Consider the following 111,444-nt stretch of genomic DNA (forward strand, 5'->3'; position numbering starts at 1 on the left):
ATCGCGCCGGGCAGATGATCCTCCGCGAACTCGGACGGGGAGCGGACGTCGATGATATCGTCGAAGCCGGCAGCCGCGATATCGGCAAGTGAGGAGATGGAAAAGGTCATGTTCCGGACATAGCCGAGCCCCGCGAAAGAGGGAAGCGCCACCTTTCTGAGTATTTTAGTCGGAATAATGCTTGACGTTTTTTGTCGGAATGTGGTGAACATGCCCCTGCAACGCAAATCGACCTGCCATGAAGGACACATCATGTACCGTACGCTTCTGCTCACCACTGTCGCGATCTCGATGGCGGCCCCTGCCTTCGCGCAGGAACTGAACCTTTATTCCTCGCGCCATTACGACACGGATGAGCGTCTCTATTCCGATTTCGAAGAGGCGACCGGCATCACCATCAACCGCATTGACGGCAACGCGGACGAGTTGATTGAGCGCATGGTCGCGGAGGGTGAGAATTCGCCCGCCGACGTCATGTTGACCGTGGACGCGTCGCGCATCACCCGCGCCGAAAATGCCGGTGTTCTGCAATCCATCGACAGCGATGTCCTGAACGAGGCGATCCCCGCCAACCTCCGCGACGAAGACGGCAAGTGGTTCGGTTTCTCGCAACGCGCGCGCATGATCTTCTTCGCCAAGGATCGCGTTGAAAACCCGCCCGCGACCTATGCCGATCTGGCCGATCCGGCCTATTCGGATATGGTCTGCATCCGCTCTTCGACCAACACCTACAACCAGACCCTGCTGGCCTCCATCGTCACGCATGAGGGTGAGCAAGCCGCGACCGAATGGGCGCAGGGCATCGTATCCAACATGGCCCGTGATCCGCAGGGCGGCGACACCGACCAGCTGCGCGGTCTGGTCTCGGGTGAGTGCGATATCGCCGTCACCAACTCCTACTACTTCGCGCGCGCCCTGCGCTCGGACGTGGACGGCCTGTCCAGTGGAGTGGAGGACATCGGCTGGGTGTTCCCCGATCAGGACGGCAACGGCACGCATGTGAACATCTCCGCCGGCGGTGTCGCGGCACATGCGCCGAACCGTGAGAATGCGATCGCGTTCCTCGAATATCTGGCCAGCCCGTCGGCGCAGGAATACTTCGCCAACGGCAACGACGAATTCCCCGTTGTCGCGGGCGTCGAGGTCGGTGAGGCCGCTGCCTCATTGGGCGAGTTCAAGGCAGACGATGTCAGCCTGGCCGAGGTTGCATCGAACATCCCGCTGGCACAGCAGATCTTCAACACGGTCGGTTGGGAGTAATTCCCACCCTGAAACGCGAAAGGGCGCCCCACGGGACGCCCTTTTTTAGTACCCGGCTCGAAGTGCTACCACCAGCGCGCGGCCTTGGTCTCGAACTTCGCCGCCTTCTCCAGCGCGAACGCGGTGTTGAGCAGGTCGCCCTCCTCCCACGGTTTTCCGATCAATTGCAGGCCTAGCGGCAAACCGTCAGCGGACAGCCCGGATGGCACGGAGATTCCCGGCAGACCCGCCAGGTTCAGCGTCACCGTGAAGACGTCGTTCAGGTACATCTCCACCGGGCTCATTTCTGCGGCCGCACCCAGCGCGAAGGCGCGTGAGGGCGTGGTCGGCGTCAGGATCGCGTCGATGCCATCTGCGAAAGCTGTCTCGAAATCGCGCTTGATCAGCGTGCGGACCCGCTGCGCCTTGCGGTAATAGGCGTCGTAGAAGCCAGCGCTCAGCACATAGGCGCCCAGCATCACGCGGCGTTGCACTTCGGTGCCGAACCCCTCGGCGCGGGTCTTCTCGTACATCTCGGTGATGCCATCGCCCGCCGACAGTTTCGCCCGGTGGCCGTAGCGCACACCATCATAGCGCGACAGGTTCGAGGATGCCTCCGCCGGGGCGATCACATAATAGGTCGGCAGCGCGTATTGCGTGTGCGGCAGGGAGATATCGACAACCTGCGCCCCTGCATCGCGCAGCATGGCAGCGCCCTCGTCCCACTGCTTCGCAATCGTGTCAGACAGGCCGTCCACGCGATATTCGCGCGGAATGCCTATCTTCTTGCCGCGAATGTCGCCGGTCAGGGCCGCCTCGAAATCGGGCACGGGAATGTCGGCGGAGGTACTGTCCTTCTCATCATGCCCGGCCATCGCACCCAGCATGATCGCGGCATCGCGCACCGTCTTGGTCATCGGACCCGCCTGATCGAGCGAGGACGCATAAGCGATCACCCCCCAGCGCGAGCAGCGTCCATAGGTCGGTCGCAGACCCACCGTGCCGGTGAACGCGGCGGGCTGGCGGATCGAACCGCCGGTATCGGTGCCCGTCGCAGCCAGACACAGATCCGCCGCGACCGCCGCCGCCGATCCGCCGGACGATCCACCCGCCGTCAACTTCGCGTCCGATCCCTGAGCCCGCCAGGGGGATACGGTAGGTCCGTAAACCGAATATTCCGTGGCGGAGCCCATGCCGAACTCATCCATGTTCAATTTGCCCAGCATGACCGCGCCGGAGGACCACAGGTTCGCCGTGACCGTCGACTCGTAAGGCGGCATGAATCCGTCCAGAATCTTCGATGCTGCCTGACTGCGCACGCCCTCGACGCAGAACAGATCCTTCACGCCCAGCGGAATGCCGGTCATCGCGGTCGCGTCGCCACCTGCGATCCGGGCATCGGCGGCATCCGCCATGTCCAGCGCCCGTTCCGCCGTGACGGTAACGACCGCGTTCAGCGCGGAGGCCCCTTCGATCGCGTCCAGACAGGCCTGGGTTAGCTCCCGACTCGTCACTTCCTTAGCGGCCAGTTTCGCGCGGGCATCGGCAATGGTGAGCGTATTGAGAGCCATGGTCATTCCACCACCTTCGGAACTGCAAAGAATCCTTCGCGCGCGTCGGGCGCGTTGGCCAGGATATCCTCCTGCCGGTCGCCGTCCGTAATCACATCGGCACGGCGTTTCAGGTTCATCGGCGTGACCGAGGTCATCGGCTCCACCCCGTCCGTATCCACTTGCGACAATTGCTCCATGAAGGCGAGCACGGCGCTCAACTCCTCGGCGAGCGCGGGCAGGCGCTCCTCCTCCACATGGATGCGGGCGAGATGCGCGACACGGCGCGCGGTATCGGTATCGATGGCCATTGGCGGTTCCCTCTCAGGCGTCGATCAGGGTGTAACGGCGCAGGGGGCGAGGTTCAAGCAGGCAGCATCTGGCGACCGGCAACATAGACCTGCTCGACCGCGCGGTCGTCGCCCAGCATGATCGTGGCGAACAGCGCGTCCCAGATATCAACGGCCCGCGCGGCGCGTTGCGAGATGACAGGTGTGGAGGCAAGATCGAGCACGGTGATGTCCGCCTCACGGCCCGCAGCCAGATTGCCGACCTTGTCGCCAATGCGCAGCACGTTCGCAGACCCCTGGGTCGCCAGCCACAACAGCTCCGCCGCGTGCAGGCTGTCGCCGCGCAACTGGCCGACCTCATAGGCCGCCGCCATCGTGCGCAACATGGAGAAGCTGGAGCCGCCGCCGACATCCGTCGCCAGACCGATGGGAATGCCCCGCGCGGCCAGCCCGCGCACGTCGCACAGCCCCGATCCGATGAAGGTGTTCGAGGTAGGGCAATGCGCAACGCCGGACCCCGTGGCGACCATCGCCTCGACCTCCCGTTGCGTCAGGTAGATCGCGTGACCCATCACAGCGCCGGGGCCGGCCAGGCCATGCGCCTCGTAGACAGACAGATAATCGGGATGATCGGGGAAAAGCTCCTTCATCCAGGCGATTTCCTCGCGCTGTTCGCTCAGATGGGTCTGCATCGCGCAGGTCGGGTTTTCCGTCCACAGGGCACCTGCCGCCTCCAACTGCGCGGCGCTGGAGGTCGGGGCAAACCGGGGCGTCACGGCATAGCCCAGCCTGTCCACGCCGTGCCATTTCTCCAGCAGTGCCCTGGACTGATCGTAGCCGCTTTGCGCGTCGTCACGCAGCCCCTCGGGCGCGTTGCGGTCCATCATCACCTTACCGCCGATCATCCGCATCCCGCGCGCCTGCGCCGCGGCGAAATACGCCTCCACACTTTCGGGGTGGATGGTGCAGAAGCTGGCGGCGCTGGTGATGCCGTTCGCCAGCGAGAAATCGAAATACAGTTCCGCCATCTGCTGCGCATGACCCGGATCGTCGAAGCGCATTTCCTCGGGGAAGGTATAGGTCTGCAACCAGTCGATCAGCCGCTTGCCCCAACTCGCGATGATGCCGGTCTGAGAGTAGTGAACATGCGCATCCACGAATCCCGCGATCAGCAGGGAATTGCCATGATCGACCACGGTGCAATCACCGTAGCGCCCCCGCAAATCCGCCGCCGGCCCGACCTCCAGCACGAAGCCGTCGCGCATGGCCACCGCGCCACGGCTCAGATGGCGGGCAGCTTTCAGCCCGGCGGCGAAGGGATCATTGTCAAAACTCAGGGTCTGGCCCAGAAGGAGGGTGGTGGCCATTGGCGTTGTCCATTCTCAGTATGCTAGCCTTAGATAGGCCAGTTTCACGATGAAGTCCCGCCTTCGCTTCACCTTCATGCGTGCTGCCGCGCGGATCACCTCATCCCTGACCCGTGCAAGAGACCCGCACAGCAAAAAGGGGCGCCGCGCCGACACCCCTTTCAGTTCGCGTGACTCAGTTCGCGTAACGTGCCGCGTTCAGACGACCAGATCGCCCGCGCTCTTGCGCCCATCACGCCCGTCGATCAATTCGTATTCAATCGGCTGATTGTCCTGAAGCGACTGTAGCCCCGCTTGTTGCACTGCGGAAATGTGGACGAAGATGTCCTTCCCTCCGTCATCCGGTTGGATGAATCCATAACCCTTTTCAGAGTTGAACCACTTGACGATACCTTTGGCCATTGCTGACGGTCCTTGAGTAGTATGGAAGGGCAACGCGCCCCGCCTTCGCAAACCCTATCAACCGCCCCGGCCCGTCATCGACGTGCTGAATAGTCTTCAGGGTTGGTCGAATGTAGCGGAAAATGGCCCTTTGTTCAACGCGGAGGCTTAAATCCCCTATAGAAAATTTCTACCAACCGATGAAATCTGAAAAAAACACACAGGTTGAAACTATACCTATCAATCTCAGCGCAAAGGGAGCGTCATGGACCTGCTCACACTCGAAAACCTCGGCACCCTGGTGATGCTGATCTTCCTTCAGGCCGTACTCGGCTTTGACAACCTGCTCTATATCTCCATCGAATCGCAGCGAGCGCCGATCGCGGATCAGGCCCGCGTGCGCCGCTGGGGCATCCTGATTGCCATTGCCCTGCGAATCATATTGCTGTTCGTTATGATCCAGCTGCTGCAAGTGCTGTCGCAGACATTGTTCACGCTGGATTTCGAGGGGATCATCACGGGTGAGTTCACCTTCGCGACCCTGGTGTTCCTGTTCGGCGGGGGCTTCATCATGTACACGGCGGTCAAGGAAATCGCCCACCTGCTGGCCGTCGATCATCTTGGCGCCGGTGTGGACCAGAAAAAACGCAAGTCGGCGGCCTCCGTCATCGCGTTGATCGTGTTCATGAACCTGATCTTCAGCTTCGACTCGATCCTGTCGGCCATCGCCATCACGACGATCTTTCCCATTCTCGCCATCGCGATCCTGTTGTCAGGTGTGGGCATGCTGCTGCTCGCCGACAAGGTGTCCGAATTCATCGAGCGCAACCGCATGTACGAGGTTCTGGGCCTGATGGTCCTGCTGATCGTCGGCGTCGTCCTGCTGGGCGAAGGCGGGCATCAGGCGCATATGAAGCTGTTCGGCTACGAGGTCATCGCAATGTCGAAATCCACCTTCTATTTCTCGATCGTGGTGCTGTTCATCGTCCAGATCCTGCAAACCGGATACCGGCGCAAACTCGACACCGTGCGCAAGCATCGTGCAGCTCAGGTAGGTCCCGAGGCGAAACCTCTTGGCGCAGTGGAGTAGCGAACCGGCGGCGGAGCACTTATACTAGGAACGACGCGAACGAAGCAGGAGCGACAGATGGAACGACGCAATATCCGGCGCGTGGCAACAGCGGTGCTGATCGTCATCCTGGTCGTCGTCGCATTTCAGGCGTTCGGAGGCCCCTCCTGATGGCCCGCCGCTATGGGGGTGACTTCAGCCCCGGTGGTGCTGGGGGACCGCGCGACAGCTCCAGACGTCCGCCCCTGTCGGGGGTTCCCGTGCGCCGGTGGACGGCGCGCCTGACGCTGGTGTCGGTCGCGGCGTTTCCGATGCTGATCGCGGGCATTCTGGAACTGGGGTCGGGCAATCCGTTGCGGGCATTGGGTGAGCTGGCGGCCTTTGCCGGGATGGCCTCCGGTGTCTGGCTGACGCGGGAGGGGTTGAAGGCCGAGGACGCCTTCACCGCCCGCACCGTGGCGCATCCCCCCCGCGCCCCGCGCAAGATCGCGGGCGCGGTCGCAATGGGCATCGGCGTGACACTGGGTGCCGCCGTCGGTTGGGATCTGGGGCTGATTCAGGGCGCGCTCTACGGTGCGCTCGCCACTGCTGCGCACCTGACGGCCTTCGGACTCGACCCGTTGCGCGCCAAGGGGCTGGCCGAACATTCCGATTTCGACCGGGACCGTGTCGCCGGTGCGGTGGACAAGGCCGAAACTCTGCTGGCTGATCTGATCGCACAGGCGGGGCGTGTCCGCGACCGCACCGTCACCGCACGGGTCGACAGCTTCGCCGCTGCCGCTCGCGACATGTTCCGCCGGATCGAGGCGGACCCGCGCGATCTGGCCGGTGCGCGGCGCTACCTCGGCGTCTATCTGTCCGGCGCGCGCGATGCGACGGCCCAATTCGCCGACCTGTGGGCCCGCACCCCCGACACCACCGCGCGTGAGGATTACCTCGCCCTGCTCGACGACCTCGAATTGCAATTCGAGGCCAAGAGCGCGACCCTGATCGAAAATGACCGCTCTGCCCTCGACATCGAAATCGACGTTCTACGCGACCGACTGAAACAAGAGGGCGTCCGCCCTCGAAAGATGGAGTGACCCATGCCGTCCGAAACCACGAGAGCCAAGGCCCAGACCACCATACAGGAGGCGGAGATCGTCACGGCGACGTTGCTGCCCGAACCCAAATCCGACCTTCCCACCCCTGGCGGAGCGCTTGACGTGCCACAGCAGGAGATCGACCGCCGCGTTGCCGAATTGGATATGAGCGACACCCAGTCGATCATCCGCTTTGGTTCCGGCGCACAGGCCGAACTGCAGCAAATCAGCCAGCAGATGCTGGCCGGCGTGCGCAACAAGGATATCGGCCCCGCGGGCAATTCGCTGCGCGACATGGTTTCCTCGCTGCGCGGATTTTCCGCCGCCGAACTGGATCCCAGCGCTGAACGGTCCTGGTGGCAAAAGCTGACAGGCCGCGCCGCGCCGCTGGCGAATTTCACCGCCAAGTTCGAGGAGGTTCAAGGCCAGATCGACCGCATCACCGATGAGTTGCTCGAGCATGAGCACGCCTTGCTCAAGGATATCAAATCGCTCGACCTGCTCTACGAGAAAACGCTGGATTTCTACGACGAACTGGCGCTCTACATCGCAGCGGGCGAGGCGAAGATCGCTGATCTGGATGCGAACGACATCCCCGCCAAGGTAGCGGAGGTCGAGGCCGCGCCCGAGGATCAGGGCGTGATGAAGGCACAGGAACTGCGCGACCTGCGCGCCGCCCGCGACGATCTGGAACGCCGGGTCCACGATCTGAAACTGACCCGTCAGGTCACGATGCAGTCCCTGCCCTCCATTCGGCTGGTGCAGGAAAACGACAAATCCCTCGTGACCAAGATCAACTCGACCCTCGTGAACACGGTGCCGCTGTGGGAAAACCAACTGGCGCAGGGCATCGCCGTCCACCGCAGTCGTGAGGCGGCGCATGTCGTGCGCGACGCCAACGATCTGACCAACGACTTGCTGCGCCAGAACGCCGAGAACCTGCAAACCGCCAACCGCGAAATCCGCACCGAAATGGAGCGTGGCGTCTTCGACATCGAAGCGGTGAAGGAGGCCAACCAGCGTCTGATCGACACCATTCAGGAAAGCCTGCAAATCGCGGATGAGGGCAAGGCCAAGCGCGCCGCAGCGGAGGCCGAGCTTCAGACGATGGAACAGCAGCTCAAGGAAACTCTGGCCAGCGCCAAGGCGCAGAACGTGGCGACCCCCACGGGCGACCAGATCTGAGAACGCGCGAAGCCCCTCCCCCCTGACGGGGGAGGTTTGCCCGCTTCGGCAAGGAGATACATATGCCCATTTTCGACTTCCTGCGCGGTGAGTTCATCGACGTCATCCACTGGACGGAGGACAATCGCGACAAGATGGTCCAGCGGTTCGAGCGTGAAGGCCACGCCATCAAATACGGTGCCAAGCTGACCGTGCGTGAGGGGCAGGCCGCCGTCTTCGTGCACGAAGGTCAGATCGCCGATGTGTTCGCGCCGGGCCTCTATATGCTCGAAACGAACAACATGCCGATCATGACGACGCTTCAGCACTGGGACCATGGTTTCCAGTCGCCGTTCAAGTCCGAGATCTACTACGTCGCCACCACCCGGTTCACCGACCTGAAATGGGGCACGAAGAACCCGATCATGTGCCGCGACCCGGAATTCGGTCCGGTGCGCCTGCGGGCCTTCGGCACCTACACGATCCGCATCACCGATCCCGCGAGGTTCATTCAGGAGATCGTGGGCACCGATGGAGAGTTCACCACGGCGGAGATCACCTATCAGCTTCGCAATATCATCGTGTCGCGGTTCTCCTCCGCCATTGCGGGTTCGGGCATTCCGGTGCTCGACATGGCCGCGAATACCGAGGATCTGGCCAAGTTCGTCGCGGCCAAGATCGCGCCCGAAATCGCGGAGTACGGCATCGAGGTGCCGCTCCTGATGATCGAGAACATCTCCCTCCCCGCCGCGGTGGAGGAGGCGATGGACCGTCGCACCTCGATGGGTGTCGTCGGTGATCTGGGCCGCTATACGCAGTTTCAGGCAGCCGAAGCGATGGCCGAGGCCGCCAAGAATCCCGGTGGCGGCATGGGCGCCGGTCTGGGCATGGGAATGGGCATGGCCATGGCGCAGAACGGCCCATGGGGCAGCGCCCCCGCCGCCGCGCAGGCCGCACCACCCCCGCCACCCCCGGTCGAGCATGTGTGGCATATCGCCGAAAACGGCCAGACTCATGGGCCCTATTCGAAGGCGCGATTGGGCCGCATGGCGCATGAGGGCGGACTGACCCGCGATACGCTGGTCTGGACCGCAGGTGCCGCAGGCTGGATCAAGGCGGGTGACATTCAGGAGCTTGCCCAGCTCTTTACCGTCATGCCCCCACCGCCGCCACCGCCGGGCGCATGATCCATGGGTAAGATCGAAACGCACCGCTTCCCGTGTGGAACGTGCGGCTCCGACCTGCGCTTCGCCCCTGGTGAGCGTTTGCTGCGCTGCGATCATTGCGGGGCGACGGAACCGATGCCCGCCGCCTCCCCCTGGGATCGCAGCGCGGTGGCGGAACTGGACCTGCGCTCCGCCGTCGAGGATACGCTGCCCGAGGCGCAGATGGAGGAGACGCGCGTCGTCCAGTGTTCCTCCTGCGGGGCGCAGGTGGAGTTCGACCCGAACGAGCACGCCGCCGAATGCCCCTTCTGCGCGACGCCCATCGTCACCGATACCGGCATCAATCGACACATCAAGCCACGCGGCATCCTGCCCTTCGACATCGATCAGACCGGCGGGCGCGATGCGATGCGCAAGTGGATGCGCGGTCTGTGGTTCGCCCCCAATGCGCTCAAGAAATACGCCCGTTCGGATCAGAAGCTTCAGGGCATCTACCTGCCCTACTGGACCTTCGACGCACAATCGCAGACGGAATATCGCGGACAGCGCGGCACCCGGTATTCGCGCACAGTCGGATCGGGCAAGAACCGCCGCACCGTCTCCGAGATCCGCTGGCGTCGCAAAAGCGGCCGCATCTCCCACTTTTTCAACGACGTCCTCGTGACCGGATCACGTACCCTGCCCGACGATCAGGTGCGAAAGGTCTCGCATTTCGATCTGGCCGTGCTGGAGCCCTACCGCCCGCAATTCCTCGCCGGTTTCCGGGCGGAGGCCTATTCCATCGACGTGATGGAGGCGAAAAACCTCGCCCACGCCCTGATGGAGGAGGAGACCAGGCAGCTGATCAAAAGGGATATCGGCGGCGACGCGCAGCGGATCGACGACATGCGCATGGCCCTCAGCGAGATGACGTACAAGCACATCCTCGTCCCTGTCTGGATCGCCGCCTACAGGTTTCGTGGCAAGAGCTATCGCTTCGTGGTGAACGCCCGGACCGGCGCCGTCGCGGGGGAACGGCCCTGGTCGCCGGTCAAGATCGCCTTCGCGGTCATTCTGGGCCTCATCGCGGCTGCGGTGATCGCATACTTCACCCAACGCTGATTCCACTACCTAAACGAAAGCCGGCTAAACGAGGAAGGGGCGCGACCATCAGGTCACGCCCCTTTCTGTTCGTCAGGCCGATCCGATCAGCTCATCTGGTAGAGCGCATCTTCAAGGTCATAGATGATCGACCAGCCTTCCATTTCCACATCGTCGCAATCATTCAGAACGAGCGTATCGTTGCTCTGCCCCGCCGCCTCCAGCAAACCGTCGAGGACGTCGGAAGCACCGGAAACCGCATTCGAAACGTTGAAGGTCGAGAAAACCACCCCTGCCTGTCCCAGATCAGTGAAGGTCTGCGTCAGATCGGTGCTGGAGGACGCGCCATCGGTAAAGATGAAGACCTCGTTACGCACACCGGAGTCCAGATCGAACGACATTGATTGCAGTGCGGAGTTGAGGTTGGTCGATGAGGCCATGTTGCCGTCGATAAGGGTCGGACTGTCGACCTGCGTCGCTACGCTGCCATAGGTGTAATAGCTCGTCGAAGTCGTCAGGTCAGTATTGTCCTCCCAAACAATGGGGAGCTCACTGCCCAGCAGGTCCGCCATTCCGATGGACAGATCGACCCAGCTGGTAATGCCGTCGCCGTTATTGTCGCAATCGACCGCCCCTGTTGAGGTGAACATCGAGGAGGACGCGTCGATCAGGAAGTAGTAGTTCACGTCCGCCGCAGCAGGCTCCCCTTCACTGATCCCGTTGACGATGATGTCGATCGTGGCGCCCGCGCTCGCATCCGATGTGTCGGAGGCGGAGTAGGTGAAGCTGACGATTTCACTATCACCATTGTTCAGCGCCAGGAACTGATCGCTGGGGTCGAAATCGAACGTGCCATCGGCAGCCACCGTCAACGTGCCGGTCCAGCCATTGGCGTTGGAGGTCAACTCGATGGTGTTGCCGTTCACCGCATCGAAAGCCTGACCCTGAACCGTATCGATCGTTACCACATCGCCGTCATCGGCATCAGTGGTCAGCGCGTTCAGGTCGCCGCTCGCGATCTGGGTCTCGTCGATCTCGATCACCTCACCCCGTGCTATCGGGGGCGTGTTCGGCGCGACATCGTCCTGACCCAGAATCGTGATCGAAACGGTCTTGGTGTCGGTCTGCACGGTCACGCCATCGCTGGATGCAACCGTGAACTGAAAAGAGAATTCATCGACGTCGCCGTCGTTCATCATCTCTGCCGCTTCCGCAGTAGGCGTATACCGCAACGAACCGTCGACGAACACATTCAGGTAGCCGATGATCATCCCATTCTTCATGATCGGGTTGTCCACTGCGGAACGCGGGGTCGAGATAACGATACCGTCACTGACGCTTTGCAACGTCACGCTGTCGCCATCCGGATCCGATGCGCCGAGCAGTACGTTCACCGGGTTGCCGTCGCTGCCGCGCAGAACCTCATCCTCGGTCGTGGTGTAGAACTGGTCGACGGCTGTCGGCGCCACGTTCACCCCTGCGATGTTGATCGTGGCGATCGCAGGCGCATTCTGAACGGTGGTTCCGCCGGTGGACGATACCGTGAACTCGAAGATGACGGTATCGGTCTCGTTCACATCCAGATCGGGCGAGGTGGAGGTGAAGCTGTAGCTGCCATCTGCCCCGATGGTCAGCAGACCCGTGCGGCCGCCTGTGGTCACGACCTCAACGGTTTCACCGATCGTGCCCAGCGAGGTGGACGAGATATACATCGTGTCGCCGTCCGCATCCGTTGAATTGGACAGCAGATTGCCATCGACCGTCGAGTCCAGACCTTGGGCGTTCTGCTCGAACACATCCGCGCTTACATCACCTGCATCAGGCGCCACGTTGACGCCCTCGATGGAAATGCTCGCCACCGAGGAGGAGAATTGCGGTGTCGTGCCGCCGGAGGAGACAGCGGTGAAGCCGATCTCGACCAGATCGCTGGCGTTCAGGTCCAGCGTATCGTCCAGCGAGGTCAGCGTGAACGATCCGTCGGCCTGAATGGTCAGGTCTGCGAAACGGCCGGAGCCGACCTCGATCGTGACCGTCTCACCGATTGCGCCGAGGGTGGTCGAGAAGATGCTGATGGCATCGCCCTCCGCATCCGTCGCCCCGTCCAGCAGGTTGCCCGTCAGCGTCGAGGTCAGGCCCTGCGCGTTCGCCTCGGACACCGTGAAGGTCGAGTCGATCGTGACCGGCGCGGCATTGTAGCCGTTGATGTTGATCGTCGCCGAGGACGAACCCGTTTGCACGGTCGCGCCACCCGTCGATTGAACGGTGAAATCGAAGCTCAACGTATCAGTCTGACCCAGATCGAGGCTGTCATCGGTTGAGAGGAAGGTGAACGTGCCATCCGCATTGATCGTCAGTTCGCCCGAGCGCCCGCCATTGGTGGTCACGTTGAGGGCGCTGCCGATCGCGCCGAGCGACGTGGAGGCCAGCGAAACGGTGTCGCCGTCAAAATCCGCCGCGCCGTCCAGCAGATCGCCGGACACCGTGCTGGCCAGACCGGCCGTGTTCTGCTCGGTGACGGTTGCGCTTTGCGCGATTGCGACAGGCGCCTCGTTCACGCCATTGATCGTGATGGTCACCGTCTTGGTATCGGTGCGCAGCACGCTGCCATCATCGGATGCCACGGTGTAGTCGAAGACCAGCGTGTCGGTCTGCGTCAGGTCCAGGCCATCATCGGTGGAGGTGAAGATAAACGCACCGTCCGCCCCGATCTGCAACGTGCCGGTCCGTCCGCCGGTCGTGAACACGTCTACGGTGGAGCCGATCGCGCCCAGCGTGGTGGAGGCGAGCGAGATGACATCGCCGTCCGAATCCGTCGCACCGTCCAGCAGATTGCCCGAAACTGTGCTCGGCTGCGTATCGCGACCGTGCGCCTCGTTCATGCTCAGCGCGATATCCACCGCGACAGGGCCGGAATTCAGACCGGTGACGGTGATGTTCAGATCCGCGGTCGTCTCGGCTGTCACGCCATCAGTGCCCAGCGAGTAGGAGACGGTCAGCGTGTCGGTATCCCCGACGCTCAGATCGTCGAATCCGTCATTTGGTGCAAAGGTATACGACCCGTCGGCGTTGACGGTCAGCAGACCTGTGCGACCGCCGGTCGAGGTCACCTCGAACGCCTCACCCACCGTGCCCTCGGACAGGCCGATGACAGAGTAACCGGCGGCGTCCAGATCGTTCTCGATGACGTTGCCGGATACGGTCGTGTCCTCATCCGTCGTGGCGATGTCCGCAACAGCGGTGGGCCCGTCGGATTCGCCGGTGATCGTCACCGTGACCGTGGCCGTGTCGTAAAGGTAGGCGGGGACTTCGACGGTATTGCCCAGCACCAGATCGTCGATTGCGCCGGAACCTTCCAGTATCACAATCATGTGGGAGACGTTCTGACCGTTCAGGGCGACCGTCTGAATGCTGTTATCCGGCGCGCACGGAACCCACTGCGAACCAGTCTTGCACCAGTTCTCATCGTAGAAGCCGATCCAGACGCCTTCCTCGTTGTCGATTATGGTCAGGGACTTCACATCCTCCGGCTCATCGAACGAGAAGCGGATCTCACCGCCCTTGGCGTTGTCGTCGGGATCGCAGGAATCGCCGTCCTCGGAAATGATCAGGACGTTGTTCTGCGTGTTCGTCGCCAGATCGTAGTCGCCACCGGTGGGGTTGTTCGAGTCGAAGATCATCGCCTCGTCGTACTTGCCACCCTTGGCATTGGCCTGAACCGAGATGGTCATGCCCTCGATCTGCGTGGTGATGACGTCGCCCGCGTGCAGATCGCCACCGCCCGATGTGGTGGTGCCATCGACGCCGAAACCGTCCGAGTTTCCGACGGTCGTGCCGTTATCCTCCGATCCCGTACCGTTGGGATCCTCACCGACGGAGCCGACAGGCTTGTCGTTACCGGGATTGCCAGCACCATCGACATAGGTGACGACGGCCTCTCCGGTCTCGAAATCGATGACGCGCGTGTTGTCGATGGTTGTGAAACCGTTCTGCGATTTCACGGTGAAATCGAAGGAGAAGGTATCCGTATCGCCCTGCGCCATGTCGTCCGCATCGGGACCGGGGGTGTAGACGAACGTTCCATCGGCGTTGACGACGACCGTGCCGGTGTAGCCGTTCGCGGTCGTGACGGCGATTTCCTCACCAATCGCACCCAGCGAGATACCATCGAGGGACACGACATCGCCGTCGATGTCATAGGCCCCATCCATCACGTTCCCGGTCACGGCGGTATCTTCGTCGGTGGTAACGGCCTGATCCACTGCAACGGGCGCGTCGTTCACGCCCGTGACCTGAACGGTCAGGGTCGCCGTGTCGGTCAGACCGTCGGAATTCAGCACCAGATAGTCGATGGAGACGGTGGCCGTCTGTCCCTCGGCGAGCGCGTCGAAATCACCGGCCGCGTCGAAATCGACGGTTCCGTCGGCGGACACGAGGATGCGGCCGCCATCGGCCAGATCGACCCATACGCCCACCAGTCCGGCAGAGCCGTCAACTTCCTTGACGATCAGCGCCTCGGACGTGTTGGATTCATCGTTCAGCAGCACGTTGATATCGGTGTCACCGAAGCCCTCGCCCTGCATGACAGCGAGGAAATCATCATCAGCGGCGGGCGGCGTGGCGTGGGAGCCGATCTCACCACCGGACAGGCACGCATAGCTCAGCGAACCGCAATCATTGTAGTAGCATGCGGCGGTCAGTTCGACGCCCTGCGCCGGAACCTGACCGTAGAATGCGAAATAGTCGTTGCCGCCATCGCACAGGTTCGTGCCTTCGATCTCGATCAGGTAATAGGTCTGACCATCGGACCCATGCATGACGTAGTAGCCTTCCCAGTAGACGTTGCCCGCCTCGGTCCAGGTTCCGTTCTCATCGACCCAGCCGCACTGATTGTCGTTGCCGTACTCGTTCGCATGGTTGTCACCGGCAAGTCCGCCATCATTGTCACGCACATACATCGTGGCGTCTGCGCCCGCATAAGTGAAGGAGTCACCTGTGCTGAAGTTGCCGTCGATCCGGATCGAATTCTCATCGATTACGGTGAAGCTCTTCCAAGAGTACGCGCCGTTCGTCATGCCATAGATCCTTGTTTGCAGCTCAGGCTGCCTGTCCCACAAAATGGCCCCACAATGTGAAACCGGGAGAGCCTGCCCCCACAGCGCTCTCAGATGGCGAGGTTGTAGCGGTCGATTGTGACCGCAATTGGGCACGCCTTTCCCATTGGTTCCATGGTCGAATAGGCCTGCAAGGCCGGTTCAGTCCAGAAAAATCGTTAACAAACTGCCAATTTGCAACGAATAGGGCGCGCCAGCTTTCGATGGCACGCCCTATAGTTGTTTTGTTCGTCTCGTTTTACTCGGCGGTCATGATTCGATCTTCGGTGGCGGGTGTGTATTCGCCGGCCTCGGTCAGGTACTCCGCCACGACCACGTCCAGACCGGGTCCGTAATCATAGGCGTTCATGCCCTGCTCCGCGAAAACCGCATATCCATCGCCGCCGCCGCGCATGAAGTTGTTGGACACCACGCCGTAAGTCGCATCCGGGTCAATCGCGGAGAAGGTGCCGTCCGCGCCCTCTACCTCGACGGAGACGATCCGCGATCCGACCTCTGCCGCCGGATCCCAAGTGAAGCGCATTCCCGCGATCTGCGGGAAGCGACCGCCGCCATCCTCGACCTGGCTGACACCGTTTTCCAGCGCCTCGACGATGCCGGCCCCGGTCAGGTCGAACGTCGCCAGCGTGTTCTGGAACGGCAGGACCGTCAGAACCTCACCCATGGTGATGTCACCCTCGTCGATGGAGGCCCGCAGACCGCCGCCATTGGTAATAGCGATCTGAACGCCCTGATCCGCGACACGCTCCAGCATGGCGGTGGTCACCAATGCGCCCATCTCACATTCGGTCGCGCGGCAGGTTCCCCGATCACCGTCAATCGGCGCTGTGGTGGCGCCGATGACCTCACGACGGATTTCATCGAGCGGACCGGCCAGCTCAACTACCCGAGTGACGACAGCGTCATCCTCGGTTACGCTGGCATCCAGCAGGCGCGGCTCACCCGTGGCGGAGATCACATTGCCATCGTCGTCGAACGTGACCTGCAACTCCCCCAGATACTTGGTGTAGGCATAGGCCTGAACCACGGCGGTGTCGCCGACCATCGTGGGATACGGCCCTGCGGCCCCATCGTCCACGTTGGACAGGAATGTGTTGGAGTGACCGCCGACGATCACATCCACGCCCTCGACCGCCTCGGCCACGGCCAGATCGACGTTGTAGCCGGAATGGCTGAGCACGACGATCTTGTTGATGCCCTGCGCCTCGAACCGCTCGACCTCACCGCGAACGGCCTCGATCGGGTCGGAAAAGGTGATGTTGGATCCCGGCGAGGACAACTCGCCTGTATCCTCAGGTGTCAGACCGATCAGGCCGATCGTCTCCCCCCCCACGGTGACGACGGTGGACTTGTTCAGCACACCGTCCAGCATCGGCTCACCCGACACGTCGGCATTCGACATCAGAACGGGGAAATCGACCGCATCCATGAAACCACGCAGCACCTCGGGGCCGTCGTCGAACTCATGGTTGCCCACGGTCATCGCGTCATAGCCCATCTGGTTCATGAACTCGGCCGCGGCCTTGCCCTTGTAATAGGTATAGAACAGCGTGCCCTGAAACTGGTCGCCCCCATCCACGAGCAGGACGTTTTCGTTTTCGCTCCTCGCCTCGTTGATCGCGGTCAGGACGCGCGCCATGCCGCCGAAGCAATCGCCGGCGGTGTTGTCCTCGGCCGAGCAGGTGGAGTCGTATTTGCTGATCGGCTCGATCCGACTGTGAACGTCGTTGGTGTGCAGGACGGTCATGCTGAATTCGGCATGCGCGGATGTCGCCAGAGCGCTGAGCGCTACGGTGGCGACAAGAATCGGCTTCATGGACATTATGACCTCATTTCGCTGTTGGATGGCAGCATCGTGGTAAAAGCTGACCAAAAGATCAGCGGTCCTCGTTGCGCTTAGCACGATTGTGGCAAGGCTTGTCGTGTCCGCTTGACATAACCATAAAACTGGTTATTTATATCTGTATGAGCATATCAAGCCCCACCGCCCGTTCCCTCGCCGCGCTCGGTCATGACGCCCGACTCGCGATCTTTCGTCTGTTGGTCAAGGCTGGACCTGACGGCCTGACCGTTGGTGAAATACGGGGCGAGTTGGACCTTGCCGCCTCGACCCTGGCGCATCATCTGCGCACATTGGTGGATGCGGGACTGGTCGCGCAGGAAAAGCAGGGGCGCGATGTGGTCAGCCGCGTCGATTTCGTCGAGATGAACCGCGTTCTCGATTTCCTCAAGTCCGAATGCTGCACGGGCGTTACGCCGCGCCGAACCGAAGCCATGGTCTGAACCTAACTCGGCACACGCCGAACGGTACGCATAAAAACCATAAAACTGGATATTTAGACATGATCGATACGGCAATCCCTCACAAACCCAACCCGACCTTCGAAGGCCTGAAGCGAAATAAGGTCTGGCTGGCCAGTATCACGATCCTGATCCTGCTGGCGATCCTGTCGCCCGCGCAGGCCCGGTTCAGCCTTGCCTTCACGCTCGACGCGCTACTGCACACCGCCCCGTTCCTCATCCTGTCGATCGCCATCGCGGCATGGGCCGGGGCGACGGGGGCGGACAGCCTGATCGCGCGGGTCTTCACCGGGTCCCCCTTGCTGATGATCGGGCTTGCCGCGCTGGCGGGCGGGCTGTCGCCGTTCTGTTCATGCGGGGTCATCCCGTTGATCGCGGCCTTGCTGAGCATGGGCGTGCCGCTATCCGCCGTGATGGCGTTCTGGCTCGCCTCCCCCATCATGGACCCTTCGATGTTCGTTCTGACCACCGGGGTCCTCGGCACCGAGTTCGCCATTGCGAAAACGCTGGCCGCCATCGGTCTGGGCGTCATGGGGGGACTCGTGATTTATCTGCTGGCACGCGGTGGCGCGCTGGCCGATCCGCTGCGGGCGGGCATCGGGAACGGCGGCTGTGGTGCGTCGAACCTCCGCACGCCGCAACCGGTCGTCTGGAAGTTCTGGACCGCCCCCGAACGTCGCGCAAAATTCGGACGCGAAGCCGTCAAGACCACACTGTTTCTTGCAAAATGGCTGGTGCTCGCCTTTCTACTGGAAAGCCTGATGCTGACCTTTGTTCCGGCGGAAGTCATCGCGAACACATTGGGCGGGACGGGCATCGGTCCCATCGCCTTGGCGACGGTGGTGGGGGTTCCGGCCTACCTGAACGGCTACGCCGCGCTGCCCCTGATCGGCGGAATGCTGGAGCAGGGCATGGCGCCAGGCGCGGGGTTGGCCTTCCTCGTGGCCGGAGGGGTCACCTCCCTGCCTGCCGCGATTGCCGTCTGGGCTCTGGTCCGGCCCAAGGTCTTTACGCTCTACATCGCGCTGTCGCTCAGTGGGGCGTTCCTGTGCGGATTGCTGTTTCAGACCTGGATGGGCAGTTGACCCGAGGCGCCAACACGACCTGACAGGAAACGGCCTGCCGCGTCATGCGCGGCAGGCCCCCCTCATTCCTGCGAAGCCCGCTTTTCCAACTGCTCGATCCGAACCGCCGCGTCCGCTTCGGACAAAGAAGCGTCGAAATCCTCACCGCATACGGTGCTCAAGGCCCGCAGCCGTTCGGCCTGTGCCGGGGTCATCGCCTGCCCGCCTGCATCATAGATTCCGGGCGTCGTCGTATTGATCATCGCCTGTCGGCGTGCGTCATCAACCTTGCTCATGAGAATACCTCCATCTGGCGAATGAACGCGTGGAGGGCAGATTCCGCTTCAAAACGGATTACCGCTTCTTCTTGGCCATCCTTTCGGCCACGACGCGGGCCTGCGCGGCGGCGGCGCGCAGTTCCTCGGCGATCTCCTCCGCCTCGTCCGCGTCGAAGTCCAGCGGCAGGTCCACACCTGCGGCTTCGACGTAAAGCCGGACCATCCCCTGATCGGTCGGTCCGATCTGGATATTGGCTGCAATATCGCTTTCGCTGTTGATGCCCATGAGCGTTCTCCTTTTTCGCTGCCCTATCGCGCGGAACGTGCTCTGTCCAGATCGCCCCTTGCATTCGGAAGAATCGAGCGGTATCTCGCGGGGCAGTGCCGACATAGCTCAGTAGGTTAGAGCGCTTGATTGTGGATCAAGAGGTCCCCCGTTCGAGCCGGGGTGTCGGTACCATTCTCCTCACTCGATCAGAATGGCGCGAAAATCGTTGACGTTGGTCAGGGTCGGGCCGGTGATGACCTGTGCGTCGATGCTGGCAAAGAAGCCGTGTCCGTCATAGGCCTGCATCGCGGCCTGCAATCGGGTGCGGTCGCTGTCCGGTCCGATCAAGGCGCCTGCAACCTCCGCCGCGCCATCCACGCCGTCTGTATCGCAGGCGATGGCGTGAATGCCCGGCGCGCCGTCCAGCCCGTCCATCAGGCCCATTAGGAACTCCACGTTCCGGCCACCGCGTCCCGTGGCGTCAGCGGGCAGAGTCACCGTGGTTTCCCCGCCGGACAACAGCACGCAGGGCGGCGCGATGGGCACGCCGTGCTGGCGCACGCTCAGCGCGATCCCGGCCATGGCGCGCCCGACCTCGCGGGCCTCGCCCTCGATCGCGTCGCCCAGGATCAGGCAAGGCAGCGGGCACACCGCCTGCCCCGCCCGAAGCGAGGTCATGGGCGTCGCGATCATCCGCAACTCGGCCCGCGACAACTCCTTGGGCGTTTCGTTCGCAGCGTCGTTCAGGGCGACGTTAACGCTGTCGGGCAGCACCATTCGGTAGCGGGCCACGATCTCACGCGCCTGTTGCAATGTCGTGGCATCAGGCACCGTCGGTCCCGAGGCGATGTGCGAGGGATCGTCACCCGGCACGTCCGAGATGACCAACGTCAGCACCCGCGCCGGATAGGCCGCCGCCGCCAGACGCCCGCCCTTGATCGCAGACACATGCTTTCGCACGCAATTCATCTCATCAATCGACGCGCCGGAGGCCAGCAGCACACGGTTGAGCGTCTGCTTGTCGGTGAGGGAAACTCCAGGCGCCCCCAGCGACAGCAGCGACGATCCCCCGCCCGAGATCAGCGCGATCATCAGGTCGCCCTCACCCAAACCCTGCGCCAGGCCCAAGATTCGCGCCGCCGCATCGGCACCCGCCTGATCCGGCACCGGGTGCGCGGCCTCGACGATCTCGATCCCGGCGCAGGGCACCGCATGATCGTAGCGCGTGACGATCAAGCCCTCGCACGGGCCCCACGCGGCCTCCAACGCGGCCCCCATCGCGGCGGAGGCTTTCCCCGCGCCGACCACCACGACCCGTCCCGCAGGTTTCACGGGCAGATGCGCCGCAAGCGTGCGCGCGGGCAGCGCCGCGGCCACCGCAGCATCGAACATCTCTCGCAGCACGTGTCGAGGGGCAGTCATCGCATCATCCTTCGTCGCTTGCACCCGAACCGGAACGATAGCGATATGCCGCCGGGTGACGGAAACCGTTTGATCCGGGCAATCGCCCTAGCTTCGCACATATCTGAACACCGCCGCCGCAGCCCAGCCAAGCCCCAGTGCCAGCGCCACGGACAACACGCCATAGATCAAGGGGTGATCATGGGCGAGCCGATAGATCCAATCCTCCAACCCGCCACGACGGACCGTGATGTTCGTCTCGAAACTGTCCACGACATTCCGGTCGCGGGTCAGGAAAACCCGTGCGGTGTAATCCCCCTCGACCAGATTGGCCGGCAGGGGGACGGACACGTCGAATAGCGTATCCTCCAGCAATCGCACCGCGCCGGGCAGCTCCCTGTACAGCCCCTGATTGCTGCGCAGACGCACGACGGAATCGCGAAAATCGAAGGGATTGGCGATATCCTCGGGCGTGCCGCGCAGACCGACCAGCCATTGCAATCCGATCCTGTGCCGCATCTGATCGGTGTGCGACAGCATCTCGCGTAGCGGAACGGTGGAGGCATTGGCATAGAAATAGGGTGCACGATCGACCACGACCTCATCCGTGTTGACCCAGATCCCCGCCACACGTTCCTTGCGCCGCACCGTGACCGGCCCCACCGGCCCGACGATGGAGACGAGGACCTGCAAGGGACCAGCCCCCGGCGGCGGCGGCGCTTCCCGCTTCACCGCGCCGAACACGAAAATCTCGGAGCCGTCGAAAAACGCCGTGATCGAAACCTGATTCTGGCTCAACCCGGCGACGACTTCCTCGGCCCGGGCGACGCCCAGAGTGGCCAGAAACATCAGTGCGATCAGCCAGCCCCGCATCACATCTGCCCCGTCAGGGAATACAGATCCGCCGGCGTCACGACCAGATCGAAGGCCAGCTTCAGACAGACGGCCAGCACCATCCCCGCGAGGGCGATGCGCAACTGCTCTGCCTTCAGCTTGACCGCGATGATCGCCCCGATCTGCGCCCCGATCACGCCGCCCAGCAGCAACAGCAGCGCCAGCAGGGTATCCACGGTATAGTTCTGAGTCGCGTGCAGGATGGTGGTGAAGGCCGTCACGAACATGATCTGAAACAGCGAGGTGCCCACGACCACCGCTGTCGGCATTCCGATCAGATAGATCATCGCCGGCACCATGATGAAGCCGCCGCCCACCCCCATGATGGCCGACAGGATACCGACGACAAATCCGATGGCGAATGGCGGTATAGCTGAAATATACAGGTGCGACGTCCGAAATCGCATCTTGATCGGCAGGCGATGCACCCAGACGTGCCGTTTGCGCACGGGCACGTGGCCGGGTTTTCGCGACTTGCGCAACGTGTTGACGCTCTCGATGAACATCAGCCCGCCGATGACGCCCAGAAAGACGACATAGCACAGCGATACGAGCAGTTCGACCTGCCCCAGTTCGCTCAACAACTTGAAGATGCGCACCCCGACCAGCGACCCGAGCAGGCCCCCTGCCAGCAGGACAAGCCCCATCTTGATATCGACGGTTCGCCGCCTCAGATGCGCCAGCGCGCCTGAAAAGCTCAACCCAGTAATCTGCGGCGCCTGCGTGGCCACCGCGACAGCCGGCGGGATACCGATGAAGATCAGCAGCGGCGTCAGCAGGAACCCGCCGCCGACACCGAACATGCCGGACAATATGCCCACGATCAGGCCAAGGCCCAGCAACAGGAACAGATTGACCGAAACCTCGGCGATTGGCAGGTAGAGCTGCATGGAAGCCCTTTCCGGGCACGAACGTGACGTTACGCTCATTCTGGCGGGTTGCCATGCGGCACACAACCCGCCAGTCACCGATTGCCCCCTCCGAAAAGGAGGTTTTTAGCGCCGCGCCTCGGCCTGGATCGAGAACATGCGGCGCGGCAGTTCGACATTCTGCTGCATCGAGTTCAACCGCACGGTCGTGCGCTGACCTTGCGGATTGATCGTGACCCATTCGCGCAGGGCGAGCGGGTTCTCATCGAAGACCAGTTCGAGCGAGCCTGTATCCCGCTCATTCGGGTCCACCGCCATCAGCGTCGTGCGGCTGCCCGACTTGACGACCCGCTGCACCGCGCCTGAATTCAGCAGATCAATCCGATCGCGCAGGATCAGGTTCAATGGGGTTTGACTGATGGGATATTGGTGCGGTTCGTCGTTCGAAGCGCGATCCACGACTGCCACCCAGGTTCCATCCGCCACTATGACATGCGGATGCGGGTCGGCATATTCGAACTTCATCAGGCCCGGCTTCTTGATCCAGTATTCGCCCTGCGAGCTGGAACCGTCCGAATTGAACTGAACGAACGTTCCCTGTGCGGATCGCATCGCGTTCAGATATGCGTCGATCCGTGCGAGTTCATCCGCTCCCTGCGCATGACCTGCCGTCGCGAGGCCACTTGCACCAAGGGCCGTCAGGCCCGCTATGAAATTGCGTCTATCCATTCCCTACATATGCGTGAGCATGAGCTTCCGTTCCATATGTCGCGGATAACTTTGACGCGAGCCTTTCGAGAAGGCCCCCCGCACCTGTCGACGGGAGATATTTCCGCGCGGGGCATCCGTGGGTAGAGCGTGGGTAGAGGTCGGCCCGCGCAAGTGCTAAGGCCGGGGAAACCTTGTGGGGGAGTGCACCTATGGCCCAGATCGACGACCTTATGACCCGTGCGGACGGCGCGTGCGAACTGTGCCGCGGGACCGAGGATCTCGCACCGTTCGCCCTGACCCCGCCCGAGGGCTATGCTGACAGCGCCGCCGTGCTGACCTGCGGTGAATGCCGGGGTCGGTTGGAGGCGCGCGACCTGGGCACCCCGGATCACTGGCGCGCGCTGGAGCGGACGATGTGGACCCCCGTGCCACCCGTGCAGGTCGTCGCGTGGCGTATCCTCAGCGGATTGCAGCGGCTCGACTGGGCAGCGGATCTGAAATCGCAGCTTTGGCTGGATGAGGAGACGCAGGCCTGGGCCGAACTACGTGCGCCTGCGCCTGTGGTGGAGCCAACCCATCGTGACAGCAATGGCGCGGCGCTGGCGGACGGCGACACGGTAACGCTCATCAAGGATCTGAACGTCAAGGGCTCCAGCAAAACCGCCAAGCGTGGCACCGCCGTGCGCGGCATAACCCTCGTCCCCGACAACGGCGAGCAGATCGAGGGCCGCGTGAACGGTGAACGGATCGTCATCCTGACACAGTTCGTGAAGAAGCAGGTGTGAGGGTTAGCCTAATTAATTCTCATACGGGCAGCTTCATTCGCTACGCCGCCAAACCACGATAGGTCGCTCTTTCTGCACCTCCAAGGCTGGCTCTTTCGTTTCCGTCATCACCGCGGCGATAGTCTTTGAGACTATCTCATGCTCACGCATAAGCCCTACCGGATTCGTCCAATATACAAGAGTCAGAACGCAAGGCACCCAGATGGCTTGTCGAATTGCGATCCGTCTGAGTTGGCTGGAAAACGGTTCCTTGCGCGTCTTGTGCCGCAATGTCCGTCGCGCATAGTACGCCGCCGGTGCGCCGCCGCGTGCCGTCCATCGTAGCAGCGCGTATTCGGGGATGCGCCACTCACCGTTCAGGGATCGTGCCTTGTCCTGCGCAAACCCTTGATATGTCCAGTGATTCATCCAACCAAAATAGATCACGACCAACAGCGTCGTGATGGCGAAATCAGGAATGTCCATTCGCGATTTCCGGCACCAGAATGTCACGTTTGCCAACCTTGTTAGCTTGTGAGACGACGCCGTTATCCTCCATCTGCTCAACTAGGCGCGCGGCCTTGTTATAGCCGATGGCCAGTTTGCGCTGGATATAGCTGGTCGAACATTTCCGGTCGCGCGCGACGATGCCAACCGCTTGATCGTAAAGGGCGTCCTCCGACCCGGTATTGCCGCCGAGGCCCAGAACAAGGTCAATATCGCTTTCAGCTTCATCATCGGGACCGTCCACCACGCCCGAGACGTATTCGGGGGCACCCAGCGCCTTGAGGTGATTGACGACGTCCTCGACCTCCTCGTCAGAAACGAAGGGCCCGTGAACCCGCGTCACCCGACCGCCGCCGGCCATGTAGAGCATGTCACCCATGCCCAGCAACTGCTCCGCCCCCATCTCTCCCAAAATGGTGCGGGAATCGATCTTGGATGTGACCTGAAAGGAAATCCGCGTCGGAAAGTTCGCCTTGATCGTACCGGTGATAACATCCACCGATGGACGCTGCGTCGCCATGATCAGATGGATACCCGACGCCCGCGCCATCTGCGCAAGGCGTTGAATACAAGCCTCGATTTCCTTACCCGCGACCATCATCAGATCGGCCATCTCATCCACGATTACGACGATGAACGGCATCTTTTCGGGGGCGAACTCCTCCGTCTCGAAAATCGGCTCACCGGTATCCTCATCAAATCCGGTCTGCACGGTGCGTGAGAAGTTCTCACCCTTCGCCAGCGCATCCGCCACCTTGCTGTTGTAGCCGTCGATGTTGCGAACGCCCATCTTGGACATCTTGCGATAGCGCTCCTCCATCTCCGCCACGGTCCATTTCAGGGCCACGACAGCCTTTTTCGGATCGGTGACGACCGGGCTGAGCAGATGGGGAATGCCGTCATAGACGCTGAGTTCCAGCATCTTAGGGTCGATCATGATCATCCGGCAATCCTCCGGCCCCAGACGGTAGAGCAGGCTGAGGATCATCGTGTTGATCGCCACGGACTTGCCCGATCCCGTGGTTCCCGCGATCAGCAAATGCGGCATACGGGCGAGGTTCGCGACAATCGGGTCGCCGCCGATATCCTTGCCCAGCGCCAGCGGCAGCTTGTGCTTGCTGTCGCCATAGGACGCGGCGGAGAGGATCTCGCGCAGCAGGACCTTCTCCCTGTTTTCATTGGGCAATTCGATGCCGATGATGCTGCGGCCCGGCACGGTGGAGACTCGCGCCGCCAGGGCAGACATTGACCGCGCGATGTCATCGGCAAGTCCGATGACCCGCGACGCCTTGAGGCCCGGCGCCGGTTCCAGCTCGTACATCGTGACGACAGGCCCGGGTTTGACCGACACAATCTCCCCCCGGATGCCGTAATCGTCCAGCACGCTTTCCAGCATGCGGGCGTTCTGCTCCAGCGCCTCATCGCTAAGATGCTGGCGCACGATGCCTGCGGTGCTTTCCAGCAAGGACAGCGCCGGTCGGTCATAGGCTTCGACCTCACCCTCGGGCTCGAAGCCTAGGCGGGGTTGCTCCTCCTCCTGCGCGGTGCGGCTTTTGACGGGCGGCTTGACCGGCTTGTGCTGCACGACAGGGCGGAAGGTCGGATCGGTGCGGGCGGGCGCGACCTCCTCATCCAACACGTGATCATCCTCGTCCATTTCACCGTCCGCGTCACCATCGTGGGTCGCGCGCAGACGCTGCATCAGGTTCGCCGTATCGGGACGCGGCGTTTCGGTATCCTCAGCCCTGGCGGCGTCGAAACCGGGTTCGGCGCGGCGGGTCTTAACTGGTTCTGCAACCGGCTCCCTTTCCGGGCGGGTCAGACGACTGCGTTGCGCCCAGATCAAGCCACCCACCGCGACGACCCCGTCCAGCGCGGATCCCAGCCCGGTCCGCAGGAACCTCACGACACTTTGCCATTCCGCCCGATCGACACCCAGCGCGATCGAGCCCAGCACGATCAACGCAATGCCCAGCACCACGGCAAGGACAGGAACCGCCAGCGTCATCGACAGCGGCATGACGGCCAGCGCCAGTGCCCCGATGCCATCACCGAATTGCCCGCCCAGACCATAATCAGGCAGCCAGCGCACCGGCGGCAGGTGCATCGCGGCAAAGACCGCCGTCAGCGCGATCACCGGCAACAGCAGCATGATCCCCGGAACGAACCTGCCCTCGCCACGCCTCAAAGTGAGGCGACAGCCCCAGACGCCGAGACTGACCGGCAGCGCCCATGCGGCCCACCCGATCGCGCGCATCAGCACTTCGGAAATGCTGGCACCGACATGGCCCAGCGCGTTTTGCGGGGCCCGGTCCACCGAGTTGAAAAAGCTGGGATCGTCCGGCGTCCACGTCCACAGCATCGCGCAGATGAGCAGCGCCAGAACGATCAGAAACAGCCCGAGCGCGCGCCCCGCCCCCTGCCCCAGCGCGGCCTGCAAGCCCGAGGGGATGAAGGGATCGCGTGTGCGGTTCGACGTAAAATAGGTCATGTCGCTGCTCCTCGTTCGCTCTCGATCTGTACGCGGATCGCCTGCAAGCCACGCGCGACGTCCTGTTTGGGCGCGACCAGCGCCACCCGGATATAGCCCGCACCCGGATTGCCACCGCCCAGCCGCGGATCGGTATCGCGGCTGAGATACGAGCCGGGCAGAACCTTCACCCCGTCCTCGCGCCACAGTCTTACGGTCATTTCCTCATCATCGCGCACCGCGATCCACAGGAAGAACCCCGCCTGCGGTGACGTATAGCCCGGCATGTCCGCCAGAGTGCGGTCCGCCAGATCGAACTTCTCGGCATACAAGGCGCGGTTTGCCCTGACATGCGCCTCATCCGCCCAGACCGCCGCCGCCGCCATCTGCGCCGGGATCGGCAGGGGCGCCCCAGCATAGGAGCGGAGCTGCTTCATCGCCGCGATGGTGCGCGGCCCGCCTGCGCAGAAGCCGGATCGCAGGCCCGGCAGGTTCGACCGCTTCGACAGGCTGTGGAATGCCATCACCCGCTCGGGGTCGTGATCGCGCGCCACGCTCAGGGCACCGACGGGCGGTGCATCGCGGTAGATTTCTGAATAGCATTCATCCGCGAAGATGCGGAAATCATGTTCCTCCGCCAGGTTCAGCAGATCGTTCCAATAGGACTCATCCGCGACCGCCCCTTGCGGATTGGCCGGTGAGCACATGTAGACTGCGGCCGTCCGCTCCAGCAAATCCCGTGGCACGGCTGCGAAATCCGGCAGGAAGCCATTGTCGGCGGTGGCGGGAACATAGACGGGCTGAGCCCCGGCGGTCATCGCGGACACCGCGTAGCATTGATAGAATGGGTTTGGCAGCAACACGACAGGCCGCGCGCCGTTCTTGGTTTCCGGCACCAGCGCGATACAGGCCGCGAACAGCCCCTCGCGCGTTCCGTTCAGGGGCAGGATATGCCGATCCGCGTCCAGTTCCACCTGATAACGGCGCGACACCCAATCGCAGATGGCGTTGCGCAGGGCCGGCACCCCCTCGTTCGGCGGGTACTTTGCAAAGCCGGCGGTGTTTTGCGCCAGCACTTCGTCCAACATGGGCGGCAAAGGATGCATCGGCTCCCCAATGGACATCGGCAAAGGCTCGCCCCCCGGCGACACCGGGTCGAGCAGCGCGCGCAGGCGCGGGAAAGCATATTCCGGCAAATCGGAAAACCGCTGGGGATACTGCATATGTGCCTCGTGACCGGGATCATTGCGCCCCGTTTCACCTTCCACCATAGCCCCGAACACGCCCTCCGGTCCAGTCCGACGCGCAGGACCTCGGTTTTCACTTTCCCGAAATATCCCCGCCGGAGGCAACGCCTACAAAGGGCGCCCCCGCATCAGACGGGGCAGATCGCCGCCAAGCCCGGCTGCCTCACGCATGAAGCCCCGGCGCAGGGGCGCAGTCGCGTTTACCGCACCCAGGCCAAGATCGCGCAAACCGCGCAGCAGCGTGTTGTCATTGGAGAACAGACGGTTCAGCCCGTCGGTGGCCATTGCCAGACCCGCTGTGTCGAACCGCCGCCACCGGGCATAACGCTCCAGCACCGGGCCGCGCGCCCAGTCCTCGCCGCGCCTTTTGGCGTCGGTCAGCACCTCGGCCAGGGTTGCCACGTCGCGCACGCCCAAGTTCAGCCCCTGCCCGGCCAGCGGATGAATCCCATGCGCGGCATCCCCGACCAGCACCACACGCTCCGCCGTCCAGTGCTCGGCCAGGCTCAGCCCCAGCGGATAGGCGAAGCGCGCGCCTGATAGCTGGACATCGCCCAGAAAATCACCGAAACGCGGCGCGAGGGCGGCCAGATAGTTGTCATCGTCCAGCGCCTGTATCGCCTGCGCCCGCTCTGTGCTTTCCGTCCAGACGATGGACACGCGGTTGCCGCGCAGGGGCAGGATCGCCAGCGGCCCCTGCGCGAAGAACATCTGATGCGCCACCCCGTCATGAGGGTGCTCATGCTCCAGCGCGCAGACCAGACTGGTCTGATGGTAATCCGTCTGCATTCGCCGAATTCCCGCGCGGCTGGCCGTATCGGACCCGCGACCATCGCACCCGACAATCAGCTTGCAGGTCAGAACCGTGCCATCCTCCAATGTCAGGGCGGCGCCCCGGGTGTCGGTCTGCTGTGCCACAACGCGGGCCGGGGCGCGCATCTCGATCCGGTCGTCAGCCTGAACCGCCGCCATCAGCGCGGAACGCAAGTGTCGATCCTCGACCATCACGCCGAAGGGGCCCTCCTCCAGCTCATGATGGTCGAAATGCACGTGGTGCGCCGTCGCGCCAAACCCGGCGCGTCCGTCCGCGACCACGATATCCTCGATCGGTTGCGCCATGTCGGCCAGACCGTCCCACAGGCCCAGCGCCCGCAGCAGGTTCTGCGAGCCGAGTGCGAGAGCATAGGACCGTCCATCGAAATCCGGATCGGTGTGCACTTCGACCGGAACGGCATCCAGCACGGTGACGTGGAATCCCGCACGGCTCAGCGCTAGGGCGAGGAGAGGGCCGTTCAGGCCGCCGCCGACGATGGCGATATCTGTATCTTTTTCCATGTCCGTTTATCTAGGGCGCGCGCACGGGAATTGTCCATCGTGTCCGCTCTCGATAGCGTGCGACAAAGCGATCCGGAGATGCCCATGACGAACGACCTGACTTTTCGCCCCGCCTGTGACCTTGGCCGGGAGATCGACGCGGGAACGCTCGATCCGCGCGATGTGGCGGAGGCTTTTCTGGAGGCCATCGCGACCCATCCCGACGCGGATCGGATCTATACATGTACCACGCCACAGCGCGCGCGGGCGGAGGCGGAGGCCGCACACAGGCGGGCACGCAGCGGCACCCGCCGGGGGCCGCTCGACGGGGTTCCGATCTCATGGAAGGACTTGATCGACAGCGCCGGAACCCGGACCGAGGCCGGAACCGCCCTGATGAAGGACCGCATTCCGGCCCATGACGCGGACGTGCTGCGCGCCGCCACGCTGGGCGGATCGGTCTGTCTGGGCAAGACGCATCTGACGGAACTCGCCTTTGCCGGGCTGGGCTACAACCCGATCACGGCGACGCCGCCCAATATCCACGATCCCGCGCTGGCGCCGGGGGGATCGTCCTCGGGGGCGGCGACCTCTGTCGCGTTCGGGCTGGCGGCGGCGGGCATCGGATCGGATACCGGCGGATCGGTGCGGGTGCCTGCGGCGTGGAACGATCTGATCGGGCTGAAGACGACGGCCCCGCGCGTGTCGCTGCGCGGGGTGGTTCCATTGGCGACCTTCTTCGATTCCATCGGCCCGTTGTGCCGAACGGTCGAGGACGCAGCGGCCACCCTCGCCCTGATCGAGGGGGGCAAGCCCGTCGATCTGAAGGCGTGCGAGGTGCGCGGCAAACGGTTTCTGGTGTTGGAGACATCCGCCTTGGAAGAGATCGACGATGCGCCGCTGTCCGCGTTCGAGGATGCCGTGGACCGCCTCGCCACGGCAGGGGCCAGTATCGTGCGCGGCAAGATCGACGCGGTGGCCCGCGCCATGCCGCTCTCGGCCAAGCTGTTCGCGCCCGAAGCCTATGCCATTCAGGGTGAATTGATCGAAAGCGCGCCGGAATTGATGTTCGCCGAGGTGCGCGAGCGTTTTCGCGCCGGTGCGGATGTCAGCGCGGTGGAGTATCTGCGCGCCCGGACCACCGTGAGCGCATTGCGGGCCGAGTATGCCGCCGCGACGGCCACCTATGATGCTGTCCTGATCCCCAGCGCGCCTATCCTGCCCCCCGACATCGCGCGGCTGGCCAGCGACGGCGCATATTACAGGGCGCAGAACCTCATGGCGCTGCGAAACACGCGGATCGCCAACCTGATGGGACTGGCGGCGTTGCAATTGCCCACGGCCACGCCGATGTGCGGCATCACCGCCATGCGCGGCCCCTTGCAGGAGGAGGCCCTGCTGCGCATCGGTGCGGGAATGGAGCGTGCGCTCGCGGTGATATAGGCGCGGCGGCTGCGGACGTTTCCCTACAGCGGACATTCCCCTATAGCGAAAGTTCCATGTCCTGATGCTCCAGCCCGGCCTCCATGTAGCGCGGACCGACCGGCTGAAACCCGGCGCGGGCGTAGAGCGTGATCGCGGCGATCTGCGAGCCGAGCCTGGCGCGCCGCACCTGCGGCATCTCGGCCAGTTCCGCCAGCATCACGTCCAGCATCCGTCCGCCAAGCCCGCTGCCGCGCATCGCGGGCAAAACGCAGACCCGCCCGATCTTGGCCACCTCATCGCGGATCAGGATCCGGGCCGCCCCCACGGGCTGCCCCCCGATCCGGGCGAGGATGTGCAGACATTCCGCATCCATGCCGTCCAGCTCATCGGCAGGGCTGACGCCCTGTTCACGCACGAAAACCTCATGCCGCAGGGCAAGACAGGCGGATAGGTCGTCTTCGTCCGTCACGAATCGAATGATCTCGGTCATGGGTCGCTCACTCCTTGCGGGACGGAATCATCCCCGTCATCGCGCGTTGCAGGATGTTCGTGACCGACGGTTTGCGCAAGGCTTCGAAGGGAAGCGGACGGCAGACATCCATCGCCGCGACCCCGACCCGTGCGGTCAGGGCACCGTTGACCACGCCCTCTCCGAAGCGGCGCGACAATTTCGACAGCAGACCGCCGCCCGCGACCGCGCCGATCATATCGTCGCCCACGGCCACAGCTCCGGTGGCGATCAGATGCGCGGCCACCGTCTTGAACAAACGCCACGACCCCAGCAAACCGGCCCTGCCGCCATAGATCTCCGCAATGCGCCGGATCATCCGCAAATTCGCCGTCAGCGCCGTGGCCACGTCTGCCAGCGCCAGCGGCAGCAGCGCCGTAACCCCCGCCACGGTACGGGCCGCCACCTCGATCTCCACCCGCGCGGCGGCGTCGAGTGAGGTCAGATAGGCCCGCTCCGCCATGCTCAACAGGGCGTCGGCGTCCAGCACCTCCTCCGCGCCCCGTTTCATGTTTGCCTGTGCCTGGGCCAGTTCGGCACGTCCGGCATACAGGCTGGACAGGCTTGCCGTGACCTTCAGCGCCTCGGCCCGGTCGGCGGACAGCTTCGCCCGCTCCGCCTGCGTCCGCAGGGCATCGACGCGGCCCAACCGGACCAGACCGATCAGTTCGCGCGCCACGGCCAGAACCATGCCCAGGGCCACAACCGCGATCAGGCCGATAACGATGCGTCCCAGAATGACGTTGCGCGCGATCAGGTCCATCGCGAAGGACCACGCCGCGTCCCCGATCATGATCAGGACCAGCGATGTCAACGCCGCCCAGAAAATGCGGGAGAACCACGACCTGCGCCGTGCGGCAACCTTTGTCGCGCGGACCATCGCCACGCCGCTGGCATCGGGCACGGGCGGCGCGGTGGAGGGCGTTACGTCATGCTCGGGCAAATCCTCGATAAAGACGGGGCCCCGGCGGGGCGGGTCTGGCATATCGCTCATCTCAGCCGATCTCCGATCAGGAATTCCGCGGCGCGGTCCAGCCGGATATGCGGCGGGCCATCCCCGGGCGACAGGTCGAGGCGCGGCGGCGCGAACTGCATCACCGAATAGCTATCATCCAGCCACTTCTCCGCCCCCTTGCGCGCGGGGGCCAGCAGTTGCCCCGGATCGCGCGGCAGATCGCCCGCGTGCAGGGCCGCCTCCTTGCCCGTGTCCAGCAGGCGCCCGCGCACCAGATCAAGGGCTTCGCCCTGATGCTGCACCCGCTGCTCGACAGTCGCACGCAACGCGGCGATTGCCAGAGCCTCCGTCCGGGCGCCGCGAAAATCGGCACGGGTCCGGGCATCCGCCACGAGGGCGGACATGATGGCGGCCAGACGGTCGTGCTGGCTGTGGTGCAGGTGGTCCGCCTTGGTCGCCGCGAACAGAACCCTTTCGACCCTGCGCCCCAGGATGGAGCTGAGCCAGGTGTTGGGTCCGGGCCGGAACGCTTGCAGAATATCGGCCATGGATTGACGCAGATCCTCCACCGCTTGCGGACCGGCATGGATCGCGCCCAGCGCATCCACCAGCACCACCTGCCGGTCGATACGTGAGAAATGATCGCGAAAGAACGGTTTGACCACCAGACGCTTGTACGCCTCGAACCGCCGCTCGAATTCCCGCCCCAATGTGCCGGAGCGATACTTGCCCGCCGGCAGCGGCGCGAAGGTCAGCGCGGGGGAGCCTTCCAGATCACCGGGCATCAGGAACCGACCGGGGGCGAAGCCGGACAGGCCTGCCCCGCGCACAGCCGCCAGATAGCCGGTAAAGGCCCGCGCCTGTGCCTGCGCCTCCCCCTCATCCAACGGGGCATCCGGTGCGGCATCGGTCAGCACGCTCAACCACGGCGCGGCAAGAGTTGCGCGGGCGGGCTGCCGGGCACCGTCCAGCACGCCTTGCGACCAGTCAGCATAGCTCATCCCCATCAGCGGCAGGTCCAGCAGCCATTCGCCAGGATAGTCCACGATGTCCAGATGCACGGTGCGCGGGCCGCTCAACCCGCTGATCCAACTGCCGCGCCGCACCTTCAGCGACAGGCGAAGCTGGCTGATCGCGCGGGTGCTGTCGGGCCAGTGCGGGTCGGGACCGCTCAGCGCCGCCAGATGCCGCTCGAAATCGAATCTGGGTATGGTGTCGTCAGGTTGCGGTTGCAGGAAGGCCACCTCGATCCGCCCATCGGCAGCGGCCTGCAATTGCGGCATCCGTCCCCGGTTCAGCAGGTTCGCGACCAGCGAGGTGATGAACACGGTCTTGCCTGCCTTGCTCAACCCCGTGACGCCCAGCCGGATCACCGGGTCGAACAGGGCCTCGCGGGTGGAGCTCTGCGCCTCCTCGACGCTGCGCAGCATTCCTCCGGTGATATCGGTCAGTCTCAAGGGATCCCTCCGCAAACGTTCGTGTGGTATATGGAGCGGATACGGCGCGGTTGCGAGGGTCTTGGCAAAAGCGGACGCACGAGGTAGGGCCAGCGGATGCCCAGATACGCGCTTCGCATCGAATATCACGGCCTGCCGTTTTCCGGCTGGCAACGTCAGGACAACGCGCCCTCGGTTCAGGCCGCGATCGAGGCTGCGCTGGCGAAATTCCTGCGAGAGGCCCCCCTGGTCACGGGCGCGGGGCGCACGGATTCAGGCGTGCATGCCCGCGCGCAGGTCGCCCATGTCGATCTGGATCGGGAGTGGGATACATATCGGTTGAGCCAGGCGATCAATCAGCATCTGCGCCCCAAGCCCGTCGCCATTACCGCCGCCGCACGGGTCGCGGATGACTGGCACGCGCGGTTTTCGGCGCTCGACCGGACGTATCTCTACCGTATTCTGTCGCGCCGCTCACCCGCCGCGATTGATGACGGGCTGGTCTGGCAGGTGCGCCAGCGCATGGATGAGGCCGCGATGCAGGCCGGGGCCGACCGCCTGCTGGGGCAGCACGATTTCACCACCTTCCGCTCCACCGCCTGTCAGGCCGCCAGCCCGGTCAAGACGCTGGACCGTCTGGATGTGCGCCGTGTGGGCGATGAGGTGCACCTGCATGTCAAGGCGCGGTCATTCCTGCACAATCAGGTCCGCAGCTTCGCCGGAACGCTGGAGCGGGTCGGCGCGGGCGCGTGGCAGCCTGAGGATGTGACGACCGCCCTAGAAGCACGCGACCGCACGGCCTGCGGCACGGTCGCGCCCGCCTGCGGGCTGTACCTGATGCATGTCGGCTACCCCGAGGATCCGTTCGCCACCCTGACGCCCGGCCCCACCCCCACCTATCGCAAGAGGGGCTGAAGCCCCGGCCAAGCGCCCGGATCGGCCACGGATTTGTCACGGCAGAACGGATTGCAGAATCCGATGATCCGCCCGTCGATCCGCGCCAATGCGTCGGGGCGGACTGGTGCACCGGAATAGGGGCACGTCTGATTGACCGGGGTCCCGGACGCCACCGCCTCCGCCGGGATACGCTCACCCGGCCAGGGACCGCGCGACAGGTCGAGGTCATAGCCGGGCTGCACGAAATTCTCCGCCAGTCCCATCGCCCGCCAACGCCGCAACGGCCCGTGATCGAGATGCCGCTGCACATAATCCCGCGCCCTTTGCGACACGGGCAGGCCATATGTGACAATACGGGTGGCAATCGGGGCGAAGAAAACGTCCGCGATGGAATACGCGTCGAACAGCCAGCCATCCGCGCCTGCCCACAGGCTCTCGACCCTTGCCAGATCGCGGCGCACCGCGTCGCTCGGCGCGAACCCGTCATAGACGTGGCGCAGATTCATGCCGCATGCGCCGCGCAGCGCGGTGAAGCCGGAATGCACCTCCGCCACCATCGAGCGTGCCCGTGCCCGCTGCCCCGCATCGGCAGGCCACATCTGCGGATGATCCTCGGCCAGCGTTTCGGCCATGGCCAGCGTATCCCAGACCGCGCGCCCGTCTTCCGCGACCATCTGCGGCACCAGATTGCTGCCGCTGGGAACCGCACGCAGGGCGGCTGCCAGCGCGTCGGAATACATCGGGTATTGTCTGACCTTCACCGGAAAGTCGAAAGCCTCGAACAACAGCCAGCCGCGCAGCGACCAGCTGGAATAGGTCCTGTCGCCGATGATAAGGGTCCACGTCATGTCAAATCCTCCGCTGCCGGGTCAGAGGAAGACTGTGCCGTGCGGTGTCCGGGGCGTCCAATCAGGTTTTGGCAGCGGACTGTTCACGGACGGTGATTGACCCTATCGACCGACCAGTCCGCACCGCCGAACCAGGTCATCCGGCTCAACGACAGCGGTTCGATGCGAAAGGACAGGGCCGATTTCGCGGGCATCCGGGTGGCGATGCTCAACGCGGCGAGGATGACGCCCATATGCGCGACCGCAATCACCGGTCCTGCCGTATGCTCTCGCATCACGGCGGCCACGCGGTCGCAAAGCTCATTCCAGCTTTCGCCGTGGGGCGGGCGTGTTTCGCCGGGTGTGTCCCAGAATGCCCGCGCCAGCGCCGGATCGACGGCCGGATCGTCGAAGGCCAGATCCTCCCACGCGCCGTAATGCAGTTCACGCAGCCGCGGATCGGTCACGGGCGTCAGGCCCAGCGCACGCGCGGTCGATCGCGCGCGGCTCAGGTCCGAGGACAGGACAGCCGCCCCCGTTGGTAGCACCGCGCGCAACCGCGCCAGTGCCGCATGATCCGACAGATCGGCGGGCCTGTCCGTATGCCCGACCATGCGCGCGGCATGGGTCGGGCCGTGCCGGATCCACCACCACTCGACCGGTCGCGCGCTTGCCTTTTCATCATCCGACATTAAGCGGCAAATTACCCTTCAGAACCAACGGCAAGCCCGCAACGACCAATACAGCAAGGCCCGCACGCGCCGCCACCATCTGGTTCAATCGCCCCTGTGCGTCGCGAAATCTGCGACCCAGAGAATTATCTGGAACCAATCCCATTCCCACGTCGTTGGAAACACAGACGACATGTGCGCGACAGGCGGACAAGGCCTCGACAAGATCGCTGCATGTCGCCTCTACGTCACGGTTCGCCAGCAGAATGTTGGACAGCCAGAGGGTCAGACAGTCAATGAGCACCACTTCGCCATCCTTTCGGGACAAGACGACCTGCTTCAGGTCCAACGGCGCCTCGATGGTATTCCAGTCCGGCCCCCTGTCCACCACGTGCTGTGCGATCCTTTCCTCCATCTCTGTATCGTATGCTTGAGCGGTGGCGACATATGTCAACGCGCCGCCGGTTCGCGCAGCATTGCGCGCCAGCCCTTCGGCCAGACGGGACTTTCCCGACCGCGCCCCGCCCAGGACGAACTGCAGATTTGTTAATATTTCCGCGCCAGACATGGCGTGCATCCCCTGCTGATCCGACCCGCCAACCGGGACGTATCACCCTTAAACAGTGCAGGACCAAACCTGCAATCGCAACAGCTGGAGAATGATATGGCTATGGACGATTCCATCGCACGTTCGGTAACGCGCCACGCAATGAGCGCTGAGATGCTGGATGCCGAAACCGAGCTTGCCCTGGCGCGTGCCTGGCGCGATGACGGGTGTGAGCGGTCGCTGCACCGGCTGGTCAACGCCTATATGCGCCTCGCGGTGTCCATGGCCTCCAAATATCGTCGCTACGGGGCCTCGATGCCCGACCTCATTCAGGAGGCAGGCGTCGGCCTTATGAAGGCGGCGGAGAAATTCGATCCCGAGCGGGGCGTGCGCTTCTCGACCTATGCGGTCTGGTGGATCAAGGCGTCCATTCAGGACTACGTCATGCGCAACTGGTCGATGGTGCGCACCGGCTCCACCTCCAGCCAGAAGGCGCTGTTCTTCAACCTGCGCCGCGTCAAGGCGAAGCTGGAGCGTGAGGGCCAGGGTCTGGACCCCGTATCCGGTCAGCAAATGCGCGAGATGATCGCAATCGAGGTCGGCGTTCCCCTGCGCGATGTGGAGATGATGGAGGCCCGCTTGAGCGGCTCCGACTTCTCGCTCAACGCTCAGCAGGCCGGTGACGAAGGCCGCGAATGGGTCGAAGCGCTGGAGGATGACGGCCCCCGCGCCGAGGAAACAGTCAGCGCCGATGTGGATCTGATCCGCGTTCGCGGCTGGATCGCCGATGCAATGGACGCCCTGACCACGCGTGAGCGGATGATCGTGATCGAGCGCAAGATGCGCGACGATCCGCGTACTCTGGAAAGCCTCGGCAATGAGCTGGGTCTGTCAAAGGAACGCATCAGGCAGTTGGAGGCGCAGGCCCTCAAGAAACTGCGCAAGCGGCTTGAGGCGAACAACGGCGCCTCGGTCGAGATGCTTGCCCTTGCCTGATACCCCATATTGACGCGATGATAAGGCGCTCGGTCCGACAGGCCCGGGCGCCTTGTCTGTTATGAGAGATATCCATTCCATGCCCCACGTCTTTCGCGCTCTCGCCCTCGTCCTGATCTGGGTGCTGGCCGCCTGCACGGAACCGCCCCGCGACTTTCGCGCCGAGGCTGACGTGGTGATCGTGGGTGAGGTGCATGGCACCGCCGCCCATCACGCCTATCAGGCGCAGGTGGCACAGCAGATGCAACCGGCCGCCATCGTCTTCGAGCAGATTTCCGGGTCGCAGACCGCCCGCCTGAATGGCCTGATGCGCACGCAGACCGATCCGGTCGTGATTGCCCGGGCCCTGGATTGGGAAAACAGCGGCTGGCCCGGTTTCGGGTTCTACTACGACATCATGCGGGCGGCCCCAGACGCCCAGATTGTCGGTGGCGGCGCGGCCCGCAGCGATGTGCGGCTGGCCAGACAACAGGGCGCTGCGACGGCATTCGGCGCGCTGTCAGCCCGTTTCGGCATCGACCAGCCCCTGCCGCCGTCGCAACGCGCCGCCCGCGCACTGGCGCAGACCGACGCACATTGTGGCGCCATCCCGCCCAACGTCGCCGCTGGTTTCGTCGAGGCGCAGAGGTTTCGCGATGCCGTCCTCGCCCAAACCGTCCTGCTGGCACGTGAGCGTGTGAACGGTGGAAAGGTCCTGCTGATTACCGGCAATGCTCATGCCCGCGTCGATTACGGGGTGCCCGCCCTTCTGGCGGCGGCGGACCCGTCGCTGAGCGTTTTCAGCATCGGTCAGGTCGCGCCGGGGGACACGACGCCCTTCAACGACGTGCGGATCGGCTTGATCGCGCAGGATGCCGATCTTTGCGACGGGTTTGTCGCGCCCTCTTGATGCAGGTCGCGCGTGCGGATAGCTCTGACATCAGGACGGGGGTCGGCATATGAGCGTGAAACGCATACTTCTCATCATCTCGGGCGGGATCGCGGCGTATAAAAGCCTCGAACTGATCCGTCTGTTCCGCGCTGAAGGCATTGGCGTGACGCCGGTGATGACGCGGGCGGCGGAACAGTTCGTCACCCCGCTCAGCGTTGCGGCGCTGGCCGGATCCGACGTGCACCGTGATCTGTGGGACCTGACGGCGGAGGCCGAGATGGGCCATATCCAGCTGTCCCGCTCCGCCGATCTGATCGTCGTGGCGCCCGCCACCGCGAACCTGATGGCGAACATGGCCCACGGTGCCGCCACGGATATGGCGACCACTCTGTTGCTTGCGACGGACACGCCCGTTCTGGTCGCCCCGGCGATGAATGTGCGGATGTGGACCCATGCGGCGACACAGCGCAACCTGGCAACGCTGCGCGATGATGGCATCCGCTTTGCCGGCCCGGATGAGGGCGATATGGCCTGCGGTGAATACGGCCCCGGTCGCATGGCCGAACCGCCTGCGATCCTGGCCGCAGCCAAGGCGATGCTGCGCGACGGGCCGTTGCGGGGAAAGCGTATCCTCGTCACCTCCGGCCCCACGCATGAGCCGATCGACCCCGTGCGCTATATCGCCAACAGGTCATCCGGCGCGCAGGGCACGGCCATAGCCGAGGCCCTGTCCGCATTGGGGGCCGAGGTCGTCTTCGTCACCGGACCCGCCGACACCCCCCGCCCCATATCCGCCGAAGTGGTGGAGGTAGAGACCGCCCGCCAGATGGCCGCGGCGGTGGATGCCGCCCTGCCCTGCGACGCCGCCGTTTTCTGCGCAGCAGTCGCGGACTGGCATGTGGTCGGCGCGGGATCGTCCAAGATCAAGAAGGACGGCACCGGCGCGCCCCCCGGATTCGAGCTTGCCGAAAATCCCGACATTCTGGCAACCGTGTCGCGCGGCGACAAACGGCCCCGACTGGTGGTCGGCTTCGCGGCGGAAACCGATGATGTCATCGCTCATGCCACTGCCAAGAGGAAACGCAAGGGCTGCGACTGGATCGTCGCCAATGACGTCAGCCCCGCCACAGGCATCATGGGCGGCACGCAGAACGCAGCGATCCTGATCACGGCCGAGGGCGCAGATCCTTGGCTCCGCATGAGCAAGGCCGAAACGGCCGCGACCCTTGCCGCGCGTATGGCGGAGGCACTGACATGAGCGGCCTGAAACTTGCGGTTCCCGGTCTAGATGTCCGGGTTTCACGCACGGCGGAAAGTGACCCGGATATCCCCCTGCCCCGCTACGCGACCAAGGGTGCGGCGGGTATGGATGTCTATGCCAATTTTGGCACCAACAAACGCGGGCGCGGTGTCACCCTGATGCCCAATGGACGCGCACTGATCCCCACCGGTCTGATGATGGAGATCCCGCGCGGCTACGAAATTCAGGTGCGCCCCCGCTCCGGCCTGGCGCTGCGCCATGGGGTCACGGTTGCGAACGCGCCCGGCACCGTGGACAGCGACTATCGCGGCGAGGTTGCGGTCATCCTCATCAATCTGGGGCATGAGGTCTTCGATATCAGCCACGGCGACCGGATCGCGCAGATTGTTCTGGGCCCCGTGACGCATGTAAACTGGATCGTTACGTCCGAGTTGGAAAAGACGGAGCGCGGCGCTGGCGGTTTCGGTTCCACCGGGCGCAACGACAAGGCATGAGCGGCCTTTTCGGCACGCTGGCCAGCGGTGGATTTCTGATTCTGCTGGTGGCGGCGGGGTTCGGGTTCGGTTTCGCGCTGGTGGCTGGGCAGGGGCGCAAACGCTCCGCCATGATCGGCGGGCTGTGCGCGGTGCTGCTGGCCGCGATCCTGTCCGCCAGCCCGGTCTTTCGCGCGAACATGACGGGGGCGATCACGGTGCTGTTCGTTCTCGGCCTGCTCGCGCTACCGGTCATGTTCTACGCATTCGTCCTGCGCCAGATCAGGCGGCGCAACGCCCCTGCACTGAACCCACTGCCCGCCGGTCTGCGCCTGATCGAACAGGATGACGCCCTGTTTCGTGAGACACTGGAACACTTGCGGGATGAAAATGCACGGCAACCGGACTATTCGCGGCAAACATTCTCCATCGCGTGGCGGGATGCGCGTGGCGCCGTTCTGGCCAGCGTCAGGTGTGAGATCTTGATGGGACTGGCCGAGATGCGGGCGCTGTATGTGCAACCCGAGATGCGCGACAAAGGGCTGGGCCGCCAGGTGTTGCAAGCCGCACTGGATGAGGCGAAATCCCGTGGCGCGGCACGTGCCATGCTGCATACTTTCGACTGGCAGGTGCCTGACTTCTATCGCCATCTAGGCTGGACCCGAACGGGCGAGGTCTCCTATCCCGCCGGCCCCCGCCGCATCCAGTTCGAGAAGCAATTATGACCCTGACACCGGAAGAGTTGACCCGCTATGCCCGCCACATCGTCCTGCGAGAGGTCGGCGGCCCCGGCCAGATGAAGCTGCGCGCCGCGCGGGCTCTGATCGTCGGGGCGGGCGGCTTGGGCGCGCCAGCCTCCATGTATCTGGCCGCCGCCGGTGTTGGCACCATAGGGATCGTCGATGATGACACGGTGTCGCTGTCGAACCTGCAACGCCAGATCGTGCATGACACCACCAGCATCGACACGCCCAAGGTCGAAAGCGCGGCCCGAACGCTCAATCGCATCAATCCCCACGTCGCGGTGGAGGGGCACGCCCAACGCCTGACACAGCAGGCCAGCCCCGACATGATCGATGGACCCGACCTTATCGACGGCTATGACCTGATCCTGGACGGCTCCGACAGTTATCAAACGCGCTATCTGGTCAACGCCCTGTGCGTCGCGGCGGGCAAGCCACTGATTTCCGCCGCGATGACGCAGTGGGAGGGGCAGGTCAGCCTGTATCATCCCGCTGCGGGAACCCCGTGCTATGCCTGCGTCTTTCCACAAGCGCCTGCGGATGGCCTCGCCCCCAGCTGCGCGGAGGCCGGGATCGTCGGGGCGCTTGGCGGTATCATCGGCTCCATGATGGCGATGGAGGCGATCAAGCACATCACGGGCGCGGGGCAAACCCTGGCCGGATCGCTGCTGCTTTACGATGCGCTCTATGCGGACAGCCGCCGGATCACGATTGCCCGCGACCCGGCATGCAAGGTCTGCGGGGTCTAGCCGTTCATCCGAATGGCGGCATTGCCGGGATCGTAGGGTGAATCCTCGACGACTTCCGCGTCCCAAGTCTTGTTGAACATCCGCGCCTTCAGCCTGGTCCCGACCGCAGCCAGTGCGGGATCGACATAGCCGATGCCGATGGACTTGCCGAAGGCCACGGAATAGCCGCCCGAGGTCAGACGCCCGATCACCGCCCCGTCATGCAGCAGCGCCTCACGCCCCCACGGGTCCGCGTCGTCTGGCCCGTCGATCAGCACCGTGATGCATTTCGAGCGGATGCCGGTGTCGAGCATGGCCTGCTTACCCCGAAAGTCCTTGTCCATATCGACGAAACGGTCCAGCCCGGCCTCCAGCGGGGTGGCGTCGCGGCCTAGGTCGGAGCCGAAAGCGCGGTAGCTTTTTTCCTGCCGCAGCCAGTTTTGCGCCCGTGCACCGCACAGCTTCAGCCCATGTTTTTCGCCCGCCTGCATCAGCAGGTCGTACAGATAGTTCTGCATCTCGATCGGGTGATGCAATTCCCAGCCCAGCTCTCCGGTATAGGCCACACGGATCGCCTTGACCGGGCACATGCCCAGATCGATATTTTTCGCCGACAGCCACGGAAACGCCTTGTTCGTCAACGCATTTTCGGGGGTCGCGTCCGAGATGATTTCCTTGAGAATATCGCGGCTGGCCGGCCCTGCGAGGGCAAAGACTCCCCATTGAGTGGTCACATCCTGCACCTCGATCCAGCCGAATTCGTCGCGCTTCCTCGCGGCCTCCTTGACCAGATAATCGTGATCATAGGCCTGCGCCGCCCCGGCGGTGACGAGGTAATATTGGTCCTCGCCCTCACGCACGATGGTGAATTCGGTGCGGATGGTGCCCTTGTCCGTCAGGCCGTAGGTCAGGTTGATCCGGCCGATCCGGGGCAGCTTGTTGCAGGTCAGCCAGTCCAGAAACCGCGTCGCCCCCGGTCCTGTGATCCGGTGCTTGGCAAAGGCGGTGGCGTCGAACAGGCCGGCGGTTTCGCGCACGGCCTTCGCCTCGGCCTCGACATATTGCCACCAGCCCCCCCGACGAAAGGACCGCGCGGCGTGATCGTCGAACCCGGCGGGCGCGAAGTAATTCGGCCGCTCCCACCCGTTCACCTGCCCGAACTGCGCCCCGGCGGCGGCCATGCGGTCATGGCACGGAGCGGTGCGCAAGCCGCGCGCCGCGGGGCGTTCCTCATCCGGGTGGTGCAGGATATAGACGTGTTCGTAGGCTTCCTCGTTCTTCTTCGCCGCGTATTCACGGTTGACCCAGCCGCCGAACCGGCGCGGGTCGAGCGACCACATGTCAATCTCGGCCTCCCCCTCGGTGATGAGTTGGCTGAGGTAGTGCCCCGCCCCGCCCGCCGCCGTGATCCCGAAAGAGAACCCTTCGGCGAACCAAAAATTCTCCACCCCCGGCGCGGGTCCGATCAGTGGATTACCGTCGGGGGTGTAGCAGATCGGGCCGTTGAAATCGTCCTTCAGCCCGCAATTTTCCGTCGAGGGGATCCGGTGGATCATCGACATGTATTCCTGCTCGATCCGCCCCAGATCCAGGGGGAACAGATCGGCGCGGAAGCTGTCGGGAACCCCGAACTTGAAACAGGCGGGCGCATTACGCTCATACGGGCCGAGGATCCAGCCACCGCGCTCCTCACGCACGTACCACTTGGCATCGGCATCGCGCAGCACGGGATGCTCGCCATGCGTCCGGCGATAATCGACCAGGGCGGGGTCCTTTTCGGTCACGATGAACTGATGCTCGACGGGTATCGCGGGAATGTAGGCCCCGATCATCGCGGCGGTGCGCTGCGCGTGGTTGCCGGTGGCGGTTATGACATGCTCGCAAGTGATGTCGAAGGTTTCCCCCCCCCCGATCAGGTTGCCGCCCCGGTCGAGCATCCGGCGGCAATGCACGATCCATTCGTCGCCGCGCCGGGTGAAGCCATCGACCTGCACGCGGCGCATTATTTCAACGCCGCGCTGGCGCGCACCCTTGGCCATGGCCTGCGTCACGTCGGCGGGATTGATGTAGCCATCGGTGGGGTGATAGATCGCGCCCTCCAAATCCTCTGTGCGCAACAGGGGCCAGCGGTCCTTCATCTGGGCGGGGGTCAGCCATTCAAACGGCACACCGACCGATTCCGCCGTGGTGGCGTAGGTCATGTATTCGTCCATCCGCGCCGTCGACTGGGCCATGCGCAGGTTGCCGACGACGGAAAATCCTGCGTTCAGGCCGGTCTCTTCCTCCAACGTCTTGTAGAACTTGATGGAATAGTCGTGGATCCACGTCGTCGCGTAGCTCATGTTGAAATAGGGCAGCAGGCCAGCCGCGTGCCAGGTGGACCCGGCGGTCAGCTCATCGCGTTCCAGCAACAGGGTGTCGGTCCAGCCTGCCTTTGCCATGTGATAGGCGATGGAGGCGCCGACCGCCCCCCCTCCGACGACGACTGCGCGTGCGTGCGTTCTCATCCCGACCGACCCCTGGCTGACTATCGTTGCCATCCTTTCTAGCCGATACGGCACGGCGGCGAAGCGGCGCTACGACCGATAAGGGATCGATTCCGACCTGACAGGTTTGCCGCAGGGGCCTTGTCTGCATGCCGCAACGCTACAGATAGCCAAGAACGCAACCGAAGGCTTACCCCTCATGACCGACAATCCGCTTCTCGCCCAATGGAACTCGCCATTCGGGATGCCCCCTTTCGATGAAATCGAAATGCAGCACTTCGCCCCGGCCTTCGATGCCGCCCTGGCCGAGGCGAAGGCGAATACCGACAGGATCGCGGCAAACCCGGACCAGCCGACCTTCGCCAACACCATCGCGGGGATGGAGTTCGGGGAAACGCTGATCGACCGAGTGTCGTCGGTGTTCTACCACCTCGCCGGAACCCAGTCCGACGCCGCAATCGAGGAAATGTCGCGCGATCTGTCGCCGCGCCTCGCCGCGTTTTACAGTGATGTCTTGCAGGATCAGGCCCTGTTCGCCCGTGTCGATACCCTGTGGGAACAGCGCGATCGCTTCGATCTGGCACCGGAGGAGGCCCGCGTGCTGGAGCTTTACCACCGGATGTTCGTCCGCGCCGGTGCCGCGCTCGATGAACCGGGGCGCAAGCGGCTGAGCCAGATCATGCAGCGGTTGGCGCAACTGGGCACAACATTCTCGCAGAACCTGCTGGCGGACGAACGCGACTGGTCCGTGGCACTGGGTGAGGATGATCTGGCCGGCCTGCCCGACGATCTGCGTGAGACGATGAAAACGGAGGACGGCTGGGCGTTGAGCCTGTCCCGCTCCGTCGTGGTGCCGTTCCTGGAAAGCTCGACCCGCCGCGACCTGCGCGAAACCGCGTGGAAGGCCTGGACGGCACGTGGCGCGAATGGCGGCGCGACGGACAACCGCGAGGTTGCGGCGGAAATCCTTGCCCTGCGGCATGAGCGTGCACAATTGCTGGGCTATGACGATTTCGCGTCCTACAAGCTGGATGGAGAGATGGCCAAGACGCCGGACAATGTCCGCGACCTGTTGATGGGTGTCTGGGGTCCGGCGCGGACCAAGGCGATGGCCGATGCGGACCGCCTGCGCAGCCTGATCGCCGCCGACGGGCAGAACCACGATCTGGCCGGCTGGGACTGGCGCTTCTACGCCGAAAAACTGCGCCATATCGAACATGATTTCGATGTGGCGGCGCTGAAACCATACTTCACACTGAACGGGATGATCGACGCGATGTTCGACGTGTCCGCGCGTCTGTTCGGGCTGAGCTTTCGCAAGCTCGACATCCCCCTGCCGCATCCCGACGCCATGGCGTGGGAGGTTCTGCGCGGTGACGCCCATGTCGGGGTGTTCATCGGCGACTATTTCGCCCGGCCCGGCAAACGGTCCGGGGCGTGGTGTTCGCGCCTGCGCCATCAGGCAGGCCCGGTGCGCCCGATCGTGACCAATGTGTGCAACTTCGCCAAGGGCAACCCCGCCCTGCTGACCTTCGACGACGCGCGCACCCTGTTTCATGAGATGGGCCACGCCCTGCATCATCTGTTGAGCGAGGCGACCTATCCCATGGTCTCGGGCACATCGGTCGCACGTGATTTCGTCGAATTGCCCAGCCAGCTTTACGAACATTGGTTGAGCGAGCCTCAGATCCTGCGCCAGCACGCGCGCCACTACCGCACGGGGGAGCCGATCCCGCAGGACCTGCTGGACAAGCTTCTGGCCGCCGAAACCTTCGGTCAGGGCTTCTCTACGGTGGAATATATTGCCTCAGCACTGGTCGATCTGGACTTTCACACCGGCGAACCGCCGGCCGATCCGATGGCGGCACAGGCGGAAACGCTGGCCCGTATCGGGATGCCCGACGCTATTCCGATGCGCCATGCCACGCCGCATTTTGCGCACATCTTCTCGAGCGATGGCTATTCCGCCGGGTATTACAGCTATATGTGGTCCGAGGTGATGGACGCCGACGCCTTCGCTGCATTCCGTGAGACGGGCGATGTCTTCGATCCGGAAATGGCGGCAAAGTTGGCCACACATATCTATTCCGCCGGCGGCACCCGCCCGCCTGAGGAATTGTACACCGCGTTCCGAGGCCGAATGCCCGGACCCGAAGCATTGATGCAAGGACGAGGCCTGACCGCGGGATGAGCGGACGCGAGCGCGATCTGACCGAGGGGTCCATCCTGGGCCACCTCAGGGCTGTCGCGGTGCCGGCGGCACTCTCGTTGATGTTCATCACATTCTACAATGTGATCGACACGTATTATGCGGGCATGATCTCCACCCAGGCGCAGGCCGGGCTGGGGCTCGGCTCGCAGATGTTCTTTCTGATCGTCGCGACCGGCATCGGATTTCGCGTCGCGATCTCGGCCTTCGTGGGCAACGCGATCGGTGCGGGTGACGGGAACGGCGCCGCGCGGGCCGCAGGTCAGGGGATCGGCGCTGCAGTTGTGGCAACCATCGTGGCGATGCTGGCGGGGTACTGGGGATTGCCCGCGCTGATAATTGCCATCGCGGGGGATCAGGGCTACGCGCAGGATGCCGCCACCTATTCGCGCCTGATGCTGCTGTCCGCGCCGGGCTTCATCATCACAAACGCGCTGACCGGCACCCTGACCGCACAGGGCGATACCGTCACGCAGGAGCGGGCGCAATTTGCCGCAACCCTTGCCAATCTAGGTCTCAACCCCCTGTTCATTTGGGGCATTCCCGGCCTGTGGGACGGTTTCGGCCTGAACGGCATCGCGCTGGCGACGGTCTGTTCGCAAACCGGGGTCATGGTGTTCATAGGATGGCGCGCATTCGAATCGAGGATTCTGTCCGATCTGGACTGGCGCGATCTGATCCCCCGGGCCGCGCAACAGGTGGTGTTGATAAAGCAGATCGTACCGGTCTGCTCGACGATCTATGTCACTGTTCTGGGCGGGATCATCTGTCAGTTCTTCCTGCGCGACTACGGTCAGGACGCGGTGGCGGCCTATGGCGTCGGCTTTCGGTTGCAGCAACTTTTGCTGTTGCCCATTATCGGTCTGACAACCGCGCTGCTGCCGCTGACGGCACAGAATATGGGCGCGCAGCAACCGGAACGGGTTCGCCGCACCGTTCGGATCATCGCTGTGACCAGCCTTGGCTTCATGGCGGTCGGCGCGATCGTCATCTGGACCGCGGGCCGGCCGTTGGTCACGCTGTTCAACGACGATACCGCCGTCGTGGACCATGCCGTCACCTATTTGCGCATCCTGTCGGGCGCGCTGCCGTTCTTCGTCGTGATCTTTGTCGCGCAGAATTTTCTGCAAGGGCTGAAAAAGCCGCAATTCCCGCTGATCGTCGGTTTGTGGCGCATGGGTCTGGGGCTGTTCGTTTTCTGCGTCCTGTTCACGCAGGTCTACGATTTCGGCGTCACGGGGATCTGGTGGGCATTGCTGGCAGGGGCGGCCACGGGTGCGGTGCTGGCGGCGATGCTCGCAATATGGGTGGCGCGGCGCGAAGGCGTGACGCCCGCCCCTAGAACCACTGCCCCGGCTCAATAATCCCCAGTTCCAGCAACTGTTCCGATGTCCATTCGAACCGGGTCGAACCGCGCCAGACGAAGCTCTCGATCTCGAACATCGAGCCGGGATTACGCTTCAGGCTCTTGGCCACGCGGAACGACGCGACGGCGGCGGTGACGTTGTGGTGCCAAGGGCAGGATAGGGTGTTCATCTCAGGCACGTTCAGGGTCAGATCGTCGTTCATACGCAACCCCTCCACCGCGCGGAACAGAGGGATGCGGTCGATCCGCCGCCGGTCCCATGGCACGAATTCCTCGTAACGCCATGTCAGGCCGCCGAAGATATCGAACTGCCGGTCCAGTGCGTGTCCTTCGGCATACCGTTGAAATCCGTAATATCCCGACCCGTCGAAATGCGCCGTCTTGTGCGAAACGCCGTCCCCCGCCTCCTCCAGATCGGAGGCATACAGATCAAGCACGTAGCCGAAGACATGATCGCGCCGCTCCTCGACCATGAATGTCGTCAGATCGGTGATCGTCCGGCTTTCCATATAGGGGTAGAACAGAAACTCGGAGTTGAACCCCCAATACAGCCACCGACCGTTGAAACGGTCGATCAACGTGTTGAGAATGGCAACCGCATCCCCACGTGAACGGACAGGTTCCCCGATCCGGGTGATCGACGCCCCCTCCGGCACTCTGATATCGACCGACAGTCGACCAATCAGTAATATATGTGAAAACCCGATGCGAACATGGTGAGCAACGGTTGCGGACACTTCGGCAAGATCCTCGACGAACAGGACCGCGACCGCGCCCGGCGGGATTCTGGAATGGGTTTCCGACAGGTACTGATCGATGCTTGCAAAATTCATGGTTTTCTCACTATCGCATCCGTGATCATGCGCAAATCCCGGTAGATAACAAATTTGTAACCGCCGATTTTGGATCACAGTAGCAACAAACGTTACGACGAATAAACAAAGGGCTCTTTATTAAGCATTGCGATGTTGCAGCCGAAGATTTTAAGTGTAAGTACCCAATACCGCTATGCGGGCTCGGCATGACCATCGGTCTATGCCGGGGGGGTAACATCAAATCGAAAGGACTTTTCAAATGTCCGAATTTTCACAGATAGACAAGACCGAGATTCTGGCGCTTACGTCCGAAATCGTTTCTTCCCATGTCGCGAACAATCCTGTCGCGATGAGCGAACTGCCCGGCTTCATCGAATCCGTCTTCACCAAACTGCATGATCTGGCAGAGGGAACGATCGAGGAAGAAGTCGAGCTGATTCCGGCGGTACCGATCAAGAAATCGGTCACCAACGACTATATCATCTGCCTGGAGGATGGCCGCAAGCTCAAGATGCTCAAACGTCACCTTGCCACTGCATTCGATATGACGCCGGATGATTACCGCGCGAAATGGGGTCTGCCGTCCGACTATCCGATGGTCGCACCGGCCTACGCGCAGAAACGCCAGGAACTGGCCAAGAAGATCGGGCTGGGCCGCAAACCAAAAAAGTGATGCGGTTGCGGGGACGTCCGCAACTGGCTAAACGACGGCGTGACCTCCGGGACGAGGTTGCGCCGTTTTTCATTTTGAGGTCCGTGTAATGTCCGCGCCCAAGAAGCTTTTCGTCAAGACCTATGGCTGTCAGATGAACGTCTATGACAGTGAGCGGATGGTCGGTGCGCTGGGGGCGTCCGGCTATGAGCAGACGCAGGACGCGTCCGAGGCGGACATGATCCTGCTCAACACCTGCCACATTCGCGAGAAAGCGGCCGAGAAGGTCTATTCCGAACTGGGCCGACTGCGCCCGCTCAAGGATGCGAAGCCCGACCTGAAAATCGGCGTCGCCGGATGCGTCGCGCAAGCCGAGGGCGAGGAGATCATCCGCCGTCAGCCCATGGTCGATCTGGTCGTCGGTCCGCAGGCCTATCACCGCCTGCCCGCGATGGAGGCGAAGGTCCGCGCCGGGCAAACCGCGCTCGACACCGACTTCCCCGAGGAGGACAAGTTCGACCACCTGCCCGCCCCGCGCGGACCCAAGGCCAGCCGCGCGCCGACCGCGTTCCTGACCGTGCAGGAGGGCTGCGACAAGTTCTGCGCCTTTTGCGTCGTCCCCTATACCCGCGGGGCCGAGGTCAGCCGCCCCGCCGCCCGTCTGCTGGCTGAGGCGCGCGATCTGGTTGAACGTGGCGTGGCCGAGCTGACCCTGCTGGGCCAGAACGTCAACGGTTATCACGGTGCAGGCCCCGCCGAGCTGGGCGGTGGCGACTGGACCCTCGCGCGGCTGGTGCGCGAACTGGCGAAGATCGACGGGCTGCAGCGCATCCGCTACACCACCTCGCATCCCAACGACATGACCGACGACCTGATCGCCGCGCATGGTGAGATTGATAAGCTGATGCCCTACCTGCACCTGCCCGTCCAATCGGGCAGCGACAGGATTCTGGCCGGCATGAACCGCCGTCACACCGCAGAGGAATACCTGCGCCTGATCGAACGCATTCGTGACGCGCGTCCCGATATCGCGATGTCCGGCGATTTCATCGTCGGCTTTCCTGGTGAGACGGAGGAGGATTTCGCAGACACGATCGCGCTTTGCGAACAGGTGCGATATGGCTCCGCGTTCTCGTTCAAGTATTCGCCCCGTCCCGGCACCCCCGCCGCAGGCCGCGATTTCGTGGGGGATGACGTCGCCTCGGACCGCCTCGCCCGATTGCAGGCGGTGATCACCGATCACCAGCGCAGCTTCCAGAACGCGCAGGTCGGTAAGCGCATGTCGGTGCTGGTTGAGAAGGTCGGCCGCGAAGCCGGTCAGATGATCGGCAAGACCCCGTGGCTGCACGCCGCTCACCTCGATGCGCCAGAACAGGTGCGTGGCAAGCTGGTGGAGGTCGAGATCATCGGCTCCAACACCAACTCGCTGTCGGCCCGCGCGATCTGAACGCTCAGATACGCAAGACCGCATTCAGCGGGAATATTCGGGGGGGATATTCGGGCGGTGCAGAATCAGTTCGTCAGGTCGCGGTCCCTGCCCCAGATTGCCGATTCGCCTACCCAGCCCTCGTGGCCGGAGCTTTCGATCCTGCACCAGCCATCGGCGCATTCGTGCAAACGCGCGATAACCCCTGCCTCCGCAATTGCGGTCAGGGGGGCGTCGGGATGGGGTTCGCGGCGCATGTCCACGTTCTGCCCCTCCACGATCACAGTGCGCACGCCCGACAGCAGCGCGAAGTGAATCCAGCCACCCAAACCATCGCGATCACGCACGTTTCGCCAGTTTTCGTACTCCGCGATGACCTGTAGCGGCATTCCCCGTCGCACAAACCGCCAATCAATGCGGTAGGCCACGCCCGGACCGCGGCGGACATTCGCCTGGCTGGTCTTGAGGCTGACGAAGCGCGGCAGCGGCAGTCCCGTCACCGGTCCGCGCGTCTGCGCGGCCACTGGCAACGCGAAACATGCGGAGGTCAGGCAAAAAGCACGTCGGGTCAGGCGCATCTTGGTGGATTTCCGGTTCAGTTCGGGGCCAGCGGACCATAAGCTGCACGAAAGCGGAAATCACGCCGAAAGGGAACAACCATGCCAGCGCAAAAGCTCAAGGTCGCCGTCACGCGCCGTCTGCCAGAACCGGTGGAAACCCGACTGGCGGAACTGTTCGATGTGACCCTGTGTGACAGCGACGCCCCCCTGCCGCGCGAGGAACTGGCGCAACGCATGGCCTCGGTTGACGTTCTGGTGCCCACTTTGGGCGACAGGATCGACGCGGGCCTGCTGTCCGGAGCGGGGGAGAGGTTGAAGCTGATCGCCAATTACGGTGCCGGTGTGGATCATATCGACGTCGAAACCGCCCGCACGCGCGGCATCGCGGTCAGCAACACGCCAGGCGTGCTGACGGACGATACCGCCGACATGACCATGGCGCTGATTCTGGGCGTGTCGCGCCGCCTGAAGGAAGGCGTCGCCCTGATGCAATCCGGCGATTGGGAGGGGTGGAGCCCGATGGCCCTGATGGGCAACCGTCTGGGAGGCAAGCGGCTGGGCATTCTGGGAATGGGGCGCATCGGTCAGGCGGTGGCCAAGCGGGCGCAGGCCTTCGGCATGTCCGTCCACTATCACAACCGCCGCCGCCTGCGCCCCGAAACCGAGGAGGAGATCGGCGCGCGCTGGTGGGACAGCCTGGATCAGATGCTGGCGCGGGTCGATATCCTCAGCGTCAACGCTCCCCACACGCCCGCCACATTCCACCTGCTGAACGCGCGGCGGCTGAAGCTGATGAAGCCGACAGCCTTCGTCGTGAACACCAGCCGGGGTGAGGTGATCGACGAGAACGCCCTGACCCGCGCCCTGCGCAACGGGGAACTGGCGGGCGCGGCGCTGGACGTGTTCGAGCATGGCGCCAGCGTCAATCCGCGCCTGCGCGACCTGCCGAACGTGCTGCTACTGCCCCATATGGGATCCGCTACGATCGAGGGACGGTTGGAGATGGGTGAGAAGGTTCTGATCAATATCAAGACCTTCGCTGACGGCCATCGCCCGCCGGATCTGGTCGTGCCCAGCATGTTGTAACGTATATGCGGGGCTAATGTGCGGATATACACGGAACGTTAAGACAGTTTAAGCGACAAGGGGATTGTCCTACCAACTGGAGATTCCCCTTGCGTCCCAGTATTTTCCTCGCCTCCGCTTCGCTGGTGGCCATTCTTTCAGGCTGCGCCAGCAAATCCGAAGAAATCGCGGCGAGCTATGTCTCTCCGATGCAGTACCAATCGTATTCGTGCAGCCAACTGGCGCAGGAAAACAACCGGATCGCCAGTCGCCTGAACCAGATGACAGCGGCTCAGGACTCTCGCGCCAGCGACGATGCGGTCGCAACAGGAGTTGCCATCGTGCTGTTCTGGCCTGCTGCCTTCTTCATTCAAGGTGACGACATGGAGCCTGAAATCGCCCGATTGAAGGGCGAGTACGAAGCGATCGAGCAGGCAGCCAACCGCCAGACATGCAACAATTTCGAGCAGCGGTCCCCGGCGGCGCTCTAACCCTGCGCAACCAGCCCGGCAGCCTTCGCCGCCATTGCGGGGGAGGTCTGCACGCCGTAGCCGCCTTGCCCGGCCAGCCACAGAAAGCCCTCCGCGCCCCATCTGCATACCGGCGTGCGGTCGGGCGCGAAGGTGCGCAACCCCGCCCATGACCGCTCCACCCGCGTGATCGGGGTGGTGACGGCCTGCGCGTAACGGTCCAACCCCTCGGCCAGCACCATGTCATCGGGCCAAGCGTCCATCGGGCCGACCTCGTCCTCATCTGCGGGGGAAACCATCAGGCGCCCTGCCTCGGGCTTGGCATAAAACCCCTCACTGGCGGACAGCAGCATCGGCCAGCCCGACACGTCATGCCCGTCCGGCGCGGGCAGAATTGCGGCGCTGCGGCGACAAGCCCGCAACCCCAATGGTGCGACACCGGCCAGCACGGCGACCTGATCGGCCCATGCGCCTGCGGCGTTCACTACAATCTGCGCGCCGAACGCACCTGCGGTCGTCTGCACCTGCCAACCGGGCGACAGGGCGGTCACCTCGGCCCGCGTCACGATCTCACCCCCGTGGGCGCGCAGTGTGGTGCGCAGGTCGCCCATTAATCTGTCCACGTCGATATCGCTGGCATCCGCCTCGAACGCCGCGCGCCGCACGTGGTCCGGGCGCAGGATGGGGAACATCTCACACGCCGCCGCCACCGCGATTTCGTGCATCCCGCTGGACCCGGCCAGATGCGTCTCGATATCCTCCCCCTCGGCCGCGACGATCAGAACGCCGCGCTGTGTCAGGTAGGGGGTCAGCGCCGCACGGCTGGCCCGGTTCAGGCTGCGCACTGCCGCATTGCCGTAATTTTCGAAGAACAGCGCGGCGGATCGGCCGGTGGCGTGCATTCCGGGGTGGGCTTCCCGCTCCAGCACCACGACCTTGCGATCCGGTGCGATGGCGGCGGCTGCCGACAGTCCGGCAATGCCCGCGCCGATCACGATCACGTCTGCCTGCCGCATCCTATCCCTCCAGCGTTGTCAGGGCGCGTGTGAACATCGCTGCATCGACATTGCCGCCGGTTGCCACGCAAATCACCGTGTCGCCCTCGACCAGAGCCGGGTGGAACAGGGCGGCGGCCAGGCTGACCGCGCCCCCCGGCTCCACCACGATCTTGAGCCGTTGAAACGCCAGCGCCACGGCCTGCAGCGCCTGATCGTCGGTCACCGTCAGGCCGGGTCCGCACCGCTGCGCCAGGATCGGAAAGGTGATCTGCCCCGGTGCGGGCGTGATGATCGCGTCGCAGATCGAGCCGGTCAGCGCCGCATTGTGGACGATTTTCCCCTCGCGCAAAGACCGCGCCACGTCGTCGAAGCCCTCAGGTTCCACCGGGCGGGCGCGCAGGCGCGTCTCGCTCAATCCCAACGCAACGCCGCTGGTCAGACCGCCACCGCCGCAGCACACCAGCACGTCCGCCTGCTCGATGCCCAGCGCCGCCGCGTCCTGCGCGATCTCCAACCCGACTGTACCTTGCCCTGCAATGACATCCGCGTTGTCGAAGGGTTTGATCAGGCTCAGACCACGGGTCGTGGACAGCTCCGCGCCGATTGCGTCACGATCCTCGGTCGCGCGATCGTACAGAACCACCTCGGCCCCCAGGGCGCGGGTGTTTGCAATCTTCAGCGCCGGGGCGTCCTGCGGCATGATGATGACCGCCGGAATTCCTGCCGCCCGCGCCGCGTAGGCCACCCCCTGCGCATGATTGCCCGAGGAGAAGGCGATCACGCCCCGCGCCCGATCGCCCTCGGGCAGTTGCGAGATCGCGAACCAAGCGCCGCGCAACTTGAACGATCCGGTATGTTGCAGGCATTCGGCCTTTACCAACACGCGGCGTCCGGCGATTTCATCCAGAAAGGGTGAGCTGAGGAGCGGGGTGCGTCGGGCAACCCCGTCGAGGACACCGGCGGCCTGCCGGATGCGTGCGAGATTGCTCATCGTATCTCCTCCATCAACCTGTCGAACGTGGCGAGGCTTTCCTCCTCATCCAGAAAGGGCACATGGCCACGGTCGGGAACGGTCGCGGTGATCATGCTGGCGTGCATGGCCTTCATCGCGGTGAAGGTTCGTTCGCTTAGCAAATCCGAGTTCTCGCCCCGCAGAGCGGCCAGCGGCACCTGACCAAGTTCCGCAAATAGCGGCCACAGATCGGGCGCGGGGCCGCCAGCCTCGGACGCGTCTCGCAGGGCCGGATCGTAGCGCAGTTGCAGAGCATCGGCATCCTGATCGTACCACCGGCGTGCCCAGACCTGCCATTGCGCCGCATCGACGCCCGGAAACGCGCGCGCGTAGAATCGCGCCAGTCCCTGTGCCGCCTGCTCGTAGGTCTTGGCGGCGGGGCGTTTACCCAGATAGACCATGATCGCGTCCAGCCCCGCCTGCTCGATCGTCGGTCCGATATCGTTGAGCAGCACGCCCGCCAGCCGCTGTTTCGCAACAGCGGCGAGGTACATGGCGATGATGCCGCCGCGCGACGTACCGACGATCACCGCGCGCGGAATGCCAAGGTGATCCAGCAATTCCAGAACGTCACGCGCCTCGACCGGGACGGTATAGCCCTGCAACGGATTGGGGTCCCAGTCGGATTCGCCCCGGCCGCGCAGATCCATGCGAATGATCCGCGCGGTCTGCCCACGCGCCGCCAGCAGCGGCTCGAAGTCGCGCATGTCACGGGTCAGGCCGGGCAGGCACAGCACCGGCGTGCCCTCACCCCTGTCATCATAGGCAATCTGCAAACCATCGCTGGCGGAAAAATGCTTCATTGCGCCACCTGCTCGTTCGCCACTTGAGGTATCTGCGTCAGATCGTCGAGCATGACATCAGGTTGCCCCCACAAACGATCGACAGGTGCCCCTGCGCGGTTGACCCATGCCGTGCGAAATCCGTAGCCAGCGGCTGCGCACACGTCCCACCCGTTCGAGGAGACGAACAGCACATCGCCGCGCGCGCAGCCGAACCGCTCCTCGACCAGATCGTAGACGCTGGGATGCGGCTTGAAGACTCCGACCTGTTCGACGCTCAACACTTCGTCGAGCATATGGGAAATCCCGGCGGAGGACACGGCCCCTTCCAGCATTGCGGGCGATCCGTTCGACAGGATCGCGGTGGACAGACCGGCCGATTTCAGGGCGGACAGCATTTCGGGCACCTCGGGAAAGGCGTCCAGTTCCCAGTATAGCTGCAACAAACGTTCGCGCAGGCCGGGAACCGAGAGGGACATTGCCTCCAGCGCCCAATCCAGCCCGTCCTCCGTGACCTGCCAGAAATCACTGTGCTGACCGGCTGCGGCCCGCAGCCAGGTGTATTCCAGCTGCTTGGTCCGCCACTCGGCGGCGATCTTCTGCCAATGGGCCGCGAACTGTTCTGGCCAGGGTTCCTCCGCTGCGGCGCGCGCGGCGGAGGTCACATCGAACAGCGTTCCATAGGCGTCGAAAATGCAGGTTGTGATGGGCATGGCATCTCCTTCGGCGCAAGAGTGTTAAATGCCTTTCACAGGCGCAAGGGCTGCATTGTGACCGCCACACTCGAAACTGCCCCGATCCTGCGCGAGCCTCCCACAAACGCAGGACCCCGCATAATAGCCGCGCCGCGCGGATGTTCGGTCAGCGAAGCCTAGAGGTTTTCGACCTGCGGCATTCCGGTGATGTTGAAACCGCCATCGACGAACAGGCACTCCCCGGTCGTGGAGCCGCCCAGATCGCTGAGCATGTAGAGCGCCGCGCCGCCCACATGATCCAGTGTCGCGTTGGCGCGCAGGGGGCTATTGGCCTCCGCCTGCTTGTAGACCTTGCGCGCGCCGCCAATCGCGGCACCGGCCAATGTGCGCATCGGGCCGGGGGAGAGCGCGTTCACACGAATCCCGTCGGCGCCCAGATCGTTCGCCAGATAGCGCACGGTGGATTCCAGCGCCGCCTTGGCCACGCCCATCACGTTGTAGTTCGGCGTGACCCGCTGCGCGCCCAGATAGCTCATCGTCAGGATCGAACCGCCCGGCTCCATCAGCGGGGCCGCCCGCCGCGACACGTCGATCAGCGAATAGCATGAGATGTCGAGCGAGTTGAGGAAGTTCGCCCGGCTGGTCTTGATGAAGCGCCCGGTCAGTTCGTCCTTGTTGGAATAGGCGATGGCGTGCACCACAAAATCCAGTTCGCCCCATTCCTCCGCGATGCGCGCGAAGGCTGCGTCCATCGACGTCTCGTCCGTCACGTCGCAATCCACGACCATCGAGGAGCCCAGGCTCTCGGCCAGGGGCTGCACCCGCTTGCCGAACGCGTCGCCCTGATAGGTAAAGGCCATCTGCGCCCCATGCGCGGCGAGGGTCTTCGCGATCCCCCAGGCGATGCTCTTGTCGTTCGCGACCCCCATGACGAGGCCGCGTTTTCCTTGCATCAGTTCGGTCATGGGACGCCTCTTGTTCGCTTGTTTTTCAGATCGTTCGGGATCGGGCCTTCAGACAGGCCCGGCCCGGTTTTGATAGACGTACAGGGTCGGTGTGCGCATCACCCGCGCCACTTGCTCAGCAACATCGAGCCATTGGTGCCGCCGAACCCGAACGAGTTGGTCATCACCGTATCCAGCCCGGCATCCTCGACCAGCGACGTGGCGATTTCCTCGGGCTTCAGCGCGGGGTCCAGCGTTTCGACGTTGATCGAGGGCGCGATGAAATCGTCGCGCAGCATCAGCAGGCAAAAGATCGCCTCCTGCGCGCCGGTGGCGCCCTGGCTGTGGCCCGTCATCGACTTGGTGGAGCTGACCGGCGGGGTCGAGCCTTCGCCAAAGACCCGGCGCACGGCCTCGATTTCCCCGACATCACCGACCGGGGTCGAGGTGCCGTGGGCGTTGATGTAAGTGACCGACCGATCACCGATCGTGCCCAGCGCCAGACGCATCGCCCGCTCACCGCCCTCACCGCTGGGGGCCACCATATCCTCCCCGTCCGAGGTCGCGCCGAAACCAGTAACTTCTGCGTAGATTTTCGCGCCGCGCGCCTTTGCGTGCTCCAGCTCCTCCAACACCAGCATTCCGCCACCGCCCGCGATGACGAATCCGTCGCGGTTCGCGTCGAACGCGCGCGAGGCTTTCTCCGGCGTATCGTTGTATTTCGAGGACATCGCGCCCATTGCGTCGAACAGGCAGGACAGCGTCCAATCCAGCTCCTCGCCACCGCCTGCGAACATCACGTCCTGCTTGCCGAACTGGATCTGCTCTGCCGCCGATCCGATGCAGTGCAGCGAAGTGCTACAGGCCGAGGTGATCGAATAGTTGACCCCCTTGATCTTGAACGCCGTGGAAAGGTTCGCGCTGACAGTCGAGGACATGCCCCGCGGCACCATCAACGGCCCAATCCGCTTGGGGGAGCCTTTCTCAAGCACAATCTGATGCGCCGCGAACAGGTTCGAGGTGGACGGCCCGCCGGACCCTGCAATCACCCCGGTGCGCGGGTTGGAGATGTCGCTCTCCTCCAACCCCGCATCCGCGATGGCCTGTTGCATGGCGATATGGGCGTAGGCCGCCCCCGGTCCCATGAAGCGCAAGGCGCGCTTCTCGATATGCTCCGCCACATCGATCCGGGGCGCGCCGCTGATCTGACTGCGGAACCCGCGTTCGGCCATTTCGGCGTCGGCCGCGATGCCGGAGCGGCCGGCCTTCAGACTGGCCGCGACTTCTTCGGTGGAATTGCCGATCGAGGATACGATCCCCAGACCGGTAATGACGACACGGCGCATAGCGCTCTCCCTTGAATGCTTTGGACCTGCTGCGGCTCAGTCGTCCGAGAACAGACCGACCTTCATGTCCGAGGTCGTATAGATCGTCTCGCCGTCGGCCTTCATGACACCGTTGGCCATGCCCAGCTTCAACTTGCGGTCGATGACGCGGGTGAAATCGACGTGATAGGTGACCAGCTCGGTCCTCGGCGTCACCATGCCGGTGAACTTGACCTCACCCACGCCCAGCGCACGACCCCGACCCTGCATGCCGCGCCAGCCTAGGTTGAACCCGGTCAGTTGCCACAGCGCGTCCAGCCCCAGGCAGCCCGGCATCACCGGATCGCCGATGAAGTGGCAGGCAAAGAACCAAAGATCGGGGTTGATGTCGAATTCGGCCACCACGTGACCCTTGCCATGCTCACCACCATCGGCGCTGATCTCGGTCACGCGGTCCATCATCAACATCGGCGGAGCGGGCAATTGCGGGTTGCCGGGGCCGAACATTTCGCCCCGCGCGCATTGCATCAGCCCATCGTAATCGAAGCTGGTCGGACGTTCCGTCATATTGCGGCTCTCTTTTTACTACAGTCTGGTAATGTTTCCTCACACATCCCTACCATCGTGCGGGTTCACCCTGCAATCAGCGAATACGCCCCGTGATGCAGCCGCGTTCGGCATCATACAGCCAGTTCGCCCCATAGGACTGATTTATTCGGGGAAATTGCGGGTCGGAGAAGTCCGCGCACAACTCGAACCGTCTGTCGTCGATCCGGCGGTAACGGTATGGTGCCCCGCTTTGCGGATCGCGCAGAGTGACCGGGGCGATATTGCGCCCCGGGCAATATGCGGCGATCTCGCCCGGCTGCAACGTGGCAGGCAACACCCCGCCCTCGACACAGCGCAGATGGACGGCGATGTTCGTGATGTCCGCGAACCGGTGGCGATCCAGCCGTTGGTCGCGCACCGAGGGCGGAGTGCCCGTGGCCAGGAATGTCCAGCCTATCAGTGCCAGCGTCGCCACGGCACCGGCCCAGAGCGTGTACCGCTTCGCGCGTTCGTCGCTATCGGGATGCAGATCGCTGCGCCCGATCACCAGAACACCGCCCGCTACAACCGCCACAACCGCGGCTTTCAGCGCAAATCGCAGTGTCAGTTCCCCATTCAGCAGCGCATAGATCGTATAGACCGCGTCACTGGCAAAGATGATCGCCGCCACCGTCAACATCAGGCCCAGCGCGACGGTTCGCACCCCGGCTGCCCGCTTGAACGGGTGACGGTGCAGATCCCGCTCGATCCAGCGCATCAATCCTGCATATAGCGGCGCGGACACCACCAGCGTGGCCAGCGACCACCGCGCCTGTTCCGCACGGTTGACGCTGGATCCGTCCAGCGGATCGGGCAGCAGGAAGTTCAGCAGGCCATGCGTCAGCGCCACGATGTTGAAGGCCGTCACGGCCAGTGCGCCCAACAGCACCAGATAGGCCATCAGATTGACAAAGGAGAACCCCGCGCGCGGTCGCGGCACCGGCGGTACGCAGCCCGTGTCGGCCCACCCGTCCAGTGCTGCCTCCACGGATCGGGGGGGCCATCCTGCCTGCGACAGTTCGGCGCGGATGGCGTCGTGACGCGCACCGCCCTGCAAGGCCCGCTCGACGAAGGTTTCGATCGGATCGATACGGGCCATGGCGCGACCTCCAAATTCCGGTTTATCTGCGCAGACTGGTAAAGCGCCCTGAAACACATATAGTATGTACATGAAAGCAACAGCGAAGACACGCGCATGACCCAGACGACCGCTCAGCCGCTATCCCCCCGCCGTGCACGCCAATGGCTGGCACAGGCGGATTTGCGTCCGACGCGGCAAAGGTTGAGCCTCGCGGAATTACTGGTCGGTGACGGTCAGGACCGCCACGTCACGGCGGAGGGGTTGCACCACGCGGCCTCGTGCGCGGATGTTTCGGTGTCGCTTGCGACAGTATACAACACGTTGCGGGCGTTCTGCGAAGCAGGCCTGATGACCGAGATCACGCTGGACGGCACCCGATCCTATTTCGACACGCGAATCGACGATCACCCCCATTATTACTGGGAGGAGGACGGCGCGATCACCGACGCGCCCACCGATTCCGTGTCCTTCGACCGACTGCCCGATCCGCCCGAAGGGACGGAGATCGTCAAGGTCGATGTCGTGATCCGCTTGCGCAAGAACTGATTTTGGCGTGACAGGTCCGCGACACATCCGCCCTTGTCAGCGTGTCGTGCCGCGCCACCTTCGATGTATCGCAATTTCCATCGGGAAGGGTTCCCTTGGCGTCTGAGATCGTGACCACACCGCCCACCGCAGATCGTGCCCCGCTGGAGCAGATCGTCAGCTTTCCCGACAACCTCCTGCTGATCGAGTTGATCGGCCCGCATGGTGTCAATCTGGCCAAGATCGAACAGTTGCTGGGCGTCGCCATCAGCCATCGCGGCAATGAGTTTTCCGTATCGGGGGATGAACCCGATGTCATCCGTACAGCCGAAACCCTGTCCACGCTCTATGAACGTCTGGAACAGGGCAAGCAGGTCGAATCGGGCGATGTAGATGCCGCCATTCGCCTGGGTCGCTCCGGCGTTGGCACCGAAATCCAGCCCGGCGATCAGGTGGAGATGTTCCCCGGTCAGGGTGACAGGGTCGAACTGCGCACCCGCAAGAAGGTCGTCGAACCCCGCACCCAGACGCAAAAGGCCTATGTCCAGCAACTGATGCAGCATGAACTGGTGTTCGGCCTTGGCCCCGCCGGTACGGGCAAGACCTACCTCGCCGTGGCCGCCGCGATGCAGTATTTCCTGGATGGTGACGTGGACCGGATCATCCTGTCGCGCCCTGCGGTCGAGGCTGGCGAACGCCTCGGCTTTCTGCCCGGCGACATGAAGGAGAAGGTCGATCCCTACATGCAGCCGCTCTACGATGCGCTGAACGATTTCATGCCCGGCAAGCAGGTTCAGAAGCTGATCGAGGACAAGCGGATCGAGATCGCACCCCTCGCCTTCATGCGCGGTCGCACCCTGTCCAACGCCTTCGTCATTCTGGACGAGGCGCAGAATGCCACCACCATGCAGATGAAAATGTTCCTGACCCGTCTGGGTGAGAACTCCCGCATGGCGATCAACGGCGATATGAGCCAGATCGACCTGCCGCGCGGCACCACCTCCGGTCTGGTCGAGGCAGAGCGGGTGCTGCGCGGCGTGAAGGGCATCGGCTTCACCCGATTCACCGCCGCCGATGTCGTGCGCCACAAGCTGGTGCAGCGGATCATCGAGGCTTACGATTCCGATCCCGCAACGTGAGGGTGCCCTCATGAACAAGACTTTCGTCTGGATACTGATCGCAGCGGCCCTGGTGCTGTTCGCGATCGGCATGGCGATCAGGGCGCTGTTTCTGGTGATCGGCTGTGCCGTGCTGCTGGGCATCGCCGCGCTGATCTGGCGCAGCCTGCGCCGGACTGAAGGCAGAAGCGATACCGACACCTCGAAGCGGCGTTGACGGACCGATGACCACACTCGACATCGTTATCGAGGATGACCGCTGGGAACAGCTCCCCCTCACCCGGATCGCGGATACCGCCACCCGCGCGGCGCTCAATGCGGTGAAGGCGCCGGAGGGGTACGAGATCGTCCTGATGGCCTGCGACGACGCGCAAATCGCCGCCCTGAATGCGGAGTTTCGCGGCAAGCCTGCGCCGACCAATGTGCTCAGCTGGCCTGCCTTCGACCTTGCCCCGCTGTCCCCCGGCGAGACCCCGGCATCACCCCCCGCCCCGGATGGCTTCGACGACGCATTGGGCGATATCGCGCTGGCCTACGAGACCTGCGTGAGAGAGGCGCGCGAACAGGGCAAATCGGTCGAGGACCACCTGACCCATTTAATTCTGCATGCGACGCTCCATCTGCTGGGATACGATCATGAAACGGATGCGGACGCCAACCTCATGGAAAGTATCGAAACACACGCCCTTGCCTCTATAGGCATAGCGGACCCATATTAGACGCAGCAGGCACCCGGCCTGTCCAACCGAATTGATAACCGAATTGCGGAGACGATGAACGACAGTTCCGAAGGCCCTTCTGGCGCGGCGCGTGGCGCGCAACAGGACGAGGCAACCGAACGGCAGCAATCGCTGTCATGGGCAGGCATCATAAGCCGCTTTCTGGGCGGCGGCCATGCCGACGAGGCCGAAGACTCTTCGCAGAGCGCGATGGAGCGCGTATCCGAGGCTGGTGCGCGCGAAATGCTGGTCAATCTGGGCAAGATGCGCGACATGCGCGTGCAGGACGTCGCAGTCCCCCGCGCCGATATCGTGGCCATATCCAAGACAGCGACGCTGGATGAGATCATGCAGATCTACCGTGACAGCGGCTACACCCGACTTCCCGTCTATGACGATACCCTGGACGACCCGCAGGGGTTCCTGCACCTCAAGGATCTGACCCTGCGCTACGGCTTCGGCGCAGACACCGATCAGGCGGATATCGCGCCGCTGATCCGGCGCATCCTGTTCGTTCCGCCCTCGATGCCACTGGGGGCGCTGCTGCAACGGATGCAGAACACCCGGATTCACATCGCGCTGGTGATCGACGAATATGGCGGGGTCGATGGCCTCGTCACCATCGAGGACCTTCTGGAGGAAATCGTCGGCGACATCGAGGATGAGCACGACACCGAGGAAGCCAGCATGTGGCGTGAGGAAAGCCCCGGCATCTACATCGCCAACGCGCGCGCCGAACTGAGCGATTTCGAACAGGTCGCGGGCGTCGATCTGCTGTCGGACAAGCTGGACGAGGAGGTCGATACCTTGGGGGGTCTGGTCTTCATGTTGCTGGGGCGCATCCCCGAACGCTCCGAGGTGATCTTTCACCCCGACGGCCACGAATTCGAAGTGGTGGATGCCGATCCCCGCCGGATCAAGCGTCTGCGGGTGCGCATCGCCGACCCCGATCAGAGGGCAGCCGCCGAATGAACTCCGACATCGCCAGCATCCCGCAGGCCTACCGGGCCCTTGCCGGGTTGCGCCGCTGGGGCCGCTTCCTCGTCACGCTGCTTGCGGGGGCGTCGCTGACCCTGTCGCAACAGCCTTGGGGGTTCTGGCCCGCCCTGTTGTTCGGCATTCCCGTCATCGTCTGGATGTGGTGGGCGCGGCCGGGTTTGAAGCAAGCCGCCTTCACCGGCTGGACGGCGGGATTTGGAATGCTGATCTTCGGTCTGTACTGGATCGCGGAGGCGTTTCTGGTCGATATCGCGCGGCACGGCTGGATGATCCCCTTCGTGATCGGCGGGTTGGCGGCGGGGCTGTCGCTGTTCTGGGGCGCGGCCTTCGCACTGGCCCGCTGGATCGCGCCGCGCCCCGGCGTGATCTCGGTCATCGTGCTGGCGCTGAGCGTGACCGCGTTCGAGATGGCGCGCACCTACGTGCTGACCGGCTTTCCGTGGGGCATGATCGCCTATGGCTGGATGGATACGCCGGTGGCGCAGCTGACCGCCTATGTCGGCCCGCACATGCTGAACCTCGTGACCCTGCTGATCGGCGGCCTGTTGGCGTGCAACGGGCGTTCGGGCTGGCCCACCATCGCCGCAGGCACCGCCCTGCTGGCAAGCTGGCAGATCGGGGCCACACGTCTGGAGCAGGAGGTTATCCCACGTCCCGACGGCTATACCGTGCGTCTGGTGCAACCCAACGCGCCCCAGCGTGAGAAATGGCTGACGGATCGCATTCCGGTCTTTTACGACCGCGCGCTGGCATTCACCGCAGGCGGGGATTACGATGCTGTCGTCTGGCCTGAAACCTCGGTTCCGCAGCGGATCGAGACTCCGGCGGTGCAGATCGCGGATCGCATCTATTCCTGGATGGATATCTCACGTGCTGCCGGCGGTCGCCCTGCCCTGATCGGCACCCGCAGCACCGAACCGGAGCCTGACTGGATCAACTGGTACAACGCCCTCGCCGTGGTCGGGCAGGACGGGGCTATCCTCGCCAGCTATGCCAAGCACTCGCTCGTGCCGGGGGGGGAGTTTCTGCCCTTCGACCGCACGATGTCCCGACTGGGCCTGCGCTCCGTCGCGTCCGGTACGTCCGGCGGTTTCGTGCCGGGGCCGGGCCCCGCGACGATCCAGATCGACGGGATGCCCCGTGTCCAGCCTCTGATCTGTTACGAGGCGATCTTCCCCCACGAACTGCGCACCGATGGTCCACGACCGGAATGGATCGTGCAGATCACGAACGATGCCTGGTTCGGGAAAAGCTCCGGCCCGTGGCAGCACCTTGCACAGGCCCGCTATCGCGCCATCGAACAGGGACTGCCGCTCGCCCGGGCCGCCAATACCGGTATTTCCGCGTTCGTGGACCCGTACGGACGCCTGATGCAGACCTTGGCAATCGGCGAAGCGGGGTTCTTGGACGGTGTGCTGCCCACCCCGATTGCCGCGCCTCTCTACGCGCGCAGTGGCGACCTGCCGGGGCTGGTTCTGCTGCTGGCCGCGCTCTCGGGCTTCGCCGCGTCCGGGCGGCGCAGGCGGGCATGATTCGCCTCAGATGACCCTAACTTGTGATCACATGGAAAATGCGTGTGATCACAAAGTTGAAAATATCGCACCCAAGGGGGTAACTGCCCCCCAAATCATTTGAAATAAAGGTGCATGGCCCCTAGTCTCCCACGCGACACGACCGGTTCGTCCGGTCTTTCCATCCCGTGCCCCTGCGGCATGGCTCGATTTGATCGGTCCGGGTTTCCCGGCCAGCCACGACAAAGGATTGCCCGATGAACATTCACGAGTATCAGGCCAAGCAACTTCTCAAGGCATATGGTGCCCCCGTTTCCGACGGTCGCGTCGTGCTGAAGGCCGAGGAAGCCAAAACCGCCGCGGGTGAGCTGGATGGTCCGCTGTGGGTCGTGAAGGCGCAAATCCATGCCGGGGGCCGCGGCAAGGGATCGTTCAAGGAAGAAAGCGCCGGCGAAAAGGGCGGTGTCCGCCTCGCCCGCTCCGCCGAGGAAGCCGCTGATGAGGCGCACAAGATGCTGGGCCGCACGCTGGTCACGCACCAGACCGGCCCGGCGGGCAAGCAGGTCAACCGCATCTACATCGAGGACGGCTCGGACATCGAGCGGGAACTGTATCTGTCGATGCTGGTGGACCGCGAAACCTCACGCATTTCCTTCGTGTGCTCGACCGAGGGTGGCATGGACATCGAGGAAGTCGCCGCAGAAACGCCCGAGAAGATCATCAGCTTCTCCGTCGATCCGGCCTCGGGCCTGTCCGGCTTCCATGGCCGCCGCGTCGCCTTCGCCCTCGGGCTTGAGGGCGGTCAGGTCAAGCAATGCGTCAAGCTGGTGAACCAGCTCTACAAGCTGTTCGTGGAAAAAGACCTCGAAATGCTTGAGATCAACCCCCTGATCGTCACCGACAAGGGCGATCTGAAATGTCTCGACTGCAAGATGGGTTTCGACGGCAACGCGCTCTACCGCCACTCCGACGTGATGGCCCTGCGCGATGAGACGGAGGAGGACGCGAAGGAACTCGCCGCCTCCAAGTTCGACCTGAACTACATCGCGCTGGACGGTGAGATCGGCTGCATGGTCAACGGCGCGGGCCTGGCCATGGCGACGATGGACATCATCAAGCTCTACGGTGCGGAGCCCGCGAACTTCCTCGACGTTGGCGGCGGCGCCACCAAGGAGAAAGTGACCGAGGCATTCAAGATCATCACCTCCGATCCGCAGGTGAAAGGCATCCTCGTCAACATCTTCGGCGGCATCATGCGCTGCGACGTCATCGCCGAGGGCGTGGTCGCCGCGGTCAAGGAAGTCGGCCTGAAGGTACCGCTGGTCGTCCGCCTTGAGGGCACGAACGTCGAAAAGGGTAAGGAGATCATCAACACCTCCGGCCTGGACGTCATCGCCGCCGACAACCTCGCGGATGCGGCCGAGAAGATTGTGAAGGCCGTGAAGGGCTGATCCGGCATCGCAGGGGGCGGTGCTAACACCGTCCGTTGCGCCGAGCAGGACACCAACGAACCGGGGGCCGCAAGATGATCAATCGCGAATCTGCCATGAACGTAGCTCCATACGCTGCCGCCATCGGCCTTGTTGCTGCGGGGTTCGCCCTGACGCGGTGGAAGCCCGGTGCGCTTGATATGCCGGAGCCGAATGCGACGCCGCGCCTTCCTGATTTTCGGGACGGTGGCGACATCGTGCGGCAGTTGCGTGAAGGCGCGGCGGCACTGTCCCCGCGCAATCTGACCGACACGCTGGGCCGGTCGCTGATCATCTCGGGTGCGTTGCTGCTGATGGTTCGAGCAATCGACGGGTTGGACAAGAAGGGGGCGAAGCGATGAAGTGTTTGCTTCCCCTTCCCCTGCTCGCTGCCTGCGCCGCACCGGTGGAAACGCCTGTCGCTTCGGCGGAGCCTGTGGCCCCTGTGGCCCCTGTGGCCGTAACCCTGTCGGGACCGCAGGCGGTCGCGGCACTCGATCAGATCTGCGGCGACGGTTCGGACCGGTTCCTGAACTTCGGTCAACGGTTGGCCATCGTACAGCAAAGCGGTGAGTTGCCCGAAACGGCGACCGCCACGCTGGTTGGCGGCACCTGTACGCTGACCTTTATCCCCGAGGGCGATGCCGAGGCATTGCGCACCGCCCTCTCGGCCCTTGGGCGCCCGCTCGACACCACCGAAACGGGTGGCGTGTACATTCGCCCCAACGATGCGGTCATCATCTTCACCCATGACGATCCGTCGGAATGGAAGCTGCAAACCTATCGCGCGGTCTGACCAGGCTGCACTGAATTTACGGATACGCTAATCGTGAATACACCTGAAACTACGAATGGACGTCAGACATATCTTGCGATGCTTGCCGCTGTTCTGATCACGGTTGCCATCGCGGTGAGTTTGCCCGTGACCTGGGTTGATCCGTGGATGGCTGAGAGCGGTCCGTTCGAGCAGGGATCCGTTCTGTGCTACATCCTGGCCGTGGCGGTCTTGCTGTTCACGAATGCACGGCGGCTTTGGCCCTACGCGGGGGGGCTCGCTCTGTTTGCGCTTCGCGAACTGGATATGGACAAGGCCAGCTTCTTCACCGAGGGCGTGTTCAAGGCGCGACAATATTCAGGCGATCATGTCAGCCTGATCGAAAAGGCACTATCGCTGGCCATTCTGATCGTGGTGCTTGTCATCGCGTTCAAGTGCTTGCAGCGCGGGCTTCCCGCACTGCTGCGCGGGCTGCGTCAGCTCGACGCTGTATCGCTGCTCATCACCACAGGGCTGTTTCTGGCCGTTCTGGCAAAGAGTCTGGACGGCCTCAGACGCAAGCTCGCTTCGCTGGGGATTGAGGTTTCCAACTTCGTTTCCGCCAAGGCCGGGATCATCGAGGAGACGACCGAACTTGGTCTGGCTGCGATGATGCTCGCCGCAACTGTAACAGTCTGGCAGCGCGAAAGGGTGGCGTCAGACTATTTGAATTGAGACACTGCAATGGCCGACAGGCCGCACGACAGTCAATAAGGAGGCCCCAATGGCCGTACTCGTCAACGAAAACACCAAGGTGATCTGTCAGGGCCTCACCGGCTCGCAGGGCACGTTCCACTCCGAGCAGGCCATCGCCTATGGCACGAAGATGGTCGGCGGTGTGACCCCCGGCAAGGGCGGCACCGACCATATCGGCCTGCCCGTGTTCGACACGGTGGCCGAGGCACGCCATTCCACGCAGGCCAACGCCACCGCGATCTACGTGCCGCCGCCCTTCGCCGCCGATGCAATCCTTGAGGCGATCGACGCCGAAATGGAACTGATCGTCTGCATCACCGAGGGCATTCCCGTGCTCGACATGATGAGGGTCAAGCGCGCGCTCGAAGGATCGAAATCCATCCTGATCGGGCCGAACTGCCCCGGTGTCATCACGCCCGACGCGTGCAAGATCGGCATCATGCCGGGCCACATCCACAAGCGTGGTTCCGTCGGCGTCGTCTCCCGCTCCGGCACGCTGACCTACGAGGCGGTTGGCCAGACCACTGCGGCGGGCCTCGGCCAGTCCACTTGTATCGGCATCGGTGGCGACCCCATCAAGGGCATGGAGCATATCGACGCGCTCGAACTGCTGCTGGGCGATCCGGAGACGGAGAGCATCATCATGATCGGTGAGATCGGTGGCTCTGCCGAGGAAGACGCGGCGCAGTTCTACGCCGATGAGGTCAAGGCCGGTCGCGGCAAGCCCATCGCGGGCTTTATCGCCGGTCGCACGGCTCCTCCTGGCCGCCGCATGGGTCACGCTGGCGCGATCATCGCCGGCGGCAAGGGCGGTGCCGAGGACAAGATCGAGGCCATGCGCTCCGCCGGGTTCGCCATCGCGGAAAGCCCTGCCGATCTGGGCAAGGCCGTACTGGAAGCCATCGGCAAGTAAGGCCGAACATGCCGGGCGCCCCCTCGCGCCCGGCCTCACCTCAAATGCCCACGGTTGGTCATGTTGCTGTCGCATACGCATCAGTTCATCTTCCGCAAGACGCGCAAGAGCGCCTCGACCTCGCTCGAGATGCTGCTGGAACCGTTTTGCCGGAATGACGGTGGTGCGGTCGTGGACCAGATGCCCGCCGCAGAGGACGCGCCCCTGCGAAACCCGTTCGCCGCCGTCCATTCCCTGTTCCACCATCATGCGAAGCAGATCACCCGGCGCGGCCGCGTGGTTCTGGCGCGCTGCAAACAATGGTTCGGCAATGCCGATATCGTGAGTCTGAGTGACAGGCTCATCATGGATCGGTTTGCCCATTTTGAACGTTTAATTCATGGCCTGACCGATCTGATCGCGGATAGGGGCCTGAAGATCGTCGTCGCCCTCCTGCCTTGGACCATGATTTCCAAAAAGGCGGGAACCGCGTACGATGTGAGTGATCTCTACGATACGGGCACGGCAGACATCGTGCGCGACCGTCACAGCTGGGCATTCGAGGGCGTGGGGTATTCTCCCCGGCTTGAGAATTCCGCCCTTCCACCCGCCCGTTTTCAGGGTGCGGAGCAATCACGGGTAGCCATTCCCGACATACCCGTCCGGAGTTCGACATGACCGACCAGAGTTCCAACGACCAGTTCCATTCCTCGTCCTTCCTGCAGGGGCACAATGCGGAATATGTAGAACAGCTGCACGCACGCTACGCCGCCGATCCGTCATCGGTGGACGAAAGCTGGCAGGACTTCTTCCGCCAGTTGAATGAGGATGAGATCGCGCGCGAATCCGCGAGCGGCCCTTCGTGGGCGCGCAGCGATTGGCCCCCGGTCCCCACCGGCGACATGGTCGCCGCCCTGACCGGTGAGTGGGACGAGGCATCGCCCGCCGAGCTGGCAAAATCCGTCGCCAAGAAGGCCTCGGGCAAGGGCGTGGATCTGTCGGAGGCACAGGTCCAGCAGGCCGTCACCGATTCGATCCGGGCGATCATGCTGATCCGCGCCTACCGCATCCGGGGTCATCTGGCCGCCAATCTCGACCCGCTTGACCTCAAGAATCCCGAGGATCACCCTGAATTGAACCCGGCCTCCTACGGGTTCACCAAGGATGATTTCGATCGCAAGATCTTCCTCGATATGGTGCTGGGGCTTGAGGTCGCGACCCTGCGCGAAATCCTGGACATCGTCAAAAGCACCTATTGCGGCACCTTCGCCATGCAGTACATGCACATCTCCAACGCGGAGGAAGCAGGCTGGCTGAAGGAACGGATCGAGGGTTACGGCAAGGAAATCGCCTTCACCCGCGAGGGGCGCCGCGCGATCCTGAACAAGCTGGTCGAGGCCGAGGGCTTCGAGAAATTCCTGCACGTCAAATATACCGGCACCAAGCGGTTCGGCCTGGATGGCGGCGAGAGCCTGATCCCCGCGATGGAGCAGATCATCAAGCGGGGCGGCAATCTGGGCGTTCAGGAGATCATCATCGGGATGCCCCATCGCGGCCGCCTCAGCGTGCTGGCCAACGTGATGGGCAAACCCTATCAGGCGATCTTCAACGAATTTCAGGGCGGCAGTTTCAAACCGGATGAGGTTGAGGGCTCGGGCGACGTGAAATATCACCTCGGCGCGTCCTCTGACCGGGAGTTCGACGGCAATTCCGTCCACCTGTCGCTGACGGCCAATCCCAGCCATCTGGAGGCCGTGAACCCCGTCGTTCTGGGCAAGGCCCGCGCGAAGCAGGCCCAGCTCAACGATACGGATCGCACGAAGGTGCTGCCGGTTCTGCTGCACGGCGACGCTGCCTTTGCCGGTCAGGGCGTCGTGGCGGAATGCTTCGGCCTCTCCGGTCTCAAGGGCCACCGCACCGGCGGAACCATCCACATCGTGGTGAACAACCAGATTGGTTTCACCACGTCGCCACACAATTCGCGTTCCTCCCCCTATCCGACCGACATCGCGCTGATGGTCGAGGCCCCGATCTTCCACGTGAACGGCGACGATCCGGAGGCCGTGGTCCACGCCGCAAAGGTCGCGACCGAGTTCCGGCAGAAGTTCCACAAAGATGTCGTCATCGACATTTTCTGCTACCGCCGCTTCGGGCACAACGAGGGGGATGAACCGATGTTCACCCAACCCCTCATGTACACGGCAATCAAGAAGCAGAAGACGACACTGCAATTGTACACCGAACGTCTGACGCGCGACGGCCTGATCCCCGAGGGGGAGATCGAGGACGTGAAGGCCGCCTTCCAAGCCAAGCTGAACGAGGAATTCGAGGCCGGCAAGAACTACAAGCCGAACAAGGCAGACTGGCTGGACGGTCGCTGGTCCGGCATGGCCAGGGCGAAGTCTGGCAAGTACCAGCGCGGCACCACCGCCGTGGCCCTGGATGACCTGCGCATGGTCGGCAAGGGCCTGACGACCCTGCCCGAAGGCTACAACGCGCACCGCACCGTTGCGCGTCTGCTTGAGGCCAAGAAGGAGATGATCGACACCGGCCGGAACCTCGACTGGGCCACGGCCGAGGCGCTGGCCTTCGGATCGCTGCTGGCGGAGGGCTATCCCGTCCGCCTGTCCGGTCAGGATTCCACGCGCGGCACCTTCTCGCAGCGCCATTCCGGCATCATCGACCAGAAGACCGAGGAACGGTATCTGCCACTCAACCACATTTCCGACGATCAGGCGGGATATGAGGTCGTGGATTCCATGTTGTCGGAATATGCGGTTCTGGGCTTCGAATACGGATACTCGCTGGCCGAACCGAACACCCTGACCCTGTGGGAGGCGCAGTTCGGCGATTTCGCCAACGGTGCGCAAATCATGATCGACCAGTTCATCTCCTCGGGCGAAAGCAAGTGGCTGCGGATGTCCGGTCTCGTACTGCTGCTGCCCCATGGCTATGAGGGACAGGGACCTGAGCATTCCTCGGCCCGGTTGGAGAGGTTCCTGCAGATGTGCGGCGGCGACAACTGGATCGTTGCCAACTGCACGACGCCTGCGAACTATTTCCACATTCTGCGCCGTCAGATGCACCGGTCCTTCCGCAAGCCGCTGATCGTGATGACGCCCAAATCGCTGCTGCGTCACAAGATGGCGGTCAGCACGCTGGACGAAATGGGCACCGGGTCGTCCTTCCACCGCGTGCTGTGGGACGACGCAGAAAAAGGCAATTCCGATCTGAAGCTGGTCGCGGACGACAAGATCAAGCGCGTGGTCCTGTGCTCGGGCAAGGTCTATTACGATCTGCTGGCCGCACGGGACGAACAGGCGCTCGACAATGTGTACCTGCTGCGGGTGGAGCAATTCTATCCGTTCCCGGCGCAATCGCTCAGCAAGGAAATCGCCCGCTTCCCCGATGCCGAAATCGTCTGGTGTCAGGAAGAACCGAAGAACCAAGGCGCCTGGACCTTCATCGAGCCGAACATCGAATGGGTCTTGAACCGCAACAAGTCCAAGACCCAGCGGCCGCGCTATGCTGGCCGTCACGCTTCAGCCTCGCCCGCCACGGGTCTGGCCTCGCAACACAAGAAAGAACAGGACGCGCTCGTCAACGATGCGCTGACCGGAGAAGGAAACTGATATGAGCACCGAAGTCCGCGTTCCCGCCCTTGGCGAATCCGTGACCGAAGCGACTGTCGCCACCTGGTTCAAGAAGCCGGGCGATGCCGTTGAGGTTGACGAAATGTTGTGTGAGCTTGAAACCGACAAAGTGACGGTCGAGGTGCCCTCCCCCGTTGCTGGCACGCTAGGTGAAGTTGTCGTCGCGGAGGGCGAAACCGTCAGCCCCGACGCCCTGCTCGCCACCATTTCCGAAGGCGCGCCCTCCGCCGGGGCGGAGGACGTCAGACCGCGTGAGGTCGAAACCACCGCAAAGGCTGAGAGCGCCCAACCCAGCGGTCACGTGGATATCCCCGTGCCGTCCCTGGGCGAAAGCGTGACCGAGGCGACTGTCGCCACTTGGTACAAGAAGGTCGGCGATACCGTCGCCGCGGATGAGATGATCGCCGAACTTGAAACCGACAAGGTATCGGTCGAGGTTCCGGCCCCGCAATCGGGCACGATCTCGAAAATCCACATCGCAGAGGGGGAGACCGTTTCCGCCGGTGGTATCCTCGCGCAGATGGCAGCGGAGGGTGGGGCGGCCTCAGCCGCACCCACCGCAGAACCCGCCGCCGCGGCGACCCCGCCATCCGAATCCGGCAGCGCGAAGGATATCGAGAACGCGCCCTCCGCCAACAAGATGATGGCGGAAAAGGGCATCGACCCCGCATCGGTCAAGGGCTCTGGCCGTGACGGGCGCATCATGAAGGAGGACGTGATGAACGCCTCCTCCACTTCGGCACCTGCCCCCGCCGCATCCGCCGCCCCGCGCGCGCCCGTCTCCGCCGACGATGCCAACCGTGAGGAACGGGTCAAGATGACCCGCCTGCGCCAGACCATCGCCCGCAGGCTGAAGGACGCGCAAAACACCGCCGCCATGCTGACCACCTTCAACGAGGTGGACATGAAGGCGGTCATGGACCTGCGCAACACCTACAAGGCCGAGTTCGAGAAGAAGCACGGCGTGCGCCTCGGCTTCATGTCGTTCTTCACCAAGGCCTGTGTCCACGCGCTCAAGGAAGTGCCGGAGGTCAACGCGGAGATCGACGGAACCGACATCGTCTACAAGAACTTCGTGCATATGGGCGTCGCCGCCGGTACGCCCACCGGCCTCGTCGTGCCGGTGATCCGCGATGCGGACCAGATGTCCTTCGCCGAGATCGAGAAAGCCATCGGGGAAAAGGGCCGCAAGGCCCGCGACGGCAAGTTGTCCATGGCGGAAATGCAGGGCGGCACGTTCACCATCTCGAACGGCGGTGTCTACGGCTCGCTGATGTCCTCGCCCATCCTCAACCCGCCGCAATCGGGTATTCTGGGGATGCACAAGATCCAGGACCGCCCCGTCGTCATCAACGGTGAGATCGTGATCCGCCCGATGATGTACCTGGCCCTCAGCTATGACCACCGCGTCGTGGACGGCAAGGGCGCGGTAACCTTCCTCGTCCGCGTCAAGGAGGCGCTGGAGGATCCGCAACGCCTGTTGATGGACCTGTAATTTTCGACTGCTGAACCGGGCCGACACGAATGTCGGCCCGGTTTTTCCAAGGCTTCAACCTTTCGACCTCCGCCCGATATTGCCAACCACAGTGCCGCCGCATGGCAGCCCCGCGATTTCCGGCGTTAACTTTTCGAGGAGATCACCATGGCCGAGTACGACGTCATCATCATCGGCGCAGGCCCCGGCGGCTACGTCTGTGCAATCCGCTGCGCCCAACTGGGGCTGAAGACCGCCTGCGTCGAGGGGCGTGAAACCCTTGGCGGCACCTGCCTGAACGTCGGTTGCATTCCGTCCAAGGCGATGCTGCACGCCTCCGAACTGTACCACGAGGCGACCACCAATTTCACCAAGATGGGTCTGATGGGGCAAAGCCCCTCCGTCGATCTGCCCAAGATGGTGGACTACAAGCAGGAAACTGTGAACTCCAACACCGGGGGCATCGAATTCCTGTTCAAGAAGAACAAGGTAGACTGGATCAAGGGTTACGGCTCCATCCCCGAGGCGGGCAAGGTCAAGGTCGGTGACGACACCCACACCGCCAAACATATCGTCATCGCCACCGGTTCCGAGGCCGCCAGCCTGCCCGGTGTCGAGGTAGACGAGAAGGTCGTCGTGACCTCCACCGGCGCGCTGGAGTTGAAGAAGGTTCCGAACAAGATGGTCGTCATCGGCGGCGGCGTCATCGGGCTGGAACTTGGCTCCGTCTACTCCCGCCTGGGGGCGGAGGTCACGGTGATCGAATATCAGGACGCCATCATCCCCGGGGCCGACGGGGAGATCCAAAAGAACTTCCTGAAATTGCTCAAGAAGCAGGGCATCAAATTCGAACTGGGCGCCGCCGTTTCCGGCACCGAGGTCAAGAAGAACAAGGCCACGGTCAGCTACAAATCGCGCAAGGACGACAGCGAGCATCAGATAGATGCGGACATCGTCCTGCTGGCCACCGGTCGCCGCCCCTACACCGAAAACCTGGGCCTCGACGCGCTCGGCGTCGAGATGGATCGAGGCATGATCAAGACGGACGCGCACTGGGCCACGAACGTCAAGGGCATCTACGCCATCGGTGACGTGATCGCAGGCCCCATGCTGGCGCACAAGGCCGAGGATGAGGGCATGGCAGTGGCCGAAACCATTGCCGGTCAGAAGGGCCATGTTAACTACGGCGTCATCCCCGGCGTGATATACACCCATCCCGAAGTCGCGAATGTCGGCAAGACGGAGGAGCAGCTGAAGCAGGAGGGGCGCAAGTACAAGGTTGGCAAGTTCCCCTTCATGGGCAACGCCCGGGCCAAGAGCCACTTTGCCGGCGACGGTTTCGTCAAGATGATCGTGGACGCCGAAACCGACCGCATTCTGGGCGCACATGTCATCGGCCCGATGGCGGGCGATCTGATCCACGAGGTTTGCGTCGCGATGGAATTCGGTGCCGCGGCGGAGGATCTGGCCCGCACCTGCCACGCGCACCCGACCTTCTCCGAAGCGATGCGTGAGGCTGCGCTGGCTTGCGGCGACGGCGCGATCCACGCCTGACATTCCAAACCGGGCGGTCGCGTTCAACCGCCCGGTTTCAACCCATCAACTTTGCATGTCTGAAGGTGCGATAGCCCGCACGGTCGCGTAGAGCGTCGGCAACGCCCCTTCGCCCGTTGCGGTACCTCAGCTATGTGTTGCGGCGGCCAGTTCGGAAACAAAGGTCAGAACCTGCTCCGCGCTGTCGCCACGGGCCATCCTCTCAACAATGGCGGAGCCTACGACGACCCCGTCCGCGATCTTTGCCATGCTTGCCGCAGCCTCAGGCGTCTTGATGCCGAAACCGACGCAGACCGGCAAATCGGTCTGGGACTGGATCCGCGCGATCTCCGGCCCGACGGAGGCGGCGCTCGCCTCGGCGGAGCCGGTGATGCCGGTGATCGAGACATAATACACGAAACCGGAGGTGTTTTGCAGGACCTTCGGCAAACGTTTGTCATCGGTGGTGGGAGTGGCGAGCCGGATGAAGTTCAGCCCGGCATCCTGCGCGGGCAGACACAACTCGGAATCTTCCTCCGGCGGCAGATCGACGACGATCAGGCCATCGGCGCCGGCCTCGGATGCCTCGGTCAGAAACCGATCCACACCCTTGGAATAGATCGGGTTGTAATATCCCATCAGGACAATGGGGGTGGTGTTATCGGTCTTGCGAAACGTGCGCACCATTTCCAGCGTTTTGTTCAGCGTCATGCCTGCATCCAGCGCGCGTTGTCCCGCCAACTGGATCGCAGGACCGTCGGCCATCGGGTCGGTAAACGGCATGCCGATCTCGATCACATCGACCCCCGCCCCCGGCAGACCGTGCAGCACCTCGGCACACAAATCAGGGGTCGGATCACCCGCCATGATGAATGAAACGAAGGCGGTGCGCTCGGCCTTGGCCAGCTCTGCGAATTTGGTGTCGATGCGGGTCATGGGCCTGTCCTTGAATACGGTGTTCGGTTTAGCCGACGCTCGGCGCGTTTACCAGTATCCACGACCCGCGGACATGCAAAAGGGCCGCGCCCTTAGGCGCGACCCTGAAAACTGGTATGCGGCGATCAGCGCAGAAGCTCGGACAGCGCACCAACGACCGCGATGGTCGCGTAGGTATCGCTCGACACGACCACCACGCGGTTGTCGACGACCGCATAACGCTGCCCCTCAGGAAGCGGGGGCAGACGGTAATCGCCGGGATCTTGCAGGAAAACATAATCGGCATTGGCGCGATCATGGTCGTCACGATCCCGACCGAGATCGAAGCGTTCGCCGAATTCGCACCAGCCCTTTTTCTCATGCCCCGGGGGACAGTGCTGTGGTTCAGCGAGGGCGGGGCCTGCCAGCATGGCGGCGAAAACGACCACCGTGGTGGAGGCTAGAACGGATTTATCAAACATGGTTACTCCCAACGACTGCAATTGGCAGATCATCAAGGGAACGCATGTTCACGGCCGTCCGTTCCAGCCTGCGCCGATCAATCCTTGCGGAAGAACTTGTTCTCACGCGGTTTGCCGTCCCAGCCGGGCTTGCCACGGGGCTTGTCATCACGGTCGCCGCCACCCTTGTAGCCGCCGCGATCGCCGCCCTTGTTGAAGCCGCCGCGATCACCGCCGCGGTCGCCGCCGCCCTTGTAGCCGCCACGGTCGCCGCCCTTGTTGAAGCCACCGCGCGTATCCTCGCGCTGCTCCCATTTCTTGAGCAGCACGGTCGCGAACGTGTCACGACCGATCACGCCTTCGTTGCACCACACGGTCGAGGCGGTGTCACCATCGACGGATTCCACTGCCATGCGCATGGACCCTGCGGTCAGCACCACGATATCGCCGATCTGAAAGTCAGCCATTTTCATCACTCCATAATTTCGCCGGTGGCGTCTCCACCGGATCGAACCGTGCCATGCGCCTGTTTTGCCCGCGTCGCAAGTCTATTTCACGCCGCGTCCTGTGACGTCACGGGAATATCCAGCAAATCATCGAGGAATGCGCCCAAGAGCTGCGCCCGCCCGTTGACCCCAGCCTTGCGAAAGATCGCGGTGCTTTGCGCCTTGATCGTGCCTTCGGAGGTGCCGCGCAGGGTTGCGATTTCACCGTTGCTCAACCCCTTGATCATGAACAGCGCCACGTCCCGCTCGGATGGGGTCAGCGACCAATCGTCGAAACGATCGACGACCGCCTCATGAAACGCGCCCGAGGCCATGCGCAGACGCCAGGCGGCGCGGCGCCGCTCCGCCATCAGGGTCGCGAACAGGGTCAGGCCCAGCACGGTGCCCAGGATCAGACCAAGGGTGGCCATGATCTCCACCACTTCGATCCACGTCCAGCTTACGGGTTGCGAACGCCAGCCGAAGATCTGAGCGGAAAGATTATAGACGAAAAACAGCGCGCACACGCCCTGCAACGTCGCCAGTCCGGCAACGAGTGCGGAGGTTCGGGCCTTGGTCCTGACCGGAGGGGATGTGGGGTCGGACATGCGGAATCAGTCGGCGTCGGAAGCAGGCATGTCATCCTCGGCCGTGGCCGCACGGGGCAGATCGCGCAATATCTCACCCGAGTTCGGGTTGATCACGATTTCACGTATTTCGTCATCGCGCCGCACGACGATCTGGGTTCGGCCCAGCAGGGTTCCGCGCTGATCCAAGACAACATAGCCGTCCGCCTTCAGCTCCTCGACCAGACCGGCGACAACATCCGTCTGGGCGGCGACCGGCACGGTAAACAAGGTAAATAGCAGGGCGAAAATGAACCGCATCCGAGCCTCCAGTAAGGGCGGTGGCAGCAAATGCCCCGCAACCAGCATAGCGTACCACCGCCCCGTCGTACACGCCCGCATCCGCGGGGCGTCGATAGCTGACTTTGCGAAGATTTCGGGACATTCGCTGTCAGCCACCGAAACCGGGCCTGGTGCGCGCCGGCACATCCGCTTCCCCCCATCCCCGCGGGGGGCGCCTTGTACCGGCCCGGCACCAGAGCCCGGTCCCGTGGGGACACATCGCCAGATGCGCCCCGTGTTGGACAATTCGGTGCTTTTGCGGATGGATGCCATGCATCCCAGGCTTAATTGCGCGAGCATGAAACCGGGGCAATACGCGCGTATAACCCCGGTTTACGGCCTGTTTCTCTCAGATATTGTGACCCAGAGCGTCCGCCACAGTGAAGATATCCTTGTCCCCGCGCCCGCACATATTCATCACCAGCAGGTGATCCGAGGGCAGATCGCCCGCGATCTTGGCCACGTGGGCCAGGGCGTGGGACGGTTCCAGCGCAGGAATAATACCTTCGGTCACGCAGCACATCTGAAAGGCTTCCAGCGCCTCAAGGTCCGTGGCGGAGACATATTCGACACGTCCTACATCGTTCAACCAGGAATGCTCGGGCCCGATTCCGGGATAGTCCAACCCGGCGGAGATCGAATGCCCTTCGATGATCTGACCGTCATCGTCCTGAAGCAGATAGGTCCGGTTTCCGTGCAGAACGCCGGGCCGACCGCCGGTCAGCGAGGCCGCATGTTCCATCCGGTCATCCACACCATGTCCGCCAGCCTCGACCCCGATGATGCGCACGCTCTCATCGTCGAGGAAGGGATAGAACAGGCCCATCGCGTTCGACCCGCCGCCTATGCACGCGACCAGGCTGTCGGGGAGACGGCCCTCACGCTCCTGCATCTGTTCCTTGACCTCCTTGCCGATGATCGACTGGAAATCGCGAACCATCGCTGGATAGGGATGCGGGCCCGCGACCGTTCCGATGCAATAGAAGGTGTCCTTCACATTGGTCACCCAGTCACGCAGCGCCTCGTTCATCGCGTCCTTCAACGTCCCCCGCCCGGAGGTGACGGGTATGACCTTCGCACCCAGCAGGTTCATGCGAAAGACGTTGGGCTTTTGCCGCTCCACATCCGTCGCACCCATGAAAACGATGCATTCCAGACCGAAGCGCGCGCACACCGTCGCGGTGGCCACACCATGCTGCCCTGCCCCGGTTTCCGCGATGATCCGTTTCTTGCCCATGCGGCGCGCCAACAGGATTTGGCCCAGCACGTTGTTAATCTTATGCGCGCCTGTGTGGTTCAGCTCGTCGCGTTTGAGGTAAATCTTCGCGCCGCCGAACTTCTCGGTCAGGCGTTCAGCGTAGTAGAGCGGCGACGGGCGTCCGACATAGTGGGTCCACAGATCGTTCATTTCCTCCCAGAAACCGTCGTCGGTCTTGGCCTTTTCGTACTCCGCCTCCAGATCGAGGATCAGAGGCATCAGCGTTTCCGACACGAAGCGACCGCCGAATTGACCGAAGCGCCCCTGCGCATCGGGACCGGCGGAAAAGGAATTGGGCATTGGGCTGGTCATGGTGGCGATCCTAGGCTGGTTTCGAGGCCTTTCTACAGTGCGGCGCGCCCAGCGTCGATATCAGTGCAGGGACGGATCGTCGCGCAGCATGAAAAATATTCTCGCAACGGATGAAACTTTTTATACGCACCCTAGTTACTTATGTGTCGGACGAACAAAGCCGTTCATTTCAATCTGTCCCTGAAATGACGTCATCGCTCGATAGGCAGGTCGGTGGTGCGTCCTGCTGCGTGTGGAATTTCTGCATGACCCTTCGCCGCTCGGTCCATTGGAACGAGCGGCGTTTTTTTCAGAACAGCTTTGGTGGTTGAGGTCCGAGAGCAGCGACGAATGCCGCGATCTTGTCCGCATCCTTGATACCGGGCGCAGTTTCCACTCCGCTGGAGACGTCCAATTGGTTGGCACCTGTCAGGTTCGCCGCCCGCATCGCATTATCCGGCGTCAATCCACCGGCCAGCATCCACGGGCGCGGCCAGCGCCGCCCGGACAGAAGCGACCAGTCAAAGGCAAGGCCGTTGCCTCCCGGCAGATCAGCCCCTTTCGGCGCCTTCGCGTCAATCAGCAACTGGTCGGCCACCTCCGCGTAAACGTCGATTTGCGTGAGGTCGTCGGCGTTACGGATGCCCACCGCCTTCATGACGGGCAAACCGTATCGTGCCTTGATCTCACTCACGCGTTCAGGGGTTTCCGAGCCGTGCAGTTGCAACATATCCAGCGGCACGCGGTCCGTGATCGCGTCCAGCGTGGCATCGTCTGCATTCACCACAAGCGCCACCTTGCACACCCCCGGCGGCACATCGGCGGCGAGGTTGCGTGCCGTTTCGATATCGACGTTCCGTGGTGATTTGGCAAAGAAGACAAAACCGACGTAAGCCGCCCCGGCATCAACAGCCGCAGCGACGCCGTCAGCGGTGGTCAGACCGCATATCTTGGTGCGAATGGCAGATGTCACTTGAGCAGCGCGAGGACCTCGTCCTCCTCCGCTCCGGTATCGCGGCGCAGGGTTTCGACCTCACGCTCCAACGTGACGATTTTGCGGCGGCGTTGACGTGCAACGGTGCGGGTGCGCTGGTCACGCAGCCACTCCCACAACCAGCCGAGCGCGAACCCGCCCATGGCCAGCACGATCATCACGACCGCCAATGGCATCTGACGGCTCCAGTCCGATACGAAGCCGAATTCCGCGGGCAACAACTGGACGGTGACCGTTTCGCGGTTCGCAACCACCAGCATGATGATGAACAAGGCCACCACGGCCAGCAGAATCAGTTTAACAATGCGCATCTCAAGTCTCCCTCGACGCGGGATCACTTGCCGTTCAAACGGTCCCGCAGCAGTTTTCCTGTCTTGAAGAAAGGAACGTGTTTTTCTTCAACGTCAACCGCTTCACCCGTTCTGGGGTTCCGTCCCAGGCGCGATTCACGTCGTTTGACGGAAAAAGCACCGAACCCGCGAAGCTCGACCCGGTTGCCCGACGCCATCGCCTCGATGATCTCATCGAAGATCGTACCGACGATCCGCTCCACATCCCGTTGATACAGGTGAGGATTTTCCTCGGCGATCTTTTGAATCAGCTCCGATTTGATCATGGCTCTGGTTCCCTAGTCCCGCGGTTCGCCCGCATTCAAGAATTTCACCCTTCTTTGACATGTCACGAACCTGCGTGGCAAATCGAAAATGCTTTCAAAACAAGACGATCGCAGAAGCCAAATCGGCGAAATCAAAATATCACAGGTGACAAGCCATTGATATGAATACTTTTAATGAATTTAACCGCGCAGGAGGTCAAATTATCCCGCATCATGAAAAAGGGCACCATTACAGATGTAATGGTGCCCTCAAATTGGCCGAAGCCAGCTTTACTCGTCGTCACGGCCTTTCAGCGCCGCGCCGAGGATGTCGCCCAGCGATGCACCAGAATCAGAGGAGCCGTACTGTTCGACAGCTTCCTTCTCTTCCGCGATCTCACGCGCCTTGATCGAGAGGCCAAGACGACGCGACGCCTTGTCGATCTGGGTGATGCGTGCATCGACCTTGTCACCGACCGAGAACCGCTCGGGGCGCTGCTCGGAGCGATCACGGCTGAGGTCGGAGCGACGGATGAAGGCCTTCATACCGTCATACTCGACCTCGATGCCGCCGTCCTCGATGGAGGTGACGTTGACGGTCACGACCTGGCCACGCTTGATGCCGTCAACGGCACCGTCGAAGCTCTCGTCCAGCGCCTTGATCGAGAGGGAGATACGCTCACGCTCGGCGTCGATCTCGGTGACCTTCGCGCGAACCATGTCGCCCTTCTTGTAGTCCTCGATCGCATCTTCGCCACGGCGATCCCAGTCGATATCGCTGAGGTGCACCATGCCGTCGATGTCGCCGTCCAGACCGATGAACAGACCGAATTCGGTGATGTTCTTGACCTCGCCCTCGACCTCGGTTCCCGGAGGATACGCGGCTTCGAAGTTCTCCCACGGGTTGCCCTGGGTCTGCTTGAGGCCGAGCGACACGCGACGCTTTGCGGTGTCGATCTCCAGCACCATGACCTCGACCTCCTGAGAGGTGGAGACGATCTTGCCCGGATGGACGTTCTTCTTGGTCCAGGACATCTCGGAAACGTGCACCAGACCCTCGACGCCCGGCTCCAGCTCCACGAATGCACCGTAGTCGGTGATGTTCGTGACGCGGCCCGTGTGACGGCTGTCGATCGGGAACTTGCTCTCGACATCATCCCACGGATCGGCCTGAAGCTGCTTCATGCCGAGCGAGATGCGCTGGGTTTCCTTGTTGATCTTGACGACCTGAACCTTGACGGACTCACCGATGTTCAGGATCTCGTTCGGGTGGTTCACACGGCGCCATGCCATGTCGGTGACGTGCAGCAGGCCGTCAACGCCGCCCAGATCGACGAATGCGCCGTACTCGGTGATGTTCTTGACCACGCCCTCGATGACGTCACCCTCGGTCAGCTTGCCGACGATCTCGGCGCGCTGCTCGGCACGCGATTCTTCCAGAACGGCACGACGCGAGACGACGATATTGCCGCGACGACGGTCCATTTTCAGGATCTGGAACGGCTGGGGCAGACCCATCAGCGGGCCGGCATCGCGCACGGGGCGCACATCGACCTGGCTGCCGGGCAGGAATGCCACGGCACCGCCCAGATCGACGGTGAAGCCGCCCTTGACGCGACCGAAGATTGCGCCCTCGACGCGCTCCTCTTTCTCGTATGCTTTCTCCAGCCGGTCCCATGCCTCTTCACGGCGGGCCTTGTCGCGGGAGATGACAGCCTCGCCACGCGCGTTCTCGACACGCTCGAGGTAGACCTCGACTTCGTCGCCGGGGGCGATTTCAGCTTCCTGGCCGGGCTGTGCGAATTCTTTCAGCTCGACACGGCCTTCCATCTTGTAGCCGATGTCGATGATGGCCTGTCCCGCTTCGATCGCGATGACAGTCCCTTTGACGACGGTTCCCTCTTCGGGGGTCGTCAACTCGAAGCTCTCGTTCAACAGGGCTTCGAAATCTTCCATACTTGTTTGAGTAGCCATACTGGCGCAGTCTCCTAAAGGTCGATTTTCACGGGCCTGGCGGTTGGTTCCGCCGGTCTTTGAGGTTGATGCCGCATCAGGCCGGACCGAGCCGCGAACCCGCGAAGGGGATTCGCACTCAGGACGGAGTCCGAGCGACGGGCGCGTCTATACGCTTTTCAGACAGGATAGGCAAGGCGACGGCTCAGCGCGCGGCCTGTACCCGCGCGATAGCCTGCGCCACGGCGGCGTCGATCGACATCAGGGTGGTGTCGAAAACCAGGGCATCCGGGGCCGGTTTCATCGGCGCGGTGTCGCGGGATTCGTCACGCCGGTCCCTCTCCCGCAGATCGGACAGAACCTGTTCCAGCGTCAGATCGGGTCGGGCGACGACCAGTTCCGCGTGACGGCGGCGGGCGCGTTCCTCATCCGAAGCGGTGACGAACAGCTTCACCTCCGCCTCCGGGCAGACGACCGTGCCGATATCGCGCCCGTCCAGGACCGCACCGCCATCGCGCCGGGCAAAGGCATGTTGCCAGTCCAGTAACGCCTTGCGCACCGCCGGCATTGCCGCCACGACCGAGGCCGCCTGCCCCGCATCGCCGGTGCGCAGATCGTCCCGCGCCAGATCCGCATCGGTCAGGGTGCGGGCCGCACGCTCCGCCACGGTCGGCTCCAACCCGCCCAAAGCCAGGGCGCGCGCGCCGGTCGCGCGGTACAGCAGGCCGGTGTCCAAATGCGCAAATCCAAAATGCGCTGCGACCGCGCGGGCGATCGTTCCCTTTCCTGCGGCGGCGGGGCCGTCGATAGCGATTGTAAAGCTCACGAAATCCTCCCGCTTCGTCCCTATCACGTTGGCCTGAAGCGCCATCCGTCAAGGGGGTATTACTTCGTCGTCATTCCATCGTCACCCTGTGGATAGGTCGGCAGATCGTCGCAGATGTCGTAGTAGTCGCCCTTGTCCGCCACGAAGATATGACCGCGCAGACGCAGACCCGTGGTTCCGTCCAGCGTCCCCGCCCAGATCGAGACCCTCTCACCGCCCCCGTCCCAGAACATCGCCGATCCGCAATCGCGGCAAAACCCGCGCCGCGCCGTGTCGGAGCTGGAATACCACTTCACATCGCCCGCGATGCGCAGATCATCCCGCGCGGCGGAGGTCGCGGCACCGTAATGGCCCGAAGTCTTGCGGCACTGCTTGCAGTGGCAGGCGACGACCGGTCGCAAGGGGCCGTTGACCTGATATTTCACCGCACCGCACAGGCAGCTTCCGTGATGGCGTTCACTCATCTCGCGCCCTCAATCGTTGTGACGCCGGAACGACGCCCCCAGTTTTTCCATTAATGGCAGGAAGTTCGGAAAGCTCGTCTCCACCACCGTCGCGTCGTCGATGCGCACCGGCTTCTGCGTGGCCATGCCCAGACAGAAGAAACTCATCGCGATGCGGTGGTCCAGACGGGTGCCAACGGTGGCACCGCCCGGAACCTTGCCGCCCATGCCATGCACGGTAAAGCTGTCCTCGGTTTCCTCGACCCTGACGCCGCAAGCCTCCAGACCGCGGGCCATGGCGTCGATGCGATCGGATTCCTTGACGCGCAATTCCTTGACGCCGTGCATGACGGTCACCCCCTCGGCCAGGGCTGCCACGACGGAGAGGATGGGGTATTCGTCGATCATGCTCGCCGCCCGCTCCGGCGGAACCTCGATCCCCTTCATCGGGCCGAAACGTGCACGCAGATCGGCGACCGGCTCGCCGCCTTCCTCACGCGCATTCTCGAATGTCAGATCGGCACCCATTTCACGCAGAGTGGTATACAGCCCCGCCCGCGTCGGATTCAGCCCGATGCCCGGCACCAGCACGTCCGACCCCTCGCAGATCAGCGCGGCGCAGACGGGAAACGCGGCGGAGGACGGATCGCGCGGCACGGCGATGACCTGCGGTTTCAGCTCCGGCTGTCCCTTGAGCGTGATGACCAGCCCGTCCGTCTCAACCTGCGCACCGAACCCGCGCAGCATCCGCTCGGTATGATCGCGGGTCGCCTCGATTTCCTCGACGATGGTGTCGCCGGGGGCGTTCAGGCCAGCCAGCAGGACGGCGGATTTCACCTGAGCGGAGGGCACCGGCACCTTGTAGCGAACGGGCGCGGGGTTCGTGGCCCCAACCAACGTCAGCGGCAACCGCCCGCCCGAACGCCCGTGCGCCACCGCGCCGAACAGGGCCAGCGGATCGGTCACGCGGCCCATCGGGCGGGAGCGCAGGCTGGCATCGCCGGTAAAGGTCGTGGCAAAATCATGGGTCGCGACCGTGCCCATCAGCAGTCGCACGCCGGTGCCGGAATTGCCGCAATCGATCACGTCCGCAGGTTCAGAAAAGCCACCGACACCGACGCCATGGATCGACCATTCGCCCTGCCCGTGCCGGATCACCTCCGCGCCCAGCGCCCGCATTGCCTTGGCCGTGTCCAGCACGTCTGCCCCCTCCAGCAAGCCGGTCACCTTCGTTTCCCCAACAGCCATCGCGCCGAAGATCAGCGAGCGATGCGAGACAGACTTGTCACCCGGAATTTCGGCACTGCCGTTGAGGGTGGCACCGGGCACGGCGCTCATCGGACGGGGTTCACCGGTATGGGACATGGGGACTCCTGATTGACTGCGCCCGATATAGCCCGTGGCGCGGCGACGCGGCAGGCCAAAAACACTCCCGAGCTGGCATTTTTGCCAAATCAGTGCCAGCCCGTTACCAGATCGGGGCCAGCCCGGGGCCAGACAGGTCAGACGCGGCGAAAGGTAAGGTAGTGCGGCACGCGATCCTCTCGGATTGCCTTCGCCTCGTAGCGGGTGCGCGTCCAGTCGGACCAGGGTTCGCGCCAATCGGCAGGCCCCTCCGCCAGCCATTCGAATTCCGGCATCTTGCGCACAACGTCCAATGTGTGGCGAACGTAGTCGGGAATATCCGTCGCGACGCGCAAATGCGCCCCGGATTTCAGGGCACGGGCCAACGCGGTGAAGTTCTCGACACTGGCGAAGCGGCGGCGGTGGTGCCGCGTTTTGGGCCACGGATCGGGATACAGCAGGAACGCGCGGTCCAGGCTGCCCTCGGGCAGGACTTCCAAGAGATCGCGGGCATCGCCAGCGTGGATGCGCACATTGTCCAGCAGATCGTCGCGCATCTTGCTCATCAACTGCGCCACGCCGTTGATATAGGGCTCACACCCGATGATGCCCACGCCTGGATTCGATCCGGCCTGATGGAACATGTGCTCCCCCGCGCCGAAGCCGATTTCCAGCCAGACCGGCGCGTCACGCCCGAACAGGTCGGTCAGGTCGATGGGCGTGCGGTCGGGGTTATCCTCACGCGTGACACCCTGCGGCGCGATCTCGGCCAGGGTCACGTCCATGTCGTGCGCCTGCGCGGCGCGCAGCTTCTTGCCGTGGCGGCGACCGTAGAAGTTGCGCCACTCGGTCCCATCCTCACGAACGGGACCGATGCCGGGTGTCGGAGACTTCTTCGGCATCAGAGCGCGAGCTTCAGCGCTTCGACCAGATCGGTACGCTCCCACGAGAAACCGCCATCCGCATCGGGTTCACGTCCGAAATGGCCATAGGCCGCCGTGCGCTGATAGATGGCGCGGTTCAGGCCCAACTGTTGGCGGATACCCTTTGGCGTCAGGTCCATGACTTCCGCCACCGCGGCCTCGATCGCGCTCTCGTCCACGGTGCCGGTGCCGTAGGTATCGACATAGATCGACAGCGGTGCCGCGACGCCGATGGCATAGCTCAGCTGTAGGGTACAGCGTTCCGCCAGCCCTGCCGCGACGACGTTCTTCGCCAGATAGCGGGCGGCATAGGCGGCGGAGCGATCTACCTTCGTCCAGTCCTTGCCGGAAAAGGCACCGCCCCCGTGAGGCGCGGCCCCGCCGTAAGTGTCCACGATGATCTTGCGCCCCGTAAGGCCAGCGTCGCCATCGGGCCCGCCGATCACGAACTTGCCGGTGGGGTTCACGTGCCAGACCGTCTTGGGCGTGAGCCACCCCTCAGGCAGAACCTCGCGGATATAAGGCTCGACCACCTCACGCACATCGGCGCTGGTCATCGCATGATCCATGTGCTGCGTGGACAGGACGATCGACGAGACATCCACGGGCTTTCCATGCTCATACCGCACGGAAAGCTGGGATTTCGCGTCGGGACCCAGTACGGCCGCCTCGCCCGATTTGCGGACCTCGGCCAGACGCTTGAGGATCGCGTGCGAATACTGGATCGGCGCGGGCATCAGTGCGTCGGTCTCCCGGCAGGCATATCCGAACATGATGCCCTGATCACCCGCGCCGTCGGTATCGACACCTTGCGCGATATGCGTGGACTGTTCGTGCAGCAGGTTGGTGACTTCCATCGTCTCCCAGTGGAAACCGTCCTGCTCGTATCCGATGCCTTTCACAGTTTCGCGCGCGATCTGCTCGATCCGGCGCATGACATTTTCCGGGCCACGCACCTCACCGCCGATGACAATGCGGTTCGTGGTGGCAAAGGTCTCACATGCAACGCGCGAGAATGGCTCCTCCGCCAGAAATGCATCGAGGATCGCATCCGAGATCTGATCGCAGACCTTGTCGGGATGGCCCTCGGATACGGATTCCGAAGTAAAGGTGTAGTTCTGGCGTGTCATGTGAAAGCGCTCCGAATTAAACTGTACAGCTCGCAGAAGCAGGAAGCCGCCGCATACGAACCGAAGACCCAACGGGCCCCAAAGGTCGGGTGTCACCTTTTAAAATGAAAAACGCAATCGGAATTTGGCGTGCGTAGCCCTGCGCGCCCCCCTGCCCGACAGCCCCTTTCGATGCGTTCCACCGGCCCCGACAGACATCCGGATTCGCGCCCAAGGGGGGTGGACCTGCGGAATTCATCCGCTGTACGACTGCGAAAATCCGCATTTTTCGACTTCTGAACAGGTATTTGATGATATGCGCAAAATTAATTTGGCGGCACGGCAATTTTTTTCTTTTCACAGCGGCGAAAGCATCCTAAATCCCCGTTCAGACGCCAACGCACGCGCCTCTGGCACGGCATTTTCGCACGGTTACGCAGCGACGGTAACGTCTCCCTTGGAAGTGAGCGGTCATATATGGCCGGGTCTATTGGAGATGACCATGAACGCTTTTGTAACCGACCTTTCCGGTCGCACCCGTACCTCTGCCCACTCCTTCTCGGAGATGGCCGTCAGCACCCGTGTCGAGCAATTCATTGCCGCAAACCAGTTCGACAAGCCGACGCTGGTTCTGGATACCGATGTGGTCGAGCGGAACTTCCTCGCCCTGCGCGCGGGTCTGGGTCATGCCCGCATCCATTACGCCGTAAAGGCGAACCCGGATCGTGCGATCCTGTCCCGTCTGGTCGCGCTCGGCTCTGGCTTCGACGCTGCATCACGTGGCGAGATCGAGCAGTGCCTGGCACTGGGCGCCGCGCCTCAGGACATTTCCTTTGGCAACACCGTCAAGCGGGCCTCCGACATCGCGTTCGCGCATGGCGCGGGCATCGACCTGTTCGCCGCCGACGCAGAGGAAGAGCTGGAGAAGATCGCCGAGCACGCGCCCGCCGCGCAGGTCTATATCCGCCTGATCGTCGATGCGTCCGAGGCCGACTGGCCGCTCAGCCGCAAGTTCGGCTGCGCCCGTGACAAGGCGATTGCGCTGTTGGACATGGCGCGCGAACTGGGGCTGAAGCCCGTAGGCTTCTCGTTCCATGTTGGCTCGCAAACCCGCAAGTCATCCATGTGGCGCACCACGCTGGACCAGATCGCGGAGATCTGGGCCGAGGCCCTGCGGGCAGGTCACGCGCTCAGCCTGCTCAACATCGGCGGCGGCTTCCCGGCATTCTATGGCGATGCGATCGAGGATCCGACTTCCTACGCCGCATCGGTGATGGATGAGATCGCGCAGCGTTTCGGCCCGGTCGCACATATCATGGCGGAGCCCGGCCGCGGTCTGGTGGCGGAGGCCGGCGCAATCGCTGCCGAAGTTCTGCTGGTCAGCCGCAAGTCCGACAACGACATGCACCGTTGGGTCTATCTGGACATCGGCAAGTTCTCGGGCCTGGCCGAGACCATCGATGAGGCCATCCGTTACCAGTTCATCACCGGCCGCGATCATGAACAGACCGGCCCGTGCATCCTGGCCGGCCCGTCCTGCGACAGCGCCGACGTGCTGTATGAAAAGCGCCCGGTCAACCTGCCGCTGGGCCTGCGCTCCGGCGACAAGGTGATCATCCGCAATTGCGGTGCCTATACCTCGACCTATTCGTCGGTCGGCTTCAACGGCTTCCCGCCGCTGGATGTCGTGGTCATCTGACCCCACCGGGCGGCAACAACCCTGCACTGTGGAGCGCGCCATCCTACGCGCTCCTGCACGGCTCCGTTCCAACCGAAACGACCCGACCGCCACACGCGACCGGGTCGTTTTCGTCTGCCCATCACTTTCGACAAATATCCCCGCCGGAGGCCCCTGCACTTCAAGAATACCCGGCAACGAAAAGGCCCCCGGCGTGAACCGGAGACCTCAAATCGACTGTGTCGATCAAATCAGGCGAGCGAACCGTCGATGTCCTGACACGCCTTGACCAGACCTTTGACGGCATTGACCGAGTTCTGGAACATCTCCATCTCGGCATCGTCCATCTTGATCTCGACCACACGCTCGATGCCGCCGGCACCGATCACGGTCGGAACGCCGACATACATGTCGTCGAGGCCATAGGCGCCGGACACGTGTGCTGCGGCGGGCAGCACGCGCTTTTGATCCTTGAGGTATGCCTCGGCCATCTGCACGGCGGATGCGGCGGGCGCATAGAACGCGGAGCCGGTCTTGAGCAAGCCGACGATTTCCGCGCCGCCGTCACGGGTACGCTGAACGATCGCGTCCAGCTTGTCCTGCGTGGTCCAGCCCATTTGCACTAGGTCGGGCAACGGAATGCCCGCGACCGTGGAATAGCGGGTCAGCGGCACCATGGTGTCGCCATGGCCGCCCAGCACGAAGGCCGTGACATCCTTGACTGAAACGTTGAATTCATCCGCGAGGAAGTGGCGGAAGCGTGCGGAATCCAGAACGCCCGCCATGCCCACGACTTTCTCGGTCGGCAGGCCAGAGAATTTCTGAAGCGCCCAGACCATCGCGTCCAGCGGGTTCGTGATGCAGATCACGAAGGCGTTCGGCGCGTGGGCGGCGATGCCCTCACCCACCGATTTCATGACCTTGAGGTTGATGCCCAGCAGGTCGTCACGGCTCATCCCAGGCTTGCGCGCCACACCGGCGGTGACGATGCAGACATCGGCCCCCGCGATTTCGGAATAGTCGTTCGCGCCGCTCATCGCCGCGTCGAACCCATCGACAGGCGCGCTTTCCGCGATGTCGAGCGCTTTGCCCTGGGGCGTGCCCTCGGCGATGTCGAACAGGATCACGTCGCCCAGTTCCTTCAGCGCCAGCAAGTGTGCCAGCGTGCCGCCGATCTGTCCCGCTCCGATTAGTGCAATCTTGGCTCTCGCCATATCGAGTCTCCCTTGGCCAGTAAGGTTTGGCGTTTGCCTAGCGCCAAACATGATGCACTGCAAGAATTGCCTGTCCCCGACGGCTCCGCGCAATGCCTTAGAACCGGCACCTTGCAGGAAACCGTCACATTGTCCGGGAACAGGCTCGATATCTTAATCAGATGGTCATGAGTTTGGTCACAGATGGGCCCAGACGCTGCGTGGCAATCACGCCGCAATTCGCAAGATATCACTTCTGAATAGGATATGAGCCATGCGCCTGCCCACTCTCCCTTCGCTGGCCCGGGCTTCGCTGGTTCGGGTTTTCAGCCCCGCCGATGGCGGCCTCAGCCTTTCATCCGGTCGTTCATCCGACACGCCATGCGTAGACATGCTCACCGGACGCAGGGTTCTGATCGTGGAGGATGAGGGGCTGCTGGCCCTCGATCTGGAATTTGCGCTGATCGACGCAGGCGCCACCGTGATGGGCCCGGTGATTCAGGTGGATGAGGGGTTGACGCTGATGGCCACCGAAACCGGCCCTATCGACGCGGCGATCCTCGACCTCGACCTGAGGGGGCAGCCATCCTATCCCCTCGCCGATTGCCTGATCGAACGCGGTGTCCCGTTCGTCTTCCATACCGGCCACGGGCGTGAGGCAGACCTGCGCGCGCGCTATGGCACCGACATCCAGGTCTTCGCCAAACCCTCGCGGATCGAGGGGGTGATCGCCGCGCTGGCGGAATTGATCGCAAACCGAAGCTGAAGGCGAGTGGCGCGGGCGATTCCCGCTTTTGTACGGACCTGAACTGAGGCCAGTGCGCTAGCTTTCCAGATCCGTCGCGGGCGGACCAGGGTTCGGGGTAAAGTGCTCGCCCGCCGCCAGCAGGCAGGTTCGCCCGTTCGGCAGAGTCAACGTCACCGTCCATGATCCGGTCCGGTCGGACGCGTAGACCTCCACGATTCCCCGATTGTCGAGCGCCATGGCCCGTCGGGTTTCACCGAACTGCTCGGTCAACGTTCGAATCGTCTGGTTCCGCACGCCGCATTCGTCCGCTTGCGCCTGCACGTCGGCGGCAAAAATGCCGGCGGCGAACAGAACAATAGAACTGGCGAGGACTTTATTGAAAAGGGTCATGCAATATCCTTTCGACCCCGCAAATCGGGGTGCGCTGAAATCGGCTCGGGTTGGGAAGGGCCGCGGAAATACACGGCTTGCAGACCATGTTGCGCTGATTTGGTTAACGGCCGGTTACCATCGCCCGTGATGCCGATAGATTAAGGCGCGACCATGGGTCCAGATGAAATATTGTTGCGTGACCTCTTGCGCTATGTGCTGCCGCAGGTATGTTGCGGCGCAACGCAATTCGTCCGGACAGTCCCATGAACCATCGCCCCCGCCGCTCCGTCCTCTACATGCCCGGCTCGAAGTCGCGCGCCCTGGATAAGGCCGCGACGCTGCCGGCGGACGCCCTCATCCTCGATTTGGAGGATGCCGTTTCCCCCGCGGAAAAATCCGCGGCCCGCGATCTGGTCTGCGAGGCGGTGAAGTCCCGCCCGTTCGGCCCGCGTGAGGTTATCGTGCGCATCAATGGCGCCCAGACGGAATGGGGCGAAGCCGATCTGGCCGCCGCCGCCGAGGCCCGCCCCGATGCGATTCTGCTGCCCAAGGTCGAAAGCCCCGACGACATCGCCAAGGCGCGGGCTGTCGCGGGTGATATTGCGATCTGGGCGATGATGGAAACGCCGCGCGGCCTGCTGAACGCTGACGCGATCGCCGCCGCGCCCGGTCTGGCCTGCATGGTCATGGGCACGAACGATCTGGCCAAGGAACTGCATGCCAGTCACATTCTCGGTCGCACACCGATGATCGCCTCGCTCGGCCTTGCCCTGCTGGCTGCGCGGGCGCATGGCCTCGCCATAATCGACGGGGTCTACAACGCCTTCAAGGATGATGAGGGGTTGCGGGTCGAGTGTGAGCAGGGCCGTGACATGGGCTTTGATGGAAAGACGTTGATCCATCCCGCCCAGCTGGCCGTGACAAACGAGGTGTTTGGCCCCTCGCCCGACGCGCTGGAGGAGGCGCGCGCCCAGATCGCGGCCTTTGAGCAGACCGAGGCATCCGGCGGCGGCGTCGCCGTGGTCAACGGGCGGATCGTCGAGAATCTGCACGTCGAAAATGCCCGCCGCCTGCTGGCGGAGGCGGACGCAATCGCGACATTGGAAGAGGCGGCGCGCTAGGCTATCCTCCACCAGCTTTCGCCAATCGGAGTTCGAGATGTCGTTTTTTATCCTGATTCTCGGTGTCGCCCTGTGGTGGGGCGGACATCTGTTCAAGCGTATCGCCCCTGATGCCCGCGCCCGTATGGGAAAGGGTGGCAAGGGCATTGTCGCCGCTGTGCTGGGCGTCTCGATCCTGCTGATGATCTTTGGTTATCGCGGAACCGAGTTCATTCCCGTCTGGTTCCCGCCGGCGTGGACCGTGCACCTCAACAACCTGATGATGCTGATCGCGATCTTTCTGCTGGGCGCGGGAAGTTCCAAGGGCCGCGCCCGGACGTGGTTTCGCCACCCGATGCTGATCGGCTTCACGATCTGGACCGTGGCGCACCTGCTGGTGAACGGTGATCTGGCCGCGATCGTGCTATTCGGCGGGCTGGGCCTGTGGTCGCTGACCTCTATATTCGTGATTAACCGCGCGACGCCGGAATGGCATCGCCCCCCGGCGGGGGCTGTCGGTGGCGACGTGCGGCTGGTTGTGATCACACTCGTCGTGTTTGCCGTGATAGCGGGCATCCACTCCATTTTCGTTTGGCCATTTCCGGGGTAAACCATGATCGCCTACAGACTTTTGACCCATGAGGATTCCTCCGCCTTCTGTCACAAGGTGACCGAGGCGCTGAGCAAGGGGTGGAGCCTCTACGGTGACCCGACCTACGCCTTCGATGCGGGCAAGGGCGTGATGATGTGCGGTCAGGCAGTGACCAAGGAGGTCGCGGGCGACTATGATCCGGACAAGAGGCTGGGCCAACTATGAAGACGAATGCAGGCCGCTTCTTTGAGGATTACCGCGTCGGTGACACCATCGTACACGCGATCCCGCGCACCGTCGGATCGGGGGAGCGGGCGCTGTACCATGCTCTGTATCCGGCGCGCCACGCGCTCTCTTCCGCCGACAGTTTCGCACAGGGTTGCGGCCTGCCCGCCAGCCCGCTGGACGATCTGATCGTGTTCCACACCGTGTTCGGCAAGTCGGTGCCCGATATCTCGCTGAACGCTGTGGCGAATCTGGGCTATGCCGAGGCCCGCTTTCATCGCCCCGTCTGGCCCGGGGACACGCTGGCCTCACGCTCGACTGTGATCGGGGTAAAGCAGAACTCCAACGGCAAGACCGGTGTGGTCTGGGTGCACACCGAGGGGCACAACCAGCACGGCGATCTGGTGCTGGATTTCAAACGCTGGGTGATGCTGCGTAAACGCGATCTGGATGCACCCGCCCCAGAAACTGTCGTGCCCGAACTGTCGGATGCGGTGGCCCCCGGGTCGCTGCACGTTCCACACGGCCTGGACTTCAGCCGCTACGACACGGTTGCTGCCGGGTCACCGCATAGGTGGAGCGATTATGAGGTGGGTGAGAAAATCGACCATGTCGATGGCGTCACCATCGAGGAAGCCGAGCACATGCTCGCCACCCGCCTGTGGCAAAACACCGCCAAGGTTCATTTCGATGCCACCAATCGCGAGGACGGCCGCCGCCTGATCTATGGCGGGCACGTCATCAGCATGGCCCGCACGCTCAGCTTCAACGGCCTTGCCAATGCGCAGATGATGGTGGCCATCAATGCTGGTGCCCACGCGAATCCGTGCTTTGCCGGCGATACAGTCCGCGCCTGGTCCGAGGTTCTGGACAAGGCCGATACCGACGCCGCCGGTGTCGGGGCGTTGCGCCTGCGTCTGGTTGCCACGAAGGGGGACAGCGGCGCGCTTCCATTGCGTGACGAGGCGGGAAAATATCGTCCCGACGTGCTGCTCGATCTGGACTATTGGGCGGTAATGCCGAAGTAGAGCAGCAGTCCGAACCACGTGATCACACGAAATATTTTGTGATCACACATGCACCCACTGCGGCAGAATAGACGTGGAAATCCTCGAAAGCCGGCGAATCCGCTCTTTGGCTTGGGATAGAACTGTTCTAGGTTGTCGCTCAATAGCCCCGATTGCAGGGCTTCGACCAATTCTGCCGTGACTATCCTTGGAGGACCTATGGCCGACGTGAACCGGGGCAACCGCCCGCTTTCACCGCATCTGAGCATTTACAAGCCTCAGCTGACCTCGATCACATCCATCCTGACGCGGATCACCGGAAACGCCTTGCTGGTGGCGGCGCTGATGATTGTCTGGTGGTTTCTCGCCCTGGCCGCCGGGCCCGAGGCGTATGAAAACGCAAGCTGGTGGATCACGTCCTTCGTTGGCGACCTGATCATGCTCGGGTCGGTCTGGGCGCTGTGGTATCACTATCTGGCCGGCCTGCGGCACCTGTATTGGGATACCGGACGCGGGCTGGATATCGAAACAGCCGAGAATCTGGGCAAGGCCTGCATCATCGGCTCGTTCGTGCTCACCCTTTTGACGATCATCGTGGTTTGAGGAGAGACACCATGGATTTCCGTACAGACCGCCAGCGGGTCGAGGGCCTCGGCTCCGCCAGATCCGGAACTGACCACCACTGGAAGATGACGCTGTCCTCGATCGCGCTGGTCATTCTGGTGCCGCTGTTCATCTTTACCTTCGGCGCGACGCTGGGCTCGGATTACGAGACGGCGCTGGCCACCTATTCCCGCCCCTTCCCGGCGATCGTCGCGATCCTGACGCTGGGCGTCGGCTGGATGCACTTCAAGGGCGGCGTTCAGGTGCTGATCGAGGATTACACCCAGGGCGGAACGCGCACCGCGCTGATCGTTGCCACGACCTGCCTGAGCTATGCCGCTGCTGCCGCTGGCATCTTCGCCATCGTCACCATCGCGCTCTGAGAGGACCGACATGTCTGCTTACGAATTTACTGATCACGTTTACGATGTCGTCGTCGTCGGGGCCGGCGGCGCCGGTCTGCGCGCGACGCTGGGTATGGCCGAACAGGGCCTGCGCACCGCTTGTATCTCCAAGGTTTTTCCCACCCGCTCCCACACGGTTGCGGCACAGGGCGGCATCGCCGCCTCGCTGGGCAACATGGGGCCGGACTCGTGGCAATGGCACCTGTACGACACCGTGAAGGGGTCGGACTGGCTGGGCGACACGGACGCCATGGAATACCTCGCACGTGAGGCGCCCAAGGCGGTTTACGAGCTGGAACATTACGGCGTTCCCTTCTCCCGCACCGAGGAGGGCAAAATCTATCAGCGGCCCTTTGGCGGTCACACGACCGAGTTCGGTGAAGGCCCCCCGGTGCAGCGCACCTGCGCCGCCGCCGACCGGACCGGTCACGCGATCCTGCACACGCTCTATGGACAGTCCCTCAAGCAGCAGGCCGAATTCTACATCGAGTATTTCGCCACCGATCTGATCATGTCCGAGGACGGCGTGTGTCAGGGCGTCATCGCGTGGAAGCTGGACGACGGCACGATGCACCGGTTCTCGGCCAAGACGGTGGTTCTGGCCACGGGCGGCTATGGCCGTGCCTACTTCTCCGCGACCTCCGCGCACACATGCACGGGCGATGGCGGCGGCATGGTCGCCCGTCAGGGCCTGCCACTTCAGGATATGGAGTTCGTCCAGTTCCACCCGACCGGCATCTACGGCGCAGGCTGCCTGATCACCGAGGGGGCACGCGGCGAGGGTGGCTATCTGACCAACTCCGAGGGTGAGCGGTTCATGGAACGCTATGCCCCGACCTACAAGGATCTCGCCTCGCGTGACGTGGTATCGCGCTGCATGACGATGGAAATCCGTGAGGGTCGCGGCGTCGGCAAGGACAGCGACCACATTCACCTGCACCTGGATCACCTGCCGGCCGAGGCGCTGGCCGAGCGGTTGCCCGGCATCTCCGAATCTGCGCGCATCTTCGCTGGTGTGGACGTGACGAAGGAGCCTATCCCGGTTCTGCCGACCGTGCATTACAACATGGGCGGCATTCCCACGAACTATTGGGGTGAGGTGCTGAACCCCACCGCCGACAATCCGGACGCCACCGTGCCCGGCCTGATGGCCGTGGGTGAGGCCGGTTGTGCCAGCGTACACGGGGCGAACCGCCTCGGCTCCAACTCGCTGATCGACCTCGTGGTGTTCGGCCGCGCCGCCGCGATCAAGGCGGGCAAAGTCGTGGACCCCAACGCCGCTAACCCGGACATGAACCCCGCCAGCGTCGAAAAGGCGATGGAACGTTTCGACACCCTTCGCAACGCCAGCGGCGCGACGCCGACAGCCGAATTGCGCCTCGATATGCAAAAGGCGATGCAGGCCGACGCCGCCGTGTTCCGCACGGACAAGACCCTGGCAGAGGGGGTCGAGAAGATGACCGCCATCGCCGGTCGTCTGTCCGACGTGAAGGTGACGGACCGTTCGATGATCTGGAACTCCGACCTGATGGAGACGCTGGAGCTTGCCAACCTGATGCCGAACGCGCTGGCCACGGTTGTGGCTGCCGAGGCGCGCAAGGAATCGCGTGGCGCCCACGCGCACGAGGATTATCCAGATCGTAACGACGCGGAATGGCGCGTGCACTCGCTGGCGGTCGTGGACAACGCAAACGTCACGCTGAACACCCGGCCCGTGCATCTCGACCCGCTGTCCACGCAGGAAGAGGGCGGCATCGACCTGGCGAAAATCGCGCCGAAAAAGAGGGTCTATTGATGCGTATTGCAGCGCTGATTGCTCTTACGCTGATGTCGGCTTGTAGTCTGGTCGACGACAATGTCAGCCGCATGGAGCGGATCGAGGCCGAAGCCACCGCCGAGGCCGTCGCCGACGATGTGGTCACTGAACCCGCGGCGGAGGTCATCGCCGATTGCGTGGTTGAGAACGCCACCGACGGTGAGCTGCGCACACTTGCGGCCCTGAACAACACCGATCCGGCGATCGGCGGTGAGGAACGCGTCGCCGCTGTGGTGGGGCGGACCGATACCGTGGAATGCATCGCGCAAACCGACGCCCGTCCGATCGACTGAGGAGAACACAAATGGTAGAATTCACACTTCCCAAGAACTCCCGCGTGACTGTCGGCAAGACCTGGCCGAAGCCTGCCGGGGCCACGAATTTGCGCAAGCTCAAGATCTATCGCTGGGATCCCGACACGGGTGAGAATCCGCGCACCGACACCTACTTCATCGATCAGGACGATTGCGGCCCGATGATCCTGGACGCGCTGATCAAGATCAAGAACGAGATTGATCCGACCCTGACCTTCCGCCGCTCCTGCCGGGAGGGGATCTGCGGCTCCTGCGCAATGAATATCGGCGGCATCAACACGCTCGCCTGTATCTATGGTCTGGATGAGGTGAAGGGCGATATCGCGATCTATCCTCTGCCCCACATGCCCGTGGTCAAGGATCTGATCCCGGATCTGACGATGTTCTACGCCCAGCACGCCAGCATCATGCCGTGGTTGGAGACGAAGACCAATCGCCCCGCCAAGGAATGGCGTCAGTCCATCGAGGATCGCAAGAAACTCGATGGTCTGTACGAATGCGTGATGTGCGCCAGCTGCTCGACCGCGTGCCCGTCCTATTGGTGGAACGGTGATCGCTACCTCGGTCCGGCGGCGCTGCTGCACGCCTATCGCTGGATCATCGACAGCCGGGATGAGGCAACAGGCGAGCGGCTGGATCAGCTTGAGGATCCGTTCAAGCTGTACCGCTGCCACACGATCATGAACTGCACCAAGACCTGCCCCAAGGGCCTGAACCCGGCGAAATCCATCGCCGCGATCAAGGAGATGATGCGCGAACGCCGCGTCTGATCGCAAATTCTCAGCTGCGCACGGCCCCGCCCTCCCTACAGGTGCGGGGCCGTTTTCGTCTTCGCGCTTGCTCGTGCTATCTGATGCACCGGGGGCACGTCATGAAGGCAGGAACTGGTCTGGTCACAGCGGCGATCGTGATATGCGCGCTCTGTCTTGCCTATTCGGGTTGGTCTGTCTGGCAGTGGTATCGCATGGCGCCCCTGCGCACGGTGGAGACCGCGAACATCGCGCTATACCAACGCATGACGAGCCTGAAATCCGATTGGGCCGAGGGCTGCACCCAGGCGGCCCTGACCCCGACCCTGACCGACAACATGCTGCCCCGCGGCACCTTCGCCGCATGGGGCGTGGCACATAGTGAGGGCGTGACCTGCACGCAGAAGGGCGCACTGGCGCTGACCTGCAAGCTGGCACCCGGCGCGACCCTTGCCCTGACCGAGGGGTCTGCGACGACGGGATTGATCAATGTCGCGGGAAGCCCGCGCACATTCGTCATCTCCGCCAACAGTATCGGCTGCCTTCAGTCGGAGTGACTTGCCACTCGTCCTACTTGCCCCGATGCCCTGCGGCAATTAGGCAAGGGGAAGGAGGCGCGAACATGCCCGACACGATCTGCCCCGAATTCTCCCTGATGTGGCCCCTGCTGGTCCTGTTCGGCGGTATCGCCGTGCTGGGCCTGATGATCGCCCGCCGAAACGAATTTACCTTGCGCCAGACCCTGGCGGCGCTGACGGGTACGCGCAAATTCGCGGGCAGTGCGGCGATCTATCTGACGCTGCTCGGCACGGTGGTGGCGACGGTCGCGGTGTATTTCGCGATCCTGCCGGAATGCGTCGCGGCCTAGGCTCCCCAGCCGTCACTGGCCATCTCGTGCAGACGACTGGCCGTGCGCTGAAACTCGAACGCGCCGTCGCCGGTTTCGTACAGGGCATCGGGTTCCGCCGCAGCGGACATGACCAGCATAACCTTGGCCTCATACAATGCATCGACCAACGTGACGAAGCGTTTGGCCTCGTTCGCGGCGTCGCGGGTCAGGATCGGAACGTCGTCGATCATGAGAGTGCGAACCGCTTGCGCGATTTCCAGATAATCGCCGGGGCCCAGGGGCACACGGCAGAACGCCGCGAAGTCGCCCCGGCCCACGCCACTGCGATAGCGCGGGATGACGACCTCGCGTCCCTTGCGCTCGATCTTCAGCGGGGCGCCGTCGCCGCCGGCCAGATCATGCCACAGATCGTCCATGCGCGCGTCGGCATCCGGACCTGTGAAATAGACCTCGCGCCCGGCCAGCCGCCCCAGCCGGTGGTCGTTGCTGCTGTCGAGGTGGTGAACCTCCATCCGGTCCTTGATCATCGCAATGAACGGCACGAAGAGCTGTCGGTTCAGGCCGTTCTTGTACAATTCGTCGGGATGGCGGTTCGACGTGGTGACAACGATGGTGCCGCGGGCGAACAGCTTCTCGAACAGACGGCCGACCAGCATGGCATCGGTGATGTCGGTGATCTGCATTTCGTCGAAGCACAAAAGCACGGCGTCCTGGGCGATTGCCTCCGCCACCGGCTCCACCGGGTCCTCACGCCCGGCCTTGCGGGCCTCTGCGATCCGCTCATGCACATCCTGCATGAATGCGTGGAAGTGGACGCGCCGTTTGGCCGAAATCGGCGCAGTGTCGAAAAACAGGTCCATCAACATGGATTTGCCGCGCCCGACACCGCCATACAGGTAGAGACCGGGAATGTCGGCCTCGCTCACCCGCTCGCGGCCCCAGCCGAATATGCCCACGCGAACCTTGCGTCCTGCACCCGGCTCGTATCCGGTCAGGCGCGTGTGCAGCAATTGCAGTTTTTCCACCGCAAGCCGTTGCGCGGGGTCAGCCTCCAACGTGCCGTCTGCGATCAGGGCGCGGTATCTTTGTAGGGGTCCATCACTCATGCCGAATGCTTAACCATCCATGCGCCGAGGTGCCAGAGGGCAGGCGCATCAATTGTGTGGATGCAATTGCATACGATAATTGCATTGCCCCGCGAACGGCTTCGCCCCTAATCTGCGCGCCTGTTTCGGAGCCGCGCCATGACCCAATCCCGCCTGTTCACACCCGTGCTGATCGCGGGATCGCTGATCATGATCGTCAGTTTCGGCATTCGGGCCAGTTTCGGTGTGTTCCAGTTGCCCGTCGCACAGGAATTCGGCTGGTTGAGGTCGGAATTCTCACTGGCCATCGCGATCCAGAACCTTGCCTGGGGCTTCGGCCAGCCGGTCTTTTCCGCCATCGCGGAGAAGTTCGGCGACCGCAGGGCGATCATTCTGGGCGCGCTGACTTATGCGGCGGGGCTGGCGCTGTCGGCCTATGCGGTGACGCCTGGGCAAATCCAGATGTTGGAGATTCTCGTCGGCTTCGGCATCGCGGGAACCGGGTTCGGGGTCATCTTGGCCGTGGTGGGCCGCGCGACGGCGGACGAACATCGCTCGATGGCGCTGGGAATCGCGACGGCGGCGGGCAGCGCGGGTCAGGTCGTCGGCCCCCCGGTTGCGGCGATTTTGCTGGGGTTCATGAACTGGACGGGAGTGTTCACGATCTTTGCCTGTCTCATCATTGCCTCCCTCGCGTTGCTGCCGCTGATGAAGGTCCCCGCCCCCGCGTCCCGCGCGGAGGTGGAGGAGACGATGGGCCAGATCCTGAACCGCGCGTTTCGCGATCCATCCTATATCTTGATCTTCGTCGGCTTTTTCTCCTGCGGCTATCAGTTGGGATTTATCACGGCGCATTTCCCGGCCTTCATCGCAGAGATTTGCGGCCCCATCGCACCGGGAGGGCTGCTGGCCAGCATCGGCGTGACGAGCACGACGCAGCTGGGCGCATGGTCCATCGCGCTGATCGGGCTGGCGAATATCGCGGGCACGATCTATGCGGGAAAGCTTGGCGCGACGCTGCCCCGGAAATATCTTCTCGCAGGAATATATGCCGGTCGCACGATCATCGCGGGCACTTTCATCGTGCTGCCGATGACACCGCTGACGGTCATCGTGTTTTCGATCACCATGGGCAGCTTGTGGCTGGCAACGGTGCCGCTGACCTCGGGGCTGATCGCGCATATCTACGGTCTGCGCTACATGGGAACGCTCTACGGGATCGTGTTCTTCTCACACCAGGTGGGCAGTTTCATGGGGGTCTGGCTGGGCGGAAAGCTCTACGATCTCTACGGAACCTATACCGTCGTGTGGTGGGTGGGCGTGGGGATCGGCGCATTCTCCGCCATTGTGCACCTGCCCATACGCGAGCATCGGGTGGAGCCTGTGATCGCCTGATCGCGGCTGCGGTGGCAAGACTGCGTCGAACAATACCTTCACAATCCTTGTGTAGCACTCGACGAGACGCTCAACCGGGCACAACATCGCGCCTGCAAACGCTTTGACACGCCCCCAACGGGCCAAGACACTTGCAACGCGGGCCGCAACCCCGCAGGAAAGGCACGACCGCCAATAAACGGAGACTCCCATGCCCGCAAAAGACCCCCTCTTCTCTGATCGTATGCTCAGCCTCGGGCTTGCCCGCGTGTCCGAGGCCGCTGCCATCGCCTCCGCCAAGCTCATCGGCTCCGGCGATGAGAAGGCCGCCGATCAGGCCGCCGTAGACGCGATGCGCACGCAGCTCAACATGCTCGACATCAAGGGTGTGGTCGTGATCGGTGAGGGGGAGCGGGACGAGGCTCCGATGCTCTATATCGGGGAGGAAGTCGGCACAGGTAACGGCCCCGGCGTCGATATCGCGCTGGACCCACTGGAGGGCACGACCCTGACCGCCAAGGACATGCCCAACGCGCTGGCCGTTATCGCCATGGGGCCGCGCGGGTCCATGCTGCACGCGCCGGACGTCTATATGGAAAAGCTGGCCATCGGGCCGGGCTATCCTGACGGGCTGGTCAATCTCGAAATGTCCCCGACCCAGCGCATACAGGTCATGGCCGCGGCCAAGGGGTGCCGGATGCAGGACGTGATGGTCTGCGTTCTGGAACGCCCCCGCCATCAGGAGCTGATCGCCGAAATCCGCGCCACCGGTGCCCGCATCCGTCTGATTACCGACGGCGACGTCGCCGGTATCATCCACTGTGCCGAGGCGGAAAAGACCGGGATCGACATGTATATGGGATCGGGCGGCGCACCCGAGGGCGTTCTGGCCGCCGCCGCGCTGAAATGCATGGGCGGGCAGATGCAGGGCCGCCTGCTGTTCCGCAACGATGATGAGCGTGGCCGCGCGGACAAGGCCGGCATCACCGATTACGACCGTATCTACCAGCGGGACGATCTGGTGACGGATGACGTGATCTTCGCTGCAACCGGCGTGACCGACGGCTCCGTCGTTCAGGGTGCGCGGCGCGACGGCGATTATCTGGAGACGGAGACGATCCTGATGCGGTCAAAGACCGGATCGGTGCGTCGCCTGCACTATCGTCAGAAAAACATGTAACCGCGATTACCCTCCTCCATTGTGCACGGCCCCCTGTGCTGCTGCCCATTGTACAGGAGGAGGGGTTCGGAGACGTCATGATAAACGCGCTGATCCTGATCGACATCCAGGATGCATTCATCGACCAGGCGAATGCGGTCTATTGGGGTGAGCGCAACAATCCGCAGGCGGAGCGGAACGCCGCGCGCCTGCTGGCGCATTGGCGGCAGGCGTCGGGCCCCGTGATCTTCGTTCGGCACCTTTCGACGACCCCCGGATCGCCGCTGATCGGTGCAGGTGCCGAGGTTCAGGCCGTCGTGGCCCCTCTCCCCGGTGAGCCGGTGCTGGAGAAATCCGCAAACTCCGCCTTCATCGGCACCGACTTGCAGCAACGCTTGCACGATCTGAGCGCGCGCGAGGTGACCCTCTGCGGTCTGACGACGCCACATTGCGTTTCCACAACCGTGCGCATGGCCGCCAATCTGGGCTTCGAAGTGACCCTCGCCCACGATGCCTGCGCAGCCTTCACGCAGAACGTCCAGCCGGCATGGCGTGGCGGAACCAAGCCATCAGCGCAGGCCATCCACGAGGCTGCCATTGACCCTTTGCATGGTGAGTTCGCGCAGGCACTGTCCACCGATCAGGTTCTGTCGCGGTAATCCTGCGGTATCAGCCTCGCCCCGTCGCTGACCTGCGTTTCGGCGCCCGGAACGATATCGGTATTCTGCACTGCCACCGCCTGCCAGCCCTGCGGCCCGAGTGTGCAGACAAAGCTCAGCATGGTGTGACGATCGTCCGCGACCGCGCCATCAGGCGCCCGTTGCCCGCTCAACCGCATCCTTGCATGGACCACCGCGTGATCCGGCCCCAGCATTCGCAGCTTCACACGCCCGACACGCAGCACCGAATCGCGAAAGAACGTCGTCAGCCCGTAGTGATGCGCCCGCTCGATCGCACCGCGATCATGCCACCAGATGCCCACGACATTCACGAAATCCGCATCCTCGACGCACAGCGAAGCAATCGCCGCAGCATCCCGCGCCATCCACGCGGCGGCGAAGGCATGGGGCATGTCCTGAGGCGCGACGACCATCTTGTGTCCTGAAATATCCCTGCCGGAGGCGCTCAATTCACCTCGACCATCTTGCCGGGATTCAGGATGTTCTGCGGGTCCAGCGCGGTCTTGATCGCGGCCATGACCTGCCATCCATCGCCGTGTTCGTCGGCCATGTACTTCATCTTTCCCATACCCACACCGTGCTCTCCGGTTACGGTGCCGCCCAGGCGCAAAGCCCGCTCCGCCATGCGGTGCGACAGGCGCTTGGCCTCAGCCAATTCCTGCGCGTTGCCGTCCTCGATCAGCAGGGCGGAATGAAAATTACCGTCGCCGACATGGCCCAGAATCGGGCCGGTCAGCGGGCTCTCCGCGATATCCGCCGAAGTTTCACGCACGGCCTGGGCCAGCGCACTGATCGGAACGCAGACATCCGTGGTGACGGCACGGCAACCGGGGCGCAGCGCCTTGATCGAGTAATACGCGTTATGCCGGGCGTGCCACAGCTTGGCCCGAACCTCCTGCGCGGTGGACCAGTCGAAGGCGCTGCCGCCGAACTCCGCGACGATGCCGCGAACGGTTTCGGCCTGCTCGGCCACACTCGTCTCCGATCCGTGGAACTCCATGAACAGATGCGGCACCAGCGGCATGTCGCGCCCGTCGGCCCGGTTGACCGCATCCACGCATTCGGCGTCCAGAAACTCGATCCGCGCCATGGGCACGCCCAATTGCATGGTGGTCTGCACCGCGTTCACGGCGCATTCCACATCGGGAAAGGCGCAGACGGCACTGGCGGCGGCCTCGGGCTGGCCGTGCAGGCGCAGGGTCAGTTCCGTGATGATGCCCAATGTCCCCTCGGAGCCGATGATCAACTTGGTCAGGTCATATCCGGCCGAAGACTTTCGCGCCCGCGATCCGGTGCGGATGATACGGCCATCGGCCAGCACGACCTCCATCGCCAACACGTTCTCTCGCATGGTGCCGTAGCGCACCGCCGTCGTGCCCGACGCCCGCGTCGCCGCCATACCACCGAGCGAGGCATTCGCCCCCGGATCAACCGGAAAGAACAGCCCCGTCGCGCGCAATTCGGCGTTCAACGCCTCACGCGTGCAGCCAGGCTGAACCCGACAGTCCATATCCCCATCGTTGACCTCGACCACGGCGGCCATGCTGCTCATGTCCAGCGAGATACCACCACGCACCGCCAGGGCGTGTCCCTCCAGCGAGGTGCCGGTTCCCCATGGCACGATAGGACAATCATGGGCGGCACAGATTTGCACGACCCGCTGCACGTCCGCCGTGCTGTCGGGAAAGACGACCGCATCGGGCAGCACCTCGTCGAAATAGCTTTCATTGCCGCCATGCAGCGCCCGTATGCTGGCGCCTGTCTGTACTTTCTGCCCCAACGCCTTGCTCAGCTCTTCTACAGCCGTTTGAATGGTCATCTGTACCTCCCCGCAGTTTGGCGCGATCCTGCGCAGCGGACGGTAAATTGTCAAAGGACGAGTCGACGATGCAAGACGGACATGACGGCCCCTACGCCGCGCCAATCGAAACCCTGCCGCGCCGCGTGCCCGCCGAATGGATCGACCATAATGGCCACATGAACGTGGGATATTATTCCATTGCGTTGGATCAGGCGCTGGATCACGTGTTCGACGACCACCTCGGGCTGGGGCTGGCCTATGTGGAGCGGGACAAGATCGGCTCCTACGTCATTCAGGCGCATATGCATTACGTGGGCGAGATTCTGGAGGGTGAGGTTTTCACCGGGCGTTTCACGCTGCTCGACCATGATGCGAAGCGGATTCACATTCTGGGCGAACTGGTCATTGACGGAACCGTGCGCGCGCTGGCTGAACAGCTTATCATGTGTGTCGATCTGAATACGCGCCGCTCCAGACCTTATCCGGACTGGGCGCAGAAGCGGTTGGCGCAGATGCTGTCCGATCATGCCGACCAGCCGCGCCCGCCGCAGATCGGCATGCCGCTGGCGATCCGGCGCTAGAACACGATGCCCCAGACATGCCAGATCGCCACCGCCGTTCCCCCGACGAACAGATAGCCGATCAACGCCAGCAATCCGTCACGCCCCAGCAGGGCCAGCCCGAAGGCCAAGATCGCCGCCGCAGCCGGTGTCATCGCGAACGGCACGAACCCCAGTATGAAGACTGACGCTGCCAGCACCGCGCAGATGACCGATATCAGCAGCCGTGCGGGCCAATTGCGCACCAGTCCCGACAGTCGGGGCTTTAGCAACTTGTCCACCCTTTGCGCCCAGGGGCGGGCCTTTTCTATGGCGGCGTTCAGCTTGTCCTCACCGATTTCGCGCTTTGCGATGAACTTGGGCACCCAGACACCCTTTTTGCCGAACCAGCTTTGCGCGATGAAGATCAGAATCAGCCCGGCGATAACATCCGCCGCCCCCGGAACGCCGCCGATCACCGGAATCAGCAACAGCGCCGACAGGATCACCAGCACGGCACCAAGCGACCGGTCCTCGAACGAATGGACCAGTGCGCCGACGCTCGTCCCCTCCTGATTTACCGACTCTGCAAAATCGTCGAGAACATCTTCCAGCGGTCTGGTTCCGTGCGACATGCGATCCTCCTGAATGGCCAACGCGACATCCGCGCAATACTTCACGACAAAGCCGCCGCCAATATGGTTGCACCGCAACGCACACGCGCGTAACAACGCCCCAATTTGCCCGCGCCAGCTGAGGACGATCCATGCCCAAACGTACCGATATCTCATCCATCATGATCATCGGCGCTGGGCCCATTGTCATCGGCCAAGCGTGTGAGTTCGATTATTCCGGCGCACAGGCATGCAAGGCGCTGCGTGAGGAAGGCTACCGCGTCATCCTGGTCAATTCCAACCCCGCAACGATCATGACCGATCCCGACATGGCCGACGCGACCTATATCGAACCCATCACACCCGAGGTCGTGGCCAAAATCATCGAGAAGGAACGCCCCGACGCGCTGCTGCCCACCATGGGGGGCCAGACCGGCCTGAACACCGCGCTGGAGCTCGATGACATGGGCGTTCTGGCGAAATTCGACGTCGAACTGATCGGCGCGAAGCGTGAGGCCATCGAAATGGCCGAGGATCGCAAGCTGTTCCGCGAGGCGATGGACCGGCTCGGCCTCGAAAACCCGAAGGCCACCATCGTCAATTCGATGGATGAGGCGATGGCCGCCATCAACGAGGTCGGCCTGCCCGCGATCATCCGTCCCGCCTTCACCCTGGGCGGCACCGGCGGCGGTGTGGCCTATAACCGTGAGGATTACGAGGCGATCTGCCGCTCCGGCCTCGACGCGTCCCCCGTCAGCCAGATCCTGATCGACGAAAGCCTGCTGGGCTGGAAGGAATTCGAGATGGAGGTCGTCCGCGACAAGGCGGACAACGCGATCATCATCTGCGCCATCGAGAACGTCGATCCGATGGGCGTGCATACCGGCGATTCGATCACCGTGGCCCCGGCGCTGACCCTGACCGACCGTGAATACCAGATGATGCGCAATGCCTCGATTGCCGTCCTGCGTGAGATCGGCGTGGAGACCGGCGGCTCGAACGTGCAATGGGCCGTGAACCCCGAGAACGGCCGCATGGTCGTGATCGAGATGAACCCGCGTGTCAGCCGCTCCTCCGCCCTGGCGTCGAAGGCGACGGGCTTTCCCATTGCCAAGATCGCCGCGAAGCTGGCCGTCGGCTATACGCTGGATGAGCTGGACAACGACATCACCGGCGTCACCCCCGCTTCCTTCGAGCCGACCATCGACTATGTCGTGACCAAAATTCCCCGCTTTGCGTTCGAAAAATTCCCCGGCGCGCAGGACAATCTGACCACGGCCATGAAATCCGTGGGTGAGGCGATGGCCATCGGCCGCACCATCCACGAGAGCTTCCAGAAGGCGCTGGCGAGCATGGAAACCGGCCTGACCGGTTTCGACGACATCGCCTTCGACAGCCGCGACGATCTGCTGGCCGAACTGGCCCGCGCCACCCCCGACCGCATCCGCGTCATCGCGCAGGCCATGCGGGACGGGCTGGACGACGATCATATCCGGGCCATCACCTCCTATGACCCGTGGTTCCTCGCCCGGATACGGGAGATCGTGGAGGTTGAGGCGGATATCCTGGCCAACGGCCTGCCCGAGGACACCACCGCCCTGCGCCGGGTCAAGATGATGGGCTTCACCGATGCCCGTCTCGCCACGCTGACCTCCCGCTCCGAAACGGAGATTCGTCACGCGCGGCTGCGTGCGGGCGTCAAGGCCGTGTTCAAGCGGATCGACACTTGCGCGGCGGAGTTCGAGGCCCAGACCCCCTACATGTACTCCACCTACGAGGCGGACATGATGGGCGAGGTCGAGTGTGAGGCCCGCCCCTCCGATGCAAAAAAGGTCGTCATCCTGGGTGGTGGTCCCAACCGGATCGGTCAGGGGATCGAGTTCGACTATTGCTGCGTCCACGCCTGCTACGCCCTGACGGCGGCGGGGTATGAGACGATCATGGTCAACTGCAACCCGGAGACGGTCAGCACCGATTACGACACCTCGGACCGCCTGTATTTCGAGCCGCTGACGCTGGAGCACACACTGGAGATTCTGCGCGTGGAGCAGGAGGCCGGAACGCTGCATGGCGTCATCGTGCAGTTCGGCGGGCAAACCCCGCTGAAACTGGCGAACGCCTTGCAGGATGAGGGCATCCCGATCCTGGGCACTTCGCCCGACGCGATCGACCTGGCCGAGGACCGCGAGCGGTTCCAGCAGATGTTGGAGGAGCTCGGCCTCAAACAACCCGTCAACGGCATCGCCTCCTCCGCCGAGCAAGCGATGCAGATCGCCGAATCTGTCGGCTATCCGCTGGTGATCCGCCCGTCCTATGTGCTGGGTGGTCGTGGCATGGAAATCGTGCGCGACACCGCGCATCTGGAACGCTACATCGCCGCCGCCGTGCAGGTCTCGGGCGCGAACCCGGTCCTGCTCGACAGCTATCTGGCTGGCGCGGTCGAGGTGGACGTGGATTGCCTGTGCGACGGCACATCCGTGCATGTCGCGGGCGTGATGGAGCATATCGAGGAAGCGGGCGTGCATTCGGGCGACAGCGCCTGCTCCCTACCCCCACACTCGCTCGACGCGGACACCGTGGCGGAGCTTAAGCGCCAGTCCGAGGCGATGGCCCTGAAACTGGGCGTCGTCGGCTTGATGAACGTGCAATTCGCGATCAAGGACGGCGTGATCTTCGTGTTGGAGGTCAACCCCCGCGCCAGTCGCACCGTGCCCTTCGTGGCCAAGGCCGTTGGTTCCCCCATCGCCAAGATTGCGGCGCGCCTCATGGCCGGTGAGAAGCTGTCGGCCTTCGAATTGAAACCAGCGGAGCCGGAGCATGTCGCCGTCAAGGAGGCCGTCCTGCCCTTCGCCCGCTTCCCCGGCGTCGATACCCTGTTGGGGCCGGAGATGCGCTCCACCGGGGAGGTCATGGGCGTGGACACATCGTTCCCGCGCGCCTTCCTCAAGGCGCAGATGGGCGCGGGGATCAAGCTGCCCGATCACGGCACCGCTTTCATCTCGATCAAGGATGCCGACAAGGGCGCCCTGATGTTGGAGGCCGCGACGGTTCTATCCTCGCTCGGGTTCGAGATCCTGGCCACGGCCGGCACGGCCAGCTGGCTACAGGACAATGCCGTGAAGGCCACGCAGGTCAACAAGGTCTACGAGGGGCGTCCGAACATCGTGGACGCAATGAAGGACAAGCGCATCCAGATCGTGTTCAATACGACCGAGGGCGCACGATCCATCGAGGACAGCCGCGAGATCCGCCGCGTCGCGCTTTACGACAAGATCCCGTACTACACCACCGCCGCCGGGGCGCGTGCCGCCGCATTGGCCATGAAGAACCGCCTTGAGGGTGATCTGACGGTCACGTCGCTGCAGGAACTCTGAACCGGTCGCGCCCCCTTAGTCCGGGGGGCGGCAGGCTTTGTGTGCTGGCAAATGTCGATGGCTGCGCCTCAGCTCGACCGGCTGTGGAACGCGAATATGGCGAGGCAGTCCCCGTACGAAAATCACAGACAGCCATCGGCACGGATGGTCTGACGGCCACCAAAGCCAGCGGCCTGCCACGTCGCCATCGCCATTCAGTGCAGTCCTAGGATTTCAGCGCCGCGATGACCTGCTCGACGCTGAATTTATCGTCCTTATCGGGACGATGCGTCAGGGTATACTGCGCCATTGGATGAATCTCCGCCTGTCCGCTCGGCACCAGACGCAATCGGACATATCGTCCCTGACGGATGCAGGACTGAATTTCGACGGCGCCCGGCGCTGGGGAATGCGCCTCCCTGACTTCAAAGCGAAATCTGAAGCCATTTCGGCCATTTAGCCAGATCGCGCCCAAATGAGTGGTGTTTTTTTCGAACGTGGAGGAATCGAACATCGCAGCCCATATCGTTTCTTCTTCTTTTCCCCAGATTTCGCCTGTTCGACGTTCCTGTCAACAACATATTGCGCTAGTTTGATCTGGGTTACAATTTCGCGCGGGAAAAATTCATAGATGGCAAAGCTTTACTTCAATTATTCCACCATGAACGCCGGGAAAAGCACGGCCCTGCTTCAGGCGAGCTACAACTATCGCGAGCGCGGCATGGACACGCTGTTGCTGACCGCCGATCTGGACCGCCGCGCGGGGGAGGGTCGCATCGCCAGCCGCATAGGGATCAGCGATGAAGCAGAGACTTACCTGCCCGCAGACGACCTGTTCGCCCGCATCGAGACGCATCTGAAAACACGAAAACTCGCCTGTA

General features: G+C 63.3%; 113 protein-coding genes and 1 tRNA gene (2 of these 114 cut by a window edge). 58 read left to right on the forward strand and 56 right to left on the reverse strand.

Annotated elements, in window-relative coordinates; translation table 11 throughout:
* On the reverse strand, positions 1-110 hold the 5' portion of the coding sequence (gene mnmH / locus G8E03_RS14125; protein ID WP_166193264.1) for a tRNA 2-selenouridine(34) synthase MnmH. The gene continues 952 nt to the left of window position 1, outside the view; the window shows 110 of its 1,062 coding nt (coding positions 1-110); the start codon lies at positions 108-110; its stop codon lies off the left edge, out of view.
* Positions 111-252: 142 nt separating this feature from the next.
* On the opposite strand from mnmH, the gene G8E03_RS14130 reads away from it, so the two are divergent.
* On the forward strand, positions 253-1,260 hold the full coding sequence (locus G8E03_RS14130) for a Fe(3+) ABC transporter substrate-binding protein (RefSeq protein ID WP_166193267.1): 1,008 nt from the start codon (positions 253-255) through the stop codon (positions 1,258-1,260).
* 65 nt (positions 1,261-1,325) lie between these two features.
* Here G8E03_RS14130 and gatA read toward each other — a convergent pair whose 3' ends face one another.
* From gatA to G8E03_RS14150, 4 genes are all read right to left on the reverse strand, one after another.
* Positions 1,326-2,810, reverse strand: coding sequence for an Asp-tRNA(Asn)/Glu-tRNA(Gln) amidotransferase subunit GatA (gene gatA / locus G8E03_RS14135; protein WP_430693248.1), 1,485 nt, complete (start codon positions 2,808-2,810; stop codon positions 1,326-1,328).
* A gap of 2 nt (positions 2,811-2,812) precedes the next feature.
* Positions 2,813-3,100 (reverse strand): Asp-tRNA(Asn)/Glu-tRNA(Gln) amidotransferase subunit GatC, encoded by a 288-nt coding sequence (gene gatC / locus G8E03_RS14140; RefSeq protein WP_166193273.1) that lies wholly within the window; start codon positions 3,098-3,100, stop codon positions 2,813-2,815.
* 53 nt (positions 3,101-3,153) lie between these two features.
* On the reverse strand, positions 3,154-4,446 hold the full coding sequence (gene guaD / locus G8E03_RS14145) for a guanine deaminase (protein WP_166193276.1): 1,293 nt from the start codon (positions 4,444-4,446) through the stop codon (positions 3,154-3,156).
* Between the two features lie 198 nt (positions 4,447-4,644).
* A complete protein-coding gene (locus tag G8E03_RS14150; RefSeq protein WP_097928136.1) occupies positions 4,645-4,848 on the reverse strand; it encodes a cold-shock protein in 204 nt (67 codons plus the stop codon).
* Positions 4,849-5,092: 244 nt separating this feature from the next.
* Between G8E03_RS14150 and G8E03_RS14155 the strand changes: the two genes are divergently transcribed.
* The 5 genes from G8E03_RS14155 (at position 5,093) to G8E03_RS14175 (ending at position 10,409) form a co-directional block, all read left to right on the forward strand.
* Positions 5,093-5,917 carry a TerC family protein gene (locus tag G8E03_RS14155; protein ID WP_166193279.1) on the forward strand — a complete coding sequence of 275 codons (825 nt, stop codon included), beginning with the start codon at positions 5,093-5,095 and terminating at the stop codon, positions 5,915-5,917.
* Positions 5,918-6,066: 149 nt separating this feature from the next.
* A complete protein-coding gene (locus G8E03_RS14160) occupies positions 6,067-6,978 on the forward strand; it encodes a 5-bromo-4-chloroindolyl phosphate hydrolysis family protein (RefSeq protein WP_166193282.1) in 912 nt (303 codons plus the stop codon).
* Between the two features lie 3 nt (positions 6,979-6,981).
* A complete protein-coding gene (locus G8E03_RS14165; RefSeq protein WP_166193285.1) occupies positions 6,982-8,163 on the forward strand; it encodes a toxic anion resistance protein in 1,182 nt (393 codons plus the stop codon).
* 62 nt (positions 8,164-8,225) lie between these two features.
* Positions 8,226-9,329 carry an SPFH domain-containing protein gene (locus tag G8E03_RS14170; protein ID WP_166193288.1) on the forward strand — a complete coding sequence of 368 codons (1,104 nt, stop codon included), beginning with the start codon at positions 8,226-8,228 and terminating at the stop codon, positions 9,327-9,329.
* Between the two features lie 3 nt (positions 9,330-9,332).
* On the forward strand, positions 9,333-10,409 hold the full coding sequence (locus G8E03_RS14175; RefSeq protein WP_166193291.1) for a TFIIB-type zinc ribbon-containing protein: 1,077 nt from the start codon (positions 9,333-9,335) through the stop codon (positions 10,407-10,409).
* 86 nt (positions 10,410-10,495) lie between these two features.
* On the opposite strand, the gene G8E03_RS14180 is transcribed toward G8E03_RS14175, so the two are convergent.
* Positions 10,496-15,460 carry a beta strand repeat-containing protein gene (locus tag G8E03_RS14180; RefSeq protein ID WP_166193293.1) on the reverse strand — a complete coding sequence of 1,655 codons (4,965 nt, stop codon included), beginning with the start codon at positions 15,458-15,460 and terminating at the stop codon, positions 10,496-10,498.
* A gap of 277 nt (positions 15,461-15,737) precedes the next feature.
* Positions 15,738-17,315, reverse strand: a complete 1,578-nt coding sequence (locus tag G8E03_RS14185; protein ID WP_430693185.1) for a bifunctional metallophosphatase/5'-nucleotidase — start codon at positions 17,313-17,315, stop codon at positions 15,738-15,740.
* A gap of 149 nt (positions 17,316-17,464) precedes the next feature.
* Between G8E03_RS14185 and G8E03_RS14190 the strand changes: the two genes are divergently transcribed.
* On the forward strand, positions 17,465-17,782 hold the full coding sequence (locus tag G8E03_RS14190; protein ID WP_166193299.1) for an ArsR/SmtB family transcription factor: 318 nt from the start codon (positions 17,465-17,467) through the stop codon (positions 17,780-17,782).
* A gap of 59 nt (positions 17,783-17,841) precedes the next feature.
* Entirely contained in the window at positions 17,842-18,885 is a 1,044-nt protein-coding gene (locus G8E03_RS14195) for a permease (RefSeq protein ID WP_166193302.1), read from the forward strand.
* Between the two features lie 62 nt (positions 18,886-18,947).
* On the opposite strand, the gene G8E03_RS14200 is transcribed toward G8E03_RS14195, so the two are convergent.
* The gene (locus G8E03_RS14200) at positions 18,948-19,160 is read right to left on the reverse strand and encodes a DUF3072 domain-containing protein (RefSeq protein WP_166193305.1); all 213 of its coding nucleotides are present in this window, start codon (positions 19,158-19,160) and stop codon (positions 18,948-18,950) included.
* A 58-nt stretch (positions 19,161-19,218) separates the two neighbouring features.
* Positions 19,219-19,428, reverse strand: a complete 210-nt coding sequence (locus tag G8E03_RS14205; protein WP_166193308.1) for a DUF6324 family protein — start codon at positions 19,426-19,428, stop codon at positions 19,219-19,221.
* Between the two features lie 97 nt (positions 19,429-19,525).
* Between G8E03_RS14205 and G8E03_RS14210 the strand changes: the two genes are divergently transcribed.
* A tRNA-His gene (locus G8E03_RS14210) sits at positions 19,526-19,602 on the forward strand.
* A 6-nt stretch (positions 19,603-19,608) separates the two neighbouring features.
* On the opposite strand, the gene G8E03_RS14215 is transcribed toward G8E03_RS14210, so the two are convergent.
* The 4 genes from G8E03_RS14215 to G8E03_RS14230 all read right to left on the reverse strand — a co-directional run bounded on the left by G8E03_RS14215 (position 19,609) and on the right by G8E03_RS14230 (position 23,303).
* Entirely contained in the window at positions 19,609-20,832 is a 1,224-nt protein-coding gene (locus G8E03_RS14215; RefSeq protein ID WP_166193311.1) for a glycerate kinase type-2 family protein, read from the reverse strand.
* 87 nt (positions 20,833-20,919) lie between these two features.
* Positions 20,920-21,684 (reverse strand): TIGR02186 family protein, encoded by a 765-nt coding sequence (locus G8E03_RS14220; protein WP_166193314.1) that lies wholly within the window; start codon positions 21,682-21,684, stop codon positions 20,920-20,922.
* Positions 21,684-22,595 (reverse strand): sulfite exporter TauE/SafE family protein, encoded by a 912-nt coding sequence (locus tag G8E03_RS14225; protein WP_166193317.1) that lies wholly within the window; start codon positions 22,593-22,595, stop codon positions 21,684-21,686. The genes G8E03_RS14220 and G8E03_RS14225 overlap by 1 nt, the downstream gene beginning before the upstream one ends.
* A 105-nt stretch (positions 22,596-22,700) precedes the next feature.
* Complete coding sequence (locus tag G8E03_RS14230; protein ID WP_166193320.1) at positions 22,701-23,303, reverse strand: LolA family protein; 603 nt, start codon at positions 23,301-23,303, stop codon at positions 22,701-22,703.
* 191 nt (positions 23,304-23,494) lie between these two features.
* Here G8E03_RS14230 and G8E03_RS14235 point away from each other — a divergent pair, with 191 nt between their 5' ends.
* Positions 23,495-24,070, forward strand: coding sequence for a PhnA domain-containing protein (locus tag G8E03_RS14235; protein ID WP_166193323.1), 576 nt, complete (start codon positions 23,495-23,497; stop codon positions 24,068-24,070).
* 33 nt (positions 24,071-24,103) lie between these two features.
* On the opposite strand, the gene G8E03_RS14240 is transcribed toward G8E03_RS14235, so the two are convergent.
* From G8E03_RS14240 to G8E03_RS14255, 4 genes are all read right to left on the reverse strand, one after another.
* Positions 24,104-24,535, reverse strand: a complete 432-nt coding sequence (locus G8E03_RS14240) for a DUF1294 domain-containing protein (RefSeq protein ID WP_205793144.1) — start codon at positions 24,533-24,535, stop codon at positions 24,104-24,106.
* The gene (locus tag G8E03_RS14245; RefSeq protein WP_166193326.1) at positions 24,522-27,047 is read right to left on the reverse strand and encodes a DNA translocase FtsK; all 2,526 of its coding nucleotides are present in this window, start codon (positions 27,045-27,047) and stop codon (positions 24,522-24,524) included. Before G8E03_RS14245 ends, G8E03_RS14240 begins: the two co-directional genes overlap by 14 nt.
* The gene (locus G8E03_RS14250) at positions 27,044-28,249 is read right to left on the reverse strand and encodes an aminotransferase class I/II-fold pyridoxal phosphate-dependent enzyme (RefSeq protein ID WP_166194300.1); all 1,206 of its coding nucleotides are present in this window, start codon (positions 28,247-28,249) and stop codon (positions 27,044-27,046) included. The genes G8E03_RS14245 and G8E03_RS14250 overlap by 4 nt, the downstream gene beginning before the upstream one ends.
* 132 nt (positions 28,250-28,381) lie before the next feature.
* The gene (locus G8E03_RS14255; protein WP_166193329.1) at positions 28,382-29,608 is read right to left on the reverse strand and encodes a UbiH/UbiF/VisC/COQ6 family ubiquinone biosynthesis hydroxylase; all 1,227 of its coding nucleotides are present in this window, start codon (positions 29,606-29,608) and stop codon (positions 28,382-28,384) included.
* Between the two features lie 84 nt (positions 29,609-29,692).
* Here G8E03_RS14255 and G8E03_RS14260 point away from each other — a divergent pair, with 84 nt between their 5' ends.
* On the forward strand, positions 29,693-31,030 hold the full coding sequence (locus G8E03_RS14260; RefSeq protein ID WP_166193332.1) for an amidase: 1,338 nt from the start codon (positions 29,693-29,695) through the stop codon (positions 31,028-31,030).
* A gap of 40 nt (positions 31,031-31,070) precedes the next feature.
* Here G8E03_RS14260 and G8E03_RS14265 read toward each other — a convergent pair whose 3' ends face one another.
* From G8E03_RS14265 to G8E03_RS14275, 3 genes are read right to left on the reverse strand one after another with little or no spacing between them, the layout of a single operon-like run.
* The gene (locus tag G8E03_RS14265) at positions 31,071-31,502 is read right to left on the reverse strand and encodes a GNAT family N-acetyltransferase (RefSeq protein ID WP_166193335.1); all 432 of its coding nucleotides are present in this window, start codon (positions 31,500-31,502) and stop codon (positions 31,071-31,073) included.
* A 7-nt stretch (positions 31,503-31,509) separates the two neighbouring features.
* Complete coding sequence (locus tag G8E03_RS14270) at positions 31,510-32,514, reverse strand: YcjF family protein (RefSeq protein WP_166193338.1); 1,005 nt, start codon at positions 32,512-32,514, stop codon at positions 31,510-31,512.
* On the reverse strand, positions 32,511-33,932 hold the full coding sequence (locus tag G8E03_RS14275; RefSeq protein WP_430693189.1) for a YcjX family GTP-binding protein: 1,422 nt from the start codon (positions 33,930-33,932) through the stop codon (positions 32,511-32,513). Before G8E03_RS14275 ends, G8E03_RS14270 begins: the two co-directional genes overlap by 4 nt.
* A 96-nt stretch (positions 33,933-34,028) precedes the next feature.
* Here G8E03_RS14275 and truA point away from each other — a divergent pair, with 96 nt between their 5' ends.
* The gene (gene truA / locus G8E03_RS14280) at positions 34,029-34,826 is read left to right on the forward strand and encodes a tRNA pseudouridine(38-40) synthase TruA (protein ID WP_166193341.1); all 798 of its coding nucleotides are present in this window, start codon (positions 34,029-34,031) and stop codon (positions 34,824-34,826) included.
* Here the strand turns inward: truA and G8E03_RS14285 are convergent.
* The 3 genes from G8E03_RS14285 to cobU form a co-directional block, all read right to left on the reverse strand.
* Positions 34,808-35,656, reverse strand: coding sequence for a glutathione S-transferase (locus G8E03_RS14285; RefSeq protein ID WP_166193344.1), 849 nt, complete (start codon positions 35,654-35,656; stop codon positions 34,808-34,810). The genes truA and G8E03_RS14285 overlap by 19 nt on opposite strands.
* A gap of 83 nt (positions 35,657-35,739) precedes the next feature.
* Positions 35,740-36,327 carry a histidine phosphatase family protein gene (locus G8E03_RS14290; protein WP_166193347.1) on the reverse strand — a complete coding sequence of 196 codons (588 nt, stop codon included), beginning with the start codon at positions 36,325-36,327 and terminating at the stop codon, positions 35,740-35,742.
* Positions 36,317-36,874 carry a bifunctional adenosylcobinamide kinase/adenosylcobinamide-phosphate guanylyltransferase gene (cobU, locus tag G8E03_RS14295; protein ID WP_166193350.1) on the reverse strand — a complete coding sequence of 186 codons (558 nt, stop codon included), beginning with the start codon at positions 36,872-36,874 and terminating at the stop codon, positions 36,317-36,319. Before cobU ends, G8E03_RS14290 begins: the two co-directional genes overlap by 11 nt.
* 96 nt (positions 36,875-36,970) lie before the next feature.
* Here cobU and G8E03_RS14300 point away from each other — a divergent pair, with 96 nt between their 5' ends.
* The 6 genes from G8E03_RS14300 to G8E03_RS14325 all read left to right on the forward strand — a co-directional run bounded on the left by G8E03_RS14300 (position 36,971) and on the right by G8E03_RS14325 (position 41,946).
* Entirely contained in the window at positions 36,971-37,849 is an 879-nt protein-coding gene (locus G8E03_RS14300) for an RNA polymerase factor sigma-32 (RefSeq protein WP_166193353.1), read from the forward strand.
* Between the two features lie 61 nt (positions 37,850-37,910).
* Positions 37,911-38,738 carry a ChaN family lipoprotein gene (locus G8E03_RS14305; RefSeq protein ID WP_205793146.1) on the forward strand — a complete coding sequence of 276 codons (828 nt, stop codon included), beginning with the start codon at positions 37,911-37,913 and terminating at the stop codon, positions 38,736-38,738.
* Between the two features lie 49 nt (positions 38,739-38,787).
* Positions 38,788-39,978 carry a bifunctional phosphopantothenoylcysteine decarboxylase/phosphopantothenate--cysteine ligase CoaBC gene (gene coaBC / locus G8E03_RS14310; protein WP_166193359.1) on the forward strand — a complete coding sequence of 397 codons (1,191 nt, stop codon included), beginning with the start codon at positions 38,788-38,790 and terminating at the stop codon, positions 39,976-39,978.
* Entirely contained in the window at positions 39,975-40,475 is a 501-nt protein-coding gene (gene dut / locus G8E03_RS14315) for a dUTP diphosphatase (RefSeq protein WP_166193362.1), read from the forward strand. Before coaBC ends, dut begins: the two co-directional genes overlap by 4 nt.
* Positions 40,472-41,179: a GNAT family N-acetyltransferase gene (locus G8E03_RS14320; RefSeq protein ID WP_166193365.1), complete on the forward strand. Its 708-nt coding sequence runs from the start codon at positions 40,472-40,474 to the stop codon at positions 41,177-41,179. The genes dut and G8E03_RS14320 overlap by 4 nt, the downstream gene beginning before the upstream one ends.
* The gene (locus tag G8E03_RS14325; RefSeq protein WP_166193368.1) at positions 41,176-41,946 is read left to right on the forward strand and encodes a HesA/MoeB/ThiF family protein; all 771 of its coding nucleotides are present in this window, start codon (positions 41,176-41,178) and stop codon (positions 41,944-41,946) included. Before G8E03_RS14320 ends, G8E03_RS14325 begins: the two co-directional genes overlap by 4 nt.
* On the opposite strand, the gene G8E03_RS14330 is transcribed toward G8E03_RS14325, so the two are convergent.
* Positions 41,943-44,432, reverse strand: a complete 2,490-nt coding sequence (locus G8E03_RS14330) for a GcvT family protein (RefSeq protein ID WP_166193371.1) — start codon at positions 44,430-44,432, stop codon at positions 41,943-41,945. The genes G8E03_RS14325 and G8E03_RS14330 overlap by 4 nt on opposite strands.
* 178 nt (positions 44,433-44,610) lie before the next feature.
* On the opposite strand from G8E03_RS14330, the gene G8E03_RS14335 reads away from it, so the two are divergent.
* Both G8E03_RS14335 and G8E03_RS14340 read left to right on the forward strand, forming a co-directional pair.
* Positions 44,611-46,602 (forward strand): M3 family metallopeptidase, encoded by a 1,992-nt coding sequence (locus G8E03_RS14335; protein ID WP_166193374.1) that lies wholly within the window; start codon positions 44,611-44,613, stop codon positions 46,600-46,602.
* On the forward strand, positions 46,599-47,984 hold the full coding sequence (locus G8E03_RS14340) for an MATE family efflux transporter (protein ID WP_166193377.1): 1,386 nt from the start codon (positions 46,599-46,601) through the stop codon (positions 47,982-47,984). The genes G8E03_RS14335 and G8E03_RS14340 overlap by 4 nt, the downstream gene beginning before the upstream one ends.
* On the opposite strand, the gene G8E03_RS14345 is transcribed toward G8E03_RS14340, so the two are convergent.
* A complete protein-coding gene (locus G8E03_RS14345; RefSeq protein WP_166193380.1) occupies positions 47,959-48,819 on the reverse strand; it encodes a glycosyltransferase family protein in 861 nt (286 codons plus the stop codon). The two genes, G8E03_RS14340 and G8E03_RS14345, sit on opposite strands and share 26 nt — an antisense overlap.
* A 241-nt stretch (positions 48,820-49,060) precedes the next feature.
* Between G8E03_RS14345 and G8E03_RS14350 the strand changes: the two genes are divergently transcribed.
* The gene (locus G8E03_RS14350; protein ID WP_166193383.1) at positions 49,061-49,474 is read left to right on the forward strand and encodes a Ros/MucR family transcriptional regulator; all 414 of its coding nucleotides are present in this window, start codon (positions 49,061-49,063) and stop codon (positions 49,472-49,474) included.
* Between the two features lie 88 nt (positions 49,475-49,562).
* Positions 49,563-50,900: a tRNA (N6-isopentenyl adenosine(37)-C2)-methylthiotransferase MiaB gene (miaB, locus tag G8E03_RS14355; protein WP_166193386.1), complete on the forward strand. Its 1,338-nt coding sequence runs from the start codon at positions 49,563-49,565 to the stop codon at positions 50,898-50,900.
* Positions 50,901-50,965: 65 nt separating this feature from the next.
* On the opposite strand, the gene G8E03_RS14360 is transcribed toward miaB, so the two are convergent.
* Complete coding sequence (locus G8E03_RS14360; protein WP_166193389.1) at positions 50,966-51,457, reverse strand: SH3 domain-containing protein; 492 nt, start codon at positions 51,455-51,457, stop codon at positions 50,966-50,968.
* An 81-nt stretch (positions 51,458-51,538) separates the two neighbouring features.
* Here G8E03_RS14360 and G8E03_RS14365 point away from each other — a divergent pair, with 81 nt between their 5' ends.
* Both G8E03_RS14365 and G8E03_RS14370 read left to right on the forward strand, forming a co-directional pair.
* A complete protein-coding gene (locus tag G8E03_RS14365) occupies positions 51,539-52,525 on the forward strand; it encodes a 2-hydroxyacid dehydrogenase (protein ID WP_166193392.1) in 987 nt (328 codons plus the stop codon).
* A gap of 89 nt (positions 52,526-52,614) precedes the next feature.
* Positions 52,615-52,995, forward strand: a complete 381-nt coding sequence (locus tag G8E03_RS14370; protein ID WP_240910371.1) for a hypothetical protein — start codon at positions 52,615-52,617, stop codon at positions 52,993-52,995.
* On the opposite strand, the gene G8E03_RS14375 is transcribed toward G8E03_RS14370, so the two are convergent.
* The 8 genes from G8E03_RS14375 to G8E03_RS14410 all read right to left on the reverse strand — a co-directional run bounded on the left by G8E03_RS14375 (position 52,992) and on the right by G8E03_RS14410 (position 60,417).
* Entirely contained in the window at positions 52,992-53,990 is a 999-nt protein-coding gene (locus G8E03_RS14375; protein WP_166193395.1) for an NAD(P)/FAD-dependent oxidoreductase, read from the reverse strand. The two genes, G8E03_RS14370 and G8E03_RS14375, sit on opposite strands and share 4 nt — an antisense overlap.
* Position 53,991: 1 nt before the next feature.
* Entirely contained in the window at positions 53,992-54,963 is a 972-nt protein-coding gene (locus G8E03_RS14380; protein ID WP_166193398.1) for a threonine ammonia-lyase, read from the reverse strand.
* Positions 54,960-55,787 (reverse strand): alpha/beta fold hydrolase, encoded by an 828-nt coding sequence (locus G8E03_RS14385; protein WP_166193401.1) that lies wholly within the window; start codon positions 55,785-55,787, stop codon positions 54,960-54,962. Before G8E03_RS14385 ends, G8E03_RS14380 begins: the two co-directional genes overlap by 4 nt.
* The gene (locus tag G8E03_RS14390) at positions 55,784-56,479 is read right to left on the reverse strand and encodes a haloacid dehalogenase type II (protein WP_166193404.1); all 696 of its coding nucleotides are present in this window, start codon (positions 56,477-56,479) and stop codon (positions 55,784-55,786) included. Before G8E03_RS14390 ends, G8E03_RS14385 begins: the two co-directional genes overlap by 4 nt.
* A 158-nt stretch (positions 56,480-56,637) precedes the next feature.
* On the reverse strand, positions 56,638-57,426 hold the full coding sequence (locus G8E03_RS14395) for an enoyl-ACP reductase FabI (RefSeq protein WP_166193407.1): 789 nt from the start codon (positions 57,424-57,426) through the stop codon (positions 56,638-56,640).
* Positions 57,427-57,524: 98 nt separating this feature from the next.
* Positions 57,525-58,751 carry a beta-ketoacyl-ACP synthase I gene (fabB, locus tag G8E03_RS14400; RefSeq protein ID WP_166193410.1) on the reverse strand — a complete coding sequence of 409 codons (1,227 nt, stop codon included), beginning with the start codon at positions 58,749-58,751 and terminating at the stop codon, positions 57,525-57,527.
* A gap of 36 nt (positions 58,752-58,787) precedes the next feature.
* Positions 58,788-59,297 carry a bifunctional 3-hydroxydecanoyl-ACP dehydratase/trans-2-decenoyl-ACP isomerase gene (fabA, locus tag G8E03_RS14405; protein WP_166193412.1) on the reverse strand — a complete coding sequence of 170 codons (510 nt, stop codon included), beginning with the start codon at positions 59,295-59,297 and terminating at the stop codon, positions 58,788-58,790.
* Between the two features lie 76 nt (positions 59,298-59,373).
* Complete coding sequence (locus G8E03_RS14410; RefSeq protein WP_166193415.1) at positions 59,374-60,417, reverse strand: DUF5671 domain-containing protein; 1,044 nt, start codon at positions 60,415-60,417, stop codon at positions 59,374-59,376.
* A gap of 96 nt (positions 60,418-60,513) precedes the next feature.
* Between G8E03_RS14410 and irrA the strand changes: the two genes are divergently transcribed.
* The 15 genes from irrA to lpdA all read left to right on the forward strand — a co-directional run bounded on the left by irrA (position 60,514) and on the right by lpdA (position 75,823).
* The gene (gene irrA, locus G8E03_RS14415) at positions 60,514-60,945 is read left to right on the forward strand and encodes an iron response transcriptional regulator IrrA (RefSeq protein ID WP_166193419.1); all 432 of its coding nucleotides are present in this window, start codon (positions 60,514-60,516) and stop codon (positions 60,943-60,945) included.
* 95 nt (positions 60,946-61,040) lie between these two features.
* Positions 61,041-62,063: a PhoH family protein gene (locus G8E03_RS14420; protein ID WP_240910372.1), complete on the forward strand. Its 1,023-nt coding sequence runs from the start codon at positions 61,041-61,043 to the stop codon at positions 62,061-62,063.
* Between the two features lie 10 nt (positions 62,064-62,073).
* Positions 62,074-62,259, forward strand: coding sequence for a hypothetical protein (locus G8E03_RS14425; protein ID WP_166193422.1), 186 nt, complete (start codon positions 62,074-62,076; stop codon positions 62,257-62,259).
* A 7-nt stretch (positions 62,260-62,266) separates the two neighbouring features.
* Positions 62,267-62,761, forward strand: a complete 495-nt coding sequence (ybeY, locus tag G8E03_RS14430) for an rRNA maturation RNase YbeY (protein ID WP_166193425.1) — start codon at positions 62,267-62,269, stop codon at positions 62,759-62,761.
* A gap of 54 nt (positions 62,762-62,815) precedes the next feature.
* Positions 62,816-63,733 (forward strand): hemolysin family protein, encoded by a 918-nt coding sequence (locus G8E03_RS14435; protein ID WP_166193428.1) that lies wholly within the window; start codon positions 62,816-62,818, stop codon positions 63,731-63,733.
* Positions 63,730-65,292 carry an apolipoprotein N-acyltransferase gene (gene lnt / locus G8E03_RS14440; protein WP_166193431.1) on the forward strand — a complete coding sequence of 521 codons (1,563 nt, stop codon included), beginning with the start codon at positions 63,730-63,732 and terminating at the stop codon, positions 65,290-65,292. The genes G8E03_RS14435 and lnt overlap by 4 nt, the downstream gene beginning before the upstream one ends.
* Positions 65,293-65,528: 236 nt before the next feature.
* On the forward strand, positions 65,529-66,722 hold the full coding sequence (gene sucC, locus G8E03_RS14445; protein WP_166193434.1) for an ADP-forming succinate--CoA ligase subunit beta: 1,194 nt from the start codon (positions 65,529-65,531) through the stop codon (positions 66,720-66,722).
* 95 nt (positions 66,723-66,817) lie between these two features.
* Positions 66,818-67,102 (forward strand): hypothetical protein, encoded by a 285-nt coding sequence (locus tag G8E03_RS14450; protein ID WP_166193437.1) that lies wholly within the window; start codon positions 66,818-66,820, stop codon positions 67,100-67,102.
* Positions 67,099-67,536, forward strand: coding sequence for a hypothetical protein (locus G8E03_RS14455; RefSeq protein ID WP_166193440.1), 438 nt, complete (start codon positions 67,099-67,101; stop codon positions 67,534-67,536). Before G8E03_RS14450 ends, G8E03_RS14455 begins: the two co-directional genes overlap by 4 nt.
* Positions 67,537-67,614: 78 nt before the next feature.
* Complete coding sequence (locus G8E03_RS14460) at positions 67,615-68,229, forward strand: hypothetical protein (protein ID WP_205793148.1); 615 nt, start codon at positions 67,615-67,617, stop codon at positions 68,227-68,229.
* 49 nt (positions 68,230-68,278) lie between these two features.
* Positions 68,279-69,163, forward strand: coding sequence for a succinate--CoA ligase subunit alpha (sucD, locus tag G8E03_RS14465; protein WP_166193446.1), 885 nt, complete (start codon positions 68,279-68,281; stop codon positions 69,161-69,163).
* A gap of 129 nt (positions 69,164-69,292) precedes the next feature.
* Positions 69,293-69,820, forward strand: coding sequence for a hypothetical protein (locus G8E03_RS14470; RefSeq protein ID WP_205793150.1), 528 nt, complete (start codon positions 69,293-69,295; stop codon positions 69,818-69,820).
* A complete protein-coding gene (locus G8E03_RS14475; protein WP_166193452.1) occupies positions 69,817-72,774 on the forward strand; it encodes a 2-oxoglutarate dehydrogenase E1 component in 2,958 nt (985 codons plus the stop codon). The genes G8E03_RS14470 and G8E03_RS14475 overlap by 4 nt, the downstream gene beginning before the upstream one ends.
* A gap of 1 nt (position 72,775) precedes the next feature.
* Entirely contained in the window at positions 72,776-74,290 is a 1,515-nt protein-coding gene (gene odhB, locus G8E03_RS14480) for a 2-oxoglutarate dehydrogenase complex dihydrolipoyllysine-residue succinyltransferase (RefSeq protein ID WP_166193455.1), read from the forward strand.
* A gap of 147 nt (positions 74,291-74,437) precedes the next feature.
* A complete protein-coding gene (lpdA, locus tag G8E03_RS14485) occupies positions 74,438-75,823 on the forward strand; it encodes a dihydrolipoyl dehydrogenase (RefSeq protein WP_166193457.1) in 1,386 nt (461 codons plus the stop codon).
* Positions 75,824-75,949: 126 nt separating this feature from the next.
* Here the strand turns inward: lpdA and trpA are convergent, their stop codons facing one another.
* From trpA to metK, 15 genes are all read right to left on the reverse strand, one after another.
* Positions 75,950-76,738, reverse strand: a complete 789-nt coding sequence (gene trpA, locus G8E03_RS14490) for a tryptophan synthase subunit alpha (RefSeq protein WP_166193460.1) — start codon at positions 76,736-76,738, stop codon at positions 75,950-75,952.
* Positions 76,739-76,863: 125 nt separating this feature from the next.
* The gene (locus G8E03_RS14495) at positions 76,864-77,199 is read right to left on the reverse strand and encodes a hypothetical protein (RefSeq protein WP_166193463.1); all 336 of its coding nucleotides are present in this window, start codon (positions 77,197-77,199) and stop codon (positions 76,864-76,866) included.
* A 77-nt stretch (positions 77,200-77,276) separates the two neighbouring features.
* The gene (locus G8E03_RS14500; RefSeq protein WP_185804447.1) at positions 77,277-77,645 is read right to left on the reverse strand and encodes a hypothetical protein; all 369 of its coding nucleotides are present in this window, start codon (positions 77,643-77,645) and stop codon (positions 77,277-77,279) included.
* A gap of 86 nt (positions 77,646-77,731) precedes the next feature.
* Positions 77,732-78,271, reverse strand: coding sequence for a helix-turn-helix transcriptional regulator (locus G8E03_RS14505; protein ID WP_166193466.1), 540 nt, complete (start codon positions 78,269-78,271; stop codon positions 77,732-77,734).
* 6 nt (positions 78,272-78,277) lie between these two features.
* Positions 78,278-78,550, reverse strand: a complete 273-nt coding sequence (locus tag G8E03_RS14510) for a hypothetical protein (protein ID WP_166193469.1) — start codon at positions 78,548-78,550, stop codon at positions 78,278-78,280.
* A gap of 370 nt (positions 78,551-78,920) precedes the next feature.
* On the reverse strand, positions 78,921-80,141 hold the full coding sequence (gene trpB, locus G8E03_RS14515) for a tryptophan synthase subunit beta (protein ID WP_166193472.1): 1,221 nt from the start codon (positions 80,139-80,141) through the stop codon (positions 78,921-78,923).
* A gap of 289 nt (positions 80,142-80,430) precedes the next feature.
* A complete protein-coding gene (locus G8E03_RS14520) occupies positions 80,431-81,093 on the reverse strand; it encodes a phosphoribosylanthranilate isomerase (RefSeq protein ID WP_166193475.1) in 663 nt (220 codons plus the stop codon).
* On the reverse strand, positions 81,090-81,425 hold the full coding sequence (locus tag G8E03_RS14525) for a lipopolysaccharide assembly protein LapA domain-containing protein (RefSeq protein WP_166193478.1): 336 nt from the start codon (positions 81,423-81,425) through the stop codon (positions 81,090-81,092). Before G8E03_RS14525 ends, G8E03_RS14520 begins: the two co-directional genes overlap by 4 nt.
* A 23-nt stretch (positions 81,426-81,448) precedes the next feature.
* Positions 81,449-81,730, reverse strand: coding sequence for an integration host factor subunit beta (ihfB, locus tag G8E03_RS14530; RefSeq protein ID WP_166193481.1), 282 nt, complete (start codon positions 81,728-81,730; stop codon positions 81,449-81,451).
* A 270-nt stretch (positions 81,731-82,000) separates the two neighbouring features.
* Entirely contained in the window at positions 82,001-83,665 is a 1,665-nt protein-coding gene (rpsA, locus tag G8E03_RS14535) for a 30S ribosomal protein S1 (RefSeq protein WP_240910373.1), read from the reverse strand.
* A gap of 202 nt (positions 83,666-83,867) precedes the next feature.
* A complete protein-coding gene (locus G8E03_RS14540; protein ID WP_166193487.1) occupies positions 83,868-84,488 on the reverse strand; it encodes a (d)CMP kinase in 621 nt (206 codons plus the stop codon).
* 59 nt (positions 84,489-84,547) lie between these two features.
* Positions 84,548-84,952 (reverse strand): GFA family protein, encoded by a 405-nt coding sequence (locus G8E03_RS14545; RefSeq protein WP_166193490.1) that lies wholly within the window; start codon positions 84,950-84,952, stop codon positions 84,548-84,550.
* Between the two features lie 9 nt (positions 84,953-84,961).
* Positions 84,962-86,296, reverse strand: coding sequence for a 3-phosphoshikimate 1-carboxyvinyltransferase (aroA, locus tag G8E03_RS14550; protein WP_166193493.1), 1,335 nt, complete (start codon positions 86,294-86,296; stop codon positions 84,962-84,964).
* 137 nt (positions 86,297-86,433) lie between these two features.
* A complete protein-coding gene (gene trmB, locus G8E03_RS14555; RefSeq protein WP_166193496.1) occupies positions 86,434-87,177 on the reverse strand; it encodes a tRNA (guanine(46)-N(7))-methyltransferase TrmB in 744 nt (247 codons plus the stop codon).
* Positions 87,177-88,328 (reverse strand): methionine adenosyltransferase, encoded by a 1,152-nt coding sequence (gene metK / locus G8E03_RS14560; protein ID WP_166193499.1) that lies wholly within the window; start codon positions 88,326-88,328, stop codon positions 87,177-87,179. The genes trmB and metK overlap by 1 nt, the downstream gene beginning before the upstream one ends.
* Before the next feature lie 481 nt (positions 88,329-88,809).
* Here metK and G8E03_RS14565 point away from each other — a divergent pair, with 481 nt between their 5' ends.
* Positions 88,810-90,006: a type III PLP-dependent enzyme gene (locus tag G8E03_RS14565; protein WP_205793152.1), complete on the forward strand. Its 1,197-nt coding sequence runs from the start codon at positions 88,810-88,812 to the stop codon at positions 90,004-90,006.
* Positions 90,007-90,236: 230 nt separating this feature from the next.
* Here G8E03_RS14565 and mdh read toward each other — a convergent pair whose 3' ends face one another.
* Positions 90,237-91,199, reverse strand: a complete 963-nt coding sequence (gene mdh / locus G8E03_RS14570) for a malate dehydrogenase (protein WP_166193505.1) — start codon at positions 91,197-91,199, stop codon at positions 90,237-90,239.
* Positions 91,200-91,452: 253 nt separating this feature from the next.
* Between mdh and G8E03_RS14575 the strand changes: the two genes are divergently transcribed.
* Positions 91,453-91,944, forward strand: coding sequence for a response regulator (locus tag G8E03_RS14575; RefSeq protein WP_205793154.1), 492 nt, complete (start codon positions 91,453-91,455; stop codon positions 91,942-91,944).
* Positions 91,945-92,001: 57 nt separating this feature from the next.
* Here the strand turns inward: G8E03_RS14575 and G8E03_RS14580 are convergent, their stop codons facing one another.
* Positions 92,002-92,316 (reverse strand): hypothetical protein, encoded by a 315-nt coding sequence (locus G8E03_RS14580; protein WP_166193508.1) that lies wholly within the window; start codon positions 92,314-92,316, stop codon positions 92,002-92,004.
* A gap of 245 nt (positions 92,317-92,561) precedes the next feature.
* Between G8E03_RS14580 and G8E03_RS14585 the strand changes: the two genes are divergently transcribed.
* From G8E03_RS14585 to G8E03_RS14635, 11 genes are all read left to right on the forward strand, one after another.
* Positions 92,562-93,419, forward strand: a complete 858-nt coding sequence (locus tag G8E03_RS14585) for an HpcH/HpaI aldolase/citrate lyase family protein (protein WP_166193511.1) — start codon at positions 92,562-92,564, stop codon at positions 93,417-93,419.
* 37 nt (positions 93,420-93,456) lie between these two features.
* Positions 93,457-94,008, forward strand: coding sequence for an NnrU family protein (locus G8E03_RS14590; protein WP_166193514.1), 552 nt, complete (start codon positions 93,457-93,459; stop codon positions 94,006-94,008).
* 3 nt (positions 94,009-94,011) lie between these two features.
* Positions 94,012-94,215 (forward strand): DUF1737 domain-containing protein, encoded by a 204-nt coding sequence (locus G8E03_RS14595; RefSeq protein ID WP_166193517.1) that lies wholly within the window; start codon positions 94,012-94,014, stop codon positions 94,213-94,215.
* On the forward strand, positions 94,212-95,243 hold the full coding sequence (locus tag G8E03_RS14600; protein ID WP_166193520.1) for a MaoC family dehydratase: 1,032 nt from the start codon (positions 94,212-94,214) through the stop codon (positions 95,241-95,243). The genes G8E03_RS14595 and G8E03_RS14600 overlap by 4 nt, the downstream gene beginning before the upstream one ends.
* 198 nt (positions 95,244-95,441) lie before the next feature.
* Entirely contained in the window at positions 95,442-95,825 is a 384-nt protein-coding gene (gene sdhC / locus G8E03_RS14605) for a succinate dehydrogenase, cytochrome b556 subunit (protein WP_166193523.1), read from the forward strand.
* 11 nt (positions 95,826-95,836) lie between these two features.
* Entirely contained in the window at positions 95,837-96,208 is a 372-nt protein-coding gene (sdhD, locus tag G8E03_RS14610) for a succinate dehydrogenase, hydrophobic membrane anchor protein (protein WP_166193526.1), read from the forward strand.
* 10 nt (positions 96,209-96,218) lie between these two features.
* Positions 96,219-98,024, forward strand: a complete 1,806-nt coding sequence (sdhA, locus tag G8E03_RS14615; RefSeq protein ID WP_166193529.1) for a succinate dehydrogenase flavoprotein subunit — start codon at positions 96,219-96,221, stop codon at positions 98,022-98,024.
* The gene (locus G8E03_RS14620; protein ID WP_166193532.1) at positions 98,024-98,338 is read left to right on the forward strand and encodes a hypothetical protein; all 315 of its coding nucleotides are present in this window, start codon (positions 98,024-98,026) and stop codon (positions 98,336-98,338) included. Before sdhA ends, G8E03_RS14620 begins: the two co-directional genes overlap by 1 nt.
* Before the next feature lie 11 nt (positions 98,339-98,349).
* Positions 98,350-99,129 carry a succinate dehydrogenase iron-sulfur subunit gene (locus tag G8E03_RS14625; RefSeq protein ID WP_166193535.1) on the forward strand — a complete coding sequence of 260 codons (780 nt, stop codon included), beginning with the start codon at positions 98,350-98,352 and terminating at the stop codon, positions 99,127-99,129.
* Positions 99,130-99,230: 101 nt separating this feature from the next.
* Positions 99,231-99,665 carry a hypothetical protein gene (locus G8E03_RS14630; RefSeq protein WP_166193538.1) on the forward strand — a complete coding sequence of 145 codons (435 nt, stop codon included), beginning with the start codon at positions 99,231-99,233 and terminating at the stop codon, positions 99,663-99,665.
* Between the two features lie 65 nt (positions 99,666-99,730).
* Positions 99,731-99,976 carry a hypothetical protein gene (locus G8E03_RS14635; RefSeq protein WP_166193541.1) on the forward strand — a complete coding sequence of 82 codons (246 nt, stop codon included), beginning with the start codon at positions 99,731-99,733 and terminating at the stop codon, positions 99,974-99,976.
* On the opposite strand, the gene zapE is transcribed toward G8E03_RS14635, so the two are convergent.
* Entirely contained in the window at positions 99,973-101,064 is a 1,092-nt protein-coding gene (zapE, locus tag G8E03_RS14640; RefSeq protein ID WP_166193544.1) for a cell division protein ZapE, read from the reverse strand. The genes G8E03_RS14635 and zapE overlap by 4 nt on opposite strands.
* 138 nt (positions 101,065-101,202) lie before the next feature.
* Here zapE and G8E03_RS14645 point away from each other — a divergent pair, with 138 nt between their 5' ends.
* The 3 genes from G8E03_RS14645 to G8E03_RS14655 all read left to right on the forward strand — a co-directional run bounded on the left by G8E03_RS14645 (position 101,203) and on the right by G8E03_RS14655 (position 104,235).
* The gene (locus G8E03_RS14645) at positions 101,203-102,438 is read left to right on the forward strand and encodes an MFS transporter (RefSeq protein ID WP_166193547.1); all 1,236 of its coding nucleotides are present in this window, start codon (positions 101,203-101,205) and stop codon (positions 102,436-102,438) included.
* Between the two features lie 190 nt (positions 102,439-102,628).
* A complete protein-coding gene (glpX, locus tag G8E03_RS14650) occupies positions 102,629-103,597 on the forward strand; it encodes a class II fructose-bisphosphatase (protein WP_166193550.1) in 969 nt (322 codons plus the stop codon).
* A gap of 77 nt (positions 103,598-103,674) precedes the next feature.
* The gene (locus tag G8E03_RS14655) at positions 103,675-104,235 is read left to right on the forward strand and encodes a cysteine hydrolase family protein (RefSeq protein ID WP_166193553.1); all 561 of its coding nucleotides are present in this window, start codon (positions 103,675-103,677) and stop codon (positions 104,233-104,235) included.
* On the opposite strand, the gene G8E03_RS14660 is transcribed toward G8E03_RS14655, so the two are convergent.
* Both G8E03_RS14660 and G8E03_RS14665 read right to left on the reverse strand, forming a co-directional pair.
* On the reverse strand, positions 104,217-104,669 hold the full coding sequence (locus tag G8E03_RS14660; RefSeq protein WP_166193556.1) for an SgcJ/EcaC family oxidoreductase: 453 nt from the start codon (positions 104,667-104,669) through the stop codon (positions 104,217-104,219). The two genes, G8E03_RS14655 and G8E03_RS14660, sit on opposite strands and share 19 nt — an antisense overlap.
* Positions 104,670-104,701: 32 nt before the next feature.
* Positions 104,702-106,075 (reverse strand): FAD-binding oxidoreductase, encoded by a 1,374-nt coding sequence (locus G8E03_RS14665; RefSeq protein ID WP_166193559.1) that lies wholly within the window; start codon positions 106,073-106,075, stop codon positions 104,702-104,704.
* Positions 106,076-106,143: 68 nt separating this feature from the next.
* Between G8E03_RS14665 and G8E03_RS14670 the strand changes: the two genes are divergently transcribed.
* Positions 106,144-106,638 (forward strand): thioesterase family protein, encoded by a 495-nt coding sequence (locus tag G8E03_RS14670; protein ID WP_166193562.1) that lies wholly within the window; start codon positions 106,144-106,146, stop codon positions 106,636-106,638.
* On the opposite strand, the gene G8E03_RS14675 is transcribed toward G8E03_RS14670, so the two are convergent.
* Complete coding sequence (locus tag G8E03_RS14675) at positions 106,635-107,231, reverse strand: exopolysaccharide biosynthesis protein (RefSeq protein ID WP_166193564.1); 597 nt, start codon at positions 107,229-107,231, stop codon at positions 106,635-106,637. The genes G8E03_RS14670 and G8E03_RS14675 overlap by 4 nt on opposite strands.
* Before the next feature lie 131 nt (positions 107,232-107,362).
* On the opposite strand from G8E03_RS14675, the gene carB reads away from it, so the two are divergent.
* Positions 107,363-110,584 (forward strand): carbamoyl-phosphate synthase large subunit, encoded by a 3,222-nt coding sequence (gene carB, locus G8E03_RS14680; RefSeq protein WP_166193566.1) that lies wholly within the window; start codon positions 107,363-107,365, stop codon positions 110,582-110,584.
* 205 nt (positions 110,585-110,789) lie between these two features.
* Here the strand turns inward: carB and G8E03_RS14685 are convergent, their stop codons facing one another.
* Positions 110,790-111,077 carry a hypothetical protein gene (locus tag G8E03_RS14685; RefSeq protein WP_166193568.1) on the reverse strand — a complete coding sequence of 96 codons (288 nt, stop codon included), beginning with the start codon at positions 111,075-111,077 and terminating at the stop codon, positions 110,790-110,792.
* Positions 111,078-111,194: 117 nt separating this feature from the next.
* Here G8E03_RS14685 and G8E03_RS14690 point away from each other — a divergent pair, with 117 nt between their 5' ends.
* Positions 111,195-111,444: the 5' portion of a thymidine kinase gene (locus tag G8E03_RS14690; RefSeq protein WP_166193570.1), read on the forward strand. It continues 329 nt past the right edge of the window; 250 of the gene's 579 nt are visible here — the first part of the coding sequence; it begins with the start codon at positions 111,195-111,197; its stop codon lies beyond the right edge, outside the window.

The sequence above is a fragment of the Pontivivens nitratireducens genome, from assembly GCF_011290545.1.
GTDB classification, from domain to species: domain Bacteria; phylum Pseudomonadota; class Alphaproteobacteria; order Rhodobacterales; family Rhodobacteraceae; genus Pontivivens; species Pontivivens nitratireducens.

What these genes read in the sequence shown, in the direction of transcription:
- G8E03_RS14130 (WP_166193267.1), top strand. Translation starts at nt 253, where the DNA reads ATGTACCGTACGCTTCTGCTCACCACTGTCGCGATCTCGATGGCGGCC.
- gatA (WP_430693248.1), bottom strand. Translation starts at nt 2,810, where the DNA reads ATGGCTCTCAATACGCTCACCATTGCCGATGCCCGCGCGAAACTGGCC.
- gatC (WP_166193273.1), bottom strand. Translation starts at nt 3,100, where the DNA reads ATGGCCATCGATACCGATACCGCGCGCCGTGTCGCGCATCTCGCCCGC.
- guaD (WP_166193276.1), bottom strand. Translation starts at nt 4,446, where the DNA reads ATGGCCACCACCCTCCTTCTGGGCCAGACCCTGAGTTTTGACAATGAT.
- G8E03_RS14150 (WP_097928136.1), bottom strand. Translation starts at nt 4,848, where the DNA reads ATGGCCAAAGGTATCGTCAAGTGGTTCAACTCTGAAAAGGGTTATGGA.
- G8E03_RS14155 (WP_166193279.1), top strand. Translation starts at nt 5,093, where the DNA reads ATGGACCTGCTCACACTCGAAAACCTCGGCACCCTGGTGATGCTGATC.
- G8E03_RS14160 (WP_166193282.1), top strand. Translation starts at nt 6,067, where the DNA reads ATGGCCCGCCGCTATGGGGGTGACTTCAGCCCCGGTGGTGCTGGGGGA.
- G8E03_RS14165 (WP_166193285.1), top strand. Translation starts at nt 6,982, where the DNA reads ATGCCGTCCGAAACCACGAGAGCCAAGGCCCAGACCACCATACAGGAG.
- G8E03_RS14170 (WP_166193288.1), top strand. Translation starts at nt 8,226, where the DNA reads ATGCCCATTTTCGACTTCCTGCGCGGTGAGTTCATCGACGTCATCCAC.
- G8E03_RS14175 (WP_166193291.1), top strand. Translation starts at nt 9,333, where the DNA reads ATGGGTAAGATCGAAACGCACCGCTTCCCGTGTGGAACGTGCGGCTCC.
- G8E03_RS14180 (WP_166193293.1), bottom strand. Translation starts at nt 15,460, where the DNA reads ATGACGAACGGCGCGTACTCTTGGAAGAGCTTCACCGTAATCGATGAG.
- G8E03_RS14185 (WP_430693185.1), bottom strand. Translation starts at nt 17,315, where the DNA reads ATGAAGCCGATTCTTGTCGCCACCGTAGCGCTCAGCGCTCTGGCGACA.
- G8E03_RS14190 (WP_166193299.1), top strand. Translation starts at nt 17,465, where the DNA reads ATGAGCATATCAAGCCCCACCGCCCGTTCCCTCGCCGCGCTCGGTCAT.
- G8E03_RS14195 (WP_166193302.1), top strand. Translation starts at nt 17,842, where the DNA reads ATGATCGATACGGCAATCCCTCACAAACCCAACCCGACCTTCGAAGGC.
- G8E03_RS14200 (WP_166193305.1), bottom strand. Translation starts at nt 19,160, where the DNA reads ATGAGCAAGGTTGATGACGCACGCCGACAGGCGATGATCAATACGACG.
- G8E03_RS14205 (WP_166193308.1), bottom strand. Translation starts at nt 19,428, where the DNA reads ATGGGCATCAACAGCGAAAGCGATATTGCAGCCAATATCCAGATCGGA.
- G8E03_RS14215 (WP_166193311.1), bottom strand. Translation starts at nt 20,832, where the DNA reads ATGACTGCCCCTCGACACGTGCTGCGAGAGATGTTCGATGCTGCGGTG.
- G8E03_RS14220 (WP_166193314.1), bottom strand. Translation starts at nt 21,684, where the DNA reads ATGCGGGGCTGGCTGATCGCACTGATGTTTCTGGCCACTCTGGGCGTC.
- G8E03_RS14225 (WP_166193317.1), bottom strand. Translation starts at nt 22,595, where the DNA reads ATGCAGCTCTACCTGCCAATCGCCGAGGTTTCGGTCAATCTGTTCCTG.
- G8E03_RS14230 (WP_166193320.1), bottom strand. Translation starts at nt 23,303, where the DNA reads ATGGATAGACGCAATTTCATAGCGGGCCTGACGGCCCTTGGTGCAAGT.
- G8E03_RS14235 (WP_166193323.1), top strand. Translation starts at nt 23,495, where the DNA reads ATGGCCCAGATCGACGACCTTATGACCCGTGCGGACGGCGCGTGCGAA.
- G8E03_RS14240 (WP_205793144.1), bottom strand. Translation starts at nt 24,535, where the DNA reads ATGGACATTCCTGATTTCGCCATCACGACGCTGTTGGTCGTGATCTAT.
- G8E03_RS14245 (WP_166193326.1), bottom strand. Translation starts at nt 27,047, where the DNA reads ATGACCTATTTTACGTCGAACCGCACACGCGATCCCTTCATCCCCTCG.
- G8E03_RS14250 (WP_166194300.1), bottom strand. Translation starts at nt 28,249, where the DNA reads ATGCAGTATCCCCAGCGGTTTTCCGATTTGCCGGAATATGCTTTCCCG.
- G8E03_RS14255 (WP_166193329.1), bottom strand. Translation starts at nt 29,608, where the DNA reads ATGGAAAAAGATACAGATATCGCCATCGTCGGCGGCGGCCTGAACGGC.
- G8E03_RS14260 (WP_166193332.1), top strand. Translation starts at nt 29,693, where the DNA reads ATGACGAACGACCTGACTTTTCGCCCCGCCTGTGACCTTGGCCGGGAG.
- G8E03_RS14265 (WP_166193335.1), bottom strand. Translation starts at nt 31,502, where the DNA reads ATGACCGAGATCATTCGATTCGTGACGGACGAAGACGACCTATCCGCC.
- G8E03_RS14270 (WP_166193338.1), bottom strand. Translation starts at nt 32,514, where the DNA reads ATGAGCGATATGCCAGACCCGCCCCGCCGGGGCCCCGTCTTTATCGAG.
- truA (WP_166193341.1), top strand. Translation starts at nt 34,029, where the DNA reads ATGCCCAGATACGCGCTTCGCATCGAATATCACGGCCTGCCGTTTTCC.
- G8E03_RS14285 (WP_166193344.1), bottom strand. Translation starts at nt 35,656, where the DNA reads ATGACGTGGACCCTTATCATCGGCGACAGGACCTATTCCAGCTGGTCG.
- G8E03_RS14290 (WP_166193347.1), bottom strand. Translation starts at nt 36,327, where the DNA reads ATGTCGGATGATGAAAAGGCAAGCGCGCGACCGGTCGAGTGGTGGTGG.
- cobU (WP_166193350.1), bottom strand. Translation starts at nt 36,874, where the DNA reads ATGTCTGGCGCGGAAATATTAACAAATCTGCAGTTCGTCCTGGGCGGG.
- G8E03_RS14300 (WP_166193353.1), top strand. Translation starts at nt 36,971, where the DNA reads ATGGCTATGGACGATTCCATCGCACGTTCGGTAACGCGCCACGCAATG.
- G8E03_RS14305 (WP_205793146.1), top strand. Translation starts at nt 37,911, where the DNA reads ATGAGAGATATCCATTCCATGCCCCACGTCTTTCGCGCTCTCGCCCTC.
- coaBC (WP_166193359.1), top strand. Translation starts at nt 38,788, where the DNA reads ATGAGCGTGAAACGCATACTTCTCATCATCTCGGGCGGGATCGCGGCG.
- dut (WP_166193362.1), top strand. Translation starts at nt 39,975, where the DNA reads ATGAGCGGCCTGAAACTTGCGGTTCCCGGTCTAGATGTCCGGGTTTCA.
- G8E03_RS14320 (WP_166193365.1), top strand. Translation starts at nt 40,472, where the DNA reads ATGAGCGGCCTTTTCGGCACGCTGGCCAGCGGTGGATTTCTGATTCTG.
- G8E03_RS14325 (WP_166193368.1), top strand. Translation starts at nt 41,176, where the DNA reads ATGACCCTGACACCGGAAGAGTTGACCCGCTATGCCCGCCACATCGTC.
- G8E03_RS14330 (WP_166193371.1), bottom strand. Translation starts at nt 44,432, where the DNA reads ATGAGAACGCACGCACGCGCAGTCGTCGTCGGAGGGGGGGCGGTCGGC.
- G8E03_RS14335 (WP_166193374.1), top strand. Translation starts at nt 44,611, where the DNA reads ATGACCGACAATCCGCTTCTCGCCCAATGGAACTCGCCATTCGGGATG.
- G8E03_RS14340 (WP_166193377.1), top strand. Translation starts at nt 46,599, where the DNA reads ATGAGCGGACGCGAGCGCGATCTGACCGAGGGGTCCATCCTGGGCCAC.
- G8E03_RS14345 (WP_166193380.1), bottom strand. Translation starts at nt 48,819, where the DNA reads ATGAATTTTGCAAGCATCGATCAGTACCTGTCGGAAACCCATTCCAGA.
- G8E03_RS14350 (WP_166193383.1), top strand. Translation starts at nt 49,061, where the DNA reads ATGTCCGAATTTTCACAGATAGACAAGACCGAGATTCTGGCGCTTACG.
- miaB (WP_166193386.1), top strand. Translation starts at nt 49,563, where the DNA reads ATGTCCGCGCCCAAGAAGCTTTTCGTCAAGACCTATGGCTGTCAGATG.
- G8E03_RS14360 (WP_166193389.1), bottom strand. Translation starts at nt 51,457, where the DNA reads ATGCGCCTGACCCGACGTGCTTTTTGCCTGACCTCCGCATGTTTCGCG.
- G8E03_RS14365 (WP_166193392.1), top strand. Translation starts at nt 51,539, where the DNA reads ATGCCAGCGCAAAAGCTCAAGGTCGCCGTCACGCGCCGTCTGCCAGAA.
- G8E03_RS14375 (WP_166193395.1), bottom strand. Translation starts at nt 53,990, where the DNA reads ATGCGGCAGGCAGACGTGATCGTGATCGGCGCGGGCATTGCCGGACTG.
- G8E03_RS14380 (WP_166193398.1), bottom strand. Translation starts at nt 54,963, where the DNA reads ATGAGCAATCTCGCACGCATCCGGCAGGCCGCCGGTGTCCTCGACGGG.
- G8E03_RS14385 (WP_166193401.1), bottom strand. Translation starts at nt 55,787, where the DNA reads ATGAAGCATTTTTCCGCCAGCGATGGTTTGCAGATTGCCTATGATGAC.
- G8E03_RS14390 (WP_166193404.1), bottom strand. Translation starts at nt 56,479, where the DNA reads ATGCCCATCACAACCTGCATTTTCGACGCCTATGGAACGCTGTTCGAT.
- G8E03_RS14395 (WP_166193407.1), bottom strand. Translation starts at nt 57,426, where the DNA reads ATGACCGAACTGATGCAAGGAAAACGCGGCCTCGTCATGGGGGTCGCG.
- fabB (WP_166193410.1), bottom strand. Translation starts at nt 58,751, where the DNA reads ATGCGCCGTGTCGTCATTACCGGTCTGGGGATCGTATCCTCGATCGGC.
- fabA (WP_166193412.1), bottom strand. Translation starts at nt 59,297, where the DNA reads ATGACGGAACGTCCGACCAGCTTCGATTACGATGGGCTGATGCAATGC.
- G8E03_RS14410 (WP_166193415.1), bottom strand. Translation starts at nt 60,417, where the DNA reads ATGGCCCGTATCGATCCGATCGAAACCTTCGTCGAGCGGGCCTTGCAG.
- irrA (WP_166193419.1), top strand. Translation starts at nt 60,514, where the DNA reads ATGACCCAGACGACCGCTCAGCCGCTATCCCCCCGCCGTGCACGCCAA.
- G8E03_RS14425 (WP_166193422.1), top strand. Translation starts at nt 62,074, where the DNA reads ATGAACAAGACTTTCGTCTGGATACTGATCGCAGCGGCCCTGGTGCTG.
- ybeY (WP_166193425.1), top strand. Translation starts at nt 62,267, where the DNA reads ATGACCACACTCGACATCGTTATCGAGGATGACCGCTGGGAACAGCTC.
- G8E03_RS14435 (WP_166193428.1), top strand. Translation starts at nt 62,816, where the DNA reads ATGAACGACAGTTCCGAAGGCCCTTCTGGCGCGGCGCGTGGCGCGCAA.
- lnt (WP_166193431.1), top strand. Translation starts at nt 63,730, where the DNA reads ATGAACTCCGACATCGCCAGCATCCCGCAGGCCTACCGGGCCCTTGCC.
- sucC (WP_166193434.1), top strand. Translation starts at nt 65,529, where the DNA reads ATGAACATTCACGAGTATCAGGCCAAGCAACTTCTCAAGGCATATGGT.
- G8E03_RS14450 (WP_166193437.1), top strand. Translation starts at nt 66,818, where the DNA reads ATGAACGTAGCTCCATACGCTGCCGCCATCGGCCTTGTTGCTGCGGGG.
- G8E03_RS14455 (WP_166193440.1), top strand. Translation starts at nt 67,099, where the DNA reads ATGAAGTGTTTGCTTCCCCTTCCCCTGCTCGCTGCCTGCGCCGCACCG.
- G8E03_RS14460 (WP_205793148.1), top strand. Translation starts at nt 67,615, where the DNA reads ATGCTTGCCGCTGTTCTGATCACGGTTGCCATCGCGGTGAGTTTGCCC.
- sucD (WP_166193446.1), top strand. Translation starts at nt 68,279, where the DNA reads ATGGCCGTACTCGTCAACGAAAACACCAAGGTGATCTGTCAGGGCCTC.
- G8E03_RS14470 (WP_205793150.1), top strand. Translation starts at nt 69,293, where the DNA reads ATGCTGCTGGAACCGTTTTGCCGGAATGACGGTGGTGCGGTCGTGGAC.
- G8E03_RS14475 (WP_166193452.1), top strand. Translation starts at nt 69,817, where the DNA reads ATGACCGACCAGAGTTCCAACGACCAGTTCCATTCCTCGTCCTTCCTG.
- odhB (WP_166193455.1), top strand. Translation starts at nt 72,776, where the DNA reads ATGAGCACCGAAGTCCGCGTTCCCGCCCTTGGCGAATCCGTGACCGAA.
- lpdA (WP_166193457.1), top strand. Translation starts at nt 74,438, where the DNA reads ATGGCCGAGTACGACGTCATCATCATCGGCGCAGGCCCCGGCGGCTAC.
- trpA (WP_166193460.1), bottom strand. Translation starts at nt 76,738, where the DNA reads ATGACCCGCATCGACACCAAATTCGCAGAGCTGGCCAAGGCCGAGCGC.
- G8E03_RS14495 (WP_166193463.1), bottom strand. Translation starts at nt 77,199, where the DNA reads ATGTTTGATAAATCCGTTCTAGCCTCCACCACGGTGGTCGTTTTCGCC.
- G8E03_RS14500 (WP_185804447.1), bottom strand. Translation starts at nt 77,645, where the DNA reads ATGGCTGACTTTCAGATCGGCGATATCGTGGTGCTGACCGCAGGGTCC.
- G8E03_RS14505 (WP_166193466.1), bottom strand. Translation starts at nt 78,271, where the DNA reads ATGTCCGACCCCACATCCCCTCCGGTCAGGACCAAGGCCCGAACCTCC.
- G8E03_RS14510 (WP_166193469.1), bottom strand. Translation starts at nt 78,550, where the DNA reads ATGCGGTTCATTTTCGCCCTGCTATTTACCTTGTTTACCGTGCCGGTC.
- trpB (WP_166193472.1), bottom strand. Translation starts at nt 80,141, where the DNA reads ATGACCAGCCCAATGCCCAATTCCTTTTCCGCCGGTCCCGATGCGCAG.
- G8E03_RS14525 (WP_166193478.1), bottom strand. Translation starts at nt 81,425, where the DNA reads ATGCGCATTGTTAAACTGATTCTGCTGGCCGTGGTGGCCTTGTTCATC.
- ihfB (WP_166193481.1), bottom strand. Translation starts at nt 81,730, where the DNA reads ATGATCAAATCGGAGCTGATTCAAAAGATCGCCGAGGAAAATCCTCAC.
- rpsA (WP_240910373.1), bottom strand. Translation starts at nt 83,665, where the DNA reads ATGGAAGATTTCGAAGCCCTGTTGAACGAGAGCTTCGAGTTGACGACC.
- G8E03_RS14545 (WP_166193490.1), bottom strand. Translation starts at nt 84,952, where the DNA reads ATGAGTGAACGCCATCACGGAAGCTGCCTGTGCGGTGCGGTGAAATAT.
- aroA (WP_166193493.1), bottom strand. Translation starts at nt 86,296, where the DNA reads ATGTCCCATACCGGTGAACCCCGTCCGATGAGCGCCGTGCCCGGTGCC.
- trmB (WP_166193496.1), bottom strand. Translation starts at nt 87,177, where the DNA reads ATGCCGAAGAAGTCTCCGACACCCGGCATCGGTCCCGTTCGTGAGGAT.
- metK (WP_166193499.1), bottom strand. Translation starts at nt 88,328, where the DNA reads ATGACACGCCAGAACTACACCTTTACTTCGGAATCCGTATCCGAGGGC.
- G8E03_RS14565 (WP_205793152.1), top strand. Translation starts at nt 88,810, where the DNA reads ATGAACGCTTTTGTAACCGACCTTTCCGGTCGCACCCGTACCTCTGCC.
- mdh (WP_166193505.1), bottom strand. Translation starts at nt 91,199, where the DNA reads ATGGCGAGAGCCAAGATTGCACTAATCGGAGCGGGACAGATCGGCGGC.
- G8E03_RS14575 (WP_205793154.1), top strand. Translation starts at nt 91,453, where the DNA reads ATGCGCCTGCCCACTCTCCCTTCGCTGGCCCGGGCTTCGCTGGTTCGG.
- G8E03_RS14580 (WP_166193508.1), bottom strand. Translation starts at nt 92,316, where the DNA reads ATGACCCTTTTCAATAAAGTCCTCGCCAGTTCTATTGTTCTGTTCGCC.
- G8E03_RS14585 (WP_166193511.1), top strand. Translation starts at nt 92,562, where the DNA reads ATGAACCATCGCCCCCGCCGCTCCGTCCTCTACATGCCCGGCTCGAAG.
- G8E03_RS14590 (WP_166193514.1), top strand. Translation starts at nt 93,457, where the DNA reads ATGTCGTTTTTTATCCTGATTCTCGGTGTCGCCCTGTGGTGGGGCGGA.
- G8E03_RS14595 (WP_166193517.1), top strand. Translation starts at nt 94,012, where the DNA reads ATGATCGCCTACAGACTTTTGACCCATGAGGATTCCTCCGCCTTCTGT.
- G8E03_RS14600 (WP_166193520.1), top strand. Translation starts at nt 94,212, where the DNA reads ATGAAGACGAATGCAGGCCGCTTCTTTGAGGATTACCGCGTCGGTGAC.
- sdhC (WP_166193523.1), top strand. Translation starts at nt 95,442, where the DNA reads ATGGCCGACGTGAACCGGGGCAACCGCCCGCTTTCACCGCATCTGAGC.
- sdhD (WP_166193526.1), top strand. Translation starts at nt 95,837, where the DNA reads ATGGATTTCCGTACAGACCGCCAGCGGGTCGAGGGCCTCGGCTCCGCC.
- sdhA (WP_166193529.1), top strand. Translation starts at nt 96,219, where the DNA reads ATGTCTGCTTACGAATTTACTGATCACGTTTACGATGTCGTCGTCGTC.
- G8E03_RS14620 (WP_166193532.1), top strand. Translation starts at nt 98,024, where the DNA reads ATGCGTATTGCAGCGCTGATTGCTCTTACGCTGATGTCGGCTTGTAGT.
- G8E03_RS14625 (WP_166193535.1), top strand. Translation starts at nt 98,350, where the DNA reads ATGGTAGAATTCACACTTCCCAAGAACTCCCGCGTGACTGTCGGCAAG.
- G8E03_RS14630 (WP_166193538.1), top strand. Translation starts at nt 99,231, where the DNA reads ATGAAGGCAGGAACTGGTCTGGTCACAGCGGCGATCGTGATATGCGCG.
- G8E03_RS14635 (WP_166193541.1), top strand. Translation starts at nt 99,731, where the DNA reads ATGCCCGACACGATCTGCCCCGAATTCTCCCTGATGTGGCCCCTGCTG.
- zapE (WP_166193544.1), bottom strand. Translation starts at nt 101,064, where the DNA reads ATGAGTGATGGACCCCTACAAAGATACCGCGCCCTGATCGCAGACGGC.
- G8E03_RS14645 (WP_166193547.1), top strand. Translation starts at nt 101,203, where the DNA reads ATGACCCAATCCCGCCTGTTCACACCCGTGCTGATCGCGGGATCGCTG.
- glpX (WP_166193550.1), top strand. Translation starts at nt 102,629, where the DNA reads ATGCCCGCAAAAGACCCCCTCTTCTCTGATCGTATGCTCAGCCTCGGG.
- G8E03_RS14655 (WP_166193553.1), top strand. Translation starts at nt 103,675, where the DNA reads ATGATAAACGCGCTGATCCTGATCGACATCCAGGATGCATTCATCGAC.
- G8E03_RS14660 (WP_166193556.1), bottom strand. Translation starts at nt 104,669, where the DNA reads ATGGTCGTCGCGCCTCAGGACATGCCCCATGCCTTCGCCGCCGCGTGG.
- G8E03_RS14665 (WP_166193559.1), bottom strand. Translation starts at nt 106,075, where the DNA reads ATGACCATTCAAACGGCTGTAGAAGAGCTGAGCAAGGCGTTGGGGCAG.
- G8E03_RS14670 (WP_166193562.1), top strand. Translation starts at nt 106,144, where the DNA reads ATGCAAGACGGACATGACGGCCCCTACGCCGCGCCAATCGAAACCCTG.
- G8E03_RS14675 (WP_166193564.1), bottom strand. Translation starts at nt 107,231, where the DNA reads ATGTCGCACGGAACCAGACCGCTGGAAGATGTTCTCGACGATTTTGCA.
- carB (WP_166193566.1), top strand. Translation starts at nt 107,363, where the DNA reads ATGCCCAAACGTACCGATATCTCATCCATCATGATCATCGGCGCTGGG.
- G8E03_RS14685 (WP_166193568.1), bottom strand. Translation starts at nt 111,077, where the DNA reads ATGTTCGATTCCTCCACGTTCGAAAAAAACACCACTCATTTGGGCGCG.